The sequence below is a fragment of the Thaumasiovibrio clandestinus genome, assembly GCF_047250365.1.
Taxonomy (GTDB): Bacteria; Pseudomonadota; Gammaproteobacteria; order Enterobacterales; family Vibrionaceae; genus Thaumasiovibrio.
Window position 1 is genome coordinate 461,373 of sequence record NZ_JBLBVL010000002.1, and the last position, 93,782, is coordinate 555,154.

Here is a 93,782-nt window from a genome sequence, read left to right on the forward strand (position 1 = left end):
TTCCTTTATAAAATCCTCGAGTGGGTTGGCGAAATCGCTGACCAAGCCCAACGTGTGGGTTCACGACTCGAACTGATGTTGTCACGCGCGTAGTCGTGTTCAGAAAATAGGTTATTTAACAATGGAAATTTTGTCTCAGTACGGCACGCTACTCATTTTAGTGGCGGCGTTGTTTGGTTTTCTTATGGCTGTTGGTATCGGTGCAAACGATGTTGCCAACGCCATGGGTACGTCGGTCGGCTCTAAAGCGCTGACGGTCAAACAAGCCATTCTAATTGCTATGGTCTTCGAATTTGCGGGTGCATACCTAGCAGGTGGCGAGGTGACGGATACCATCCGTCGTGGCGTTATCGATACTGATCTCTTTGCCCATCAGCCTGATGTTCTTGTCTTTGGTATGATGTCAGCACTGCTCGCTGCGGGTACTTGGTTGATCATGGCATCTGTCATGGGCTGGCCAGTATCAACAACACACTCTATTATCGGTGCGATTATCGGTTTTGCTTGTGTTTCTGTTGGTACAGAAGCCGTAGACTGGAGCTCAGTGCAAGGGATCGTCGGCAGTTGGCTGATTACTCCGTTTATCTCTGGTTTGTTTGCTTACTTTATCTTTGTCAGCGCCCAACGCCTGATCTTTGATACCGCAAACCCACTGGATAACGCTAAGCGCTACGTACCTGCTTACATGTTCCTTACTACATTGGTGATCGCGTTAGTTACGATCACAAAAGGTCTTAAGCATGTCGGTCTCCACCTCTCCACTGGAGAAGCTTGGATTGCAGCCATTATTGTCTCTTTCATCGTAATGGCAGTGGGTCACTCTTACATCCAGCGTAAATATACCGATGACGGAACCGCTGTTGATAGCAACGGCTTTGCTGGTGTTGAACGTGTCTTTAGCCTATTAATGGTTATTACCGCTTGTGCGATGGCTTTTGCTCACGGTTCAAACGATGTTGCAAACGCAATTGGTCCTCTGTCTGCCATTGTATCAACGGTACAAAACATGGGTGAAATTGCTGAGAAAACTCGCATTGCTTGGTGGATCTTACCACTGGGTGGTGTTGGTATCGTGGTTGGCTTAGCCACACTTGGACACAAAGTAATGGCAACGGTTGGTACGGGTATTACCGAGCTAACACCAAGCCGTGGCTTTGCTGCTCAGCTCGCAACTGCCTCTACGGTTGTTCTTGCCTCTGGTACTGGTCTGCCAATCTCAACCACACAAACATTGGTTGGTGCTGTACTTGGTGTTGGCTTTGCCCGTGGTATTGCTGCACTGAACCTTGGCGTAGTGAGAAATATCGTCGTGTCTTGGGTCATCACCCTTCCAGCAGGCGCACTTCTAGCAGTCATATTCTTTAAGATTATGCAAGTCATGTTTGGTTAAGTAGTGATATACCGCTAAAGAGAGGGGGACGCCCCCTCTCTAGTGTTGCACCCTCTGCATAAACTTCTTACTATCACCCTCTCATTTAATACTATAATTCCGATTCGTTAAGGATCCTGAAGTGAAGAATTTCATTCGCCTCATTATTTTGGCTTGCGCAATTTCCACCCCTGTTCATGCTCAACAGACCCGTTATATCTCTGACGATCTGCACACCTACATGCACTCAGGCCCGGGAACGCAATTTCGTATTATCGGCAGTGTCAATGCAGGGGCGAAAGTCACCCAGCATGAACACAGCGGTGATTACATCAAAATTACTGACTCTCGTGGCCGCAATGGCTGGGTGAGTAAAGACTTTATAACCTCGCGCCCAGGCTTGAAAGAACGCATGCCAATGGTTGAGAAGGAGCTACAAGAGACCAAGGCTAAGTTGGCTAGTGCTCAGCAAGATGCCAATGCGCGTCATGCCAACTTAGAAAGCGCTTTGTTGCAAAGCAATACGCAAATTGAAGAACTGGAAACCGTTAACCAAACACTGAGTGAGCAGCTAAGTAACACGAAAGCAGAAATGCGTGATATGCGAACCAAGCTCGACACCCAACACAATGACTTGCTTATGCGTTGGTTTATGCGTGGTGGCATGGTCGCTGGTGGAGGGTTGATGTTTGGTCTGATGCTTCCGCACGTTATGCCGCGCAAGAAAAAGAAACCAAACGGTTGGGCATAATCCCCACTCTGTAATTGATTAAGGCTTGCACAATGCAAGCCTTTTTGTTGCCGCGATTCTTTTGTTACCATTCAGAGAGGGCGGGTATCTCAAAGCGGTAGTTCTCAAAGGTCATCTCCACATGATTAGGCGCGATTTCCGCAATCACTAATCCTGGAGCCGCTTCATCCCCTTCAAACAATTCACGATTATTCACCTTCACCCAGCGTGCTTTCGCTGTCGATGCATAAATATGAGTTTGAAAATTCAAGGCTGGTATTCGCTGTTGCACACTCGCTGGTAACTGCCCAATCGGCACCGCTTCTGTCTCGCTTTGCAAAGAGCCATCCTGCTTAGCGATAGGGGCAGAAGTCGTCTCATTTAACGCAGTTTCAACCAGTTGAGCTAGCTCAGGAGATAGCTCTGACAGATCTAGCGTATCCAGCGATGATGATTCCGCTTGGGCTATTGCAACAGGAGCGTCCGAAGACGGCGTTGGAAGTTTGGAGAGCTGCGACGCCGTCGCTTGTGTCAACAACAGCGGCTCCCCGGCATCAATAAGAGGGTAAGGTGCAAATTGATAATTAGCACTGATACGTTCAATCTGACGACCTACCGGCATTAAGTCCGGACCTGAAAGCCTCAATGCGGACTGGAGCGACATCAGAGTCATTGGCCCAGGGATACCATCCGCTTGCAGGAGTTGATTGCGCTGGAAGCGCGCCACGCGCTCTCGCATCGCACTGTTAAGACTGTCCGTTTGTAGTGAGCGAACACCCAACACTAGCGCAAGACGCTGATCTAGCCATTGCACTGGCTCACCACGCTGGCCTGGCAAAATGACAGTATCACTGAAAGGCGGTTTCCATAACCACACGGCATCACCCGTCCAGTACTTCTCCAGCCACTGATAACTGACAGCAATGCGGTACCCATCAATCAATAACTCTGCTTGGCTATCATCCAGTGCATACAGAAGCGCCGATAGACGTTGTTGCTGCGAAGCCAGCGTCAGTACCGCAGGCTTGTCGATCATGCGTAATTGTGCCAAGGTAACTTGAGCGGTGTAACATTGAACCGCTGCACTCTCTAGCATCTGACAACTCGATTGTGGGTAAGTTAAAGCTACCCCCCACAACTGCCCTAACACTTGTAGCGCATGCCTTGGCTCACCACGTAACGACCAAATGTCATCAGGATAAGCCATGGCCGGCGTCTCCGGTATCGCTGGTAAAGGCGTTTCAACCACAGCGATATTTACTGGTAATATTGGCGTCTCGACGGACGAGCCCTCCGTCAACACAACAGCACTCTGAGCCGGCGTTGAAAATGCGGTATCCGCAGCCCATTGAGGCATCCAGTGATAGATCCCCCACCCCGTCGCGAGTAAAGCGACACCTACCGCCAGCATCACCGGTAAAACTGGCCGTTCACGTACAGGCTCAACACTGGCGGTTTGCCAATCAAGTACCTGCTCGCATGCCGTGCTAACAATGTCTGGCGTCACCATGCGCTGCCCTTTCTGGCACGCAATCAGCATCGCCTTATCACACACCACATTGATTAAACGCGGGATCCCCAACGTTCGTTTGGCTACCACGGTCATCGCTTTGGGGTTAAACACGTCATTCAAACAACCCACCGTTTGTAAGCGATATTGGATATAATGGGTTACCTCGGCCTCGGTCAACGGCAATAGGTGGTAACGCGAGGTGATACGCTGTGCCAATTGGCGCAAATTATCTTGTTGAAGCAAGCGTTGTAATTCAGGCTGGCCAATCAATACGACCTTTAGTAGCTTGCGAGAGTCGGTTTCTAAATTCGTCAATAAGCGCAACTGCTCAAGCACATCCGGCATCAGATGCTGTGCTTCATCGATAATTAGCACCGTTTGACGTCCGGCGGCATCATTTCTTTTCAGCTTTTCATATAACGCGTCCGTCAACTGCTTTAATGAGGGATCGGTTGGATAGGTCAACTGAAATTCATCACAAATGCTGGCAAGCAACTCCAATGCTGACAAGCTAGGATTCATTAATATTGCGACCTCGGTACTCTCTTCTAGGCGAGCAATTAAGGCGCGCAGAACGGTTGTTTTACCTGTGCCGACTTCTCCGGTCAGTAGGGCAAAGCCGCCGCCATCGCCTAATCCGGATAGCATGTGATTGAGCGCTTCGCGATGACGCTCACTAAGAAATAGAAACCGAGCACTAGGAACAATCGTGAACGGCGACTCTTTCAGCGCGAAAAAATCCTTGTACATAAACGCTTACCCGAGATAAACAAATGAAGATAATAGTGCCACAATATAGACAAGTTACATATTTTTGATCGCACTAAGTTGCGATACTAATTGCAATTTACCTAACCCCATACTTCAACATAGGACAATTATGGACGTTTATCTTGTCGGCGGTGCAGTCCGTGATGCACTACTCGGCTTACCGGTTAAAGATAAAGACTGGGTCGTCGTCGGCGCACACCCACAACAAATGCTTGATTTAGGCTTCACTCAAGTCGGCCAAGATTTCCCGGTTTTTTTACATCCCAAAACCAAGCAGGAACATGCACTGGCGCGCACAGAAAGAAAATCAGGCAAAGGCTATACCGGGTTTGAAGTCTATGCGGCGCCAGACGTCTCACTTGAGGAAGATTTGATCCGCCGCGATCTGACGATTAACGCCATCGCACAAGATAGCCAAGGTACACTTCACGATCCTTACGGTGGAATTGAGGATCTTCAACAGCGTCGACTGCGCCATGTCTCTCCCGCCTTCAGCGAAGATCCTCTGCGCGTATTGCGCGTGGCCCGTTTCGCCGCTCGTTTTGCACCACAAGGCTTTACCATCGCCGCCGAAACACTCAATCTGATGACCCAGATGTCAGCCTCAGGAGAGCTCGACGCATTAACGTCTGAGCGGGTATGGCAAGAGTGGGAGAAAGCCCTTAGCAGCCCTCGCCCTGATATATTTATTGCCGTTCTGCGCCAGTGTGGCGCGTTAAAAACCGTCATGCCGGAGTTGGATGCCCTGTTCGGCGTCCCACAACCGCCGCAACACCACCCCGAAATCGATACCGGCATTCACACCTTATTGGTTGCAGAACAAGCCGCCACACTGAGTACAGATACTATGGTGCGCTTTGCAGCCCAGCTTCATGACCTAGGTAAAGCGCTCACGGCAAAAGAGAACTGGCCGCGTCACCTTAAACATGAGCTGTTAGGCAAAGCCGCTGTGACCACCCTTTGTCAGCGATTAAAAGTACCGAACGAGTACCGTCAATTAGCCGTGATTGTCTGCACAGAGCATACCAACGTCCATCGCGCATTCGAACTGCGTCCAGACACCATTATTAAGCTATTTGATCGCATCGATGTCTGGCGTAGGCCGGAACGGCTTGAGCAGCTCTTAACGGCAGCAAAAGCGGATTGTCGAGGAAGGACAGGACTTGAGGACGCACCATATCCGCAAAAAGCGTATTTACTCGCCTGTTTTAATGCCGCTGTCGCCGTAACGGTTCAGCCAATCATTGCCGCTGGATTTAAAGGCGCTGAGATTAGAGCGGAGCTAGGCAGGCAGCGTGCTGAAGCTGTCGCAGAAATAAAAGCCCATTCTACGTCAGCGGATTAGGAAATAAGTATTTACTAGGCAGGCTACCATTCTAGCCTGCCTAGGTTCATACATTACAATTAGCTAGCCATCATTAGAAACGCAAATAAGAATGCGCCTAGGCCAAGACGGTAGATCACAAAAGGCAACATTCCCAAGTGCGTCACCAATTTCAGGAAGTAGTGAATACAAGCGTATGCACTCACAAACGAGACAGCAATACCGATCAATAGGGGGCCCAGTTCGATTGGTGCACCAACAGAGACTGACTTCATGGTGAGGTATCCACCTGCGGCAAGGATAATTGGCATCGACATTAAAAAAGAAAAACGCGCCGCTGCTTCACGGGTGAACCCCAGATAGAGTGCCGCGGTCATCGTTGCACCTGAACGTGATGTGCCTGGGATCATCGCTGCGGCTTGTGCAAAACCGATGAATAGCGCTTTCTTCCAGGTCACTTGATATTCGGTTTGCTGCTGCAGTGAGTGCTTGTCGGCCCACCACAGCAATAAGCCAAACAATATCGTCGTACAGGCAATCACGTACGGCGAGCGCAAATACAAATCAATAATATCATCTAAAAACAGCCCCAAAATCCCAGCTGGCAGTGTCGCCACGATAATGATCCAAGCCAATTTGGCTTCCGGGCTACGCTCGCCCTTAAACATAGAACCTAGCCAAGAAGACAGTAAGGCGACCACTTCCTTTCGAAAATAAATCATTACCGCAGCCAAGCTGCCCACATGAACCGCTACATCAAAGGCCAAACCTTGGTCATCCCAGCCTAGCAAGGCTGATGGCAAGATAAGGTGGGCAGAGCTCGATATCGGCAAAAACTCCGTCAATCCCTGAATTAATGCCAATACCATCGCTTCAATTACGCTCATTTGTTTCCCTTTTCTCTAAATTATAAAATCGACAGGCCAAAGCTGCTGGTGTCGCATCACTGCGCGTTTTGAATGCTGTTGCCAGAGCTGCGCCAATGTTTGCTGTTCAGTGCAGACGATAAAGTCAGGCGCTAGCTCACTCAAAGGGCGTAAAACAAACGCAAATTTATGTAAATCCTCACGGGGCTTCATGCTGTGCCCGGAAGCCTCACTAAAAATAATGATATCCAAATCCAAACAGCGCTGACGCACCCCGTCAGCGTGCCTAGATGGTTCATAACGCTGCTCAATCTGTTTTAATCTGTTGCGTAAACTAACAACATTCAATGACGTTTTAATTTCAGCAATAAAATTGAAATAGTTATTGCCACTGTAACCGACTGCTTGCGCTTCATACACCATTGAAAATCGAGCATTTCGATCCAGTTCACGTAGGGCTTGCGCCCCTAAGCGAGCATGTTTCTCACGCTCAATGTTTGTCCCGACACTAATAAACGCACGGTTCACTACCGTTTTCCACGCTCAATACAGACACCAACACTGCGCGCATTCACCACTGCACCCGGCTTTCTTAACTGAATTTTTACCCAAGGCACATTAAAAGACGTCATGATCAACGCTGCCACCTCTTCTGCAACGCGTTCTACCAATAAAAAGCGCCCTGCTGTAATGAATTGGGTGACGGCCTGACTCACTTGCGCATAATCGAGCGCATCAGCAACATCATCACTACCACCAGCAGCTCGGTTGTCATGAGCCATCTCGATATCAAGCACTAACTTCTGCTTAATCTCCTGCTCCCAGTCATACACACCAATCGTTGTAATGACCTCAAGCTGTTCAATAAAAACCGTATCCACGCGTTTCTGCTCCACAAAAATAAACTACAGGTCGGATACCAAACACGCACAAAAGCGCGTATTATCAGGTAATAAGTCGACGAACTATATCACAGCTCGATAATGCACCGAACTGCAACTTTAATTTAATAATAAGCTCAGCGTGCTCGTAGGAAATGCAAAATGATGGCTATGGCTTTACTGATAATTATCGCTGCCTATCTACTGGGGTCGATCTCCAGTGCAGTGCTGATCTGTCGCGTATACGGCTTACCAGACCCCCGTGAATCAGGTTCTGGCAACCCGGGAGCGACCAATGTCCTACGCATGGGTGGGAAAACTGCCGCACTACTCGTGTTAGTTTTCGATATCCTCAAAGGAATGCTACCGGTCTGGGGCAGCTATTTTCTCGGCTTAAATCCACTCTATCTTGGTTTTGTTGGTATCGCCGCTTGCCTTGGGCATATCTATCCCGTCTTTTTCCACTTTAAGGGCGGCAAAGGCGTGGCTACGGCGTTAGGGGCGCTCGCTCCCATCGGTTGGAGTTTGGCAGGGCTACTGATTGCATCTTGGTTGGCCGTTGTCGCCGCTAGTGGCTACTCCTCTCTCGGCTCTGTTGTCACCGCATTGTTGGCACCGTTATTCACTTGGTGGTTTAAGCCCGAATACACCATTGCGGTGTCGATGCTATCGTGCTTAATTATATGGCGACATAGTGACAATATTGCTCGCTTAATCAAAGGAAAAGAGAACAAAATCTGGCAAAAAATCCAAAAAAAACATCAAGAATAGAAGCAGCCAGACTCGCTGACCGCCCCTCGGAAACGCTAAGACGTTATCGCTTGTAATTGATCAAGTGGCCAGCGCGGATAAGCTTTCACACCAAGCCCTAATGCTTCACCATTTTTCAAGCGCTGCATACCTGCATACGCAATCATGGCACCGTTATCGGTACAGAACTCATTGCGCGGATAAAAGACCTCACCGTGCATTTTCGCCATCATCTCTGCCAGTTGTTCACGCAAGTACACATTGGCACTCACGCCTCCAGCAATCACTAAGCGTTTACGCCCCGTTTGCTTCAATGCGCGTTTACACTTAATTGCCAAGGTATCCACCACTGCGTGTTGAAATGCAAAGGCGATATCCGCGCGAGTCTGCGCATCATCATCGTTAGCGCGGATGGTATTTGCAGCAAACGTTTTCAGACCAGAAAAGCTAAAATCTAAGCCTGGACGGTCGGTCATTGGACGAGGAAAGGTAAAACGATCTGCACAGCCGTTTTCTGCTAATTTAGCTAAACGGGGGCCACCAGGATAATCAAGCCCCATTAATTTGGCTGTTTTATCAAAGGCTTCACCTGCAGCGTCGTCAATAGACTCCCCTAAGATGGTGTAATCTCCAATGCCCTTCACATCCACCAACAGCGTATGACCACCCGACACCAGTAAAGCAACAAATGGAAATTCAGGGGCATTGTCTTCTAGCATTGGTGCTAAAAGGTGGCCTTCCATATGGTGTACGGGTACCGCCGGCACCCCCCATGCATAAGCAATACTGCGCCCGATGGTTGCGCCAACTAACAGAGCACCAACCAAGCCAGGCCCTGCAGTAAAAGCGACGCCATCAATATCTTCTTTAGTCAGCCCCGCCTGCTGCAGCGCCGCCTTGATCAGTGGAATGGTCTTTTTAACATGATCACGTGATGCTAGCTCTGGCACAACCCCACCATAATCAGCGTGCAGTTTCACCTGACTGTAAAGTTGATGTGCCAGTAAACCTTTTTTGTCATCATAAATGGCGATTCCTGTCTCATCACAGGACGTTTCAATACCCAGAATTCGCATACTTACCTCTGATACCCCGCGCGATTTGCGCACATACTACCCTCGACGACAGAAATTAACCAGTTCATCTCGCAATTTGCTTTACAAACACCCCGTGATCAGATTAAAATTTCGCACCATTTTTAAACAGCTGGCACTTTTAGCCGTCAGCATAACGAACACACACTCTGAGGTGAGTATTACATGCCAGTAATCAAAGTACGTGAAAACGAACCGTTTGACGTAGCACTACGTCGTTTCAAGCGCTCTTGCGAAAAAGCAGGTATCCTTTCAGAAGTTCGCCGTCGCGAGCATTATGAAAAACCAACTACTGTACGTAAGCGTGCTAAAGCAGCGGCAGTTAAGCGTCACCTGAAAAAATTGGCTCGCGAAAACGCGCGTCGCGTTCGTCTGTACTAATCGCTGATTAGCAGAAGGAACCTGTCATGACTCTGATCGAACGTCTAAAAGACGAACAAAAGGCGGCAATGAAAGCGAGAAACAAACCTCGCTTAGGTGCCATCCGCCTGGTAATGGCTGCAATTAAACAGCGTGAAGTTGATGAGCAAATGCCATTAACTGACGAAAACCTAATTGCAATTTTAACCAAAATGGTAAAGCAACGTCGTGATTCTGTTGCTCAGTACTCAGATGCGGGTCGTCAAGACCTTGCAGATGTGGAACTTGCAGAAATTGCAGTACTAGAAGAGTTTTTACCTCAACCACTGAGTGACGACGAAGTCGCGGCTCTACTGGATGAGGCGATTGCTGCGACTGGCGCTGCCTCAATGCAAGACATGGGTAAACTGATGGGCGTTCTGAAACCAAAAGTTCAGGGTCGTGCCGATATGGGCAAAGTAAGCCAGTTAGTGAAAGCTAAGCTGGGTTAATTCCCCTATCATCCATACAGCAAGCCGTGTTATCCATTCAATTGGGTTACGCGGCTTGTTCGTATTTTACGCCTAACCTTGTGTCTTATCACAAGCGAAATACGTCAATGCCGTTAATAGCCGTGCTAATACCACCCGACACGACATTTACTTATCTCGCTTTATCTCACCCAGAGGGCTACATCACCGATGGCAGGACTAATCCCCCGTTCATTTATCGACGATCTCCTCTCTCGCATTGATATTATCGAGCTTATTGATGCACGGGTGAAACTGAAGAAAGCCGGTAAGAGTTATACCGCCTGTTGCCCTTTCCACAATGAAAAAACCCCCTCGTTCTCAGTTAGCCAAGAAAAGCAGTTTTACCACTGCTTCGGCTGTGGCGTGCATGGCAATGCGATCGATTTCATCATGGAATTTGATCGCTTAGAGTTCCCCGATGCCATCGAAGAGCTCGCCAGTTCGCTAGGGATGGATGTACCCAGAGAAAACACACCAGGCCAACAAGGGGCAAATAGAGAAGTTAAGCGCAACCTCTATGACGCCATGGGGCAAATTGCTGAGTTTTATCAATCCCAGTTACGCCATGCGCCTGATGCCATTGAGTATCTAAAAGGACGCGGCCTAAGTGGTGATATCGTTAAGCAATTCGGTATTGGCTATATCGATGATAAATGGGATCAAGTTAAACAGCGTTTTGGTCGCGATCACGATAGCCAGAAAGCCTTAGTGTCCGCGGGCATGCTTATCGAGTCCGACACCGGGCGACGTTACGACCGTTTCCGTGGTCGCATCATGTTCCCAATCCGTGATAGACGTGGTCGTGTTATTGCGTTTGGTGGACGCGTCATCAGCGACGGTACGCCTAAGTACCTCAACTCGCCAGAAACCCCGCTTTTCCACAAAGGGCGTGAACTGTATGGCTTGTATGAAGTTATGCAGACACACCGTGAGCCTTCACAAATCCTTGTTGTTGAGGGGTATATGGACGTGGTGGCGCTGGCGCAGTTTGGTGTTGATTATGCGGTTGCCGCGCTCGGCACCGCCACCACAGGCGATCATATGCAAACCCTGTTTCGTCAAACAGGTACAGTGGTATGCTGTTATGATGGCGACCGTGCTGGCAGAGAAGCAGCATGGCGTGCGCTTGAGCAAGCGCTACCCTATCTCAATGACGGACGCCAATTAAAGTTTATGTTTTTGCCGGACGGCGAAGACCCTGATACCTATATTCGCAATCAAGGAAAAGCAGCATTTGAAGCCCAGATAGCACAAGCGATGCCGCTGTCTGACTTTCTGTTTTCTACCCTAATGCTGCAAGTTGATACCAGCAGTCGCGAAGGACAAGCTAAACTCAGTACATTGGCGGTACCGCTAATCGACAAAGTTCCCGGTGGGACATTGCGCCTATATTTACGTGAAGAGCTTGGCAAAAAACTGGGATTACCTGACGAAGCACAACTTTCCCAGCTAATCTCTAAACAAGGACAACAGTCCAATAGCAAAGCACCGCAGCCAGACATGAAGCGCACCCCGATGCGCGAGGTCATCACCTTGCTCTTGCAGCAACCTTCACTGGTTGAAAATGTGCCGGAAATCGCAGGTTTAGAAGCATTAAAGGTACCCGGTATAAAAATATTGGCACAATTGGTTGATAAATGCCGCATTGATCCCAATATTTCAACGGGTCAGCTACTTGAACAGTGGCGAGGGACACAACACGACTCTTTGATGTCACGTTTAGCGAGCTGGGACCTCAGCACGCACGAAGACATCGTTGAAACAGTATTTAAAGATGCACTGGATAAGGTTCTTATTCAGTGTGTAGAACAACAAATTGCAACACTGCTAGCTAAAGCCCGAAGCGTGGGCCTTTCGGACGAAGAAAAACACGAGCTTGCATTGCTCGTCTCGTCGCGTTGATAAAGTAGCCAGCATACTAGAAATTTGTTATATTTGGCGGTTTGCGTTTCGCATACTACATTCTTCACACAGACCCAAGTTGGATACCGTCTATGGAGCAAAATCCGCAGTCTCAGCTTAAGTTACTTGTCGCAAAGGGCAAAGAACAAGGCTATCTGACCTATGCCGAAGTAAATGACCACTTACCAGAGGACATTATTGACTCTGATCAGGTCGAAGACATCATTCAGATGATCAATGACATGGGTATCAAGGTGGTTGAAAGCGCCCCTGATGCCGATGAGATAATGATGTCTGAAGATTCCGCCGACGAAGACGCCGTCGAAGCGGCGGCACAGGCATTATCAAGTGTTGAAAGCGAAATTGGTCGTACAACAGACCCCGTACGTATGTATATGCGTGAGATGGGAACCGTTGAGCTACTGACTCGTGAAGGCGAAATTGATATCGCCAAGCGTATTGAAGACGGCATAAACCAGGTACAGTGCTCTGTTGCAGAGTACCCTGAAGCCATCGCGCACCTGTTAGAGCAGTTTGATAAAGTTGAAGCTGATGAGCTAAGACTAACCGATATTATCTCTGGTTTCGTTGATCCTAACGACGAAGAGACTGCTGCCCCAACCGCCACTCATATCGGCTCTGAACTCAGTGACGCAGATCTAGAAGATGAAGATAAAGATCTTGAAGATAGCGACAGTGATGAAGACGAAGATGAAGACGAAGATGATGGCAGCATCGATCCTGAGCTAGCGCGCGAAAAATTCAGTGAGCTACGTAGCAGCTACTCGGTGATGGCGTCAGCCATTAATACTTATGGCCGTAACGATAAGCGTACACTGGCTGCTGTCGAAGATCTGTCGGAAATCTTTAAACAATTCCGTCTTATCCCAAAACAGTTTGACCGTTTGGTGAGCTCGCTACGCGGAACCATGGATCGTGTTCGTACCCACGAGCGTTTGATCATGCGAATCTGTGTCGACAACTCAAAAATGCCGAAGAAAAACTTCGTTTCTTTCTTTAGCGGTAATGAGTCTAGCGAACTTTGGATCGACGACGCGCTTAACTCTGGTAAGCCATGGGCAGAGCGTTTAAAGAACTACGAAGAAGACTTACGTCGCAGTGTTCAACGCTTAAAAGGCATTGAAGGCGAAACGGGTCTCTCTGTTGAGCGTATCAAAGATATCAGCCGTCGTATGTCTATCGGTGAAGCCAAGGCCCGCCGTGCGAAGAAAGAGATGGTAGAAGCGAACTTACGTTTGGTTATCTCTATCGCGAAGAAGTACACCAACCGTGGCTTACAATTCTTGGATCTTATTCAAGAAGGTAATATCGGCTTGATGAAAGCGGTAGATAAGTTCGAATACCGTCGTGGTTATAAGTTTTCAACGTATGCGACTTGGTGGATCCGCCAGGCGATTACACGTTCAATCGCCGATCAGGCACGTACCATTCGTATTCCGGTACACATGATTGAAACCATCAACAAACTGAACCGCATTTCTCGTCAAATGCTGCAGGAGATGGGTCGTGAGCCACTGCCCGAAGAGCTGGCAGAGCGCATGCAAATGCCGGAAGACAAGATCCGCAAAGTACTGAAGATCGCGAAAGAGCCTATCTCAATGGAAACGCCTATTGGTGATGACGAAGATTCGCATCTAGGTGACTTCATTGAAGACACCACGTTAGAGCTTCCAATGGACTCAGCAACAGCAACTAACCTGCGCGTTGCGACCCATGAAGTTCTAGCTGGCCTGACACCACGCGAAGCAAAAGTACTGCGCATGCGCTTTGGTATCGACATGAACACTGACCACACCTTGGAAGAGGTTGGTAAACAGTTCGATGTTACCCGTGAGCGTATCCGTCAGATCGAAGCAAAAGCCTTGCGTAAACTGCGTCATCCGAGTCGCTCAGAAACACTGCGTAGCTTCTTGGACGAATAATATCGACTAAGATCACAAAAAAGCGAGCTAATAGCTCGCTTTTTTTATAACTGCTTAAAACGCAAGCAAAAGCGACCGAATCGCTGCTAGACAGTCCCCCACCTATCCCCTATAATCACACCTCACAACGGCCCCTTAGCTCAGTGGTTAGAGCAGTCGACTCATAATCGATTGGTCCACAGTTCAAGTCTGTGAGGGGCCACCAAATTCAAAGGCCAGAGTGGTTATTAACCACTCTGGCCTTTCTCGTTTCTGCGTCTTTTCGTGCTTCGTTACCGCTTCTGCAATCCCCGCTAGATATCTACCACCGTGCACCCACTGCCCTTCAATATCGCCGTGCTATTGCCACTATCGAAACAAATTGAAACAACAAGAAGTCTACTTTGCCATACATCTGGGTATAAGCCATTGTAAAATGGCTTGTTATTCGCAATTCAGTGGATAACGGCTATAAATAAATAGGTACCAGATGTTAACGAATAATTTATCCCCTAAACACCTAGCGTATACGCTACCTGGACTCATCATAGCTGCACTACTCTTTAACGCATTTACCATCGTAGATGCAGGAACAGCCAAAGTGCAAACTGTCTTCGGTAAGGTTAATCCCGTACATTTCGGCGAAGGCTTTCACTTCCCTGTAAACCCTTTCTCGACATTTGATATTTACGACACTAGAAATGCCCGCTATGAAGTCAATGGGCTTAACATTCCAACTCAAGATCGGTTTAATTCGACTGGTAACGTGACCGTTCTATACCGTATTGATGATGCCAAAACCCCGCTTATCAAACAGAACTACGGCACAGCCTCAGAATACATTGATAAAACAATGCGCCAACATCTGCGTTCAATTGTTCGCGATGAAGGCCGTAAACTGTCAGATAGCCGCAGCTTGGCACAATCAGACAATGTCACCATGATGCAAGACAATACCCGTGCACGACTGATCAGCGCCTTAGATGAGACTGGGATTGATGTTCAGGAAGTGTTAATCCAAGATATTACCTTTGACTCGCGCATTGCTCAACAGATCCTCGACACCCAGATGCGCATCCAAGCCGAAGAGCAAAAGAAGTCCCAAGAACGTATTGCAGCGACAGAAGCCGAGATAAAACGCCAAGAAGCGATTGGTGAAGCAAACCGTCAACGCGAGCAGGCTGATGCTCAAGCCTATGCGGTAAGAGAAGTCGCAAATGCAGAAAGAGAGGCAGCAATTGCCCGTGCGCAAGGTGAAGCAGAAGCCATTAAATTACTTGCTGACGCTAACCTAGAGCTCACCAAGTCCTTGACTCCACAGATCCTAGAGAAACAGCGCCTTGATAACGAAGCGGTTTTATTCTCTAAATCTAAAGGTGCTGTGCCGCAGACCATCATTGGCGAGACTGACCTACGTGCACTCGGTGTACCTGTATTAGCCAAATAACATCGCGACATTCACGACACTAGCACAATAAATAAAAAGCCGAGTATCACTGATACTCGGCTTTTGGGCATAAATAAAAGAGAGAATTAATTATAAATCCACTCTGGCAACCAACCTTTATGAGCGGCGATAAGCTCATCAGTCAGTGCATAAATTTCTTCAATGCTTAATGTTGCCGCAGTGTGAGGGTCAAGCATAAGCGCGTGATAAATAGATTCTTTGCTTTCATTTAAAATCGCTTCAGTCACTAACGTTTGTACATTGATGTTCGTTTGCATCAATGCCGCTAGATGAGAAGGCAATTTACCAACTTTGGTTGGCTGAATACCATTTTTATCCACAAGACAAGCGACTTCAACACAGCAGCCTTCTGGAAGGTTATCGATCAGCTGATCATTACGTACGTTGCCGTAAATCACACTCGGTTCACCAGTCCAGATAGAGTTAATAATTTCACTAGCATACTCATGAGACTCAGCCACTTCGATTTTGTCTGCCGATTGATACTTAGCCATATCACTCTTCCAGTTGGCTATCTGCTCTTTACAGCGGCGTGGATACTCATCTAGAGGAATGCTGAACTGCTCAATTAAATCCGGACGGTTTGGCTTAATAAAGTAAGGCGTATATTCTGCAAAGTGCTCTGATGACTCAGTGACAAAATAACCTAAGCGCTTGAACATCTCATAACGAACCAAATTCTGACAACGTGCATTTTGCGCAGTGTCGGTTTTATGCTTTGGTGCCACACCAGCTTCATACTTTTCTAGCATTTCAGGGTAAACGCTAACGTATTCACCCTCTTCGTTACGCTTCTCTAGCGTTAAATAATAAGCCATGTGGTTAATGCCAGCACAGGTGTATTTCAGTTCACTTGGTTGACAATCTAAATCGTGTGCAATCTCTTCAGCTGTTCCTTGAACAGAGTGACATAAACCAACTTGCTTAATGTGTGGAAACTTTTCGTACATCGCCCAAGTATTGATGGCCATCGGATTCACATAGTTCAACATGGTTGCTTCAGGACAAACCTCTGTCATGTCTTCACAAATGCTCCACAGATGTGGAATAGTGCGCAGCCCACGCATAATACCGCCTGGGCCTAAAGTATCAGCAATGGTTTGTTCTAGACCAAACTTCTTACATACTTCAAAGTCAGTGACAGTGCATGGCTCATAGCCGCCAATCTGGAAGGCAACAACAACGAAGTCAGCGCCAGCTAGTGCAGCCTTTTGATCTTGATAACACTCAATTTTCCCCGTCACTTCCAAGCTATCCATCAGCTTTTGAATCACAACGCGAGATTCTTCTAAACGTTCCGCATCAATATCCATCAGCGCAATAGTGGCATTTTTTAACGCCGGCTTATGCAGACAATCCCCTAGGATGTTTTTTACGAAAATGGTAGAGCCAGCACCAATAAAAGTAATTTGAGGGCTTTTCATAACAATAACCTTTCAAGTAGTGAACGATTCACGTCGAGTGTATAACGCTATTATCAGTGGGGACCGCATATAAATCTTCCCAAAACCCACCGAGTTTGTCCCATTTTATAAGATAAGCATCATTTACTGCGTGTATCTATTACGCCAGCATGCGCCTAATTACACTGTTCCTATCAGCACATAGCTGCATCAAGCAAAGCTATATCGAGCATCAGACAATCGTTCGCTTTGTGCTCAGCAATGAAAAGCCATGCCGCAGTCAGCATGTTACCAGGCTACTATTCGTGTCATTAAGGGAGTGAAATGAAAGACGAAGCTATTTTGGATCGGGAGGAAGATGAGGGTGAGGCGAGATCTCACGAAATGTAATATTTCTGCCGATTTAGCCAGACAAACACCATCTCGCTATCAGCTCTGTATAAAAAAACAGTCGCTTAACCAGTATGCAGGCGACTTACCCTTCTAAACTGTGTTGGGGTCATATTGAGGTATTTGCTAAAGTTATCGTAGAAGCGACTACTGGAATTAAAACCAACAGAAAGAGCAACATCCATAATGGTTTTATTCGTATCGGTCAGTAGTGCTCGGGCATGGTTAATTCTCATTGCTGTGATGTATTCCTTAATGGTCATATTCATCACACTATGGAAAAAGTTCATCACATAATTGGCATGTAAACCAACATGTTCTGCGATTGATTTCGTCGATATTGGCTTTTGATGATTGGTATAAATATATTCCAATATTTGTCTGACATAATATTGCGACTGCTTTGAAGCGTGATTAATAGTGGCAACCTTTTCAGTTTCATTGGTTAATGTATCCCAGCCAGTCAAAGACATGCGCTTTAACATTAGCGCAATCTCATCGACCATCAATTGCCCCATTGTAATGTCAGTGCTTTTCCCTGCATCAACCCAACTTGCGATTTGTTGTTGTTGAATTAAGCAAGGTTTTAAAGATTGAACAACAACCCCATGAGTAATTTGTTGGACTAAACTGGTGTCTAATGGTAGTGAAAATAGCATATGTATGGGTAAGTTAATAATCGCCATTTTCTGTGTTCTTTTTGCATCAATTAGCTTGTGTGGTATCGTCCCCCAGAAAACGCCAATATGCCCTTGCTTTACCGTAAAACGCTTTCCATTAATTAAGTAATCAACATCACCTTCATAAGGAATATTAATCTCAACTTGACTATGCCAGTGATATGCATCCATTTTCTGCGGCAATCGCATTTCAACAAAAATTTGCTCATAGGAAGAATAGAGTCCTAACGGACTAATATATGCATCTTCTCTCTTACAAGATTCTGTTGCCATTTTAACTACCCTTTTAATTGACACCGCTAAGACGAAGAGGAGGTAGCACCGTTTGTGCTACCTCTTATTAGATTAACGTTATACGTTTAACTCTGGCTTATATTGTAGAACCGACTTCTTTCTCTGTAAGTAAGCCTTACAGAGAGAGTTAATTACAAACACAGAGACAACAGATACGGAGCAAATAATCATAACATTGCGCATAATGAACTCAGGTTCAGTAACAACACCAATTGGAGAAGCCAGTGCATAAGTAGCTACCATTGTGACCAGAATAACAATATTAGCTAATCGCAAATGTTTCCAGTTTTTAACTTCTACAGGCGCATCTTGCTTAATGATAATCTCTTCTTTCGCAGGATTTAAGTAAGTCATTACTATCGTTACGATAGCACCAACAGTAAAGAAGATTGCTGATTGGTGAAGGAAGTGTAAATCTAGTCCCGTATAAACAAACTTGAAGAATAGGTATAAGACAATATAAGTAACACCACCAGAAATCGTTGCCTTTGGTGTTGCTCGTTTAGATAGCATACCAACGATAATCATTAGTAGCATAGGTACCGTTAGAATGGAATTAAACTCCTGGAAGAACATGTAAATGCCATCCGGCGCATTCTTAATGAAAGGCGCAACCAGCGCTGAAAATACACCAAGGAAAGCACCAAATATTTTACCCGCTTTAATGCACTTCTCTGTGTTCGGATTACTTTTACTTAATGGCTTATAAATATTTAGCGCAAAAATAGTAGAGCAAGAGTTAATCGTTGAATTAAAAGTGGAAATTACCGCACCAAATAGAATCGCACCGAAAATACCAATCATATAACTAGGCAGTAATCGGTTTATCAACGTTGGATATGCTTCATCCCCATGAATACCTTCATGTCCATATAAGTGGAAAGCAATGATCCCTGGGAAAATAAGAATAACAATACTAACAATTTTAATCAGAGCTGCAATCAGTACGCCTTTTTGCCCCTCTTCTAAGTTTTTTGCTCCCAGCGCACGCTGGATCATCACCTGATTAGTACAAGCAAAGTAAACGTTCACCAAGATCATACCAGTGAATAGCGCCGAAAACGGGACGGTTACTGTGGGTGCGGTAACAGCATTCAACATATGCTGGTTTTCTGTAACCAGTTTATAGACACCTTCGCCGGCATCTCCACCGCCCAGCGCCTGTAACGCCACGATAAGAACAAGGATACTGCCGAAAAAGAAGCCAATACCATTAATCGTATCAGAAACCACAACAGCTTTCAGGCCACCAAATATGGAGTAGATACTACCAATAACAGTAATCATCACAATCGAAATTATAATGGCAGAAGAATCTGAAATACCAAGTATATCAGACACATTAAACACCTTACTCATACCAAGTGCGCCAGCATAAACTACTGCTGGTAATGCTACCGCCGCCATATTAATCAGAATACAAATAGCAATAACATTACGGGTTGCAGCACCAAATCGACGCTCTATCAGTTCAGGGATTGTCGTTATCCCAGTGCGCAAGAAGTAAGGCAGAAAGACTGTTGCCATCAAAACAAAGGCGATAGCACTCGTAACTGGCCATCCCATGTTAGACAAACCAAAAGCATAGCCCTGCCCATTTAAGCCAATTAACTGATCTGCAGACCAATTTGTTAATAGGATTGAGCTACCAATGGAAATGCCCGTTAATCCTCGTCCACCGAGAAAATAACCCGCACTTGATTTCAAGTCTTCTTTCTTTGTTGCTATCCATGAAACAACAGCAACAAATGCCGTAAATGCTATAAAAGACAGCAATATCCATGTATTCATTTTTTAATCCTCATGACTCGCGTAGGCATAAGCAGGACCAAATTCGGCCAATCCTACCATAATGTAAGGGTTTAAGCTCTGATCTTCTGTTTTTGCCGCAAAAGACCATATCTGCTTAAAGAGTTCCTTTTTTACTTCTTTATATTCCTCACAGTCGGCAAGGTTCATTAGCTCATGAGGATCTCTTTTTAAATCATACAGTTCATCTTCGTCGAAGGTGTTATGTACTAATTTCCAGTCATCATTGAACACAGAACGTTGTATACCATAAACCTCGTTTCCGTTGGTTTGGGTAAAAAGGTAATCTCTCCAACTGTTTGGAGTTTCATCGTTAATAAAAGGCAATAAACTTTTGCCAATAACATTATCTGCAACTGTCTCCCCAACTAATTCTGTAATTGTTGGGGAAAAGTCGGCAAGGGAAATAAGCTCAGAAATCCTTCTACCGGCATTTTTAATTCCATTCTTCCAGCTCACTACCGCTGGGATATGGTAACCACCTTTAAATGCGGGTAACCCTTTACACCACAAGCCATGCTCACCATTATAATCACCATGATCACTCGTGAAGATAATAAGCGTGTCATCATAGTCAGCTCGATTTTTTAGCTGCTCTAATATCAAACCAAACAGATAATCTTCATATGTACAAAAAGCCATATAGTGACGTATTGCTTCTTTCTTCTCGTCTAGTGATAATTGATTAAATAATCGCTGCGTACGACGATATAGTGTCGGTTTGTCTTTTAACGTATCAAAGTGAATATCTGTTAATTCAATTTCAACATTTTCATACATATCAAGGAAACGCTGCGGCACAAAGTATGGGTCGTGTGGGCCTAGCGTGCCGATGTACATCATCCATGGTTTATGGTCGTCACGCATATTGACTATTTGTGATAATGCAGAATCAATAACGCTCATATCATCAAATGGATTTTCATCTTGGCCGTAATGAACATACTCAGGATAACCTTTACGGCGAATCTCTCCTTCTTTTCGAGGTAAAGATTCTTGCTTATCTAATTGTTCAGCTAAGCTATGATACATTTCCCAGCCAGGGCTCATTAATGCGACAGTTGGGTCATTCTTCGATATTTTATTATTTGTTACGTGTAGCTCTTTAAATCCATAATCTTCTGGGCCAGTTTCAGAGCAGACGTGCCATTTACCCGCAAAATAGAGATCATAGCCTTTTGAATCTAATAGCGTTGAGAATAGTTCTGTACCGGGCTTTATTCTTTTCGATAACGTGTTTTGTACGCACACGTTATTCCAAACTTCATGCTGTGATGGATATAAGCCAGTAAAGAAACTTGCTCGTGAAGGGCAGCAATGGGGAGATGGGCAATAGGTGTTATCAAAATGAAGACCATCACGCATTAAAGAACGAACATTCGGCATATGAATGCGCGGGTCCGTCAACGTGTCGCCACGCTGTTGATCTGTCATAAAGACTAAAATATTTGGTTTGCTGCTCATCAATGTTCCCACTTTGTTTGCTTTATCATCGGCAAACATACGTTGTTATAAGTGGAGGTTGTTGATAAAGATCACAGATACGAAATGCGTTGGATTCAACGTGCTAGCAATGTGACTAGATAGCCATTAGCATTCACCAAAACAATGATTAGCTATCACTTTTATTTATAGGTCTTCAAGTAATGAATAAAGCTCTCGAACATTTCAAGTACGTTGCAGACTACCTAAATATGTCTTTAGCCGCACAAAAGCTGGGCCTCTCTCAACCCGCATTGAGTCGTAGCTTGAAATTATTAGAACAAGAGTATGGAATGCCGTTATTTGACCGGCAGGCACGTGGTGTCTCACTGACTGACGCGGGCAGAATTCTGTATACACGGGTAGAGAAAATCGAGCTTGAACTCGCTTATGCAAAGCAAGAACTGGCACAATTGAACGCCAATAAAATAACGACTATTAGCATTGGAGCTGGACCAGCATGGACCACATACCTTCCTATCGCATTGCGCAGCCTTACCCGAGAAAGACCAGATATCAATATCTCCATTACATCTAATTCCATCGATGCATTATTACCATTGCTCTCTGAAGGCAAGCTAGATCTCGCCCTCGGCGGGGATGATAAATTTAGTGAAAAACAATATCAGCAACTCGCCTTTTTGCCACTGACCCAGATAGACACCAATTTGATTGTCCATCACTCTCACCCTTTAGCCAAAATTCCGAAGCTAGATCTTATGTCCCTTCATCTATTTCCATGGGTATCAGTAACTAAAGGAGGAAATACGTTGAAGCAACTCAACTTGTTCTTTCAAAGAAAGAACTTACGTCAAGTTAGCTTTAAAATGGAGACAGATACTATCGATTATGCACTCGATATGCTTGAACATGAACACGCCATTATGTGTTCAACACGCCAAATGTTTAATCGTCTTCCAAAAGGTGAGTTTGCTGTTCTAACCCTAGCAGAGCCAATCTGGAAGCACCATGCTGGCGTATGGTACAAGCCTTCCAGCCGTCATTCTCCTATCATTAACCGGCTGATAGAGCTACTTGCTAACGTGGTAAGATCCATTGATTCGCAAAATAATTAGCATTAACGGCGTTTGACTTGCTCTAATATTGACCTCACCATCATCAATGGATATCGCAACCACACATCGTAAACAAATAGCATTGTCAAATATTTGTAGCGAAGCCCATATCAATATCAACATTTGACAAAACTATCATATACATAACTTCACATTCTCAATACCCTTTATTAAACAGCGACTGAATAATAAGGTGAACGGAATGACCAACTATCGACAGCATGTTTGGCAAGAAATGTTATCCCAACCTTGGTATATCTACCCCATCATTGCTAGCGTCACCTACGTAACAATGAAGCTCACACCCTATATTCTGCATGGCACACCCGGTCTCCACCTGATCGCCATCTCTGCCTCTAAGCTGGGAGGAATTTTAGCGGTTCTTTTTTTATTGCCTACCCCGTTTATCTTTTACCAGCAACGTCACTCCCCCTCTCAGGTGTCTCGCGTTGAGCCTGATCATCTTCATAACCTGACCCCAGAGCAACTGCGTGCCATGGTGATGCGTTTTTATCGTCAGCAGCGATTTATGATCATCGACAATCATAACGATGAAGAAGAGAGCGGCATCGATATCTGGCTAACCAAAGGGGGGGAACGCATCCTGCTAGATTGTCACTACCTGCACGAAAAAAGTGTCACGATTGAAATGGTGAATCATGTCTATCGCTGCTTGCAAGCACACCACGCTAAGCGCGCCATCATCATTACCACTGGGCGCTATGAAACAAATGCGGTGAAATTTGTGCAAGATAAAGCCATTTCACTGATTGGAGGTGGGAAGTTAAGCAAAATGCTGGCGACGATAACGCCGAATGAAGAAGAAAACAGCCCGCAGTAGCGGGCTGTTATTCCAGAATTAATAGTGCCAAGGGAAGCGGCTGAAGTCCTGATCACGTTTTTCCAAAAAGCCATCACGGCCTTCTTGTGCTTCCTCTGTACCATACGCCAATCGCGTCGCTTCACCCGCAAACAGTTGCTGCCCAACAAGGCCATCATCCGGTAAATTAAACCCGTATTTCAGCATTCTCATTGCCGTCGGCGATTTACTGTTAATCTCTTTCGCCCAACGCAGTGCTTCTTCTTCTAGCTCGAAATGATCCACCACTTTGTTCACCATGCCCATCTCGTAAGCATCTTGTGCTGAGTAGTCAAAACCGCAGAAGAAAATTTCACGTGCTCGCTTCTGACCTACCATTTTAGCAAGATAAGCACTGCCATACCCCGAATCAAACGAGGCGACATCGGGATCGGTTTGTTTAAATACCGCATGCTCTTTCGAGGCCAAGGTTAAATCACACACTACATGCAAACTATGCCCTCCCCCCGCGGCCCAACCGGGCACGACCGCAATCACAACCTTAGGCATGAAGCGAATTAAGCGCTGTACTTCAAGTATATGTAAGCGGCCCATACGAGCAATATCTGCACTGCCCGCTTCCCCTTCATATTTATAGCCATCCTTACCACGAATTCGCTGATCTCCACCGGAAGAGAAAGACCACTGTCCCTTTTGGGACGGGCCATTGCCAGTGATTAGAACGCACCCGACGTCCGACCATTGACGGGCATGATCTAGGGCGGTATAAAGTTCATCAACCGTTTTCGGTCGAAAAGCATTTAAACAATCAGGACGATCAAAAGCGATCCTTACTGTGCCTTGCTCTTTTGCTCGGTGATAGGTGATGTCTTCAAATTCAAAGCCTGGAACTTCATCCCATAGTTCTGGGTTAAATATCTCTTTTACAGCATCTGTCATAAGGCCGCTCATCAAATTGAAATGGTGATTATAAGGCTAGGGAGTTCCTCAGCAACAGTCAATGTCTGAGCGCTGCATACTCACTAGCCATAGCAATTGAAGTTAAAAGATTTGCTTGTTGTATGGGATGGAATAATAGAGAGTAAACCTGAAAATAGCGATCAACTATCGCTTTGCATTCTCAACATAGTGGCGAATAAAACGGCGAATTTCGCGCGCAGCTGTTGTATCGAGTTGATTACATAATTCGACAAATTCATCACGCTCTTCACCGTTGATACGAATAATCAACTGACTGTCTTTCTTCGCTGCTTTCTTTTGCTTTTTTTTATCAGAGTCAATCATGCCCTGTACCTTACTCGAGTAGAGTATTTATCTCATTAATTCCATGCAGTTCTATTTGCGGATTGTAGCACAAACACAAGAAATACTTGGTAACTAAATTACCCTAAACTCGTTAAAAAAGAAGTGAAAATGCAACAGTAATTGATTTTGGTCAGGTGATAATGTGACGAAGGTCTGCTATACTGTGTCACGTTTTTAACACATGAATTTGACAGGTTGAATCAATAAGCCTCATGAATAGACTGATAACTACTATCTTTGTCATGTCCTGTTCTCGGTGTGCATAACGAGTGTAGTTTTACCAAAGCCTTGAGGCTTTGATAAAATTATATAAGTCGGGACGCATACTTTGACACGCAGGACAGCCACATCATCTTACCCGGTTGCGGCAGTTTGCTATTCAAAGCACTCCCATCAGTCATCCGGAGACAACCTCTAATGAAAAAAACCAAAATCGTTTGTACGATTGGTCCAAAAACCGAATCAGTTGAAATGCTAACTAAACTAGCAGAAGCAGGCATGAACGTAATGCGCCTGAACTTCTCTCACGGCAATTTCGCTGAGCACGGTGAGCGTATTGATAACCTACGTCAGGTTATGGCAAACACAGGTAAAAACCTAGCGGTTCTACTGGACACCAAAGGTCCAGAAATTCGCACAATCAAACTAGAAAATGGCGATGATGTTGCGCTAGTTGCTGGCCAAGAATTCACGTTTACTACTGACACTTCTGTTGTTGGTAACAAAGACATCGTCGCTGTTACTTACCCAGGCTTGGCAAAAGACCTTACAGCGGGCAACACCATTCTGGTTGATGACGGCCTAATCGAAATGGAAGTTGTTGCGACCACTGACACTGAAGTTAAGTGTAAAGTACTAAACAACGGTGACCTTGGTGAAAACAAAGGTGTTAACCTTCCTGGCGTTTCTGTTCAACTACCAGCTCTTTCTGAAAAAGATAAAGCTGACCTTGTTTTCGGTTGTGAGCAAGACGTTGATTTCGTTGCTGCATCTTTCATCCGTAAAGCTGCTGACGTAAAAGAAATCCGTGAGCTACTAAATGCTAACGGTGGCGAAAACATCAAGATTATCTCTAAGATCGAAAACCAAGAAGGTGTTGACAACTTCGACGAGATCCTAGATTTGTCTGACGGCATCATGGTTGCTCGTGGTGACCTAGGTGTTGAAATCCCAGTAGAAGAAGTTATCTTCGCTCAGAAGATGATGATCGAAAAATGTAACCGTGCGCGTAAGACTGTTATTACTGCAACGCAAATGCTTGACTCGATGATCAAGAACCCACGTCCAACACGCGCAGAAGCGGGTGATGTTGCTAACGCAATCATGGACGGTACCGATGCAGTAATGCTATCTGGTGAGTCTGCTAAAGGTAAATACCCTGTTGAAGCAGTAACTATCATGGCGCAAATCTGTGGTCGTACTGATGCAGCAATGAAAGCAGAGCTAGGTGAGCGTTTAGATAGCTCACGTCTACGCATCACTGAAGCTGTTTGTAAGGGCGCTGTTGATACATCAGAGAAACTAAACGCTCCACTGATCGTTGTTGCAACTGAAGCAGGTAAAACTGCACGCTCTGTACGTAAGTACTTCCCAACTGCAAACATCCTAGTGGTTACAACCAACACCAAAACTGCGGCGCAAATGGCGCTAGTGAAAGGTGCAACAGCGGTTGTTGTTGAAGAAATCGCCAACACTGACGCGTTCTACACTCGCGGTAAAGAGCTTGCTCTTGAAACTGGTCTTGGCGCTAAAGGCGACATCGTTATCATGGTTTCTGGCGCGCTAGTTCCTTCTGGCACAACCAACACCTCATCTGTACACGTACTATAATTTGTTGGGAGTATCCTCCCGCAGATTAAACGCAAATAGATTGATATCGTGAGAATAAAAAGCCCAGCCATATGGCTGGGCTTTTTTTATCGCTTTGAAATAGTCTAAGCTTTTAAAGCCCTTTCTCCCCGAGCAATGCCCACGACACCACTGCGTGCCACTTCGATAATATCGGTGACTTCTGCCAACGCTGACAAAAAAGCGTCCAACTTCTCTGTCGTCCCAGCCAATTGCACGGTGTACTGTGAACTCGTCACATCAACAATATGACCACGGAAAATATCAGCAGTACGTTTTACCTCGGCACGCGCAAAGCCACTGGCTTTCGCTTTAACCAACATTAACTCACGCTCGATGTGCGCGGCTTCAGTGATATTACTCACTTTAAGAATATCGACTAACTTATGTAGATGTTTTTCGATTTGCTCACAAGCAGCATCATCCACCACTTGCGTTGTAATATTTAACCTTGATAGGGTTGGATCATCGGTCGGCGCGACCGTTAAGGACTCAATATTATAGCCACGTTGAGAGAACAACCCAACAACCCGCGACAATGCGCCTGGTTCATTTTCTAATAAAACTGAAACAATACTCCGTTGCATATTATGTTCTCTCCGTTTTGCTTAGCCACATCTCATTCATTGCACCGCCACGTATCAACATTGGATAAACATGCTCAGTTTCATCAACGCTAATATCAATAAAGACCAATTTATCTTTCAAGGCCAGCGCATCTGCCAACTGCTGCTCTAGTTGATTAGGATCATCAATTCTAACCCCAACATGACCATAAGCTTCTGCTATCGCAGCAAAATCAGGGACAGAATCCATATAAGAGTGGGAGTGACGTCCCTGATAAATCATATCTTGCCACTGCTTCACCATACCCAAGAAGCGGTTATTCAAGTTAATGATTTTAACAGGGATATCGTACTGCAGGGCCGTCGATAGTTCCTGGATATTCATCTGGATACTGCCATCACCTGTCACACAAACCACCTCTGCATCAGGTAAAGCAAACTTCACCCCCATCGCGGCGGGTAAGCCGAAGCCCATCGTGCCCAATCCTCCGGAGTTAATCCAGCGTCGAGGTTTATCAAACGGGTAGTAAAGCGCAGCAAACATTTGGTGCTGTCCGACATCGGAGCAAACGTAGGCATCACCATTCGTCAATTTATGTAAGACTTCAATCGCTTGTTGTGGCTTGATCCGTTCACTGCTGCGATCATATTGCAAACACTTGCGAGCTCGCCAAGTTGTAATTTCATCCCACCAACGGTTGATTGCTTCTTGGTCGTTTTCCTGCGGCTTCTCATCCAGCATCTTCACCATGCTTGCAAGCACAACCTCTGCGCTACCAACAATTGGAATATCGGCATTAACCGTTTTCGATATTGATGAAGGGTCAATATCGATGTGCATAATGGTCGCGTCTGGGCAATACTTCTCAAGATTATTGGTGGTGCGATCGTCAAACCTTACCCCAATTCCAAAAATTAAATCTGCATTATGCATGGTCATATTGGCTTCATATGTGCCGTGCATCCCCAACATGCCCACCGAATTTTTATGTGTGCCAGGAAAAGCCCCTAGCCCCATCAACGTGCTAACAACCGGGATATTCAGCCTTTCAGCTAAAGTAAATAGATCTTGTTCACATTCTGATGCAATTGCCCCACCACCGACATACAGAACGGGTTTTTTAGCCGCCAGCAACGCTTTTAAACCACGTTTAATCTGCCCTTTATGCCCTTGCGTTGTTGGATTATACGAGCGCATCGAGATCGCTTCAGGGTACTCATAAGGGTATTGCTCGGCGGGGTTAAGCATATCCTTTGGAATATCAATAACGACAGGCCCAGGGCGACCACTGGCAGCTAAATAAAACGCTTTTTTGACTACCGTAGGGATCTCTCGTGGATCCTTAATCAAAAAACTGTGTTTTACAACCGGACGGGAAATACCGACCATATCGCATTCCTGAAATGCATCATTACCGATAAGGTGTGACATAACCTGACCAGAAAACACCACCATTGGAATAGAATCCATATATGCAGTAGCGATACCTGTTATCGCATTGGTTGCACCTGGTCCAGAGGTAACCAGTACCACGCCGACATCGCCTGTTGCACGTGCATAACCATCAGCCATGTGCACAGCTGCTTGTTCATGCCTAACAAGCACATGTTCTATATCACTTTTTTCATGAAGTGCATCATAAATATCAAGAACTGAGCCACCAGGGTAGCCAAAGATGTGTTTTACGCCTTGATCGATCATTGAACGAACGATCATATCAGCGCCGGATAACATGTCCATTTTGCCTCCAGATTGTACATAGTTAGGGCTTATTCGTAGCCTAAGAAACGAAGGGTGACCTTCGTGCTATGTGGCCGCTATGGTTATAAACCAAGCAACAACGCCCTTAAAATGTAACGCGAAGGCAACAAACATGTCCATAGAGGAAAACAATTCAAACAAACATTTCACTGGTGATAGATTCACCAATAAATAACACTAATTAAACAGCTCCTTGGCGGTTAATTGTCCTGCATTTAATGGTAAGCCCGCTGAATAGCACGGCTATGTTGAATCCATAAAGCGCAAATAAAAAAGCCCATTGGTTATCATTTTGATCCAATGGGCTTAATTAGATTGTTAGTCAGGCTAATTATGCGTCAGCGTACATGCCTTCAATCTGCATGCTATAACGCTCATTAATCACTTTGCGTCTTAGTTTCATTGTTGGCGTCAACTCACCCTCATCCATAGAAAATGGATTAGCCAACAAGGTAAATTTCTTCACTTGTTCGAAGCGAGCTAAATCTTTTTGCAGATCATTGACGCGCTTTTCAAGCATTTCGACGATATCACTGTGCTTTAGCAGCTCTAAGCGATCGTGATACTTGATGTTTAACTCACGCGCATATTCTTCTATGTTATCCATACAAGGGACAATCAGTGCAGATACAAACTTACGTGTATCTGCAATAACCGCGACTTGTTCAATGAAGTGATCTTTACCTATCGCTCCTTCAATAACTTGAGGAGCAATATATTTACCCCCGGAGGTCTTCATTAGCTCTTTAATGCGATCGGTAATAAACACGTTGCCATACTCATCTATTTTCCCGCAATCACCTGTTTTTAAGAAGCCGTCAGCGGTAAAGTTCTTCGCGGTTTCTTCGGGCATATTATAATAACCACGCATAACCATAGGACCTTTCACCAAGATCTCATCGTTTTCACCAATGCGCACTTCAGCACCTGGCATTACCATGCCGATAGAGTCAGGGTCAAAACAACTATCGTCCCAGCAAGAGACGGTCGCAGTGGTCTCTGTCATACCGTAGCCGAGTTTGACATTGATACCCAGAGCATGGAAAAAGCGACCAATTGTCGGATCAAGCTTGGCACCACCGCAAGGCATCATTTTAATTTCGCCACCCAGCCCGGCGCGGATTTTTGATAAGACTAACTTATCTGCCAAGTTATGGCTTTTAGCCAGCATAAATGAAGGTTTCGCTTTTGCGCGACGCACTTCCCCCATTTTTGCGCCCATATTTACCGCCCAGGTAAATAGTGCTTTACGAATGAATGGCGCTTTAGCCACTTTTTCATGAATCGTGGCAAAGATCTTTTCATAAATACGCGGCACCGCGCACATCACTTGTGGCTTAACTTCCGCCATCGTCTCTTTTAATAGATTAACGTCATCTAAGTAACAGTTAATGCCACCACGATGAAGAACATAAAACGTCCAGCAGCGTTCAAAAACATGTGACAAAGGCAAGAAGCACAGAGAACGCTCACCAGCATTAAAGGCCAGCTTAAGATCATGTCCTTCAAGCTGCGAGGCGATATTTTGATAATCTAACATCACCCCTTTAGGCTGCCCAGTTGTCCCAGAGGTGTAGATTAGCGTTAGAAGGTCATCCATCTGCTTGCTCTCTAAACGCTCTGCCACGCTTTTTGCTGCAGCTTCAGTGCCTTTCTTGAGGAAAGCATCAAAAGAGAGAACTTTATCGTTATCAGGCAGCGTCAGGCCGTCTGTTAAGGCAATAACCGCCTCTAAAGCATCACAGTTATCCATAAACTGCATTGCTGCATCAAGCTGTGCTTGCTCACCAACAAACAGTAGCTTTGCCGCAGAGTCTTGCATCACGTACTCAGCTTGCTTAGTCGTGTTAGTTGGATAGATAGGCACCGTAACCGCGCGGTTATATAGCGTACCTAAATCAACTTGGGTCCAACGCGGCGTATTATTGGCATAAATGGCTACCTTGTCTTGCACTGCAATACCCATTGCAGCCATTGCTGCAGAGATCGCATCCAACTGCTCGCCTAACTCACGCCAAGTGATCTCCATCCACTGACCGTCTACTTTGTGACGCATAGCAGCTTGTTTACTGAGTGCTGCTATCTGACTCTGGATACGATTTACAATATGGTACTTCATTATTGTCTTCACACGTTATAGGGTTGGATTTAGACTTAGCTTACAACTGTAAGCTGATTAATGACGCAAATGGTATCGTGTAGGCAGCAAAATGCAACCCAGCTTGTCAATGTAGCGGTAATTTGCCAGCAAGATCGCATAATATCGGCTCATAAAGCACAGAATATCAACGAAAAAATAATCTTATTAATACAATTGTAAGCAGATATAAAAAAACAGCGTACAAGAGTACGCTGTTTTTAAAGTGATTACTTTAAAGCTAAGTTCGGAGATTAAGCCTTAATAACTGCTATCGCCACAAATCATCATCAACATATCGCGCATCCAGATATGGCCTTTATCTTTTTGCGATGATTCATGCCAACTTAAATAGCCGCTGATCTCAGCGTTTTCAAATGGCAATGGCATAACATTCAAATCTAAATTCTCAGCAACTGACTCAGCCAACCAACGTGGCGCAACCGCAATCAAATCTGACTGACCCACTACATACATGATATTGCTTAAGCTCGCACCTTGATAAGCATCATGGTAACTGTGCCCTTGGTAGACTTTATCTGCATATCCCTTCACCCCTGGCACGCTCTTTAACAGCGCATGCTTTTCTTCTGCAAATTGCGCCGCGGTAATATTGCTTTGCAGGCGTGGGTGATTATTCGATGCCACCACGACCAGTTCATCACTAAACAATTCTGTCGAACAAAAGCCTGGCTCATCAAAACGAATATAGTCAATGACAAAATCAATATCTTGATAACGCATCTTTTGCGTCAACTCAGAATCTTGCTCCGCTTCTAATTGCACACGCAAATTTGGTGCGTGATCCGCGACTTTAGTAAGGATCGCTGGACCAAAACGCATGTCAGATGGACAGCAGATAGCAATTTTGAAAGTACGGGAAGATGTTTCAGGGGAAAATACAGAAGAAGGGAGCTCATTTTTAACTAATTGCAACGCTTGACGAATAGGTCCGAAAAGTTGTTTGGCGCGTTGGGTGGGTTGTATTCCTCGCCCATGTCGCATAAAAAGCTCATCGTTAAACATTACTTTTAAACGTGTCACCGCATTACTGACTGCGGGTTGTGACATACCTAAATTGTGCGCGGCCCGGGTAATATTTTGCTCCTGCATCACCGCATCAAAAACCGTTAGCAGATTTAAATCCACACTGCGTAGGGTTGACTCCATTTGATAACCTTCTCTCGGAAGTACAGAAGATCCTCTACGTGTCATAATCTTGCCTCATTAAAAATAACAATGACTAAACAAGGCGATTCCATCGCCTGATACTCAAACATATCGTTTTACTTACCGAAATAAGATGGTTGTTGTTTTACTCATTCCGACAACAAACTATTTGTAATCTAATAAATTGATGAAACCAATATCTTATTTTACTTCAAATTGTTAGCGGATATAACACAAGGAGGGAAGCATACGCAAAAACAGCCAAATATCAACAAATTACATAAAGATAAAAAAAACTAAATCATCACTATAATTTATCTAAAACGATATAAAACACATTCCATTTATTTGTTAAGTGAATAATTAAAAGCCGAACAAGAAATGATAATTGTTGTTTTTGACAATTCATTGACAGTCTCATGAATAAAAGTGTGACTCACATCACTCGCACTTGATAGATAAACACAAGAAATAAACGTCATTGTGCGCCGCGTTTCATGTGCCAGAGAGTGTTTTATATAAATTGAACGTGACTTCAAACATGATTATTCCTGTCAGAAATACCTTTTAGACGTCACTAAACGAGGAAAATTGCACGCAATGTGCAATAGTTATAATTTTAAAAGCAAACAAGTATATACGTTGATCTCCTTTAGATTGGTGACCAACGCTGACAGGATCGCCCTCTTTTTCCTTCAAACTCCCCCACCAAATCAGCCACTGCTTCTGGGTATTGTACTTGAGACCATAACTGCTGAAACAACGCATCCACAGACCACCAATCCCCTTGTACGACCCATTGAGCGATATATTCCGCAACATTAGGGTAAACCGCTGCGCCGGGCTCTGGTTTGTCTAACCAAGTGCGTATCGCATTTGGGTTCATGGTCGTCATCACTTGCGCTAGTCCCATCATCTCTAATGTCATTACATTCGACTCCTGCTCAAATTGCCCCTTTAGCGGTTTAAGTAGCAACTTTTTCCCCAGCCCTATTGCTTCTGAAGGCAGCTCAAAGCCTCCATTTGCAATGACCCCATGACACTGCAATAGTTTATTCTGAAAACAGGACTTAGACAGTGGATGCAAATGGACATTTTTTTGCTGTTGCTGTCGCGTCACCGTTGGGTGAAAGACATTAAATTGAATAGCCGGAAACCGGTTTAGCAGTGCCACCACGGCGCCTACCGATTCAAAAGGCAAGTAGACCAACACCTCACTCCCATTCTGCACCTTTTCCTGAGGCAATGATGGAATAATCGGCGGAAAGAGTGTCTGTTCAAAATGGTACCAGTGTAGCCCCAGCTGAATTTTTGTCGGGGCAAAATGGCGCAAAATTAACTTATCCAGCACACCTTGGCCTTGTTTCGGAATTGGATGTAAGAATGAACACTGATGACTAATTGCTATAGATGGTATACCTGCTCGCTTCGCTGCCCATGCTGTCACCGGTTCAAAATCATTGAGAACGAGATCGTATGCTGCAATGTTAAGCCCACGCACCTCTCGCCAAAACAGGTCCAATCTATTGTGTAATAATGATTTAGCATGATTTATTTGTCCATTTTCAGTTAAAAACGTCAAACCACGACAATAAACGGGTGTCTCAAACACCTCCATATCAAAGTAGTGTTGAGGGTTGCGACCACTGAATAAAAAGTCAACCTCAACATTGTGTTGTGCGAAAGCACGCGCCATCTCTCTTGCGCGGGAGATGTGACCGTTTCCGGTTCCCTGAACACCGTATAGTATCTTCATTATTAGCCCGCCAACGTTATCACGAGATCCATGACAGAAAGGCCAAGCCACGCACCAGCCACGATATCTGTAAAAAAGTGTACTCCAAGCAAGATGCGGGACACTCCAATTAATCCAGCCCAGACCCAGACCAGCAGCGCCAATGAAGGATAAAAGTGGCTAATTAATGTCGCCATCATAAAAGCAGCAGCGGTATGCCCAGAAGGTAAACTATAGCGGTCAGATGGTTCTATATAACTCGGTAATGATGTAGGTCGCTGGCGTCGAAATACATTTTTCAATATCACATAAATCGGTAGTTCAATAGCAAATGCCATCAAGCCCAGCATCAAAAATGATTTTCCGTATAATAAATCAGTCCTTAGTACATACAGCCCAATCGCTATATAGAGAGGGCCATCACCACTTCTTGATATATAGCGGCAGCAGCTAGCCATAACATTGCTAAAACGATGACACAAACATAAAGAAGAGAGTGCGTAATCAAATCGTTGTATTGACGCGAAAACGGTCATTTCGTTAGCCCTACTTATCTTTAACAATAACCAAAGCGTAGAAAATGCGCATGACAAAAGCATGATGCTTTATAGTCAGTTTGATGAACAGTCCTCGGCATTAAATGTAACAAAAGCGACAACTAAGCTTTCGCCTCCCCATAAAGCGATCCACGTCACACTTATCAGATCAATTGCTACAAGATAGCTCTTTAAAATCGACATAAATGAAAAGCCTTTTGCAGGCAAATGTTACAAGGATACATTTACCTGATACTGCCAAAATTAAAGTTTCTTGCTTTTTATCTCAACATCATGATAATAAGTTATTTACGAACAAACACTTCGCATTATTCGATAGTACCGTTAAGAAATAACAATTAACCCCCCTTCAAAATAAACACCTCCTTTCATTTTGAAACACTTAGAAATACATTTATTTCTCTATTTACCAAGTTACACACTTGGTTTCCATTTATGTAACTTTGTCATAGGTGTTTTAGCTACCATGTGATTGTATTGTTTTTATGAATCTTAATTTAATAACTATGAAAATATAGATTCAAATACAACCCGGTCGTTTATTAAATGTGGACGAACACCTGAGCAACAAACCCGCTCAGCCACCAATAAGACAAAGGCTAACAATGAAAAAAGTAATGTTATATTCAGCGCTTCTGATGCTGGGGTTAATCTGTTCACAGATATTCCCTGCTGTTTTTGCTGGTTATAGTTCCTTGCAACCCCTATTAATGATGCTAACCATGGCTGCCCTCTCGTACATTATGATCAATGTTGGTCGTGAGTTTGAGTTAGATAAAAGCAATTTGAAGCAATATGGTTGGGATTACGTTGTTGCGATGACAACAGCCACCTTCCCGTGGATTGCTGTCGTTCTCTATTTTGTCTTTGCAGTTATGCCTGCAGAGCTATGGAGCAATGCAGATGCGTGGAAAGAGTCCTTAGTAATTGGACGTTTTGCGGCGCCAACTTCAGCTGGTGTGCTCTTCGCCATGCTCGCTGCAGCAGGGCTTGGCGCAACTTGGATGTTCAATAAAGCTCGCGTACTCGCGATTTTTGATGACCTTGATACCGTACTGCTAATGATTCCACTTAGTATCATTGTTGTTGGGTGGAACCCTGCACTAGGGGTTGCTCTAGCACTGATGTTCATTTTACTCGGTATGGCTTATAAGTATTTGCATGTTTGGAATATCCCGGCAAGCGCCAAATACATTATGCTCTACTCGGTTGTGATCACCGCGGTATGTGAAGGCTTTTATTTTGTAACTGATACCCATTTTGAAGTTCTACTCCCTGCATTTGTCCTTGGGTGTATGCTAAAATCTCAGCATGAGAGCGAAGACGACCAACGATTTTCTACTGGTGTAGCAGCTGTGTTTATGGTGCTTGTCGGATTGAGCCTACCACAAATATTCGGGGCAGCGGACACCTCTGAGGTCGCCACCAGTGTGACTGGTTCTTTGCCTGCCATGCCAATGAGTGAAGTTCTGTTCCACGTATTAATGATCACTATCATTTCAAACATCGGAAAAATGTTCCCACTCTTTTGCTACCGCAAAGAAGCATCAATTAAAGAGCGCTTAGCCCTATCAATCGGTATGTGGCCGCGAGGCGAAGTGGGCGCAGGCGTATTAATGATCAGCATTGGTTATGGCTTTGGTGGCCCGATAGTCACTATCGGTATGTTATCGCTGGCCTTAAACCTAATCCTAACCGGCTGGTTTATCTCCATGGCTCGCAACCTAATTGTGGGCAGTTCTAAGGAGCTACAACATGAAAAAGCTCGAGCTTAAAATCCTTGCAGGTATGATGGCTATCTTTCTGATCTCTATGTTGGTCAGTCGATAACCTAAAAAGCACGCTTCGGCGTGCTTTTTTATTAACATTACTCTGCATTAAACGACATTATAAGAGTATTCCTCTACACTTGCGCACAATGCCCACCTCCACCTGTCGATACATACGCTAAAATTCAGCATAAAAAACCACAAGATCATTACTAAAACTTAGCCCCACCATCACCACCCTCATTTAAAGGCAGAAATAAATCAATGCGTTACAAGCAAGAGCAAATAAAAAGCATAGAAAGCTTGACGAGCCCCATCAAGATTTGATATTCATTGTTAAAACACTGTTGGTTAATTTAGCAATTATGAAAAACTTCCGCCTACTTCTCAGCCTCCTCCTTATCGCGACCTATCGCGCGGGATGCTAGTGGACGGAATTTAACCACACAAAATAGCAAAAAAACCCGCGCCACAGCGCGGGTTTTTTGTTTCATCCCGCAGGTGCGACACAGAAGAACATGAATAAGGAAATGGACAATGAGTGATCAGGTTATCATCTTCGACACCACCCTAAGAGATGGAGAGCAAGCGCTCTCAGCCAGCTTAACGGTGAAAGAGAAATTACAAATCGCCTATGCCCTTGAGCGCCTAGGAGTGGATGTCATTGAAGCTGGATTTCCGATCTCATCTCCCGGTGACTTTGAATCGGTACAAACCATTGCCAAACACATTAAACAGAGCCGTGTTTGTGCGCTTTCTCGTGCTGTTGCCCAAGACATTGACGTTGCTGCTGAGTCACTAAAAGCGGCAGAAGCTTTTCGTATTCACACCTTTATTTCCACGTCGACCATTCATGTTCAAGACAAATTACGTCGCAGCTACGATGACGTGATCGAGATGGGTATTAATGCCGTAAAACGTGCCCGTCGATATACAGATGACGTCGAGTTCTCGTGTGAAGACGCAGGGCGCACACCTATCGACAACTTATGTCGCATGGTAGAAGCTGCTATCAATGCAGGTGCGACAACGGTCAATATCCCCGATACCGTCGGCTATACCGTGCCAAATGAATTTGGCGGCATTATTAGCCAGCTTTTCAATCGTGTTCCAAACATCGATAAAGCCATCATCTCAGTGCACTGCCATGACGACCTTGGCATGTCCGTTGCCAACTCCATTGCCGCTGTGCAAGCTGGAGCAAGGCAAGTGGAAGGAACCATTAACGGCATTGGCGAACGAGCAGGAAACTGTGCGTTAGAAGAGATCGCGATGATCATCAAGACCCGCAAAGATCTTCTTGGTGTCGAAACTGGACTGAAACACAACGAAATCCACCGCACCAGTAAGCTGATCAGTCAGCTATGCAATATGCCCGTTCAGGACAACAAAGCCATTGTCGGGGGGAACGCATTTAGCCACTCATCAGGCATCCATCAAGATGGCATGCTAAAAAATAAAAACACCTATGAAATCATGACGCCTGAGTCTATTGGTTTGAAAAATAAAGCCCTTAACCTCACCTCTCGCTCGGGTCGAGCCGCGGTGAAGAGCCATATGGATACGCTCGGCTACAAAGAGAGCGAATACAACCTCGACGCCTTATATGACGACTTCCTGAAGTTGGCAGACAGAAAAGGTCAGGTTTTCGATTATGACCTAGAGGCGCTGATGCACTTCTCTAACCTGCGCGAAGAGGACGATCACTTCAAACTAAACTACCTTAGTGTCCAGTCTGGTAGCGTCATGGCAACCACCAGCATTAAATTGCAATGTGGTGAAGAAGAGACCAGTGAAGCCGCTGTCGGCAATGGCCCTGTTGATGCGTTATATCAATGTATTTACCGCATCACGGGCTATGACATCGTACTGGATAAATTTGATCTTACCGCCAAAGGTGAAGGCGAAGATGGACTCGGACAAGCCGACATTATCGCCAACTATAAAGGGCGTAAGTACCACGGGACCGGGGTATCTACCGACATTGTCGAGGCATCCGGTCAAGCACTGCTACATGTGATCAACAGCATTTATCGCGCCGATCAAATTGCAGAGATTAAAGAACAGACAAAAGAAAACACGGAGACAGTATAACCATGGCAGGGACATATAAGATTGCCGTTCTACCCGGTGACGGTATCGGGCCAGAAGTAATGGCACAAGCCGACAAAGTATTAAGCGCGGTTGCAGAGCGTTTTAAACTCACATTCGAGATGGAGCAGCATGATGTGGGTGGCATTGCCATCGACAACCACGGTACGCCGTTGCCAGCCAGCACGTTAGCAGGCTGTGAAGCTGCTGACGCCGTACTTTTTGGCTCTGTTGGTGGTCCCAAATGGGAACACCTTCCCCCGAACGAACAACCCGAGCGGGGCGCACTGCTGCCTTTGCGCAAGCATTTCCAACTATTTTGTAACCTGCGTCCAGCACAAATCCATGCAGGCTTAGAACCCTTCTCACCTTTACGTGCCGATATTTCAGCCAATGGGTTTGATATTGTCGTCGTGCGTGAACTGACCGGCGGTATCTACTTTGGACAACCCAAAGGCCGTGAAGGAGAAGGGGCGCAAGAAAAGGCCTTTGATACTGAAATCTATCACCGCTTTGAAATCGAACGTATTGCCCGCATCGCCTTTGAATCGGCGCGGTTACGTCGTAAGAAGGTCTGCTCTATCGACAAAGCCAATGTACTGCAAAGTTCTATCCTATGGCGTGAAGTCGTGGAAGAGATTGCCGCAGACTACCCCGATATCGAATTGAGCCACATGTATATTGATAATGCCACCATGCAGCTGATTAAAGATCCGGCCCAATTCGATGTCATGCTGTGCTCAAACATCTTTGGCGATATTTTGTCAGACGAGTGTGCCATGATCACCGGTTCAATGGGCATGCTGCCGTCAGCCAGCCTCAATGAAAGCAAGTTTGGTCTGTATGAGCCTGCAGGCGGATCAGCACCAGATATTGCTGGACAAAACATTGCAAACCCGGTCGCACAAATCCTCTCTGCTGCATTGATGCTACGTTATAGCCTCGGGGAAGAGCAGGCAGCCTGTGCTATCGAGAATGCCGTTTCTCGTGCGCTGGAAGCTGGCGAGCTAACCGCTGATTTAGCCAATGGCACCCAAGCCCTAACGACCAGCGAGATGGGCGATAAGATTGCGGCATATATCCGCGGTTAAACCATTAACAAATAAGGATGTTTAAGCGATGTCAGCAAAAACCTTATACGAAAAGATCTATGATGCCCATGTTGCAGTTGCAGCAGAGGGAGAAAATCCGATCCTCTACATCGATCGCCACTTAGTGCATGAGGTTACCTCTCCACAGGCCTTTGATGGATTGAGAGAAAAAGGCCGCAACGTTCGTCAAGTCAGCAGAACATTTGCGACCATGGATCACAATGTCTCCACGATCACCAAAGACATTAATGCCTCAGGCGAAATGGCGCGAATACAGATGGAAACGTTGGCAAAGAATTGCGAAGAGTTCGGCGTAACGCTTTATGATCTTAACCACCCTTACCAAGGCATCGTGCACGTCATTGGCCCAGAGTTAGGTATCACGCTGCCCGGTACAACCATCGTATGCGGTGACTCACATACCGCCACACACGGTGCCTTTGGTGCGCTAGCCTTTGGCATCGGTACCTCAGAAGTAGAGCATGTACTCGCCACCCAAACACTGAAGCAACCTCGCGCCAAAACCATGAAAATTGAAGTGCAAGGTAAAGTCGCTGCAGGCATTACAGCCAAAGACATTGTTTTAGCGATTATCGGTACCACGACCGCCGCTGGCGGTACAGGTTATGTGGTGGAATTTTGTGGTGAAGCCATTACAGACCTTTCGATGGAAGGACGTATGACAGTCTGCAATATGGCGATTGAACTCGGCGCCAAGGCGGGCTTAATCGCTCCGGATGAAACGACGTTTAACTACCTACAAGGACGAAAGTTCAGTCCAAACGATCAAGCGTGGGAAGATGCCGTTGCCTATTGGAAGACCCTGCGCAGTGATGATGATGCCACCTATGACGCTATCGTCACCGTTAATGGCGCAGAGATAAAGCCACAAGTCACATGGGGAACCAACCCTGGACAAGTCATGGCCATTGATGCATCGATTCCAAACCCACAAGATTTCAGCGATCCAGTAGAGCAAGCGTCAGCAGAAAAAGCTCTAGCCTACATGGGTCTACAAGCGGGTAAAAAACTGTCAGATTTTCCTATCGATAAAGTGTTTATCGGATCATGCACCAATTCGCGAATTGAAGACATGCGTGCTGCCGCTGAAATTGCCAAAGGCCGCCAGGTCGCCGCAAATGTACAAGCATTGGTGGTTCCGGGCTCAGAGCAAGTTAAGGTACAAGCCGAAGCCGAAGGTCTGGATAAGATCTTTCTCGCTGCAGGCTTTGAATGGCGTCTTCCGGGGTGCTCGATGTGCCTAGCCATGAATAACGACCGCTTAGGTCCGGGGGAGCGTTGCGCATCTACCAGCAACCGCAACTTTGAAGGACGCCAAGGTCGAGATGGCCGCACCCACCTGGTGAGTCCGGCCATGGCTGCTGCAGCTGCCGTTGCTGGCCATTTTGTCGATATTCGTGAGCTTTGAGGAGAGAACAACGATGACAGGGTTTAAACAACACACAGGTCTGGTTGTCCCTTTAGACGCCGCTAATGTCGATACCGATGCCATTATCCCCAAGCAATTCTTACAGAAAGTGACTCGCTTGGGCTTTGGCCAGCATCTCTTTCATGATTGGCGCTTTCTTGATGATGCAGGGCAACAACCAAATCCCGACTTTGTCTTAAATAACGCTCGCTATCAAGGAGCCACTGTCTTGCTAGCCCGTGAGAATTTTGGTTGTGGCTCATCGCGTGAGCACGCACCATGGGCACTGGCCGACTACGGCATTAAAGTGATTATTGCACCGAGTTTTGCCGACATTTTTTATGGCAACACGATTAACAATCAAATGGTGCCAGTGCGCTTAAAAGATACCGAAGTAGATGCACTTTTTGCCTACGTGGATGAGACTCCAGGGGCCGAAGTCACTATCGACCTTGAGGCTATGACTGTCAAAGCAAACGGCCAGAGCTACACCTTTGAGATCGACGAGTTCCGTCGCCATTGCCTTCTCAATGGTTTAGACAATATTGGTCTAACACTTCAGCATGAAGACAAAATTGCTGATTACGAAGCCAAAATTCCTGCCTTTTTACGTTAACCGGCAACGGCATCCAGAGACAGACTAAAAAGGCAGGGTTATTACCCTGCCTTTTCTTCTCTGCATGCTTTAACGCTCATTTAGCGCCCAATCATAATCATAACCAATCTTATGCCCATCAAGCCCTTTTCCCTGCCGGTAACGATTAATATGCGTTTTCACATCCGGTGTAAAGTCCTTTGCATACCAGTCAAAAATAGAAGACAACAAGGCACGCTCACCATCAATGTAGACTCCCTTATCACTATTAATAAATCGCGTTGCTGCGCGCTCTAAAAGTTGTTCACTATTATTGGCAGTAAAGCTCTCCGCCAATAGGTCTGGGCAACCTAAGCTGGCACAGTTAACAGCATAGTGAATGCGTGCATCTTGCCAAATCGGACGTAAAATACGGTGCTCTATGTCATTTAAGCTTAGGGGCTCCCCTGCAATCTCAATCACTTCTTCGTTCCACGGGCCAAAACTAAACACCCCACCCAGCTCGGTGATCGAATCGAGGGGGTACTCCTCTAAAATCAACTGCACAGTCTGCGCGTTATAAAGGTTGATCCAAAAAGCCAACTGCTCTTCTCGCCGATACATGCGGGGATCAATGTTCGCCATCGCGGTCAAGTACTGCGCCACCCACTGCGTGTTATCTGCCAAATATTGCCGATAATCAAACCGTGTCTGTGCTGCTGCCACTTCGAGGTATTCATCCAGTGTTTGCTGCCATAAGCGGTGATCAATTTGAGCGCTATTGTGTGCATTTGCCGATGTCCATATCGGCCACAGTTCAGCTCTAGGCGCGGCACACACCGGCAGTGCTGCAACCAAATACAATACGATCAGCCAACCTTTGATTACTTTCACACCGCACTCCTTAAATTGTGTGCTTCACCGCGCTTAATGAACAGTTAATACAGCTAGCATAGCTTATAAATTTTCCTCGGCATATTCCGCCAAGCGACTTCGAACTACGCCGTTAAGGTACACATTGGCACTGCCTTCAAAGTTCTTAAAACGCTCAACAATATAGGTTAACCCAGACGTCACTGGCGTAAGGTACGCTGAGTCGATTTGGGCCAAGTTACCAGAACAAACCAGCTTTGTTCCTTCTCCACAGCGAGTAATTATGGTCTTAATTTGAGAGGCCGTTAGGTTTTGGCACTCATCCAATAGAACAAACGCATTCTGAATAGAGCGACCCCGCATAAAGTTAATCGATTTAAATTGCAGATTGGCTTTTTCAAAAATGTACTTCATTGAACCCTCGGTACAAACATCATGCTTATGCAGCGCTTCCATGGTATCCGTGACCGCCCCCAACCACGGCAACATCTTTTCTTCTTCCGTACCTGGCAGGTAACCAATAGATTCTGCAATTTCAGGCGTATTACGCGTGACAATGATCTTGTCATACATGCCTTTCTCAATCACTTGCTCTAGCGCCGCTGCCATCGCTAGAATCGTCTTACCACAACCCGCGGGGCCAGTGAGGATCACCAGATCAATAGCAGGATCGAGCAAGGCGTCCAGAGCCATTCCTTGATAGATATTCTTCGGGCGAATATCCCACGCGCTGCGACTCATTAGTCGCTCACGGCTAATATCACGCAGCGTGACACTTTCAGCAGAAACCGACGTTACCCGTCCTGCAAACACCTCACCCTCATCAATCAAGTACTGATTCACATAAGGGTGCTCAAAATAGTGCAATGGCAAGTGATGAAATGTTGTACGACCTTGATTCTCACTCTCACATTCGCTCACCGCTCGCCAAAACTCCCCTTCGTACTTAACAAAGCCCTTGGTTAAAAAGCGGATATCATCAATCAATTGATCGGTACGATAATCTTCAACAAACCGAACCCCTGCCCCTTTCGCGCGTAAACGCATATTAATGTCTTTGGTTACCAAAACCACAGCACGCGGCGTGCGTTTATTTTGTAAATATAACGTGGCATTGAGGATACGATTGTCACCATGCTTATCTGCAAAAGCTTGCACGGTTTCTTTGATTTCGTAGTCAGCGAGAATCGCTATTGTTCCTTTTCCTTGTGCTTGGCCTAATGGGATTCCCTCTGATATTTGATCAGGGGTCGCCTCATGAAACAGGTCTTCCAGTGCCCGAATAGCCACTCGAGCATCACGTGAAACATCGCGTTTGCTATCTTTAATCCGGTCGAGCTCTTCTAAAACCGTCATTGGGATGACGACGTCGTGTTCCTGAAACGAGTAAATCGCAAGGGGTTCATGAAGTAAAATATTGGTATCTAAAACAAAAATCTTCCGCTCAGCATTGCCCATCGGCGCCTCCTTGATGGCCTATCACTACGGTTTTCCCTTCGTTCAATAACAGTATACGCAAACGGCTTGCCATTAGGCTCACCAAGCAAGAGGTTTGAGCGTACTATCGCGTTATTGTGACGTCCTGTTTTCCTTTACCATAAAATCAGGCTACATTGACAAAGATGTGACAAACGCATTGCATCTAAATCTCAATCTTGTCCAGTGCTTTATTGCCCCTTCAATTCATAATTCACCGTGATCTCTTTTGCTCGATGCAGTACCATTAGCCCCCTTTTTTGAATCCGGCCAAAACGTCTACACTTAGTGTCGGCATGACACTCTATAGGACCGGTGCCGGCGGGGATCAATTCCCGTTTCATAGCAATACATACAACAATTAGAAGGTGTAACTCCTATGCCATTTACTCTGGGACAACGTTGGATCAGTGATACAGAGCACGACTTGGGCTTAGGCACAGTGGTGGCTGTCGAAGCGCGCACAGTGACTTTAATGTTTCCAGCCAGCGAAGAGAATCGTCTTTATGCTCGAAGTGATGCCCCTGTTACTCGTGTTATGTTCAATGTTGGCGACACCATTGAAAGTCATGAAGGCTGGTCTTTATCTGTAGAAGAGGTGAGAGAGGAGCAAGGGGTTTATACCTATGTCGGCACACGCACAGATACTGAAGAGCGAGATGTGATATTACGTGAAATCATGTTGAGCCATCAAATCCGTTTTAATAAGCCACAAGACAAACTTTTTGCTGGTCAAATTGATCGCATGGACCGTTTTGCGTTACGTTTCCGCGCACTTAAAAATCAATACCAACAACACCGCAGTCCATTACGTGGTCTGTGTGGAATGCGAGCAGGTTTAATTCCCCATCAACTCTATATTGCACGTGAAGTCGGCCGTCGTTACGCACCAAGAGTGCTGTTGGCTGATGAAGTAGGGTTAGGTAAAACCATTGAGGCAGGGATGATTATTCATCAACAGGTTCTTTCTGGTCGTGCTCAGCGTATTCTGATTGTGGTACCAGAAACGCTGCAACACCAATGGTTGGTCGAGATGATGCGTCGTTTCAACCTGCATTTTTCTATTTTTGACGAGGAGCGTTGTGTTGAGTCTTATGCTGATGCGCACAACCCCTTTGAAACCGCGCAATACGTACTTTGCTCACTCGATTTCCTCCGTAAAAGCCGTCGTCGCTTTGAACAAGCTGTTGAGGCCGATTGGGATCTACTGGTTGTTGATGAAGCGCATCACCTTGAGTGGAGTGAAGACAGACCAAGCCGCCCATACCAAATAATTGAAGCGCTCGCAGAAAAGACCCCTGGCGTCTTATTGCTTACCGCAACACCCGAGCAGCTAGGTCGCGAGAGCCATTTTGCCCGTCTTCGCTTGCTCGACCCTGACCGCTTCTTTGAATTTGAGACCTTTGTTGAAGAAGAGCGTCAATACGCCCCTGTCGCCGATGCGGTCGCGAGCCTATTGTCTGGTGATGCACTCAACAATGCAGAAAAAAACGCCATCAGCGAGCTCCTAACCGAGCAAGATGTCGAGCCACTATTACGCATCATTGAAGCCAGCGATGTCGACGCTGAGCTGCAAGCACAAACCCGCCAAGAGCTCATTGAGCACTTAATGGATCGCCATGGTACAGGCCGAGTATTGTTCCGTAATACCCGTGGTGGCGTGAAAGGTTTCCCAAATCGACACCTCAACCTCTATCCATTAGCACTACCAACCCAGTATCAAACGGCAATGAAAGTCTCGGCCATGATGGGCAGCACCAGCAGTGCTGAAACCAAAGTGCTACAAATGCTCTACCCTGAAGATATTTATCAGCAGTTTGAAGGTGAAAATGCCACCTGGTGGAACTTTGACCCGCGTGTTGATTGGCTAATTAACTTTCTGCAAGGTAATCGCAAAGAGAAAGTCTTAGTCATTTGCTCTCGCGCTCAAACCGCCTTAACACTCGAGCAAGCATTGCGTGAGCGTGAAGGGATCCGTGCCACAGTATTCCATGAAGGGATGTCAATCATCGAGCGTGATAAGGCCGCTGCCTACTTCGCACAAGATGAAGACGGGGCACAAGTATTACTATGTAGTGAGATTGGCTCTGAAGGGCGTAACTTCCAGTTTGCTAATCAGTTAGTGATGTTTGATCTGCCAATCAACCCAGACTTACTTGAGCAACGTATTGGCCGTCTGGATCGCATCGGGCAGAGCCGTGATATTGAAATACATATCCCTCATCTTGAAGGCACTTCACAGGCGCTACTCGCGCGCTGGTATAATGAAGGCTTGAATGCCTTTGAAGAGACCTGTCCAACTGGGCGTGCCATCTATGACAGCGTCAGAGACGACCTTATGACGCTGCTCGGTAAAGGCCAACAAGATGCCGAGGCACTCGAAAGTCTGATTGAGCAAAGTGCTACCATGCACAACGACTTGAAGGCAAAGCTTGAGCAAGGGCGCGATCGCTTACTCGAAATGCATTCGAATGGCGGTGAAGAAGCGCAAGCACTGGCTGAGAAAATTAGCTCTTTAGATGGCGACACAGCACTGGTGACATTTGCCTTAGGCTTATTTGATACCATTGGGCTCAATCAAGATGATCGTGGCGATAACGCTATGGTTGTCACGCCATCAGAGCATATGATGGTACCAAGCTACCCTGGGCTCCCCTACGACGGCTGCACCATCACCTTTGATCGTGATACCGCTCTGTCGCGCGAAGATATGCACTTCATCAGTTGGGAGCACCCAATGATCCAAGGGGGTATTGATCTGCTGTTAAGCGAAGGGGTTGGCACAACCGCTGTGTCGTTATTGAAAAACAAAGCCCTGCCGGCAGGCACTTTGCTATTAGAATTGATTTACACCATTGAGGCTCAGGCGCCGAAACAATCAGGCATTGGCCGTTTCTTACCACAAAAACCCGTGCGCATTTTACTGGATGGCAAAGGGAACAACTTATCAGCCAATGTTGAGTTTGAAGGCTTTAATCGCCAACTAAGCCCGGTGAATCGCCACCTTGGTAGCAAGCTAGTGAACTCCGTTCAAAAAGAGATCCATGCTCTGATCAACGCGGGTGATGAAGCTGTCAATGAAGCGTTAGTGTCGACCGTTAGCGAAGCACAAGCAGAAATGACGCGTACACTAGGAGAAGAATTGGACCGTTTACAAGCCTTGAAAGCGGTCAATCCCAACATCCGTGATGACGAGCTTGAACTGCTCGATGAACAGATGAAGGAGCTGACGATCTATATCAATAAAGCACAGGTTCAATTGGACTCTCTGCGCTTGATCGTCGTTAGCCACAACTAATCGCTTGGTGATTAATAAAGTAAACAGAGGGGCGAATGCCCCTCTTTTGTAGAGTGAAACTGTGAGCAATTTTATCTATAACCCACCCACGACACCATGGTTGAATGTTTTGCATGTCGATAAGGACATTATTGCCATTAGCAAACCATCGGGACTGCTCTCTACCCCAGGGCGCGATCCTGCCCATGCCGACAGCGTGTGGAACCGAGTACTCGCCGAGTACCCCAATGCACAGCTCGTTCACCGGCTTGATATGTCTACATCTGGGCTCATCGTGTTAGCCCTACGCAAAAAAGCTGAGCGACACCTTAAAATTCAGTTTATGAACCGTGAGACAAAAAAACTCTATTACGCCCGCGTGTGGGGAGAAATGCGTGACGATGAAGGGTTGATTGATCTACCGCTGATTTGTGACTGGCCTAATCGCCCTAAACAGAAAGTGTGCTTTGATAATGGCAAACCATCGCAAACGCATTACAAAGTGCTAGAACGCAAAGAAGGCACTACCTTGGTGGCGCTCTTTCCGGTGACAGGTCGCTCACACCAACTACGCGTTCATTTACAAGCGATAGGTTATCCTATTCTTGGCGATCGATTTTATGCACCCGATGACGCCATTGCTGCAGCGCCTCGACTACAACTTCACGCTGCCGAGCTGACCTTCCGTCACCCCGATTCCGAACAAAGCATGCACCTATTCGCTCCCTGCGACTTCTACCCGCAAGCGCCGAGCCAGGTCTTATTAGACAACCCTAACAATCCCCCAAATAGCTCAGCAAGCGTTACCTATTAACGTTTTCTCGTCATAAAGCAAAGCACCCAGCCAATTGGCCAGGTGCTTCGTTTATTCTCGGGCTCGTTTAGCGCAGGTTCATGCTATCAAGCTTGGCCCCCACTGGACCAGAAAAGTTAAAGCCGTCATGCTGATCCCAATTAATCGACCAAGTCATTATCCCGCCAAAGTTGCTGTATGGCATTGCGGGAGCAACACTATCGCAGCGCGAAATCTGAGTGAGACAGTCGAGTGCAGCTTCAATATTGGCAATCGGAGCCTGGCCGGAATTAGCAGAGCTTGGTCCTGACGGCAAACCAATCGCGACTTGATCATCACGCAACGGCGCAAACTGATTTCCATCCGCCTTAGTGAAACCCTCAACCAGCATCTTGGCTGATGCCACCATCATGTCCACTGAACCTTCTGGCGCCACGCCATTGGTATAAGGGTTATCCAAACCACCATTGTTGTAGAGCTGAACATGCAATAAATCGAGCATGTCGCGCACTTCATCAATGACCGGAATATAGGCGCCCCAAATACCTGAATAGGCCACTTTCGCTCCCTGTACATAAGGATGTTCCGGTGCCATGGTCAAGTACATATCGCGTCCCATTCTCGCCTGAATCTGACGCAATGCCACTGGCAGACGCGCTTGGATTTGTGTGCCATGCATCAAATTTGAGCCGCTCTCAAGGTCGATATCGAGGCCATCAAAGCCCCATTCAGCGATAATATCGCTCAAGCTGGCAACAAAGTTGGCTTGATCCGCGTCGGTGTTAAGCGTAATTGTTCCCTCTGCACCACCGAGCGATAACACAAATACCTTACCTTTAGCCTGCAATGCCTTGATATCAGCTTTGAATTTTGTAGGATCAATCGCAGGACAATCGCTATGAATATCCCCGCTGTAGAGGTTGAAGTGCACCGTGCCATTCGAGTTGCGATCATTATCGGCGAACGCAATATCAATGACATCCCACGCATCTGACATCTCACTAAGGTTCATCGGACAGCCCGCACCATTGACAAAGTTATGCCAATAACCAATCAGTTTATGACGCTTACCCACCACTTCTCGCACGCTCACGCTCGCAGCTTCAGATAATGCGCTATTGCCAGCACTATCCGTCGCTTGCGCTGCTACGGTGTACTCACCCACCGCTGCAGGCGTCCAGCTAACACTATACGGTGCACTGCTATCTGTAGCGACCACTTGACCATTAGCGATAAACTCAACGGCTTGTACGTTTGCGGTCAGCGCACTGGCTTCAGCACTCAAGTTCACTGCCTTGCCGAGCACTATGCTGTCACCACTCGCTGGTGAAGTCAGGCTGATCACCAACGGTTGATCGCTCACTGAGACACCCAGCTCCACGCTACTGCTATTCGCTTCATTGTCCACTGCCACAGCACGTAGGAGTACAGAACCAACCTGTGTCGGCGTCCAAATCGTTTCATAAGGTGCGCGACTTGCTTGCCCAATCGATCGATCATTAGCAAAGAATTCCACCCCTGTCACGCTGCCATCACTATCACTGGCCGCTACTGCCACGGTAACATCCACCCCTGCCAACAGCACGCTTCCCGTCGCCGGAGAGGTAAAGCTGACATCGGGACCGACGGCACACAGCCCTTGTGCTGTCCATGCATCTTGCCAATATTGGCCACTACCCGGCGCGTACGCCCAGCTCGCATTCGATGAACACCAACCCGCAACGTCACATTGATAGGCCTGATTGTCGACCTGTACTACGTCACCTGCATTGTACGTTGTACCGACACTGTAGACAGGCGCATTACCACAACCTCCCGCAGCGGCAGCGCTCACTGTAAAACTCTGCGCTGCAGACTGAGTCACCGCCCCTAGCTCATCAACCGCTTTTGCATACACGCGATGATTGCCCACCGCTGCAGTCCAACGATGCTCATATGGCGCCGCACTGTCCGTATTGACCAGTGCGTCATTGAGATAAAATTCCACCTGATTGACGGCACCATCACTGTCGCTCGCCGAGGCACTAAATAACACGCTTTCACCGGCTTGATAACTGGCACTGGCATCAGGACTCGTTAGACTAACCTGCGGCGGCAGATTCTGGTCAGCACTTACCACACTGATTGCCACTCGCTCAGATTGACTTGCGCCAGAGGCCACCAGCGCTGTTACCACAATCTCAGTCTCACCAGCGACAGCCAACCACTCGATTTGGTACGGTGCCTGAGTGACGCTCGCCAACAGTGACCCGTTCACCCTAAATTGCACCTCAACAATCGGACCATCAACATAACTCGCCTGTGCAGCTAGGGTAATCGTGGTACCTTCAGTGACCGATGCCCCCGCCTGAGGAGAAGTAATGTCAATCACGGGTAGAGGTATGCTAGCCTCACAACTGCCCAACGTCTGCCACTCTTGCCACTCTCCCGAGTGCACTGTCGGTGACTGCCCTTGCGTCCACCAGTTTGCCTGATAGGCACTTCCAAGTTCTTGTACCTGTTCGCCAGCCTGATAAGCCACTCCCGCGTCCCACTGTACTAACGTACTGCAGTCGTAAGCCAACGCCGCCGGCGATACTATGCCGGCAACCAGCACCGCCAATATCCGTTTCCTTGTCATCTGTTTGCTCCATTTCTCGTTTAGACACCATCACATTTCAAGTGGCGGACCTCTATTATCGCGAGGCGTACTGCACTTAAATGGGATGCGCTTACATTGATAAGTAGAACAGTTAGAAGAAAATGCGGGGCAAACGATAGTGTTTTATCTTACTCTTGGTCTCATCGTCACACCGAATATATTAACTCAACACGCAAAAACAGCGATTTTACGAGCCACTTCAAAAGGAGAGTGTCATGCCTACCAAGCTGAAATAAAATCAAATACAAGCTAATCGGTCATATTACGCATCGATTATCGACACGGATAACAACACACGATCTGTCACTTATACGACGCATTCCCCCATCATGTAAATGGCACAACAATCAACCTTATTGCTACCTTTTTTTAACTGTTTCGCAATTGTCATCAATCAGCTTTGCATTGCTTCAATATTTCAATTCGTCATTAAATAGGTCCCTAATACCATCATCGCAAAATAATAAACCATATGAACCCTTTATTATTTTATGATTAAAATCAAAGCATTGACATAGCGGACGATTCCTCTTTCGATGTATGGCAACGTCATTATTAGTGATGAAACACCACGCCAATAAATTGTTGAACTAGTTCCAAAACCACTCTTAATAATATTGAAAGCGCACTTCACGCTGTTTAACTTCGCCTTAAACATCAAGGAGAAAGCGAATGATTAACCGAGTAAATTTACTCACTGTCTTGGTCTTGCTGTCACTGACTGGTTGTAATAGTGGCTCATCCAGCCCCGACACGCCTGACGGCGGCAATGGTGGTGAAACAGCACCTCCGACAAAGATTGAGGGCACGCCAGACTCAGCTCAAATTCAACAAGTTTTATCCCAAGGAGAAGTGGTTATTGATACCACCATTATTGTTCCAGAGGACGATAACGGCGTGCGTATTTTCACGTTATCTCCAGACATTAACGATAAAGGTACGCTGACCATTGCATCTGGCACCCTTACTATTAGCAAAAATTAAAGGATTATCATGCTTAAAAATACCGCTCTATTACTCGCACTGTTTTCTGCTTCAGCGCTCTCTGCTGACCATGCCATCTTAAACGTGCTAGGCGAAATTCAGATTGATGGCAAAACAGTGATCAATGCCGATGGGCAAGTCATTAACAATCAAAACCTTGATATCTCATCTTACTTTGCTGTTGATGGTACAAAAACGTTCACGCTCACTTCATCTGATGCTGGTGAGCGCGTTTATACCTTTGAGTATGAAAATGGATTCTATAAAGGCGAGTCAGATGCCGTCGACGGCACTGTGTATTGGTATAACACAACCATCGATAGAAATGGCGATGTTCTAATCAAAGAATCTGGCGATGAGTGGTGTAAGGGCACTCGAGAAATAGACTTCTCACGGACAACTGAATTTACAGATGTTCCACTGGGTGTAACAACAACCAGAATGGACCAATATACACTGACCGAACAATCAAATAACTGTTGGGAAGTCAATACCATACCAAGCTCACATACTGATTTAATACAGCTTACACCGTTAGCGAAAACCACTTATAGCGAAGGGGATATCAATTTTAACGACTGCATTATCACAACTCATGCCTACTACGCACCAAACGGCAGTCCAAAGCCTCAACTACGCACATACTGCGCGGGAGCAGGGATTGTAGAGATGAGCTTTGTAACCCACTATGCTGGCATCGATGACATCCCCGTTACTTACCGCTTAGTTAGTGTTGACTAACCTCGAGCGCAACATAGATTCACCCTCTCTACTGGGCTCCTTGGAGTCCAGTTTTTGCTATGATAAAGGCTGTTATCCTTTACATAGTTAACCAACATGCATCATATCGTCTACCTTGATACTGACACTATCCCGGCACACATTTCTATTCCACATCCTAACTTTCCGCACACATGGCAAAGTTATGGCAAGACCCAACCTCACGAGGTTGTCGAGCGGCTTAAAAATGCCACCATCGTCATTACCAACAAAGTTGTTCTCGACGCAGCTATCTTAGCCCAGTTGCCGCAACTGCAACTGATCGCCGTATCAGCCACTGGCACCAACAATATCGATATTGACGACTGTCGGCAGCGTGGTATACCGGTCTGCAATATTCGTGGGTATGCAACGCGCTCTGTACCAGAACACGTCATTGGGATGATGTTTACTCTGCGCCGTAATTTGATGGGCTATCACCATGATATTGAGCAAGGTGAATGGTTAAAGCAGAATACCTTCTGCTTTTTTACCCATCCCATCGGGGATATTGAGGGGGCCACCATCGGCATTGTTGGTAGCGGCAGTTTAGGCAATGCGGTGGCTCAACGCGCTGCAGCATTAGGCATGAATGTGCTCTTTGCCGAGCATAAAGGTCGCACAACCTGCCGACAAGGCTATACCCCTTTTAACAATGTACTCGCCCGTGCAGATGTCATATCACTTCACTGTCCACTGAATGCGCAAACAGAACACCTGATTGGCCATGCCGAGATTTCGTGTATGAAAAACACTGCCATTTTAATTAACACAGGACGAGGTGGGCTGCTCGACGAACAAGCCGTCGTCGATGCCCTTAAAAGTGGCGAATTGGGTGGCGCTGGCATTGATGTCTTCGTCAATGAGCCTGCCGATAATAAAAACCCACTTATTGCCCATGCCAGCTTACCAAATTTATTGCTCACACCCCACGTGGCATGGGGCAGCGATAGTGCCATACAAACGTTAGTAAATCAGTTAATCGATAACCTCAATCAGTTTGTTGCTGGCCATCCACAGCATTTACTTTAAGCCCTTCTCTTTTTTAATCATATCGTACGCAGCTTGAATTTCTTGTGCCTTCTGCTTGGCTACTTCCATCATCTCTGGCGGTAGCCCTTTTGCCACCAGCTTATCAGGATGATGCTCATTCATTAGCTTACGATAAGCGCGCTTTAAGGTCTGCGGTGTCGCCTGCTCATCGACACCGAGCAATTTATATGCGTCACTCATTTGATCGCGACTAGGGGGCGCTTGATAGGATTGCCCTTGCTGCTGCGAGTAAAAACCACCACGCTGAAAGCGGAATGCCGCTTCTTGCATTGCCAAGCGTTGTTCTAACTGTTGAGCACTAAAGCCTAATGCAGCTGCAATCCGATATAAGATTTCACGCTCAGCGGTTTGTAATTCACCATCTGCATAGGCCGCTTGGATCTGCAGTTCAACAAAAAATTGCAGCAAATCAGGTCGGCCGCGACTGTGCGCCCGAACTTCCTCTAAGACGGAATCTAATGGGAAATCACTCTCTTTGCCATCACGAAAGGCGGCCTGTGCCTGACGTCGTGCCTCACCATGCAGCCCCATGCGCTGCATAAAATGACTGGCTACCTGAATTTCTTTCTCTGTGACATGTCCTTTTGACTTCGCGACATGGCCCATCACTGCAAATGCGTGATGAAAAAAAGCGGCTTGACTTGCTTGTTGAGCGGCAGTGCGAGCACCAAAGCCCCCTAACCCACCACCGTAATAGATATTACTGCGAGCAGCATCAAATTTATGCCCCAAAAACAGCCCGAGCAACAATCCAAATGGCCCTCCAAGGATAAAACCAAAGAATGCCCCTACCAATTTTCCTGTTAATTGCATCGATCACTCTCTTTCATTTCATGTTGCGGCGATTAATTGATGAAGTAAACGTGCCGCGAGTGAAAATTTGGATTATCATATCATCCATTTATCGGGATAGCAGTCATTGCTCTGCGCATCGTCCAGCATAAACTACAGGAATGTGAAATTAAATGTCCTTGACCTCCCGCAGTATTATCGCAACGGCTGTTTCGTTGGCACTCTACGGTCAGCCACTTCAGGCAAAAGAGTGTTTGCAACATAGTGATATCGATCAAACCATGATCAACCTGTGTCAGCAACGCCCAGCCTCTCCAGAAGCACTCAATCAACTGCCAGTCACCATTGAAGCTGACTATGCGGAAGCACAGCAAGATGATAAAGCTAGCTATCAAGGTAATGTTGTCGTTACGCAAGGGAATCGGCGCATGGAAGCCGATCGCGCAGTATTGCGCCAGCCAGAAAATGTCGTCACTGCAACAGGTAATGTGAAACTGCAAGATGAGCAATACTTGATCATCGCAGATAAAATGCATGCTAGCCTTGACGAAGATACAGCAACCCTATTTGATGCTGATTACGAGCTCATCTGTGAACTTGGGCGAGGCAGTGCACGGGTCGTCGACAAACAAAATGACACAGAAATAAATCTAAAAGACGCCACCTACACCACTTGCCCTATTAATGACGACGCATGGCGCTTCGAAGCACACAGTGTTGACTACGACTCGACATCTCCGTATGTCGACCTCTATGGGGCAAAATTTGCAGTCAAAGGTGTGCCAATTTTATACATGCCGTACCTACGCCTGCCGGCCACCGATGAGCGACTCACCGGCTTTCTCTACCCTAATGCCAGTTATGGCTCTCGCAATGGTATTGAATTAGAAGTACCATTTTATTGGAACATTGCTCCTAATTATGATCTAACGCTCACACCACACTATATGCAGAACCGTGGTGTCATGCTCAATAGCCAATTTCGTTACCTTAATGACACGGGGCGCGGGGCGCTCAAAACGGAGTACCTTGGCGAAGATAAAGAAGCACCAGAAGACGGGGCGTTGTGGGCCGTTAACTGGCGTCATGGTGCCACTTTTGCTACCCATTGGCGCGTCGCAGTCGACTATAGTCAAGTCAGTCAATTCAACTATTTTAGTAAAGGCCTTGGGTCTGATATTGGTAATCGTGAAGACTCCAGCCTACTGCAAACCGGCTCTGTCGCCTACCGCGATACCAATTGGAATGCCACACTCTCTGTGCGTGATTTTCAAAGCCTCACTGCGGCAGGAAGTAATAGCATTTATCGTTTAATGCCCCAACTAAGTATGAACTACTACCATGAGTTACCTTTTGGGGTAGAAGGCTCGCTGCTCGGGCAATATAGTCGTTTTGAAAATGATGATGACCAAAAGCCTGTCGCAGATCGCCTACACTTAGAGCCACGCCTCTACCTCCCCTACGCAGGTACTTGGTGGAACCTTGAGTCAGAGGCCAAGCTGATGCATACCTATTATCAGCAAGACTTTGATATTAATGACAACAGCGATTTTGTCGGTATGGAAGAATCCGTATCCCGAACGATACCGAGTTTACGCCTACTAAGCGGTATCACGCTGGAGCGGGACACAACGGTATGGGGGCAAGCATACTTACAAACTCTAGAGCCTAAGATGCAATACCTGTATATACAGGATGTTGATCAGTCAGCTATCTATAACCCAACCAACAGTGGGCAAACAGGCTACGACAGTAACTTGCTTCAGCAGGACTATTACGGCTTATTTCGTGACCGTCAATACAGCAGTATTGACTATATTGCCCCAGCCAATCAGTTTACGGTTGGTGCATCAACCCGTTTCTTTGATGAGCAATATAAAGAGCGCTTTGCCTTCTCTTATGGACAGATTTTTTATCTCGATAGACCAGAAAGCGGCACAGACACCAAAGTAAACTACTCCGCTTCTGCCTTTGAAACCGAGTTTAACTATAACGACCGTACATTTTTCACTGCAGGGCTACAGTACGATGCCAGCGAAGCAGAGATTCAATACGGGCATACGACACTAGAGTACCGTATCGGTGGAAATTACATCCAAACGAACTATCGCTATGTTTCGCAGTCTTATCTTGAGCAGAGCCTACCGAATAACGATATCGACCGCTCTACTTCAGACGGCATATCACAAGCTGGGTTTTCAACCGGGCTAAGGCTAAATGACAATTGGTATGCTCGTGGCGATATTTTCTATGATACTAGCGAAGCCATTTTGTCAGAAAGCCAGTTCTCTTTGAGCTATGAGTCTTGTTGTTGGGCAATATCGGTGGGTTATAACGAATACCTCAAGTATCGTCGCAATATCGGCGATACACCAGAGTATGAAAATAACATTAGCTTTAATTTCCGCCTGCTTGGATTAGGCGGTAGCACAGGATTTGGCTCCAGCTCAGGTGGCGGCAACGCACTTAGCTATCGACGCCCATTTTATTTAAATAACTAAGGGATTCCCTCGACGTAGGATGTATATGAATAACTGGAAACAGATGTTGATCGGCGGCCTTGTCGCCGCAACGAGTCTAACTGCGGGCGCTGCTCCGCAAGAACTGGATCGCGTGGTCACCATTGTCAATAATGGCGTCATCTTACAAAGTGACATCGACACCATGCTGAACAACATTAACCTCAGCGCGATACAGGCAGGGCAATCCCTGCCTTCAACAGCAGTGCTTGTCGAGCAAATCACTGAACAAAAAATCATCGAAACCTTGCAACTCCAAGAAGCAGAGCGCTACGGCATTCGAATTGATGACACCAGACTTGATGCAACCATCGCTGACATTGCTAAAGAGAATAATCAAAGCATAACAGAGTGGCGGTCCACGATTGAGCGCAGTGGCAGTAGCTACGCGGCTTTTCGCCAACAAATACGCAACGAACTCACAGCATCAGAAGCGCGCAATGCTTTAGTACGTCAACGCATCAACATATTGCCACAAGAAGTTGAATCACTCGCTCAACGTATCAGCGAAGAGACTTTATCTAACGTGCAATACAATATCAGTGATATTCAGTTGCGCTTCCCTGATAATGCCACCAAAGCTGATCGAGATGCTGTTTTAAATGAAGCAAACCAGCTGGTCGACAGAATTAACAATGGCGAAAATTTTGCCACCTTAGCTCTGACCTACTCTAAAGGGCCTCGAGCTTTGCAGGGCGGTAACTGGGGATGGCAGCGTAAAGAAGAAATGCCTACCGTCTTTGCCGATCAGATTTCCACGCAAGGCGCTGGTGCGATTATTGGTCCATTTTTAAGTGGCGTTGGCTATCATATTCTAAAAATTGATGAGCTACAGGGCATGGAAACTGTGTCTGTCATGGAAGTTAATGCTCGACACATCTTGGTACAGACATCGGTCATCCTTAGTGATGAAGGTGCCGAGCGTCAGCTACTACGCGCACGTGACAATATTCTGTCAGGCGATACCACGTTTGCTGATGCCGCTGCCAGTTTAAGTGCCGATCCCGGTTCAGCAGCCAACAATGGTGAACTAGGCTGGCAAATGCCCGAGCTCTATGTGCCTGAATTTAAGCAACAAGTCGAAGAGTTACCCATTGGCGAGATCAGCATGCCATTTAAAACCGTGCATGGTTGGCATATTGTTGAAGTGATAGAACGGCGTGAAGTCGACCGTACTGATGCAGCATTCCAAAACCGCGCATACGGTATTTTATTTAATCGTAAATTTAACGAAGAAGCGCAAACTTGGCTGCAAGAGTTGAAGGCAGGGGCATACATTGAACACCTCGGAGATGACGATGACCGCTAACTGTCAACGCATCGTTATTACCCCCGGCGAGCCCGCCGGGGTCGGCCCAGATCTGGTGCTAGGTGCATTGCAATATAACTACCCACACCAGCTGGTCGTCTGCGCCAATGCAGAGATGCTAAAGCAGCGTGCCGCTGCTTTAGGGTTAACCGTGCAGATATCCCACTATGATCCTAACGCAGCTCCAATCCCACATGAGGCAGGGCACGTGATTGTGGATGATATAGAACTTAATGACACCGCTACCCCTGGTGAACTCAATGAGGAAAATGGTCGTTACGTACTCAATACCCTTGATCGCGCCACGCAAGGTTGTCTCAGTGGCGAATTTGCCGCTGTTGTTACCGGCCCGGTGCACAAAGGGGTGATCAATCGCGCTGGCGTACCTTTTAGCGGACACACTGAGTTTTTTGCACAGCAATCTGCCACATCACAAGTGGTTATGATGCTCGCAACCGAAGGATTAAGAGTCGCATTAGTGACTACTCACATTCCCTTAGCCAATGTTTCTCAAGCAATTACACCACAACGCCTCATTGATGTGACACGTATTCTCCACCATGATTTGCAGACAAAGTTTGGGTTGAGCCATCCGAGGATCTTTGTCTGTGGCTTAAATCCTCACGCTGGGGAGGATGGCTGCTTAGGTCGAGAAGAGTTAGAGGTGATCACGCCTACGCTTGAACAATTACGGGCTGAAGGCATGGATCTTATCGGTCCGCTTCCTGCCGACACACTCTTCCAAGATAAGTATCTGGCAAAGGCTGACGCCGTCTTGGCGATGTACCATGACCAAGGTCTTCCAGTACTAAAGTACAAAGGGTTTGGTAAATCGGTCAACATTACGTTAGGCTTACCGTTTATAAGAACTTCAGTAGATCATGGTACCGCATTGGATTTAGCGGGTACCGGACAGGCGGACATGGGCAGTCTTCGGACAGCACTGGCCCACGCCATCGAATTGGTAGATAAACATACATGAGTAGTGATCAGGTTCACTTAGGCCACCGCGCCCGAAAGCGTTTTGGCCAGAACTTTCTAAATGATGAATATATCATCGATGGCATTGTATCCGCCATCAACCCACTAAATGGTGAAAAACTGGTCGAAATTGGTCCAGGGCTCGGAGCGTTAACAGAGCCAGTAGGGCGACGCGTGGATCATTTCGACGTTGTCGAGCTGGATCGCGATCTCGCTGAGCGCCTGCGCCATCACCCAGAGCTGGGCAAGAAGCTGACCATCCATGAAGGGGATGCGATGCAATTTGATTTCACCCAGTTGTTAGGTAAGGGGCAAAAGTTACGTATTTTTGGAAACCTTCCCTATAACGTTTCAACGCCGTTGATGTTCCACCTGTTTAGCTTTCATAAAGACATTCAGGATATGCACTTCATGCTGCAAAAAGAGGTGGTAAACCGTTTGGCAGCAGGACCTGGCAGCAAAGCCTACGGACGTCTAACGGTAATGGCACAATACTACTGTAAAGTGGTACCAGTACTGGAAGTTCCGCCAACGGCGTTCAAGCCAGCACCAAAGGTCGACTCAGCAGTTGTTAGACTCATGCCATATGAAATCCTACCTCACCCGACGACCAGCTTAAAGTGGCTTGATCGCGTCTGCCGTGAAGGATTTAATCAACGTCGTAAAACGATTCGCAATTGCTACAAAGGGTTACTCTCCGCCGACACACTCGAAGCGCTTGGCATTAACCCTGCCATGCGTCCAGAGAACCTCACCGTAGAGCAATTTGTTGCGATGGCTGACTGGCTTGATGCCAATCACGCCAATAAGTCAGAATAACGATAACCAGTATCGTGATAAAGAAGTAGCGCGCCCTGTCTTGCCGGGGCGCCTATTTTCCTTCTACCCTTATGCATAACGGCTAATTATACAGGCTTGGATTATGCAGACTTTTCCCCAAGTGAAGATTCAGATTGTCAGCCACTTCGAAACCAATCAACCAGCACCAACAACACAGCACTACGCCTTCTCCTATACCATTACAATTGATAACATAGGCCAATACCCTATCCAACTATTGCGACGACGTTGGCTCATCACCGACGCCAATGGCAAACAGATGCATGTCGAGGGTGATGGAGTGATAGGCCAACAGCCTCATATTGCGCCAGGAGAGCAGTTTCAATACACCAGCGGAACATTAATTGAAACAGAGGTTGGCGTCATGCAGGGGTTTTATATTTTTGCTGACCACTTAGGCCAAGAGCACCAAATTGAGATCCCTACATTTCGACTGGCCGTGTCCAATATACTTCACTAAGGAAAAGTTATGTCCACATACCTAGTGGGTGACCTGCAAGGTTGTTACCAAGAGCTAGATACACTGTTAGGTACCGTCGGTTTTTCTCGGCAACATGACACGTTATGGCTATGTGGCGATCTTGTCGCTCGCGGCCCAGATTCGCTCAGTTGCCTACGCCTGATAAAATCTCTAGGACATAGCGCAAAAACAGTGCTTGGCAATCATGACCTCCATTTACTGGCCACGGCTGCGGGTTTCAAGACCGCCAAGCCACGCGATAAGGTGCAGGCGATCTTAGATGCCCCCGACCGCATAGAGCTGCTCGACTGGCTTAGCCAACAAGCATTATTAGCTGAGCACGATGAATTTGTCGTCACACACGCTGGCATCCCGCCGATGTGGGACCTAAACCAAGCCCGTCAGCAAGCGCAACACGTTGAACGGGTTTTACGTTCAGAGCGCCAACCTTGGTTACTCCAACATATGTACGGTAACCAGCCAGCCCATTGGGAAAATGCAAAAACGGAAATTGAGCAACTACGCTTTACCATTAACGCCCTAACCAGAATGCGCTTTTGCTATTCTAATGGCAGCTTAGATAGTGAATGTAAATTTTCTCCCCATGATCTTCCCGTCGACAGCCCATTGATGCCTTGGTTTCAACTGCCACGACGCAAATCGCTAACTAAGCCGATTATATTTGGGCATTGGGCCGCACTGAATGGCAAATTTACTCCGCCAGAATACGGGCTTGATACCGGATGCGTATGGGGAGGCACAATGACAATGCTACGCTGGGAAGATAAACAGCAATTTGTACAAAAATCGTACATTCAATAAGAGAATAGGTCGTATTATTTCTTGGCATAAAAAAAATGCGACTTAGGTCTCAAACCGTATTCACACTTCTTTGATATATACCCCAACTAACTTACAAATAGTTTTATTATTAACAACATAGCGTCACTTAGAACGCAACTCGACCACAATAACACACATATAACATGGTGTGAGTTCGAGATCTTACATTTAGCGCAAGCCTAAAAGGAACGAGGCATTACTTTATGATTTCTCTTGGCAATATTTCCATATTCAAAAAACTAAACGGATTAATGGCCGTCGCGATTGTAACGCTGATCATCTCCATCACCTTCAACATCTTTTCATTACGCCAAACCGCATACGAAGAGCGTCAACATCAATTGCAAGCACAGGTCGAAACTGCAATCAGTGTCATTGAATCTTTCATCACTCAAGCGGATATTTATGGTCGTTCCAGTGCCGAATCTCTCGCTCGCCGCACCCTAGATACTATGCGCTACAACGAGGAGAACTATTTTTGGGTGTTGGACACCCAAGGCCGTTTGGTCAACTACCCCGCCGATAAAAGTAAAGAAGGGACGATCATGACGGGGCAACTTGACGTCAATAATCAAGACTATTGGCAAAGCATAGTAACAGGCGCTAACAGCAGCAGACGAGGCTTTGTTGAGTATACGCTAAACAATAACCATGGTGAGCCTGAAGCTCTTCTTACCTATTACCAATTCATCCCTGAGTGGGACTGGATTGTTGGTACGCGATTACGAGTCGATGATATTAACCAGCAAGTTTGGAGCGTCACACTACCACAACTCATCATCACCGCCGTGGCTTCCTTACTACTGTTGGTGATTGGGTATGTCTTCACTCGCGACATTACTCGCCCTCTCGTTAAAATGATGACGCAATTTGAACAAATCTCTGAAGGCGACCTGCGCGTTAACCTAAAACTCAATCGTCGCGATGAATTAGGGCAGATGGCCGACAAATTGGATGAATCCATTGATAACGTCCGCGCCATACTGGGCTTAGCGAATGAATCCGCTCAGAAATCGGCCGCGATGGCTGCATCTATCGCTTCTGCATCAGAGCAAACAGCACACAGCGTCAGCACGCAACAACATGAGCTGGAGCAACTGGCCAGTGCTATGGCACAGATGAGCTCCTCGATTTCAGATGTCGCTCAAAACGCAGATCTCGGCGCGCAAACCAGTCAATCCGTCGCCGCACAAACCCGCCAAGGGCGTGATGATATGCGCCATACTGTAGAGACAATAAATGCTGTTCAAGCACAGATCAGCAAAGCTAACGCCATTGTCGAGCAACTAAAGCAAGGGGTAGTACAAATTGGTGATGTGACAGGCGTCATCGGAGGAATTTCAGAGCAAACCAACCTGCTTGCTCTTAATGCCGCGATAGAGGCAGCGAGGGCTGGTGAGCAAGGCCGCGGCTTTGCCGTGGTGGCTGATGAAGTACGCAGCCTAGCAGGGAGAACCTCCGACTCCACCAGTGAGATTGAGAAAACTATCGAGCAGCTGACTCAGCGTGCCTTAGAGGCAGTCACTGCGATGGAACAAAGCTTAACAGAGACTCAAAACAGCGTTACTCAAGTCAATGCGAGTCAGGAAGAACTAGACAGCATTGCCAATGAGGTAACGGTAGCCAGTGATATGGTGGCACACATTGCGACAGCGGCAGAAGAGCAAGGTATGGTCGCCACCGATGTAAATCGTAGTGTCGGCAATATTCGCCAATCTGCAAATGAGGTTAGCGATGCGGCACACCATCTTGCAGAGCAGAGTAAAAACCTCGCCTTTACCGCCGAAGAGCTTGGCAATCAAATTCAACTATTCAAAATCTAATTATCAACCTACAAAAGCATAACGACGTATCGGTGTTTATCGATGCGTCGTCACCAAGAAAATAAATTCCTGCTCATTATAAACAACAACTCTGTTAACATTTTTATACATCATGCCGTTATAGAATACTTAGAAGCATAATCACCCAAATAGCTCGGAGAGACGCATGCGTATACTGCAACGGATTAAAATCAGGCAAAAGCTGTGGCTGCTTATTTTTACCGCCATTACACTGCTGGTTATCAACACTGCCTTTCTGCTCTACCGCACTCTCGATGGCGATTACGCCGAACGGAAAATTGGCATGCAACAGCAAGTGGAAACCGCGGCAACACTGATCAATGGCTATATCAAACAAAACCCGCGAGATCTTGAGGCTGCTGGAACCCAAGCTATCAGCGCTCTACGCAATATTCGCTATGACAGCAATAACTACTTTTGGATCACAGATACCAATGACACGCTGATCATGCACCCACTGCGTGAGGCACAGGAAGGCACCTCTGTCGCCAATATAAAAGATGCTAATGGCAAATACCATTGGCAAGAGATGTCACGTATTGGTCGTACCCAAGGCAAAGGGTTTCTTGATTATGGCTGGGTCTCCCCAAGTGGCGACATCGCCAACAAAATCTCATACGTCCACCTGATCCCTGAACTGAATTGGGTCGTGGGCACTGGCGTACACACTCTAGATATCGACAGTGCCTTCTGGCGTAACATGGGTGGACAAGTGCTCGTCACCCTTATCATCGCGAGCCTACTGGTTGTTATCGCGCATCTGATTGGTCGTGACATCACAGCCCCGCTACACTCCTTAAGCCAAAAGGTGAAAGCGCTTGCTCATGGCGATCTCACGCAACATTATGAACTTGATCGTGGCGATGAGGTAGGCGATATCGCTATCGCATTGCAAGATGCCAACTCGCGCATTAAATCCACACTCAGCGCCGCCGCTCAAACCAGTGAACAATCCTTATCGATGGCGCAATCCATGGCAGCAGCGAGTGAACAGAGCGCGCAGAGCCTTAACGAGCAGCATGAGCAGCTCACCCAACTTGCCACCGCGATGCAACAGATGAGCGCATCGATTGCCGAGGTCGCGCAACACGCAGAGCTCGCAGCCAATTCAACGCAGAATGTCGCCACCCAAACCGAGCAGAGTAATCAGCTCATGGGGAAAACAATGCAGGCCATCAGCACCGTGGCCAGTGATATTGAGCAATCAGACCAGAAAGTCGAACACCTCAAGCATGGTGTGCTTAATATCAGCGAAGTCACCACGGTAATTCAGGGCGTGTCAGAGCAAACCAACCTGCTCGCACTCAATGCAGCGATAGAAGCAGCACGTGCCGGTGAACAAGGGCGTGGTTTTGCGGTTGTTGCTGATGAAGTGCGCAATCTGGCTGGGCGCACACAAGCCTCGACTAATGAGATTCAAGGTACGATAGATAACCTAACCCAACATGCGATTGATACCGCAGAAACCATGCAGGCAAGCCGTCAAACAACGGAAAACACAGTAAATCATGCTAATAACGTACAAACTCTACTGAGTGACATCAGCACAGAGCTGAATCAAACCAACGAAATGATCGTTCAGATCGCCACAGCCTCCGTTGAGCAAGGCAGTGTTGCAGAAGAGATAAGCACCAACATTAACTTTGTTCATCAGGCCGCCGATCAAATTAACGAAGCAGCACAAAACCTCAGTCAGCAAAGTCAGGCGTTGGCCGATAGTGCCCTGCAATTAGGTCAGCAGTTGAATAAATTTAAATACTGATTGGACTTACCGCGTTACGTTTAATAACGTCGGCATTGTCGAGTGCTTTATATCAGAGGCTTAGATTAATATCTCAGCCTCTTTTTTATCGTTCAAGAATGGAAAACGTTAAGTCATAAGCATTTTTTTCATCGGCAGAATAGGCTTCTTGGTGTACGACGCGCCACTCATCTCCCCAAACAGGGAATTGAGTATCACCAGCAATGTGCGCATCAATAAAGGTCAAATAGAGACGCTCAGCCTCTGGCAAGCAGGCCTGATAAAAACTGCCACCACCTATCACCATCAACTCTGCAACGTCACCAGCACACGCTTTCGCTTCTTGTAGTGAGGCAACAACATCAACACCATCGATAACCAAATCAGCATTCCGGCTCACAACAATGTTGTGCCGTCCAGGCAAGGGACGACCAATTGAGTCATACGTTTTCCGCCCCATCACAATAGGCTTACCCATGGTGCAGCGTTTGAACCAAGCAAAATCAGCGGGAAGGTGCCAAGGCATGTCATTATCTTTTCCAATCACTCGCCCTTGCGCCATTGCAGCAATCATACTGATCTTCATTTCATTTCCTATCATTGAGTTACACCACACTGCGGCGACGATAAAACAATAATCCCGGCAATGCCAGCCCTATTGCAAGCCCTGCAATAATGAATGATGCTTTCAGCAAGTTTTCCATCAACGCCGCCAAAAGATCAGGGCTAAATCCTTTTTGATCAATTTCGACCAATGCAATCATGGCCTTAAAAGCAAAAACCCCGGGTACCATCGGAATCACCGCAGCCACAGTAAAGACTTTCGGGTGGGCTAAAAAACGCTGCGACCAATAAACACCTAAAAAGCCGATGCAGCTCGCCGCGAGAAAGCTCGCCATTTCAATCGAGAGTCCAAGATCGACCAATAAGTAACGCATCATATGTCCCACGGCTCCACCCATTGCGCAATATTTCAGTGCTTTGGTAGGCACATTAAATAGCAATGCAAACCCTAAAGCTGGGATCATCGCAAAGAAGCCATTGTGCAACATCATAAAAAACGTGTTCATGCCCCCCACCCCCACACATCAAAAAGGTTCATGGCCAGCACGATCCCCAAACAGGTCGACAACGTTAATAGGGATGCCATCATCCAACGTGCAATGCCCATATTAATGAAGCCTTTAACCATGTCAGAAGCGGCATTAATCAACGGTACGCCGGGAACCAGCATTAGCACCGATGACGCCATGACCAAAAAAGGCTCGTTGCCTATGTTCATGCGCATACCTATTGCTGCAACGGCCGTTGTCACAAATGCAGTAACACCAAAGTTAACGATGGGGTTGAAATGGCGATGCGCCAACTCTTGCCGCACAAGCATGCCACAACACGAGGCACAAAAGGTCAACGCCATAACAGCAAGATCACCCCCAGCAATGCGGCTAAAAGCAGCACAAGACAAACCGATCATTATCAAGACTAACCAACGGTTGTAACGCATCGGCTTAAGGCGATCGAGTTTTTCCATTACCCCACGCCTATCTAAAATGCCGTGTTCAGCGGAAATACAAATACGCTGCACCTCGGTTACCATTTGCATGTTGATGCCACGATCTGGGCAACGACGCGCGGTAGTAATACAGTGATCATTCTGTAGGGTAGTTAGTACCATGGAGCTTGCAGACAGGGATAACTCGACACTGTCAATCCCTAAGGCGATCCCTAGTCGACGAGTAAGATCAACCACTAATGCACTTTCAGCGCCGTGTTGCAGTAATATCTGTCCCGCTTTCACGCATACCCTAGATATGGCACGCTGCTCTTCGGGTTGAGAGAATTCAGACACGCATACTCCTCCTGAGTCGGTCTTAAAACAAAAAAAGCCGCATCACTGCGGCTTTTTACTTCTGAGCTAGTTTGCTAACTTACGGTTTATAGATTATCTCTACATCGTAATCGTCTTCATTCCAGTCATCCCAATCATCATCGTCATCATCGTCACCGTCAATCTCAGCGGCTTTCTCGGCTTCGCGGATTTTCTGGTCATGATAATCATCCCACTTGAAGTCAGCCTTGTCTTCAGGGGCCTCATCAGCAACGATTTCACGTGGAAGTAGCTCAATGGCTTCCATCAAGTCGTAAGTCAGCGGTTTAGTATTCAGACGGTTTAGCGCCGATATACAATAGTAATCGCCTTCCCAGCTTAATGCATCGAGAATTTCATCAATCTTAGCTTGCGCTTCATCTTCCGGAAGAAGATCAACTTTATTGAAGACCAACCAACGCGGTTTTGCCGCCAGCTTTTCACTGTACTGCTCAAGCTCATTAATGATCGTAAAGGCATTTTCGATCGGGCAAGATCCATCCGCTGGCATCACATCGATCATATGCAGCAAGATACGGCAACGCTCTAAGTGCTTTAGGAAACGAATACCCAGCCCAGCGCCATCTGCAGCACCTTCAATAAGGCCTGGAATATCAGCCACAACGAAACTACGCTCGCTATCCACCCTTACCACACCAAGGCTTGGCACTAAGGTAGTAAACGGGTAATCAGCCACTTTCGGCTTCGCGGCCGACACAGAGCGGATAAACGTCGATTTGCCCGCATTTGGTAAACCAAGCATGCCAACGTCGGCTAGCAACAACAGTTCTAAGCGTAAGTGACGAACCTCGCCCTTTGAACCCATTGTTTTCTGACGTGGTGCGCGGTTTACCGATGATTTGAATCGCGTATTACCTAACCCATGGAAGCCACCTTTGGCCACCATGATCTTCATGCCGTGTTCCGTTAGATCGGCAATGATCTCGCCCGTATCTTCATCAACCGCACGAGTACCAACAGGAACATGCAATACGCAATCATCACCACGCTTACCGGTACAGTTACCACCACGACCATTTTCACCACGCACGGCAGCATGGAAACGCTCAAAGCGATAATCTATCAGTGTATTTAGGTTCTCATCAGCTAACAGATAAACGTCACCGCCATCACCACCATCACCACCATCTGGTCCGCCTCTAGGGACATACTTCTCACGACGAAAGCTGACCGTACCATTACCGCCGTCACCCGCATCAACGCGGATCACCGCTTCATCTACAAACTTCATTTTATTTCTCCACGCAATCGCGTTTAGCAGTGCTTCCCACCACTTACATAAACGCTGCTTCCCCACAGTATAGTGAAAAACAAACTGGATTCAGTGCTTTTCTTCGCTCCTTGGCGCACTGGGGGCAACAGGACGCATTTATCGCTTTACACTATATGCAAACCGATAAATACGCCCACATTTACACCTTCTCTAAAAAGAAAAACCCCGCCATAATGGCAGGGCTTTTAAAATTCTCGTATCGAGCTTGATATTACTCAGCTTCGATAGAAATAAATTTACGGTTCTTAGGACCTTTAACTTCGAACTTCACTTTACCATCGGTAAGAGCGAATAGAGTGTGGTCTTTACCGCAACCTACGTTGTTACCAGCGTGGAATTTAGTACCACGTTGACGAACGATGATGTTACCTGCAAGAACAGATTCGCCACCGAAACGCTTAACACCTAGGCGTTTGCTTTCTGAATCACGGCCGTTTCGAGTCGAACCGCCAGCTTTTTTGTGTGCCATCTCTTAAATCTCCTCTAATTAAGCGCTGATGCCAGTAATTTTGACTTCAGTGAACCACTGACGGTGGCCCATTTGCTTACGAGAGTGCTTACGACGACGGAACTTAACGATTTTAATTTTATCGCCACGACCGTGAGAAACAACTTCCGCAGTTACTTTACCGCCTGCAATCAGGGGTGCACCTACAGTTACTTCTTCGCCATTTGCAATCAGTAGAACGTTATCAAACTCAACGCTTGCGCCAGTTTCAACGTCCAGTTTTTCCAAGCGAAGGGTTTGACCCTCGCTTACTCGGTGTTGTTTACCACCACTTTGGAAAACCGCGTACATATCTTAATACTCCGCTTCCGCATAGGCCATTGTTAGTATTTCAAACAATAGGTATGCGCTTAAACTTGTCATCAATAGGGCGCGAATGTTACGCGAAAACATCGCGTCTGGCAACTAGTTCAGCAAAGAAAATTGGTGATTTGCTGCACAGCAGACACTAGCTGTGTCAAATGCTTGATTTGGTGTGTGTAGAGAAGGATAAATTAGTGTAAGATTGATAACAATTTCCTAATAAAAAAACACACATTACGTTTTTCCTTACTCGTCGGATGCCGGATGGATTTTAATACAATTCAATCACTTACAGAAAGAGACATGGCTAATGTTGATGCAAAAATCATTGCCCAACTTAACTCTGATGTCGTGCTCATTAATCAGCTCGGCTTTTATATCGTAAATAGCGGTGGAAAACGCCTAAGACCCATGCTCGCCGTCCTCGCTGCGCGCGCCTTAGGGTATAACGGCGAAAAGCATACCACCGCTGCTGCGTTTATCGAGTTTATTCATACCGCAACTTTACTGCATGACGACGTAGTCGATGAATCAGATATGCGCCGTGGTAAAGCAACGGCCAATGCCATGTTTGGTAACGCTGCGTCGGTGTTGGTTGGCGACTATATCTATACTCGCTCATTCCAAATGATGACCAGCTTACGATCCTTAAAGATCCTCGACATCATGAGTGAAGCGACCAATGTGATCGCTGAAGGGGAGGTTCTGCAGTTAATGAACATCCACGATGCTGACATCACAGAAGAAAACTACATGCAGGTTATCTACTCAAAAACCGCACGCCTCTTTGAAGCGGCGACACAGATTGGGGCCATCATAACCGACTCTTCTGCTGCGGTAGAAACCGCCATGCAAGACTATGGCCGCTATCTAGGCACGGCTTTCCAGTTAATTGACGATGTGCTTGATTACGAAGCTGATACCGAGCAAATGGGTAAGAACGCCGGCGATGATCTCGCTGAAGGCAAGCCAACATTACCGTTACTACACGCCATGTGCCACGGCACTGAAGCACAAAGCGCAATGATCCGAACGGCCATAGAGCAAGGCGATGGGCGGGATCTCTTGGATCCTATTCTTGAGTGTATGCATGCCACAGGGTCTCTTACTTACACTCGTCAACGCGCTCAAGAAGAAGCTCAAAAAGCGATAAATGCATTGGCGATAATTCCAGACTCTGAATATAAACAAGCCTTGATCGCACTGGCTGAGTTAGCAGTCAATAGAAGCAAATAAGAGGATCAAGTACGATCTTATGCTGATGCACAACATTGATCGTCTAGCCCTAAGGTTGAGCTTAACTGATCCTACTTAGACAAAAAAAGCGGCTCACTGCCGCTTTTTTTATTTAGGTTTAGTGTCGCTTACTTGGCAGCAAACTCTTCACCTTTAACGATATCACCTTGTAGGGTTTCCATCATTCCATCTAGTGCTGCTTTCTCGTAAGCACTCAACTCACCGTAGCTCAGTACCTCTTCGATGCCATCTTTGCCTAGTAATACTGGTTGCGCAAAGAAACGTGTATGCTCACCACTGCCTTCAACATACGCACACTCAACAACGTCAGCTTCACCTTGCAATGCTTTTACTAGTGACAGACCGAAACGGCATGCCGCCTGACCCATTGACAATGTTGCTGAACCGCCACCCGCCTTCGCCTCAACCACTTCAGTGCCTGCATTTTGAATTCGCGGAGTCAGTGATTCAATTTCATCTTGAGTAAACTCAATACCTTCAACTTGAGACAGTAGAGGCAAGATAGTGACACCTGAGTGACCACCAATAACCGGAACGGTGACATCCGCTGGATTTTTGCCTCTTAGTTGTGCGACAAAAGTTTCAGAACGGATCACATCCAGCGTCGTAACACCAAACAAACGGCGCTTATCATATACCCCTGCTTTTTTCAGTACTTCTGCAGCAATGGCAACGGTTGTATTTACTGGGTTAGTAATGATACCGACCAATGCTTTCGGGCATACTACCGCAATTTTTTCAGCTAATGACTTAACGATCCCTGCATTGACATTAAACAGATCAGCACGATCCATGCCAGGCTTACGTGCAACACCCGCTGAAATCAAAACAACATCCGCATTCTCTAGCGCAGGTGTTGGATCCTCGCCACAGTAGCCCTTTACCAACACCGGGGTTGGTATATGGCTCAAGTCAACAGCAACCCCTGGAGTAACCGGGGCAATATCATACAAAGCAAGATCAGATCCTGCTGGTAATTGATTTTTCAGTAACAACGCTAACGCTTGTCCAATGCCGCCAGCAGCACCAATAACAGCAACTTTCATTATCAATTCTCCTTGTAAAATACTCGGTTTTACGATTTCTAAATCTAATTCAAACGGTATAGTAAGCCCATGACAATTACAATCACACAACGCTTGCTTTGCGACCCTACGCAAAGCGGATAATATACGTGCTACAGCAATTCAACAAACCTAATTTCATGAACGCCAATCAATCTCGCATTTTTAGTCAAGTTTAATTACACTTTATGCACCTTGTGGCACTATAATGCTAGCTAATCCGTGCTCTCATACTGGTTTTCATTGCCTGTTTACCGCGCAATGTGCCAAAATGAGATCTTAACTTATTCAATAAGAACCTTTATTAGATATGCGAAGTGCTGACAAACAGGAACGCTTAGTAAAAGCGTTTAAAGCGATTCTAAAAGAAGAAAAATTTAGTTCTCAGGGCGAAATTGTTGAAGCACTGAAAGGACAAGGATTTGATAATATCAATCAATCTAAAGTCTCTCGTATGCTGACCAAGTTTGGTGCTGTTCGTACTCGTAACGCCAAAATGGAAATGGTCTATTGCCTTCCAATAGAGCTTGGCGTGCCTACCACCTCTAGCTCACTACGTGAACTGGTGATGGATATCGGCTACAACAATGCACTGGTTGTTATCCATACCGGACCAGGCGCTGCGCAATTGATTGCACGTTTACTCGACTCGTTGGGTAAAGCAGAAGGCATCTTAGGTGCTGTTGCTGGCGATGATACTATCTTTATCACCCCAACGATGGACATGAGCACCAAAGAGCTATTTGACTCAGTGTGTGAACTGTTTGAATTTAGCGTTTAAGCTGATCTCTTTTGGCAAGTCGAACCAGGCTTGCCAACGCTTACTTTGACCATTTATTTCCGCCCTTTTTTGCCCTTTTGTCATACTTCAATAAACCCTTAGCAATATTGGGTTAAGTTGTTCCCAAGCACAACTTTCAACTACACTTCACTGTTTTTACTTTATTTGTCGTTAAAAAACAGTAAAATCGCCAAATTAATTCCATACAGGGGTTACACAAAACCGCAACATAAAGGTAGTTATCAATCCATCATAATAAGGACTAGTTATGACTAAACTCGCCACAGTGTCAGCAATACTTGCTGTCGCACTAACAAGCCTGCCAGCATGGAGCAGTCAGGAATTTGTCACTATCGGTACCGGTTCTGTTACCGGCGTCTACTACCCAACGGGCAGTGCTATTTGCCGACTAATCAATAAGAGTCGCGCTGAGCACAATATTCGCTGCTCTGTTGAATCAACGGGTGGCTCGATTTATAACGTTAACACTATGCGCTCTCAAGAACTGGACTTTGGCATCGTTCAATCTGACTGGCAATATCATGGCTACCATGGAACCAGCAAATTTGAGCAACAAGGCCCTTACCCTAAACTTCGCGCCGTGTTCTCTTTACATACCGAACCCTTTAATATTATCGCCCGAGCAGATGCTGGGATAGAAACCTTAGCAGATCTAAAAGGGAAACGCGTTAATATCGGTAATCCAGGCTCAGGTGACCGAGCCACTATGAGTGTGGTGATGGATGCTATGGAATGGACGCCATCAGACTTCCGCCTAGCGTCAGAACTAAAAGGGTCCGAGCGCTCTCAAGCCCTATGCGATAACAAAATCGATGCTTATGTCTATGTGGTTGGACACCCAAATGGTGCCATCAAAGAAGCCACCACGTCCTGCGATGCAAAATTGATCTCTGCCACTGGTGACGCGATCAATCGTATCGTTGCCGACACGCCTTACTATGCATTTAGCACCTTACCTGCAGGAATGTATCGTGGTACTGAGAATGAGGTAAATAGCTTTGGGGTAGCAGCAACGCTCGTCACCACCGCAGATGTTAGCGATGAAGTTGTCTACCAGGCCGTTAAAGCGGTGTTTGATAACTTTGACACTTTTAAGCGCCTTCACCCCGCATTCGCCAACCTGAAGAAAGCCGACATGGTTCAAGAGGGACTCTCTATTCCGTTACATGCAGGTGCCGAAAAGTTCTACAAGGAAGCTGGGTTACTTTAACTTAACTCATCTCCGTCTATGATTAAAGGGGCTTTGATGCCCCTTTTGATCTTTCGTACTGTTCTAATCCTTTTGCATAATGTTGACCAAGGATGCTCTATGGCAAAATCTACCTCTGACGTGCAGGATATGGTGGCTCAAGCGGATACTGGCGCCCGAAGCCCCCATGGTCTCGCAGGCCAGATTCTCTGGCTGATCCCGCTATGCTGGTCACTCTTTCAACTTTGGTATGCGTCACCACTGCCGTTTATTTTCAACTTTGGTGTACTTAATGATACTGAAGCAAGATCGATTCATCTCGCGTTCGCTATTTTCCTCGCTTTTACCGCTTATCCTGCATTTTCGCGCTCTCCACGAGAGCATATACCGGCAATAGATTGGTTGCTAGCATTGGCCGGCAGTTTTTCTGCGGCTTATATTTTCCTATTTTATGAATCGTTATCTGGTCGCTCTGGTGCACCAACACAAGTCGATATCGTTGTTGCTGTCACAGGGATGATCTTACTGCTTGAAGCGACACGACGAGCACTTGGCCCGCCACTTATGGTCGTTGCTGCTGTATTTTTACTCTATACCTTTGGCGGACCGCATATGCCGGACGTCATCGCGCATAAAGGCGCCAGCCTAAACAAAGCCATGTCGCACCTTTGGCTAACCACTGAAGGGGTTTTTGGTGTCGCACTTGGCGTGTCTACATCCTTCGTTTTTTTATTTGTTCTGTTTGGAGCCATGCTCGAAAAAGCGGGGGCTGGTGCCTACTTTATTAAAGTCGCATTCTCTCTGCTTGGTCATATGCGAGGAGGCCCAGCTAAAGCAGCAGTCGTCGCATCGGGCCTGTCGGGGTTGGTCTCTGGCTCATCGATTGCCAATGTGGTCACTACTGGCACCTTTACCATCCCACTAATGAAGAAAGTCGGCTTTCCCGGCACGAAAGCGGGCGCCGTTGAAGTGGCAGCATCGACCAATGGCCAATTGACTCCACCTATCATGGGTGCTGCTGCCTTTCTGATGGTGGAATATGTCGGCATCTCCTATGTCGAGGTTATAAGAGCCGCATTGCTTCCCGCTCTCATCTCCTATATTGCACTACTCTACATTGTCCACTTAGAAGCTTGTAAAGCGGGAATGTCGGGACTACCTCGTCGTCATAAGCCCACATTAGCGGCCAGCTTGCTCTCTTTCTTTGGCACCATCTTGGGGCTGTTCGTGATCAGTGCCGCTGTCTACTATGGTGTGGGCTGGACTAAAGATGCCTTTGGCGCAGCTGCAACACCACTTATTGCTGTCGTGGTTATCATTGCCTATATCGCCTTGGTGCGTATCGCTGCACGCTACCAACATATCGCAGAGACACCGACAGAAACCCTAACAGAGGTACCAGACCCCGGTCCAACGCTAAAATCTGGGCTCTATTTCTTGTTGCCGATCGTTGTTTTAGTGTGGTGTTTAACCGTCGAGCGTTTTTCACCTGGGCTATCCGCTTTTTGGGCCACCATGTTCATGATTTTCATTCTGTTAACCCAGCGTCCGCTGTTAGCATGGTTTAGCAAGGAGACGACGCTTGCCGCAGCTTGCAGACATGGTATCGAGGATCTTTTAGGCAGCCTTGTCTCTGGGGCACGCAACATGATTGGTATCGGGGTCGCCACGGCTGCGGCTGGCACTGTTGTTGGGGTGGTTACCCTGACTGGGATTGGTCTGGTTATGACCGACTTCGTCGAGTTCATTTCCGGCGGTAATATCATGTTAATGTTATTATTTACCGCTCTAATCAGCTTGATCTTAGGGATGGGGTTACCGACAACCGCAAACTATATTGTGGTTTCAACGCTCATGGCGCCCGTAATAGTGACCTTAGGTGCGCAAAATGGCCTTATTATTCCATTGATCGCCGTACATCTGTTCGTGTTCTATTTTGGAATTCTTGCTGACGATACCCCACCAGTGGGGCTTGCCGCTTTCGCGGCCGCGGCTATAGCTAAATCCGATCCGATCAGAACCGGTATCCAAGGTTTTACCTACGACATACGCACCGCCATACTGCCCTTTATGTTCATCTTCAACACCCAGCTGTTATTAATGAACATCGATAATCTTTGGCACCTCTTTTTAACGGTAAGCTCTGCAATCATTGCGATGCTAACCTTTTCTGCTGCCACTCAAGGTTGGTGGTTCACAAAGACACGCTGGTGGGAAACCATTGCACTATTAATCATTACCTTCTCGTTACTCCGCCCTGATTTTTGGTGGGATAAGGTCTACGAGCCGAAACTTGTCTTGGCTGGTCACGAAATCAGCCGTGTTGCTGGACAGTTGCCGATTGGCACACCACTCGAGTTGCAAGTCAGTGGCGAAAATTTAGAAGGCAATATCATCAGTAAGCATGTTTTGCTTCCCTTTGATGAAAATGTCGTTGGGGCAGAAGAGCGCATTGCATCTACGGGCTTAATGCTCATTGAAGAAGATGATGGCCGCATCTTAGTTGATATGGTGGAGTTTGGGAGTAGTGCTGAAGCCGCTGGTATTGACTTCGACTGGGAGATCACTGAAGTGAGCTTGCCAGTCGAACGTCCTATGAAAGAGTGGGTATTTGTACCAAGTCTACTCTTTCTAACACTATTAGGCTGGAATCAGCGCCGCCGTGCCGCTAAGCTACAAAGCGAACAATAATAAACGGGGGTGACACACCCTCACAATGGGAATAATCCTATGTACAAACAGATATTGGTCCCAGTCGACCTAAATGAAAAAGGGTTTGCTGATAAAGCAGTACAATTGGCCGTTTGGCATGCCAAGCACAGCAATGCACATATCCATCTGCTGAACGTATTGCCCGGTGTCCATATGTCGATGGTGTCGAGCTACTTTCCAGCGAATGCTGTTAAGAAGATGAAACAAGATACCCAGCAACAGCTCACCCTATTTGCTGAAAACTTTATTCCTGAAGAGCTTATTTATCAAACTCATATCGCGGAAGGTAAGCCTTATGCCACCATCCTCGACTATGCAGAAAGACTCGGTGCAGATCTAATTATCATGCCAAGCCATAAACGCTCTAGGTTAGATAAAGCCATGCTTGGCTCTGTTGCTGCAAAAGTAGTGGAAAATTCGATGATTAACGTCTTAATCGTCAAGCCACAAGGTGCGCTCCCCCCCGAAGAAGACGAGCTCGTATAGTAAAAAAGGAACCTCACGGTTCCTTTTTTTTGCGCTGATCATACCCCCAGCGCGGCACCAATCCTTGCTCAATACCAAGATGATCGAGAATGCGCGCAACCATAAAATCGACTAAGTCTTCAATCGAATCAGGTTGATGATAAAAGCCAGGTGCCGCAGGCATAATCGTTACACCCATTTTTGACAGCTTGGTCATATTCTCTAAATGCAATGTTGACAGTGGCGTTTCACGTACCACCAGCATCAGTTGGCCACGTTCTTTCAGTACCACATCTGCGGCACGCTCCAATAAGTTGTCAGACATGCCATATGCAATCGCAGCCAATGACCCGGTTGAGCAAGGGCATACCACCATTGACTTAGGCGCGGCTGAACCCGATGCGACCGGAGAGAACCAATCCTCTTTCCCACACACCACCAACTGATTGTCTGATGACAAATTAAAGTGTTGCTGCAATAGCGCCTGCGCACTTTCCGCACTAGCTGGCAATTTTAAACCATGTTCTGTTGCCAAAACCACACGAGCAGCTGAGGAGATTAGCAGATAAACTTGATAGTCCGCTGCCAACAAGCACTCCAATAGACGCAATCCATAAGGCGCACCGGATGCCCCTGTCCATGCGACAGTAATCCTTTTATCCATCATATTTATCCTTCAATGCACACAGCAACTTCTCATGAATCCCACCAAAGCCCCCATTACTCATCACCAACAGTTGATCACCTGGGCGAGCCTGTGCAACAACCTCAGCCACTAGCTGATTCACCTCAGAATATAACGTCGTCGGCACAGAACATTGCTGCGCTTCATCTTTCAGCCATGTCACGGAATCAGGATGATATAAGCAAACAATATCGGCTTTAGAGAGCACGGGAGCCAGCTTGCCTTGATGTGTACCACGCTTCATCGTCGCTGAACGCGGCTCTAAAATCGCAATAATACGACGCGCCGCATCTCGTCGCCGCAAGCCATCAATCGTTGTTTCAACGGCCGTCGGGTGATGCGCAAAATCATCATAGACTTCAATCTGATTAACCACACCACGTAACTCTAATCGACGTTTGGTATTAACAAAATAAGTCAGCGCTTCACACGCATTTTTTGCCGTAACGCCAACATGTCGCGCCGCGGCGATCGCCATCATGGCATTTTTAACGTTATGCTCACCAATCAAGTCCCACGTCACTCGAGCAACAACATTCTCGTTAAAGCAGACATCAAATTCACTGCCGTCTGCTTTTATCAGCTGATACTGCCAATGATGACCGAGAGTTTCTGTCTCACTCCAGCACCCCATGGCAAGCATCTCATCAATAGCCGCCACATTTTGTGGATAAATTACCTTTCCATTACCGGGAACCGTACGTATAAGGTGATGAAATTGCTTTTGTATATCCATGATATTATTGAATATATCCGCATGATCAAATTCAAGATTATTGATCACTAAGGTGCGTGGGTGATAGTGTACAAACTTAGAACGCTTATCAAAAAAAGCACTATCATATTCGTCCGCTTCAACCACAAAGAACATACTTTCGCCAAGACAGGCCGATGTTTCAAAGTTGCCCGGAACCCCACCAATCAGGTAGCCATTATTGTAGTCGTTATAGCGCAATATCCAGTTTAACATACTGGCCGTTGTTGTCTTACCATGCGTACCAGAAACGGCCAGCACCCAGCGCTCTTTGAGTAGCATCTCATGTAGCCACTGTGGCCCAGAAGTATAAGATAAATTGTGGTTCAACACATACTCTACGCAAGGGTTTCCGCGGCTCATCGCATTTCCAATCACCACTAAATCCGGCGCAGGATGCAGTTGCTCCGGGTCAAATCCTTGCGTAATTTCAATCCCCTGCTCTTCAAGCTGAGTGCTCATTGGCGGATAGACATTGGCATCGCTTCCTGTGACTTTATGCCCCAATTGACGTGCTAAAATCGCCGCCCCTCCCATGAATGTGCCACAAATCCCTAATATGTGTATATGCATAGTTTCCTTCCGCTAAACTCCAAATACCACCCAGTTACTTTAATACTCATAAAAAGTTCATCTGGTACAATTATGTAGACAACAATCATAACTAGAAACACCCTCTTTGGGTTGCTTCCTCAATCTGTATCGCAGCCCTTTGTCATAAAAACAACATAAAACTAAGGATAGGCTATGTCCGATATTAAAACGCTTGGCGAGTTTATTGTCGACAAGCAACATGATTTTCCTCACGCAAGTGGAGAATTATCATCGTTACTTGGCTCGATAAAGCTCGCTGCCAAAATCGTTAACCGTGAAATTAACAAAGCAGGACTAGTAGATATTACTGGTAGCGTTGGAAACGAGAATATACAAGGTGAGCAACAGCAGAAGCTCGACCTCTACGCTAACGATAAATTTAAAGCAGCCCTAGAAGCCCGCGATCAAGTCTGTGGTGTCGCCAGTGAAGAAGAAGATAATGAGGTTGTATTCAACAAAGAGCTCAACCGCAACGCCAAATATGTCGTATTGATGGATCCATTAGACGGCTCATCTAATATCGATGTTAACGTCTCGGTTGGGACGATTTTTTCTATCTATCGTCGTGTCTCTCCTGTTGGCACACCAGCCACTAAAGCGGATTTTCTACAGCCAGGCCATCAACAAGTGGCGGCCGGATACATTATCTATGGTTCATCCACCATGCTAGTGTATACCACGGGCAACGGCGTTCACGGCTTTACCTATGACCCATCCCTTGGCGTCTTCTGTCTCTCTCACGAGCGTATGACGATCCCACAACAGGGTCAAATCTACTCAATTAACGAAGGTAATTACATTCGTTTCCCTAATGGTGTCAAAAAATACATCAAGTATTGTCAGGAGAATGTTCCTGAAGATAACCGCCCGTACACGTCACGCTATATCGGCTCATTAGTGTCTGATTTTCACCGTAACTTACTCAAAGGTGGAATCTACCTTTATCCAAGCACTGCAAGCCACCCACAAGGTAAGCTTCGCCTTCTCTATGAATGCAACCCCATGGCGTTATTGATGGAACAAGCCGGTGGCAAAGCCAGTGATGGTTGCCAACGTATTCTCGATATCGAACCAACAGAATTGCATCAGCGAGTACCATTTTTTGTTGGCTCAACCGATATGGTCAATAAAGTCGAAGACTTTTTAGAAAATAACCCGAATAACGCTTAATCTCTCGACATTTCCAACCCAGGGCAGCACAACAATGTACTGCCCTATATCACTTCTTAGATAGCCACCTTAAGTCTGCGACATATCGGTGTTTTTTCTTGAATTTGTCGCTATAATTAACAACCCGGCAACAACCAGACCATCAAAAGGAAAATGCTATGAGCTTGAATCAGGTCCCCGCAGGAAAAAATCTACCTGAAGACATCTATGTTGTGATTGAAATTCCGGCCAATGCCGATCCTATTAAGTACGAAGTGGACAAGGATAGTGGGGCTATTTTTGTTGACCGATTTATGTCGACGCCAATGTTTTACCCATGTAACTATGGTTATGTCAATCATACCCTATCGCTCGATGGCGATCCCGTCGATGTGTTGGTTCCAACACCCTACCCCCTCGTACCTGGAGCGGTTATCCGCTGCCGTCCTGTCGGTGTATTAAAGATGACCGACGAGTCTGGTGAAGATGCTAAAGTGCTCGCTGTACCACATAGCAAGATCAGCAAAGAGTATGATCATATCCAAGATGTCACAGATCTGCCTGAGCTATTAAAAGCACAAATTACCCATTTCTTTGAGCGCTATAAAGAGCTAGAGACAGGTAAGTGGGTTAAAGTTGAAGGGTGGGCAGATGCCGCTGCCGCAAAGGAAGAGATCTTAAGCTCTTATGCACGAGCACAGGAAAAATAGTCGCCGACTATATTGAGACCTATCATTAAAAACTGAAGCGAAGAGATGTTCAATCTACGACAGCTCTTCGCTTTATCGCAATCACCTTGGCAGTATCGTTAATTTAGTTTAATGGCGTATACTGACACCAGTCCCCAGCTTTAATTTCAGTTACATACTCGTCTAGTAACTGATAATAATAGATCCAGGCACGCCCCAATGGGGTATCCACCTCTTTGCGCCCATAGAGTGTTGGGTACTCTTCAAGTTCATCTAATTTTGCCAATTGCTCTGCTGTTACCTGATACACTTCCCCTGTTAATGATCGTTTAACATCGGCATCTTCTACAACCGCTGGGTAAAGTCCGAGATCATACAAACGCCACCCGCCTTTGAGCACACAACGACCCAGCAAATGCGCCTCTTCTAACCAATAATGATTCACTTGGTCTGTTCGCAATGTACCATAGACAAAAACTCGCATTGTCACCATTTACCTCTATATCAATGTGTTAGACTAATCAAATTCAAATTGGTATAGAATATCAACCGCACTGTCTAATCCTGACACAACCTCAATATACAGGTCTTTCATTAAACGGTAACGCACTGTAAATTCTGCCAATGAATTGAAGATACCTACGCCATACTTCACTTGCAGGCCCGGAGCAATATATCCACTCACCGTCACTTGGGAATCATCACCAGTTCCCGAGGTGTCTAAGGTTAGATCTTGCACGCCAAATGCTTGGCCTATATTGCCGACCACTTGACCACTTTGCGATAACACTAAACCAATCATTGCTGACGTCATCATCGAACCATTATCTTCAGCATCAATATTACGTCCTCGAAGAAGATAAGAAAGCGCGTTCTGTTGCGGCATAGCAGGGTCCGAGAAAACACTCAGCTCTGGGCTATCTGCCGTTCCAGTCACTCTAACGCCCGCAATTACATCATCCTCTGTATTGTCTGGGTTCCGAATCGCTTCTATTTGCAAATAAGGCAGATCAGGCGCACCACTAAAGGCCATCTTGCCTTCATTGATCAATAGTTCTTGTCCAAAAGCCCGATAAACACCATTGTTTACATAGATATCACCAACCACCTGTTGACCTTTGTCATTTTGTCTCACATTTAGCTGCCCTTTAAGATTGCCGTTTAATCCAAAGGCACGTAGTGAAACATCATCACCAAGATTAACAAACACTTGCGTATCAATCGCCAACGGCGATGATACATTACTCTCTACTGGGAGAAGGTCGTCATCCAACAAAATCTCATCTTCCGATACGCCAACCGCTGTGGGGGGGACTGATTCAATATTGATTCTCGCCCAAGGAATATCAACAGAGCCGCTGATTTGAGCTCGATTCGGAACAGCACTGATCTTTAAATCTGGCGATACTTCCATATTCACTAATGCAGGGATTACCACATTTAGGCGGTCCCCTTTAACGTTTAGCTCAGTTGACCACGCCGACAGATCTTCCCAATTCGCCATTCCTTGCAAATCTAATTGTCCATCTGGAGTGATAATGTTGCCTGAGAGCTTCCCTTTATAGCCTTGCATCAGTAAGTTTATCGTGCCAGTTTCAACTTCAAATGGCACCTCTGCACCTTGTGCCATCAACCCGCTAACCGCAATACTGCCTTCGACTGCTGGCTGCAATATAGAACCTGTCAGTGCCAATTGACTATTTAGCTCTCCGGCTAATGTGCTGTAATCTTCGACTAATGGCATTAGCATATCTAAAGAGATAGCATCAATGTTCAAGCTTGCCGTGATTTGCTGACTCTCGAGCGGCTGCTGGGTTAAGCCATCCAACATCAGATCCCCACTTAAAACACCATTGTCTGCCAAGTCAACCAGCCAACGACCATCTAACTGATCGCGTTTTAGGTTGGCATCCAACACAATCCGCCGCCATGATTGTCGAAAGTCATAATCAACGAGGTAAACCTCCCCGGGTGGTAAACGCAACTTAGCTTCTATTTCTGGAGAGCCGTTTGGCGACCAAGCCGCGATGACATCAGCAAAGATATCTCCCTTAAATTGATAAGCCTCTGGGATAAAACGAGCAATTTTAGCAACATCAAACTGACTGATATTGATTGCAGCCTCACCTTGTTGGGCAAGCTCTGCTGGTTTCGTCAAACAGATACTGGCATCATTTTGACGCCAACAGTGATCACTCACGATGACCTGCCCCTGCGCAAAACCAACATCAATTTTAGCTGGTGTATCTATGACCCATCTCCCCAGCAAGGTATCAATTTGCCCTTGCTTTAATGCGCCATTCCAACCCTCTTCGCGTTGCAATGCCCCCTCGACAACAATGGCGACATTGACAGGCTCGCCTTGCAATTCAAGGGTCAGTTGATGTGCCGCTTCCGATCCATTTAGGGCCACATTGACCTGTTCAAAGTCCGCACTATCGGCCAACCCTACCCCACTCGCTGATAAGCGTAATGCCGCACTGGCTGGCGACAAGCTGGCAATATCTCCTCGCAGTGTTAATGTCTGACTGGTAAACGCATCCGCATAGCCTAACTGCTCAGCGGCAAGATTTAGTGTCAACTGAGGAGATAACAGTGTGCCTACAGCCTCGATATCCCCTTCAATTGAGCCACGAAGTTGCGGTATTGAAGAGGCAAGATCTGGCGCAAAAATTGACATCGTCATAGCCCACTGCTGCTCGACACTTCCTACCACTTGAATACGATTACTGCCATGACTGAGTGCGAGTCCTTCACTAATTATCTGTGGCATGCCATGGAGTTGATCTCCCTGTATCGCCAACTGCCCTGATAGATCTAATGGAAGCGCCAAGAGATCTCCGCTGACTTGTACACGAGGAATAGAGAGCGAGTAACCACCATCAGAAGCCAACTGACCTGATGTGGTTAACTGTCCGTTTAATCGCCCAGGTAAATCAGCAAATAGCACCTCAGGATTAATACTTACTGCATCAATCTCCGCTTCCCAACTAAGCGCTGGCTGCCAGGCGAATTTACCCGAGGCATCAACCTTCCCCTCTAACGCTTCAACACTTAATGCATCAATGACGACGTCTTGCAGCGTTCCGCTGCCCTTTGCGGTAACGGAGCCACTGGGAATATCATGACCAGTAAAGTGCGTTTCAGCATCAAAATGATAGCCATCAAGGGAGCCCTTAGCCAAAAGGCGCGTTTCACTTAACTGATAATCCGCGTCGGCCAGCGGCCACTGTAAGTGCTTACTAACTGCCTTGATGTTAAATGGCAACTCTGGAGACAGTGGCTGCAACTCTGCTTCTAACATCAGGTCGAGTTTGCCTTCGAGTGCGCCTGAAAGTTGTAGTTGAGCCACACTGCCTCGAGCATTTAACGTTACTTGGTGCGCAGGAAGAGGCTGCATCTCTGTTTCCAGAGACACATCCAGTTGCAATGGGTAATCACCAAGGAAAGAAATCTGCCCATTGAGTTCAGCATGCCCTTGCGGCATTGCCAGATCCAACCTATCGATCGTTAATTGATGTGTGTTGGCATCTGCTGCCAAAATTAAGCGATCAACCTCTATTGGCTCTCCAGTGCCCTCTATACGTGCTGACAATAAAGTCAGCTCTGCAAGCTCGATTCCCACAGGAAAACGCACTTCGGGTAATGTCAGCGCTATATCATCGGCTGGATTTTCTACTGAGCTAGAGTTTTCCATTTCTTCATCGGCCGATGATGGGGAAGGAGAAGGTGGCAATACCACCAACAATTGATCCCAAACAGTTGGCGAGATAGAGACGGCCTCTCCTTGCCACTCAAGCCCTGAACGCAAACTCTTCCATGTAACATGATAATCAGCAAGATCTAAAGTGACGTCTTCCAATACCAAAGAAGTGAGATACATGGGGAAAGGAGCAGAAATAGAAAGAGGTTGCTCTGCCACCGAAAGTTCTTCTGCCGGGACATCTGCTGTACTTTCACTGATTTCAACATGAGTACCGCTAACATTTATTGACGAAATACACAGCTGCTTTTGCCATAAGCAGCCACGATCCAAAGCGATATCGCTATGGGCTAGTGACACAACTACCCCAGCCGTTTCATAGCGCAATTCCGACAACGAAATCTGCTGGAGAAGTGCCCCTTCTCCCTTCTCGATGGTTAATCCATCAACCCACTTGGGACCAGCCCATATCAGTAGCGACGTACCCAACGGAGTCATCAATAGCGACCAAAACAACACCGCCAGTAGTAGCAGTACAAACCCGACAGTGATTAGTAACCACTTACACCAACGTACCATGATCAGAACTCCGGCCCCAAGGTAAAGTGAATGCGATAATCATCGGATGTATTCTCCAGTCCAAAGCCAACATCAAGTCGCACGGGACCAACCGGGGAGGACCAACGAATCCCCCCACCAACGCCACTCTTCCAGTCTGGTGCCCTATTCCATGCATCACCATAATCATAAAAAGCCGCCAACCACCAATTGCCATAAACACGCAATTGATACTCCAACGTCGTCGTTAGCAAATGACGCGCGCCACGCAATTGCCCACCACTATCACGCGGTGCGATACTCTCATAACCATAGCCGCGCAAACTATTATCCCCTCCAGCAAAAAAGCGCATGGAGGGCGGCACGTTAGAGATGCCGTCAGCTAAAATCGTGCCACCGTCCACCTTTAATAAACCGCGATGACGATCACCAAGACTGCGAATCCAACCCGTTCGTCCTCGCATGCGCAATATCTCGGTATCTGAGCCTAACGCAGGATCTGCATATTCAAATGAGATAAACTGACTATCGCCCCACATTGGCATTCCCGTCCCCCGTGTACGGTTGCGACTATACGTCAATCCCGGCACAAACAACTGCATCTGACCCTGCTCATCAGCCCCTTGTTTGTAATCTTCATACAGGTAACGTATCGATGCTGTTCGCTTCCACCCAGAATCCAATCGCCAGTGGCGCTCGAAGCCCGCACTGATTTCTGTACTAACGGTGTCATGGCTATCAACATAGCGCAGTCCACCTACAATCTGATAGTAATCGCGCTTAACATCGTCGAGTGGGATTTTATATACCGTCTCGACTTTAGGCTGCACCGCCGATAATTCCATTTTAGTGTTCCAGCTATGTCCTCGTGTGTGCACCCAAGGCTTATTCCAGTTAAGTTGCATTCTTGCTCCCACATCAGTGGAATAACCAAGACCAACCTCAACTTGATTTTTAGCCTGTGGGGATAGTGTCACAACAACAGGTATGGCGTAGTCTTGCGCCTGCTCGATTTTAGGCTCAACGAAAATAGACGCGAACCAGCCGGTGTTAGACAACGCCTGATTTAACTCAACGAGGTTCTCGCTTAAATAATTATCTCCTTGGCGATAAGGAAGAAGAGAGCGCACGCGTTCATCTTTAATTTGACTGCCTATGATCATCGTTGGGCCAAAACGATAACGCTGTCCCGTCTCAAAGCGTAAGATCAAAAAAGCTTGCTGCCGACTTGGTGCGACTTTCAAATCACTGACAATAAACTTAGCGTCAAAATAGCCTTTCTTTAATGCCGTGCTGCGCAGTTGAGCTTTTAATGCTTCATACTTACCATGATGCAGTCGCTCGCCCACTTCGATTTTGCTATCCGTGATAAGCGCTAAAAGATCAGGATCTTGTTGTCCGATTAGTTGAATATCTAATTCAACAATTTGAGTCGGCGGCCCTGGATCGACATGAATTATCACTCGGGTATCATCTTGCTGACGTTGTACATCAAACTGATATTGCGGCGAGTAATAACCAAGGGCTTTTAGTGCATTATCCATCTCCCCTTTAAATTGCTTACGAAAGCGTTCTGAATTACTGATCCGTTGCTGTTCGACTGTTGCTAGGTAAAGTTCAATATTACGTCTCAACTCACTGTCTAACCCTTTCACGTCAAAAATCACCTTCGCCGCAACGGGAAAGCTTCCTAGCAATAAACTGATTCCAATAGTAAAAAACCAGCGCATAATCAACTTAATTCAACCCCAAAGAAACACACAAAAGCACACCTATGCTTAATACGCTAAGCTGTAAAAATAACAGCTCAGCATCAACCCAAAAAATTTTCATCTTCTACTACCATGCTATAAATGTACACTGTTTGTTGATGTAAGGTTAATACACAGGCTTGTTACTTCACGAAAAAGAGCAGCAGAAAATGGGGAAAAAAAACCTAAGCGAGAGACAGAGCACAAATATAGACTCGGCTGAGTATCTACATCATGTTTTGGGCACTAATCCATCACTGCCCCAACCGGGTACATCTTTAGTCGTTGGAATGGGGTGCTTCTGGGGGGCTGAGCGGCTATTTTGGCAGCAGCCTGGTGTCTTAAATACAGCGGTTGGTTACAGCGGCGGAGAGACGATACAGCCTACTTATCGAGAGGTATGTACTGGCAATACTGGCCACACTGAGGTTGTTCTCATCCACTTTAATCCCACGCTTATCTCTCTGCAGCAGCTATTACGTCTATTTTGGGAAAACCACGACCCCACTCAGGGCATGCGGCAGGGCAATGATACTGGAACCCAGTATCGTTCTGCTATCTATACCCAAAACGCAACTCAATTTGCAGTCGCCATAGACAGTCGCGCTAAGTATCAGCAAGCCCTCACCTTGGCTTCGCCCAATCGAGCACCTATCACAACGGAAATCACGCCTTTAACTGATTTCTACTTTGCTGAGGAATATCATCAACAATATCTCAGCAAGCACCCTGATGGTTATTGCGGCCTGAAAGGGACGGGCATACCGATGTTATAGCTCTCTTTGACCATTCCCTACGCTGCACGACTTTTACTTAACAATTTGATTTCTTTGTTAATTTCAGCCATGATCATCAAATGCTCACGCAATAGGCTATCTGGCATCATTACTTTCCCGTGTTCAAAGCTAAATTCCCCCATGCCGAGAATCGAAAATGAGCCTTTATAATAGCTTTTGACAAAGCGGGCGATTTGTTGAGGTCGAAAGTGTGTAAATTCTCTGTACGTCATGGCCTCTTCCTCTTATCTATATGTTCAGACCGTCGCATCACTACAGAGCTAACAAAAACAGTCCATTCTCTATGACGCAAGTTTCGAACCAAATCAGCCTCTCCTCTCCTTCGAGCTATATGTAGAGGCATTATCCCTAGAATCTATTATCGAAATGTTACAGTGCAGGTACATTATTGCGCATTTCGTGAGGTAGAAAAGTAATTTTTCAGCAAATTTCACTAAAAACAAGACTGGTAAAACCAGATGTCGCAACGTTAGCCATAATAATAGCGCAGCAACTACACTGGGAAATATCAAACATGAAACTAAAAACTCTTACTTTTGCCTTTACTGCACTACTTTCTACCACTACCTTTGCAACTAACATTTCACTGGGTGAAACTTTACCGAGCGTCACTGTTTCGGCCCATGGCGAAATTTTGTTCAACGATGACACGCTAAGCTATCAAGCTTGGGATACCGAACAACTAAGCGGTAAAGTACGCGTTATTCAAGCCATTGCTGGACGCAGTGCAGCAAAAGAAATGAACTCTGCACTAATGGACGCCATTACTGCGGCTGACTTCCCAGCAGAGCAGTACCAAACTACTACGATCATTAATCAAAACGATGCGTTATGGGGGACTGGCGGTTTTGTAAAATCGTCTGCAGAAAGTAGCAAGCAAGAGTTCTCTTGGTCTTCAATGGTTCTTGATGCAGATGGCGCGGTTCAAAACGCGTGGGATCTAAGTGAGAAAAATTCAGCCATTATTGTTATTGACCAAATTGGTAAGGTACTCTACTTCCAAGAAGGTAAACTATCCAACGAAGAGATCGAACAAGTAGTGAGCTTGATCAGCAATACATTATATTAACATTTCTTATCGACCATTTGCTGTTAGATAACGACTATTCGTCACCGCAAACCGCAAACCGCAACAGAAGAAGACAGCAAAACAGATCGATATGGCCAGGTTACATACGATATAGCTATAAGTAACTGGCTAAAATAAGCAGTATGCCAACATAGCTAATAAGAATCACAGTGTTACTGAGTCTGATAAGTTGCACTTTTATACCTCCATGTATTTGTGTGATCAATAATAGAAAATGGTTAAATTAACGCCAAGTCATTTCACTCACTTTGTTGTTTAAGATCAAATTTACAGCACTTTTGTAACAAAACACCTTACAAGCTGAAAATAAAAGGGCCTCATCTGAGGCCCTTTTCATCGCAAAATTCCAGTAATAATTATAAATTTGGCCCTAACCATTTACTCACTTCCTCCTCAGACCAACCTTTACGCTGCGCATAATCCTGCGCTTGATCATCTTGGATCTGAGCAACAGCAAAATAGCGTGACTCAGGGTGTGAAAAGAACCAGCCTGATACAGCCGCCCCTGGCCACATCGCATAGCTTTCGGTTAATGACATGCCCGTGTTATTTTCCACATCAAGCAGTGACCATATCGTGCCCTTTTCGGTGTGTTCAGGACAAGCAGGATAACCTGGCGCTGGACGAATACCCTGATACCTTTCGCGGATCAATTCATCATTCGACAGGTTCTCATTCGCCGCATAGCCCCAAAGCTCTGTGCGTACTTTTTTATGTAACAATTCAGCGAACGCTTCCGCTAAACGGTCAGCGACTGCTTGAATCATGATCGCGTTGTAATCATCACCGGCTTTTTTATAGTGTTCCGCTATCTCATGCTCACCAATCCCACCCGTCACCGCAAACGCACCAATCCAATCTGCTTTGCCACTTGATTTGGGAGCAACAAAGTCTGACAAACAGTAGTTTGCCCCTTTGCCTTTCTCAGTTTGCTGACGCAAATGGTAGAGCACATTAGCAACCGAACCGCGTGACTCGTCCGTGTAAACTTCGATATCATCTTCGGTCGCATTGGCAGGAAAGATGCCGCACACACCATTGGCTTTAATCATTCCATCTCGCTCAATGACGTCAAGTAGCGCATTGGCATCTTCATACAACTTGGTCGCCTGTTCACCCACCACTTCATGACGCAAAATAAGCGGAAACTTCCCACTTAATGACCATGTCATGAAAAATGGCGTCCAATCGATATACTGACGCAGCTCTGCTATAGGGTGATCATTAAAGACGTGAATGCCTGGCTTTACTGGGGCAAACGTTTGATACCCAGCCCAGTCAATGACATATTTGTTAGCACGGGCGATGTCCAGACTCACTGGTTTTGAGCGTGGCTTTTTGCGGCTATGTTGTTCGCGTACCGTTTCATGCTCTTTGTTTACTCGTTCAACAAATGCCGGATATTGCTCTTCTGACAGAAGCGCAGAACAGACGCCGACAGCGCGAGAGGCATTTGATACATACACAACAGGGCCATGGTAGTTTTGCTCAATCTTTACTGCTGTATGTGCTTTAGAGGTGGTTGCACCGCCAATCAATAAGGGGATATCAAAACCAGTACGTTCCATCTCCTTAGCCACATGTACCATCTCATCCAGTGATGGCGTAATTAAGCCTGACAGGCCGATGATATCTACATTCTCTTCTCGAGCAACTTTAAGTATGGTGTCACAAGATACCATCACGCCAAGATCGATGATTTCATAGTTATTACACTGCAACACAACACCAACAATGTTCTTGCCGATATCATGCACATCCCCTTTCACTGTGGCTAAGAGAATTTTACCGTTGGTTTGACCGGCTTGTTTTGCTGCGTTTATATAAGGCTCTAAATAGCCTACAGCCTGCTTCATGACGCGAGCGGATTTAACCACTTGCGGTAAAAACATTTTACCTTCACCAAATAGGTCGCCAACAACGTTCATTCCCGCCATGAGCGGACCTTCAATAACCTCTAATGGCTTACTCGCAGCTTGTCTCGCCTCTTCGGTATCCTCAACAATAAACTCAGTGATCCCTTTTACCAGGGCATGCTCCAAACGCTTTTCAACAGGCCAACCTCGCCATTCTGCCGCTGTTGTGTCCTCTTGAGCGACACCACTCTCGCGATACTTATCAGCAATATCGAGCAGGCGCTCTGTACTATCATCACGGCGATTGAGAACAACATCTTCAACAGCTTCACGCAGTTCATCAGGTAAGTCATCATAAATAGCCAATTGACCCGCATTAACGATTCCCATGTCCATACCGTTCTTAAAACAGTAATAGAGGAAAACAGCATGTATCGCTTCGCGCACTGGGTTATTACCACGGAAAGAAAACGAGACATTCGAGACACCGCCTGAAATCATCGCATGCGGTAGCGTTCGTTTAATGTCTCCTACTGCTTCGATGAAGTCGACCGCGTAGTTGTTGTGTTCCTCTATCCCGGTAGCGACAGCAAATATATTTGGATCAAAAATAATGTCTTCTGGCGGAAAGCCCACTTCATCAACGAGAATGCGATAAGCTTGCGTACAGATCTCAACTTTACGCTCACGGGTATCGGCTTGCCCTTCCTCATCAAACGCCATCACAATAACGGCTGCGCCATAACGACGAATGAGTTTTGCTTGCTCAACAAATTTTTCTTTGCCTTCTTTCAAAGAAATAGAGTTCACAATAGGTTTGCCTTGCACGCATTTCAAACCCGCTTCCAAAATCTCCCATTTTGAGGAGTCGACCATAATTGGCACTTTTGAAATTTCAGGCTCAGTGGCGCAAAGATTCAGGAAGCGTACCATTGCAGCTTGCGCATCTAGCATGCCTTCATCCATGTTGATGTCGATCACTTGAGCGCCCGCCTCAACTTGTTGTCGAGCGACCTCCAGCGCCTCATCGTAAAGCTCTTCTTTAATCAATCGTTTAAATCGTGCCGAGCCTGTAACATTGGTACGCTCTCCGACATTGATAAACAGACTCTCTGGTGCAACTGTTAGAGGCTCTAGACCTGATAAGCGGCAAGCGACAGGAATCTCAGGCAAGGCTCTGGGTTTCACATTAGCAGTAACCTCTGCCATACGGCGGATATGTTCAGGTGTGGTTCCACAACACCCCCCGACCAAGTTCAAAAAGCCATTTTCAGCCCACTCTTGAATGTACTGAGCCATTTCATCGGCTTCTAAATCATACTCACCAAACGCATTAGGAAGACCTGCATTCGGGTGAGCAGAAACATAAGTCTCAGAAATTCTAGACAGCTCTTCAACATATTGGCGCAATTCATCTGGACCCAATGCACAGTTCAAACCAAAGGCGATAGGCTTCACATGGCGCATTGAATTATAGAAAGCTTCTGTTGTCTGTCCCGAGAGAGTTCGACCTGATGCATCTGTAATGGTGCCAGAAATCATCACTGGCAACTCTATACCACGCTCTTCAAAAACACTTTGTACCGCAAATGAGCACGCCTTGGCGTTTAGAGTGTCGAAAATTGTTTCAATTAAAATTAGATCACAGCCACCATCAATAAGCGCACGAGTTGACTCTGAATACGCTTCAACCAGCTGATCAAAATTGACGTTTCTAAAACCAGGATCATTTACATCCGGAGAAATAGAGCAAGTGCGATTTGTCGGCCCAAGCACGCCAGCAACAAAGCGAGGCTTCGTTGGCGTTTTCGCGGTCCATTCATCAGCCGCTGCCCGAGCTATTTTTGCGGCCTGATAGTTAATCTCAGCACTCAAACTCTCCATGTCATAATCAGCCATGGCGATCGTCGTGGCGTTAAAAGTGTTGGTTTCTACAATATCAGCTCCAGCCTCTAAGTACTGTAAGTGGATACTTTTAATGATCTCTGGCTGAGATAAAACCAAAAGGTCGTTGTTACCTTTTAGGTCACAATGCCAATCAGCGAAACGTTCACCGCGGTAATCCGATTCATTTAGCTTGTAACCTTGAATCATGGTTCCCATGCCGCCATCAATGATCAGAATCTGCTCAGCGAGGCGCTGTGTAATTATGTCCTTGGTTGTAATCACGTTGCTTTACTTCCTTATTGCGCAGTAATGAGATCAATCTCGAGTGAAATTATCTTCAGAAAAGTGGTCTAGATCGTAAGGGGTTTGCTGGTATACACAGTAGTTTAACCAATTTGAAAATAACAAATGCCCATGGCTACGCCAACTCGCTGTTGGTGGGTTACTTGGATTATCGTCAGGAAAATAGTTAACCGGAATGATTGGCTCCATGCCTTGAGATACATCCCGTGCATATTCATTTGCTAATGTGTCTAAATCGTATTCGGGGTGACCGGTTACGAACACATTGCGCTTATCTTTTGTTGCTGCCAAATACACGCCCGCCAAGTCAGATGTCGCCAAAATATCTAAATCGGTATGCTGAGCCAAAAATTCAGGAGAGAAGTCAGCATAGCGAGAATGGGGGGCTAAAAATGTATCATCAAATCCACGCAACAACTCATGATGATGCCCATGTATTTGATGACGATATACACCGGACAGTTTCTCCTTTCGTGTTCGCTTGGGTAATTCATAATGAAGATTAAGTGCTGCTTGAGCCGCCCAGCAAACGAACATCGTCGACGTAACGTGGCTTTTCGCCCATGAAAGAATAGCCTGAATCTCTTCCCAATAAAGAACATCTTCAAATTGAACCAATCCTAGTGGAGCGCCTGTCACTATAAGACCATCGAAGTTGCGCTGCCTAACCGTCTCGAATTGACGATAAAAAGTATCGAGATGTTCTGTGGGCGTGTTTTTTGTCGGTCGATTATCAATACGCAATAACTCGACATCAACTTGAAGCGGGCTATTCGATAACAAGCGTAGAAATTGAGTTTCGGTTTCAATCTTTTTGGGCATCAAATTGAGCAGCAAAACTTTCAGTGGGCGAATTTCCTGACTAGCAGCACGCCGCTCTGACATGACAAAGATATTTTCATTACGCAATATATCTGTTGCGGGCAACTGGTCAGGAATTTTAATAGGCATTGTAGCGACTCCATGCTAGCAAGATGTTTAGACGTCCAGATACCTAAAAACTACCTTAATCTGTGACGAAGAGCAAGAAATAACTGCGAAGCTAAATGTGAACAACATCTTTCCACCCTTTGTATCTAAACTGAAGAAATCGTCGTGTAAAAGTTACAAGGAGGTCGATATGCACCCATGGTATCTATGGTGGCAACGTACGTTAAATTACCCACTGAGTGGAAATGTGAATCAAGATTTTCAATATCTTTCACCTACATACGAGTTTAATTTTGCCGGCAATAAAGAAATAGAGCGCAAAGCAATCTGTGAAGTCGCGAGCTATGGCAAGCAACTTGGCATTCTCTCCGACGTATTAATAGAGCTATGTGACAAACAGAAGCACCACTCAGAAACAACAGAAAAATTACATCTAATGGTAAAAGAGATCAACAACATCAAAGAAAGGCACTATCAAGTTAACGGTAGAAAGATTAAGCAGCAACTCGAATGGTTAAAAGAACATAATCGCGCTGCCTTTGATGACCTACTCAATGAACTAAACCATGAGGAAGCAAAAGCAATATAACTATTTATTGATTTGTAGGGATATAAACGAAAAAACCCAGCTAATTAGCTGGGTTTTTAAATGGGTGTTCAGTAATGTCCTACTCTCACATGGGGAGACCCCACACTACCATCGGCGCTATTGCGTTTCACTTCTGAGTTCGGCATGGGATCAGGTGGTGCCACAATGCTATGGTCACTGAACAAAATTGTGGTGCTAGTACCCAGATTTGAACTGGGGACCTCACCCTTACCAAGGGTGCGCTCTACCAACTGAGCTATACCAGCAAATTGTTATCGCTATAAAGTCTTATGTCATTACTGCTTCATATCGATATTGTTCTTTTGTCTTCACTTTTAAAAAGTAAAAAGC

The 93,782-nt window shown here is 46.3% G+C and carries 77 protein-coding genes, 2 tRNA genes and 1 rRNA gene (1 of these 80 only partly in view); 42 read left to right on the forward strand and 38 right to left on the reverse strand.

What is annotated here, in order from left to right:
* The 3 genes from ACKLNH_RS05190 to ACKLNH_RS05200 form a co-directional block, all read left to right on the forward strand.
* A protein-coding gene (locus ACKLNH_RS05190; protein ID WP_413111176.1) for a TIGR00153 family protein crosses the window boundary here: on the forward strand, positions 1–93 show its 3' end. 588 nt of this gene lie to the left of the window's left edge; 93 of the gene's 681 nt are visible here — the last part of the coding sequence; the start codon falls outside the window, past its left edge; it ends in the stop codon at positions 91–93.
* A gap of 28 nt (positions 94–121) precedes the next feature.
* On the forward strand, positions 122–1,390 hold the full coding sequence (locus ACKLNH_RS05195; RefSeq protein ID WP_413111177.1) for an inorganic phosphate transporter: 1,269 nt from the start codon (positions 122–124) through the stop codon (positions 1,388–1,390).
* A 121-nt stretch (positions 1,391–1,511) separates the two neighbouring features.
* The gene (locus ACKLNH_RS05200; protein WP_413111178.1) at positions 1,512–2,120 is read left to right on the forward strand and encodes a TIGR04211 family SH3 domain-containing protein; all 609 of its coding nucleotides are present in this window, start codon (positions 1,512–1,514) and stop codon (positions 2,118–2,120) included.
* Positions 2,121–2,184: 64 nt separating this feature from the next.
* Here the strand turns inward: ACKLNH_RS05200 and ACKLNH_RS05205 are convergent, their stop codons facing one another.
* The gene (locus ACKLNH_RS05205; RefSeq protein WP_413111179.1) at positions 2,185–4,362 is read right to left on the reverse strand and encodes an AAA family ATPase; all 2,178 of its coding nucleotides are present in this window, start codon (positions 4,360–4,362) and stop codon (positions 2,185–2,187) included.
* A gap of 130 nt (positions 4,363–4,492) precedes the next feature.
* Between ACKLNH_RS05205 and ACKLNH_RS05210 the strand changes: the two genes are divergently transcribed.
* A complete protein-coding gene (locus tag ACKLNH_RS05210; protein ID WP_413111180.1) occupies positions 4,493–5,728 on the forward strand; it encodes a multifunctional CCA addition/repair protein in 1,236 nt (411 codons plus the stop codon).
* A gap of 59 nt (positions 5,729–5,787) precedes the next feature.
* Here the strand turns inward: ACKLNH_RS05210 and ACKLNH_RS05215 are convergent, their stop codons facing one another.
* Genes ACKLNH_RS05215 through folB form a run of 3 tightly spaced genes read right to left on the reverse strand, consistent with a single transcriptional unit; the run spans position 5,788 to position 7,454 of the window.
* The gene (locus ACKLNH_RS05215; RefSeq protein WP_413111181.1) at positions 5,788–6,594 is read right to left on the reverse strand and encodes an undecaprenyl-diphosphate phosphatase; all 807 of its coding nucleotides are present in this window, start codon (positions 6,592–6,594) and stop codon (positions 5,788–5,790) included.
* A 15-nt stretch (positions 6,595–6,609) separates the two neighbouring features.
* The gene (folK, locus tag ACKLNH_RS05220) at positions 6,610–7,101 is read right to left on the reverse strand and encodes a 2-amino-4-hydroxy-6-hydroxymethyldihydropteridine diphosphokinase (protein WP_413111182.1); all 492 of its coding nucleotides are present in this window, start codon (positions 7,099–7,101) and stop codon (positions 6,610–6,612) included.
* Entirely contained in the window at positions 7,101–7,454 is a 354-nt protein-coding gene (folB, locus tag ACKLNH_RS05225; RefSeq protein ID WP_413111183.1) for a dihydroneopterin aldolase, read from the reverse strand. The genes folK and folB overlap by 1 nt, the downstream gene beginning before the upstream one ends.
* 162 nt (positions 7,455–7,616) lie before the next feature.
* Here folB and plsY point away from each other — a divergent pair, with 162 nt between their 5' ends.
* A complete protein-coding gene (gene plsY, locus ACKLNH_RS05230) occupies positions 7,617–8,225 on the forward strand; it encodes a glycerol-3-phosphate 1-O-acyltransferase PlsY (protein ID WP_413111184.1) in 609 nt (202 codons plus the stop codon).
* A gap of 35 nt (positions 8,226–8,260) precedes the next feature.
* Here the strand turns inward: plsY and tsaD are convergent, their stop codons facing one another.
* Complete coding sequence (gene tsaD, locus ACKLNH_RS05235; protein ID WP_413111185.1) at positions 8,261–9,280, reverse strand: tRNA (adenosine(37)-N6)-threonylcarbamoyltransferase complex transferase subunit TsaD; 1,020 nt, start codon at positions 9,278–9,280, stop codon at positions 8,261–8,263.
* Between the two features lie 183 nt (positions 9,281–9,463).
* On the opposite strand from tsaD, the gene rpsU reads away from it, so the two are divergent.
* The 6 genes from rpsU to ACKLNH_RS05265 all read left to right on the forward strand — a co-directional run bounded on the left by rpsU (position 9,464) and on the right by ACKLNH_RS05265 (position 15,441).
* Entirely contained in the window at positions 9,464–9,679 is a 216-nt protein-coding gene (gene rpsU, locus ACKLNH_RS05240; protein ID WP_086939748.1) for a 30S ribosomal protein S21, read from the forward strand.
* A gap of 26 nt (positions 9,680–9,705) precedes the next feature.
* Positions 9,706–10,149, forward strand: coding sequence for a GatB/YqeY domain-containing protein (locus ACKLNH_RS05245; protein ID WP_413111186.1), 444 nt, complete (start codon positions 9,706–9,708; stop codon positions 10,147–10,149).
* A gap of 189 nt (positions 10,150–10,338) precedes the next feature.
* A complete protein-coding gene (gene dnaG / locus ACKLNH_RS05250) occupies positions 10,339–12,072 on the forward strand; it encodes a DNA primase (RefSeq protein ID WP_413111187.1) in 1,734 nt (577 codons plus the stop codon).
* 92 nt (positions 12,073–12,164) lie between these two features.
* On the forward strand, positions 12,165–14,015 hold the full coding sequence (rpoD, locus tag ACKLNH_RS05255) for an RNA polymerase sigma factor RpoD (RefSeq protein ID WP_413111188.1): 1,851 nt from the start codon (positions 12,165–12,167) through the stop codon (positions 14,013–14,015).
* Positions 14,016–14,144: 129 nt separating this feature from the next.
* A tRNA-Ile gene (locus tag ACKLNH_RS05260) sits at positions 14,145–14,220 on the forward strand.
* 264 nt (positions 14,221–14,484) lie between these two features.
* Positions 14,485–15,441: an SPFH domain-containing protein gene (locus tag ACKLNH_RS05265; RefSeq protein WP_413111189.1), complete on the forward strand. Its 957-nt coding sequence runs from the start codon at positions 14,485–14,487 to the stop codon at positions 15,439–15,441.
* An 86-nt stretch (positions 15,442–15,527) separates the two neighbouring features.
* Here the strand turns inward: ACKLNH_RS05265 and melA are convergent, their stop codons facing one another.
* The 4 genes from melA to ACKLNH_RS05285 all read right to left on the reverse strand — a co-directional run bounded on the left by melA (position 15,528) and on the right by ACKLNH_RS05285 (position 21,502).
* On the reverse strand, positions 15,528–16,886 hold the full coding sequence (gene melA, locus ACKLNH_RS05270) for an alpha-glucosidase/alpha-galactosidase (RefSeq protein WP_413111190.1): 1,359 nt from the start codon (positions 16,884–16,886) through the stop codon (positions 15,528–15,530).
* Between the two features lie 434 nt (positions 16,887–17,320).
* Positions 17,321–18,208: a transcriptional regulator MelR gene (melR, locus tag ACKLNH_RS05275; RefSeq protein WP_413111191.1), complete on the reverse strand. Its 888-nt coding sequence runs from the start codon at positions 18,206–18,208 to the stop codon at positions 17,321–17,323.
* Positions 18,209–18,286: 78 nt separating this feature from the next.
* Positions 18,287–20,020 carry a solute:sodium symporter family transporter gene (locus ACKLNH_RS05280; RefSeq protein ID WP_413111192.1) on the reverse strand — a complete coding sequence of 578 codons (1,734 nt, stop codon included), beginning with the start codon at positions 20,018–20,020 and terminating at the stop codon, positions 18,287–18,289.
* 3 nt (positions 20,021–20,023) lie between these two features.
* A complete protein-coding gene (locus tag ACKLNH_RS05285; RefSeq protein ID WP_413111193.1) occupies positions 20,024–21,502 on the reverse strand; it encodes a sulfatase family protein in 1,479 nt (492 codons plus the stop codon).
* Between the two features lie 182 nt (positions 21,503–21,684).
* Between ACKLNH_RS05285 and ACKLNH_RS05290 the strand changes: the two genes are divergently transcribed.
* Together ACKLNH_RS05290 and ACKLNH_RS05295 are read left to right on the forward strand one after the other, a co-directional pair.
* On the forward strand, positions 21,685–22,596 hold the full coding sequence (locus tag ACKLNH_RS05290) for a LysR family transcriptional regulator (RefSeq protein WP_413111194.1): 912 nt from the start codon (positions 21,685–21,687) through the stop codon (positions 22,594–22,596).
* Positions 22,597–22,798: 202 nt separating this feature from the next.
* The gene (locus ACKLNH_RS05295) at positions 22,799–23,437 is read left to right on the forward strand and encodes a restriction endonuclease (RefSeq protein ID WP_413111195.1); all 639 of its coding nucleotides are present in this window, start codon (positions 22,799–22,801) and stop codon (positions 23,435–23,437) included.
* Between the two features lie 18 nt (positions 23,438–23,455).
* Here the strand turns inward: ACKLNH_RS05295 and ACKLNH_RS05300 are convergent, their stop codons facing one another.
* Together ACKLNH_RS05300 and ACKLNH_RS05305 are read right to left on the reverse strand one after the other, a co-directional pair.
* Complete coding sequence (locus ACKLNH_RS05300; RefSeq protein WP_413111196.1) at positions 23,456–24,355, reverse strand: 1,4-dihydroxy-2-naphthoyl-CoA synthase; 900 nt, start codon at positions 24,353–24,355, stop codon at positions 23,456–23,458.
* A 165-nt stretch (positions 24,356–24,520) separates the two neighbouring features.
* The gene (locus tag ACKLNH_RS05305; protein ID WP_413111197.1) at positions 24,521–24,700 is read right to left on the reverse strand and encodes a hypothetical protein; all 180 of its coding nucleotides are present in this window, start codon (positions 24,698–24,700) and stop codon (positions 24,521–24,523) included.
* Positions 24,701–25,138: 438 nt separating this feature from the next.
* Between ACKLNH_RS05305 and pykF the strand changes: the two genes are divergently transcribed.
* The gene (pykF, locus tag ACKLNH_RS05310; protein WP_413111198.1) at positions 25,139–26,551 is read left to right on the forward strand and encodes a pyruvate kinase PykF; all 1,413 of its coding nucleotides are present in this window, start codon (positions 25,139–25,141) and stop codon (positions 26,549–26,551) included.
* 104 nt (positions 26,552–26,655) lie between these two features.
* On the opposite strand, the gene ilvN is transcribed toward pykF, so the two are convergent.
* The 6 genes from ilvN to ACKLNH_RS05340 form a co-directional block, all read right to left on the reverse strand.
* Complete coding sequence (gene ilvN, locus ACKLNH_RS05315; RefSeq protein WP_413111199.1) at positions 26,656–27,156, reverse strand: acetolactate synthase small subunit; 501 nt, start codon at positions 27,154–27,156, stop codon at positions 26,656–26,658.
* Between the two features lies 1 nt (position 27,157).
* Positions 27,158–28,876, reverse strand: a complete 1,719-nt coding sequence (locus ACKLNH_RS05320; RefSeq protein WP_413111200.1) for an acetolactate synthase 3 large subunit — start codon at positions 28,874–28,876, stop codon at positions 27,158–27,160.
* A gap of 352 nt (positions 28,877–29,228) precedes the next feature.
* The gene (locus tag ACKLNH_RS05325; protein WP_413111201.1) at positions 29,229–31,016 is read right to left on the reverse strand and encodes an AMP-dependent synthetase/ligase; all 1,788 of its coding nucleotides are present in this window, start codon (positions 31,014–31,016) and stop codon (positions 29,229–29,231) included.
* 279 nt (positions 31,017–31,295) lie between these two features.
* Positions 31,296–32,249 carry a transcriptional regulator LeuO gene (gene leuO / locus ACKLNH_RS05330; protein WP_413111202.1) on the reverse strand — a complete coding sequence of 318 codons (954 nt, stop codon included), beginning with the start codon at positions 32,247–32,249 and terminating at the stop codon, positions 31,296–31,298.
* 607 nt (positions 32,250–32,856) lie between these two features.
* Positions 32,857–33,960, reverse strand: a complete 1,104-nt coding sequence (locus ACKLNH_RS05335; RefSeq protein WP_413111203.1) for an MJ1255/VC2487 family glycosyltransferase — start codon at positions 33,958–33,960, stop codon at positions 32,857–32,859.
* Positions 33,961–33,962: 2 nt separating this feature from the next.
* Positions 33,963–34,475, reverse strand: a complete 513-nt coding sequence (locus tag ACKLNH_RS05340) for a phosphatase PAP2 family protein (protein WP_413111204.1) — start codon at positions 34,473–34,475, stop codon at positions 33,963–33,965.
* Between the two features lie 638 nt (positions 34,476–35,113).
* Here ACKLNH_RS05340 and ACKLNH_RS05345 point away from each other — a divergent pair.
* The 5 genes from ACKLNH_RS05345 to leuD all read left to right on the forward strand — a co-directional run bounded on the left by ACKLNH_RS05345 (position 35,114) and on the right by leuD (position 41,492).
* Positions 35,114–36,271 (forward strand): sodium:proton antiporter, encoded by a 1,158-nt coding sequence (locus ACKLNH_RS05345; protein WP_413111205.1) that lies wholly within the window; start codon positions 35,114–35,116, stop codon positions 36,269–36,271.
* A gap of 531 nt (positions 36,272–36,802) precedes the next feature.
* The gene (gene leuA, locus ACKLNH_RS05350) at positions 36,803–38,359 is read left to right on the forward strand and encodes a 2-isopropylmalate synthase (protein WP_413111206.1); all 1,557 of its coding nucleotides are present in this window, start codon (positions 36,803–36,805) and stop codon (positions 38,357–38,359) included.
* Between the two features lie 2 nt (positions 38,360–38,361).
* Positions 38,362–39,447, forward strand: a complete 1,086-nt coding sequence (leuB, locus tag ACKLNH_RS05355; protein ID WP_413111207.1) for a 3-isopropylmalate dehydrogenase — start codon at positions 38,362–38,364, stop codon at positions 39,445–39,447.
* A 28-nt stretch (positions 39,448–39,475) separates the two neighbouring features.
* Positions 39,476–40,876, forward strand: coding sequence for a 3-isopropylmalate dehydratase large subunit (leuC, locus tag ACKLNH_RS05360; protein WP_413111208.1), 1,401 nt, complete (start codon positions 39,476–39,478; stop codon positions 40,874–40,876).
* A gap of 13 nt (positions 40,877–40,889) precedes the next feature.
* Positions 40,890–41,492: a 3-isopropylmalate dehydratase small subunit gene (leuD, locus tag ACKLNH_RS05365; protein WP_413111209.1), complete on the forward strand. Its 603-nt coding sequence runs from the start codon at positions 40,890–40,892 to the stop codon at positions 41,490–41,492.
* A 69-nt stretch (positions 41,493–41,561) separates the two neighbouring features.
* Here the strand turns inward: leuD and ACKLNH_RS05370 are convergent, their stop codons facing one another.
* Positions 41,562–42,335 (reverse strand): DUF547 domain-containing protein, encoded by a 774-nt coding sequence (locus ACKLNH_RS05370; RefSeq protein ID WP_413111266.1) that lies wholly within the window; start codon positions 42,333–42,335, stop codon positions 41,562–41,564.
* Positions 42,336–42,407: 72 nt separating this feature from the next.
* Positions 42,408–43,781 carry a PhoH family protein gene (locus ACKLNH_RS05375; protein ID WP_413111210.1) on the reverse strand — a complete coding sequence of 458 codons (1,374 nt, stop codon included), beginning with the start codon at positions 43,779–43,781 and terminating at the stop codon, positions 42,408–42,410.
* A gap of 397 nt (positions 43,782–44,178) precedes the next feature.
* Here ACKLNH_RS05375 and rapA point away from each other — a divergent pair, with 397 nt between their 5' ends.
* Positions 44,179–47,097: an RNA polymerase-associated protein RapA gene (gene rapA / locus ACKLNH_RS05380; RefSeq protein WP_413111211.1), complete on the forward strand. Its 2,919-nt coding sequence runs from the start codon at positions 44,179–44,181 to the stop codon at positions 47,095–47,097.
* Between the two features lie 61 nt (positions 47,098–47,158).
* Positions 47,159–47,890 carry a bifunctional tRNA pseudouridine(32) synthase/23S rRNA pseudouridine(746) synthase RluA gene (rluA, locus tag ACKLNH_RS05385; RefSeq protein ID WP_413111212.1) on the forward strand — a complete coding sequence of 244 codons (732 nt, stop codon included), beginning with the start codon at positions 47,159–47,161 and terminating at the stop codon, positions 47,888–47,890.
* Between the two features lie 67 nt (positions 47,891–47,957).
* Here rluA and ACKLNH_RS05390 read toward each other — a convergent pair whose 3' ends face one another.
* Complete coding sequence (locus ACKLNH_RS05390; protein WP_413111213.1) at positions 47,958–50,489, reverse strand: Ig-like domain-containing protein; 2,532 nt, start codon at positions 50,487–50,489, stop codon at positions 47,958–47,960.
* 693 nt (positions 50,490–51,182) lie between these two features.
* Between ACKLNH_RS05390 and ACKLNH_RS05395 the strand changes: the two genes are divergently transcribed.
* From ACKLNH_RS05395 to ACKLNH_RS05405, 3 genes are all read left to right on the forward strand, one after another.
* On the forward strand, positions 51,183–51,494 hold the full coding sequence (locus tag ACKLNH_RS05395; protein WP_413111214.1) for a hypothetical protein: 312 nt from the start codon (positions 51,183–51,185) through the stop codon (positions 51,492–51,494).
* Positions 51,495–51,503: 9 nt separating this feature from the next.
* Complete coding sequence (locus tag ACKLNH_RS05400) at positions 51,504–52,235, forward strand: hypothetical protein (protein WP_413111215.1); 732 nt, start codon at positions 51,504–51,506, stop codon at positions 52,233–52,235.
* A gap of 96 nt (positions 52,236–52,331) precedes the next feature.
* Positions 52,332–53,285 carry a D-2-hydroxyacid dehydrogenase gene (locus tag ACKLNH_RS05405; protein ID WP_413111216.1) on the forward strand — a complete coding sequence of 318 codons (954 nt, stop codon included), beginning with the start codon at positions 52,332–52,334 and terminating at the stop codon, positions 53,283–53,285.
* Here ACKLNH_RS05405 and djlA read toward each other — a convergent pair.
* Entirely contained in the window at positions 53,277–54,119 is an 843-nt protein-coding gene (gene djlA, locus ACKLNH_RS05410) for a co-chaperone DjlA (RefSeq protein ID WP_413111217.1), read from the reverse strand. The two genes, ACKLNH_RS05405 and djlA, sit on opposite strands and share 9 nt — an antisense overlap.
* Positions 54,120–54,271: 152 nt before the next feature.
* Here djlA and lptD point away from each other — a divergent pair, with 152 nt between their 5' ends.
* From lptD to ACKLNH_RS05450, 8 genes are all read left to right on the forward strand, one after another.
* Positions 54,272–56,599: an LPS assembly protein LptD gene (gene lptD / locus ACKLNH_RS05415; protein WP_413111218.1), complete on the forward strand. Its 2,328-nt coding sequence runs from the start codon at positions 54,272–54,274 to the stop codon at positions 56,597–56,599.
* A 25-nt stretch (positions 56,600–56,624) separates the two neighbouring features.
* Positions 56,625–57,926: a peptidylprolyl isomerase SurA gene (gene surA / locus ACKLNH_RS05420; RefSeq protein ID WP_413111219.1), complete on the forward strand. Its 1,302-nt coding sequence runs from the start codon at positions 56,625–56,627 to the stop codon at positions 57,924–57,926.
* Positions 57,916–58,908, forward strand: a complete 993-nt coding sequence (gene pdxA / locus ACKLNH_RS05425) for a 4-hydroxythreonine-4-phosphate dehydrogenase PdxA (RefSeq protein ID WP_413111220.1) — start codon at positions 57,916–57,918, stop codon at positions 58,906–58,908. Before surA ends, pdxA begins: the two co-directional genes overlap by 11 nt.
* Positions 58,905–59,726: a 16S rRNA (adenine(1518)-N(6)/adenine(1519)-N(6))-dimethyltransferase RsmA gene (gene rsmA, locus ACKLNH_RS05430; protein ID WP_413111221.1), complete on the forward strand. Its 822-nt coding sequence runs from the start codon at positions 58,905–58,907 to the stop codon at positions 59,724–59,726. The genes pdxA and rsmA overlap by 4 nt, the downstream gene beginning before the upstream one ends.
* Before the next feature lie 103 nt (positions 59,727–59,829).
* Entirely contained in the window at positions 59,830–60,207 is a 378-nt protein-coding gene (apaG, locus tag ACKLNH_RS05435) for a Co2+/Mg2+ efflux protein ApaG (RefSeq protein WP_413111222.1), read from the forward strand.
* Positions 60,208–60,216: 9 nt separating this feature from the next.
* Positions 60,217–61,029 carry a bis(5'-nucleosyl)-tetraphosphatase (symmetrical) ApaH gene (gene apaH / locus ACKLNH_RS05440; protein ID WP_413111223.1) on the forward strand — a complete coding sequence of 271 codons (813 nt, stop codon included), beginning with the start codon at positions 60,217–60,219 and terminating at the stop codon, positions 61,027–61,029.
* Between the two features lie 224 nt (positions 61,030–61,253).
* Positions 61,254–62,873, forward strand: a complete 1,620-nt coding sequence (locus tag ACKLNH_RS05445; RefSeq protein WP_413111224.1) for a methyl-accepting chemotaxis protein — start codon at positions 61,254–61,256, stop codon at positions 62,871–62,873.
* Positions 62,874–63,039: 166 nt separating this feature from the next.
* Positions 63,040–64,656, forward strand: coding sequence for a methyl-accepting chemotaxis protein (locus ACKLNH_RS05450; RefSeq protein WP_413111225.1), 1,617 nt, complete (start codon positions 63,040–63,042; stop codon positions 64,654–64,656).
* Between the two features lie 85 nt (positions 64,657–64,741).
* Here the strand turns inward: ACKLNH_RS05450 and folA are convergent, their stop codons facing one another.
* The 6 genes from folA to rplU all read right to left on the reverse strand — a co-directional run bounded on the left by folA (position 64,742) and on the right by rplU (position 68,595).
* Positions 64,742–65,221 (reverse strand): type 3 dihydrofolate reductase, encoded by a 480-nt coding sequence (gene folA / locus ACKLNH_RS05455; RefSeq protein ID WP_413111226.1) that lies wholly within the window; start codon positions 65,219–65,221, stop codon positions 64,742–64,744.
* Between the two features lie 19 nt (positions 65,222–65,240).
* Positions 65,241–65,705: a threonine/serine exporter family protein gene (locus ACKLNH_RS05460; protein WP_413111227.1), complete on the reverse strand. Its 465-nt coding sequence runs from the start codon at positions 65,703–65,705 to the stop codon at positions 65,241–65,243.
* Entirely contained in the window at positions 65,702–66,484 is a 783-nt protein-coding gene (locus ACKLNH_RS05465; RefSeq protein ID WP_413111228.1) for a threonine/serine exporter family protein, read from the reverse strand. The genes ACKLNH_RS05460 and ACKLNH_RS05465 overlap by 4 nt, the downstream gene beginning before the upstream one ends.
* Positions 66,485–66,563: 79 nt before the next feature.
* Positions 66,564–67,754, reverse strand: a complete 1,191-nt coding sequence (gene cgtA, locus ACKLNH_RS05470) for an Obg family GTPase CgtA (RefSeq protein ID WP_413111229.1) — start codon at positions 67,752–67,754, stop codon at positions 66,564–66,566.
* 253 nt (positions 67,755–68,007) lie between these two features.
* The gene (rpmA, locus tag ACKLNH_RS05475; protein ID WP_047876379.1) at positions 68,008–68,265 is read right to left on the reverse strand and encodes a 50S ribosomal protein L27; all 258 of its coding nucleotides are present in this window, start codon (positions 68,263–68,265) and stop codon (positions 68,008–68,010) included.
* 18 nt (positions 68,266–68,283) lie between these two features.
* A complete protein-coding gene (gene rplU / locus ACKLNH_RS05480) occupies positions 68,284–68,595 on the reverse strand; it encodes a 50S ribosomal protein L21 (RefSeq protein WP_413111230.1) in 312 nt (103 codons plus the stop codon).
* A gap of 276 nt (positions 68,596–68,871) precedes the next feature.
* On the opposite strand from rplU, the gene ispB reads away from it, so the two are divergent.
* Positions 68,872–69,843, forward strand: coding sequence for an octaprenyl diphosphate synthase (gene ispB / locus ACKLNH_RS05485; protein ID WP_413111231.1), 972 nt, complete (start codon positions 68,872–68,874; stop codon positions 69,841–69,843).
* A gap of 128 nt (positions 69,844–69,971) precedes the next feature.
* Here the strand turns inward: ispB and mdh are convergent, their stop codons facing one another.
* Positions 69,972–70,910, reverse strand: a complete 939-nt coding sequence (gene mdh, locus ACKLNH_RS05490; RefSeq protein WP_413111232.1) for a malate dehydrogenase — start codon at positions 70,908–70,910, stop codon at positions 69,972–69,974.
* A gap of 328 nt (positions 70,911–71,238) precedes the next feature.
* On the opposite strand from mdh, the gene argR reads away from it, so the two are divergent.
* The 4 genes from argR to ACKLNH_RS05510 all read left to right on the forward strand — a co-directional run bounded on the left by argR (position 71,239) and on the right by ACKLNH_RS05510 (position 76,117).
* Positions 71,239–71,709 (forward strand): transcriptional regulator ArgR, encoded by a 471-nt coding sequence (argR, locus tag ACKLNH_RS05495; protein ID WP_413111233.1) that lies wholly within the window; start codon positions 71,239–71,241, stop codon positions 71,707–71,709.
* A gap of 268 nt (positions 71,710–71,977) precedes the next feature.
* Entirely contained in the window at positions 71,978–72,940 is a 963-nt protein-coding gene (locus ACKLNH_RS05500) for a TAXI family TRAP transporter solute-binding subunit (protein ID WP_413111234.1), read from the forward strand.
* A gap of 99 nt (positions 72,941–73,039) precedes the next feature.
* Positions 73,040–75,610, forward strand: coding sequence for a TRAP transporter permease (locus tag ACKLNH_RS05505; protein WP_413111235.1), 2,571 nt, complete (start codon positions 73,040–73,042; stop codon positions 75,608–75,610).
* Between the two features lie 39 nt (positions 75,611–75,649).
* Positions 75,650–76,117, forward strand: coding sequence for a universal stress protein (locus tag ACKLNH_RS05510; protein WP_413111236.1), 468 nt, complete (start codon positions 75,650–75,652; stop codon positions 76,115–76,117).
* A 13-nt stretch (positions 76,118–76,130) separates the two neighbouring features.
* Here the strand turns inward: ACKLNH_RS05510 and ACKLNH_RS05515 are convergent, their stop codons facing one another.
* Positions 76,131–76,763, reverse strand: coding sequence for a flavin prenyltransferase UbiX (locus tag ACKLNH_RS05515; RefSeq protein WP_413111237.1), 633 nt, complete (start codon positions 76,761–76,763; stop codon positions 76,131–76,133).
* Positions 76,753–78,108 carry a UDP-N-acetylmuramate:L-alanyl-gamma-D-glutamyl-meso-diaminopimelate ligase gene (gene mpl / locus ACKLNH_RS05520; RefSeq protein ID WP_413111238.1) on the reverse strand — a complete coding sequence of 452 codons (1,356 nt, stop codon included), beginning with the start codon at positions 78,106–78,108 and terminating at the stop codon, positions 76,753–76,755. Before mpl ends, ACKLNH_RS05515 begins: the two co-directional genes overlap by 11 nt.
* A gap of 174 nt (positions 78,109–78,282) precedes the next feature.
* On the opposite strand from mpl, the gene fbp reads away from it, so the two are divergent.
* Both fbp and ppa read left to right on the forward strand, forming a co-directional pair.
* Positions 78,283–79,299, forward strand: a complete 1,017-nt coding sequence (fbp, locus tag ACKLNH_RS05525) for a class 1 fructose-bisphosphatase (protein WP_413111239.1) — start codon at positions 78,283–78,285, stop codon at positions 79,297–79,299.
* Between the two features lie 158 nt (positions 79,300–79,457).
* On the forward strand, positions 79,458–79,988 hold the full coding sequence (gene ppa, locus ACKLNH_RS05530; RefSeq protein WP_413111240.1) for an inorganic diphosphatase: 531 nt from the start codon (positions 79,458–79,460) through the stop codon (positions 79,986–79,988).
* Between the two features lie 103 nt (positions 79,989–80,091).
* Here ppa and ACKLNH_RS05535 read toward each other — a convergent pair whose 3' ends face one another.
* Genes ACKLNH_RS05535 through tamA form a run of 3 tightly spaced genes read right to left on the reverse strand, consistent with a single transcriptional unit; the run spans position 80,092 to position 85,958 of the window.
* Complete coding sequence (locus tag ACKLNH_RS05535) at positions 80,092–80,460, reverse strand: gamma-glutamylcyclotransferase family protein (protein WP_413111241.1); 369 nt, start codon at positions 80,458–80,460, stop codon at positions 80,092–80,094.
* Between the two features lie 24 nt (positions 80,461–80,484).
* Positions 80,485–84,249, reverse strand: coding sequence for an autotransporter assembly complex protein TamB (gene tamB / locus ACKLNH_RS05540; protein WP_413111242.1), 3,765 nt, complete (start codon positions 84,247–84,249; stop codon positions 80,485–80,487).
* A gap of 2 nt (positions 84,250–84,251) precedes the next feature.
* Positions 84,252–85,958 (reverse strand): autotransporter assembly complex protein TamA, encoded by a 1,707-nt coding sequence (gene tamA, locus ACKLNH_RS05545; protein WP_413111243.1) that lies wholly within the window; start codon positions 85,956–85,958, stop codon positions 84,252–84,254.
* Between the two features lie 191 nt (positions 85,959–86,149).
* Here tamA and msrA point away from each other — a divergent pair, with 191 nt between their 5' ends.
* Positions 86,150–86,755 carry a peptide-methionine (S)-S-oxide reductase MsrA gene (gene msrA / locus ACKLNH_RS05550; protein WP_413111244.1) on the forward strand — a complete coding sequence of 202 codons (606 nt, stop codon included), beginning with the start codon at positions 86,150–86,152 and terminating at the stop codon, positions 86,753–86,755.
* A gap of 17 nt (positions 86,756–86,772) precedes the next feature.
* Here the strand turns inward: msrA and ACKLNH_RS05555 are convergent, their stop codons facing one another.
* Positions 86,773–86,988 carry a DUF1107 family protein gene (locus tag ACKLNH_RS05555; protein ID WP_413111245.1) on the reverse strand — a complete coding sequence of 72 codons (216 nt, stop codon included), beginning with the start codon at positions 86,986–86,988 and terminating at the stop codon, positions 86,773–86,775.
* A gap of 302 nt (positions 86,989–87,290) precedes the next feature.
* Here ACKLNH_RS05555 and ACKLNH_RS05560 point away from each other — a divergent pair, with 302 nt between their 5' ends.
* A complete protein-coding gene (locus ACKLNH_RS05560; protein WP_413111246.1) occupies positions 87,291–87,845 on the forward strand; it encodes a YtfJ family protein in 555 nt (184 codons plus the stop codon).
* A 377-nt stretch (positions 87,846–88,222) separates the two neighbouring features.
* On the opposite strand, the gene metH is transcribed toward ACKLNH_RS05560, so the two are convergent.
* Entirely contained in the window at positions 88,223–91,888 is a 3,666-nt protein-coding gene (gene metH / locus ACKLNH_RS05565; RefSeq protein WP_413111267.1) for a methionine synthase, read from the reverse strand.
* Positions 91,889–91,924: 36 nt separating this feature from the next.
* Complete coding sequence (gene metA, locus ACKLNH_RS05570; RefSeq protein WP_413111247.1) at positions 91,925–92,863, reverse strand: homoserine O-succinyltransferase MetA; 939 nt, start codon at positions 92,861–92,863, stop codon at positions 91,925–91,927.
* Between the two features lie 169 nt (positions 92,864–93,032).
* Here metA and ACKLNH_RS05575 point away from each other — a divergent pair, with 169 nt between their 5' ends.
* Positions 93,033–93,431, forward strand: a complete 399-nt coding sequence (locus tag ACKLNH_RS05575) for a hypothetical protein (RefSeq protein WP_413111248.1) — start codon at positions 93,033–93,035, stop codon at positions 93,429–93,431.
* A 66-nt stretch (positions 93,432–93,497) separates the two neighbouring features.
* Here ACKLNH_RS05575 and rrf read toward each other — a convergent pair.
* Both rrf and ACKLNH_RS05585 read right to left on the reverse strand, forming a co-directional pair.
* Positions 93,498–93,613: ribosomal RNA gene (rrf, locus tag ACKLNH_RS05580) — 5S ribosomal RNA — on the reverse strand.
* A gap of 8 nt (positions 93,614–93,621) precedes the next feature.
* Positions 93,622–93,697 (reverse strand) — tRNA-Thr (locus ACKLNH_RS05585).
* Positions 93,698–93,782 lie beyond the last annotated feature (85 nt).

Bases quoted from the DNA above. Each gene is read 5' to 3' on its own strand.
- ACKLNH_RS05195 (WP_413111177.1), top strand. From the start codon at position 122: ATGGAAATTTTGTCTCAGTACGGCACGCTACTCATTTTAGTGGCGGCG.
- ACKLNH_RS05205 (WP_413111179.1), bottom strand. From the start codon at position 4,362: ATGTACAAGGATTTTTTCGCGCTGAAAGAGTCGCCGTTCACGATTGTT.
- ACKLNH_RS05210 (WP_413111180.1), top strand. From the start codon at position 4,493: ATGGACGTTTATCTTGTCGGCGGTGCAGTCCGTGATGCACTACTCGGC.
- ACKLNH_RS05215 (WP_413111181.1), bottom strand. From the start codon at position 6,594: ATGAGCGTAATTGAAGCGATGGTATTGGCATTAATTCAGGGATTGACG.
- plsY (WP_413111184.1), top strand. From the start codon at position 7,617: ATGATGGCTATGGCTTTACTGATAATTATCGCTGCCTATCTACTGGGG.
- tsaD (WP_413111185.1), bottom strand. From the start codon at position 9,280: ATGCGAATTCTGGGTATTGAAACGTCCTGTGATGAGACAGGAATCGCC.
- rpsU (WP_086939748.1), top strand. From the start codon at position 9,464: ATGCCAGTAATCAAAGTACGTGAAAACGAACCGTTTGACGTAGCACTA.
- ACKLNH_RS05245 (WP_413111186.1), top strand. From the start codon at position 9,706: ATGACTCTGATCGAACGTCTAAAAGACGAACAAAAGGCGGCAATGAAA.
- dnaG (WP_413111187.1), top strand. From the start codon at position 10,339: ATGGCAGGACTAATCCCCCGTTCATTTATCGACGATCTCCTCTCTCGC.
- rpoD (WP_413111188.1), top strand. From the start codon at position 12,165: ATGGAGCAAAATCCGCAGTCTCAGCTTAAGTTACTTGTCGCAAAGGGC.
- ACKLNH_RS05265 (WP_413111189.1), top strand. From the start codon at position 14,485: ATGTTAACGAATAATTTATCCCCTAAACACCTAGCGTATACGCTACCT.
- melA (WP_413111190.1), bottom strand. From the start codon at position 16,886: ATGAAAAGCCCTCAAATTACTTTTATTGGTGCTGGCTCTACCATTTTC.
- melR (WP_413111191.1), bottom strand. From the start codon at position 18,208: ATGGCAACAGAATCTTGTAAGAGAGAAGATGCATATATTAGTCCGTTA.
- ACKLNH_RS05280 (WP_413111192.1), bottom strand. From the start codon at position 20,020: ATGAATACATGGATATTGCTGTCTTTTATAGCATTTACGGCATTTGTT.
- ACKLNH_RS05285 (WP_413111193.1), bottom strand. From the start codon at position 21,502: ATGAGCAGCAAACCAAATATTTTAGTCTTTATGACAGATCAACAGCGT.
- ACKLNH_RS05290 (WP_413111194.1), top strand. From the start codon at position 21,685: ATGAATAAAGCTCTCGAACATTTCAAGTACGTTGCAGACTACCTAAAT.
- ACKLNH_RS05295 (WP_413111195.1), top strand. From the start codon at position 22,799: ATGACCAACTATCGACAGCATGTTTGGCAAGAAATGTTATCCCAACCT.
- ACKLNH_RS05300 (WP_413111196.1), bottom strand. From the start codon at position 24,355: ATGACAGATGCTGTAAAAGAGATATTTAACCCAGAACTATGGGATGAA.
- ACKLNH_RS05305 (WP_413111197.1), bottom strand. From the start codon at position 24,700: ATGATTGACTCTGATAAAAAAAAGCAAAAGAAAGCAGCGAAGAAAGAC.
- pykF (WP_413111198.1), top strand. From the start codon at position 25,139: ATGAAAAAAACCAAAATCGTTTGTACGATTGGTCCAAAAACCGAATCA.
- ilvN (WP_413111199.1), bottom strand. From the start codon at position 27,156: ATGCAACGGAGTATTGTTTCAGTTTTATTAGAAAATGAACCAGGCGCA.
- ACKLNH_RS05320 (WP_413111200.1), bottom strand. From the start codon at position 28,876: ATGGACATGTTATCCGGCGCTGATATGATCGTTCGTTCAATGATCGAT.
- ACKLNH_RS05325 (WP_413111201.1), bottom strand. From the start codon at position 31,016: ATGAAGTACCATATTGTAAATCGTATCCAGAGTCAGATAGCAGCACTC.
- leuO (WP_413111202.1), bottom strand. From the start codon at position 32,249: ATGACACGTAGAGGATCTTCTGTACTTCCGAGAGAAGGTTATCAAATG.
- ACKLNH_RS05335 (WP_413111203.1), bottom strand. From the start codon at position 33,960: ATGAAGATACTATACGGTGTTCAGGGAACCGGAAACGGTCACATCTCC.
- ACKLNH_RS05340 (WP_413111204.1), bottom strand. From the start codon at position 34,475: ATGACCGTTTTCGCGTCAATACAACGATTTGATTACGCACTCTCTTCT.
- ACKLNH_RS05345 (WP_413111205.1), top strand. From the start codon at position 35,114: ATGTTATATTCAGCGCTTCTGATGCTGGGGTTAATCTGTTCACAGATA.
- leuA (WP_413111206.1), top strand. From the start codon at position 36,803: ATGAGTGATCAGGTTATCATCTTCGACACCACCCTAAGAGATGGAGAG.
- leuB (WP_413111207.1), top strand. From the start codon at position 38,362: ATGGCAGGGACATATAAGATTGCCGTTCTACCCGGTGACGGTATCGGG.
- leuC (WP_413111208.1), top strand. From the start codon at position 39,476: ATGTCAGCAAAAACCTTATACGAAAAGATCTATGATGCCCATGTTGCA.
- leuD (WP_413111209.1), top strand. From the start codon at position 40,890: ATGACAGGGTTTAAACAACACACAGGTCTGGTTGTCCCTTTAGACGCC.
- ACKLNH_RS05375 (WP_413111210.1), bottom strand. From the start codon at position 43,781: ATGGGCAATGCTGAGCGGAAGATTTTTGTTTTAGATACCAATATTTTA.
- rapA (WP_413111211.1), top strand. From the start codon at position 44,179: ATGCCATTTACTCTGGGACAACGTTGGATCAGTGATACAGAGCACGAC.
- ACKLNH_RS05390 (WP_413111213.1), bottom strand. From the start codon at position 50,489: ATGACAAGGAAACGGATATTGGCGGTGCTGGTTGCCGGCATAGTATCG.
- ACKLNH_RS05395 (WP_413111214.1), top strand. From the start codon at position 51,183: ATGATTAACCGAGTAAATTTACTCACTGTCTTGGTCTTGCTGTCACTG.
- ACKLNH_RS05400 (WP_413111215.1), top strand. From the start codon at position 51,504: ATGCTTAAAAATACCGCTCTATTACTCGCACTGTTTTCTGCTTCAGCG.
- ACKLNH_RS05405 (WP_413111216.1), top strand. From the start codon at position 52,332: ATGCATCATATCGTCTACCTTGATACTGACACTATCCCGGCACACATT.
- djlA (WP_413111217.1), bottom strand. From the start codon at position 54,119: ATGCAATTAACAGGAAAATTGGTAGGGGCATTCTTTGGTTTTATCCTT.
- lptD (WP_413111218.1), top strand. From the start codon at position 54,272: ATGTCCTTGACCTCCCGCAGTATTATCGCAACGGCTGTTTCGTTGGCA.
- surA (WP_413111219.1), top strand. From the start codon at position 56,625: ATGAATAACTGGAAACAGATGTTGATCGGCGGCCTTGTCGCCGCAACG.
- pdxA (WP_413111220.1), top strand. From the start codon at position 57,916: ATGACCGCTAACTGTCAACGCATCGTTATTACCCCCGGCGAGCCCGCC.
- rsmA (WP_413111221.1), top strand. From the start codon at position 58,905: ATGAGTAGTGATCAGGTTCACTTAGGCCACCGCGCCCGAAAGCGTTTT.
- apaG (WP_413111222.1), top strand. From the start codon at position 59,830: ATGCAGACTTTTCCCCAAGTGAAGATTCAGATTGTCAGCCACTTCGAA.
- apaH (WP_413111223.1), top strand. From the start codon at position 60,217: ATGTCCACATACCTAGTGGGTGACCTGCAAGGTTGTTACCAAGAGCTA.
- ACKLNH_RS05445 (WP_413111224.1), top strand. From the start codon at position 61,254: ATGATTTCTCTTGGCAATATTTCCATATTCAAAAAACTAAACGGATTA.
- ACKLNH_RS05450 (WP_413111225.1), top strand. From the start codon at position 63,040: ATGCGTATACTGCAACGGATTAAAATCAGGCAAAAGCTGTGGCTGCTT.
- folA (WP_413111226.1), bottom strand. From the start codon at position 65,221: ATGAAGATCAGTATGATTGCTGCAATGGCGCAAGGGCGAGTGATTGGA.
- ACKLNH_RS05460 (WP_413111227.1), bottom strand. From the start codon at position 65,705: ATGAACACGTTTTTTATGATGTTGCACAATGGCTTCTTTGCGATGATC.
- cgtA (WP_413111229.1), bottom strand. From the start codon at position 67,754: ATGAAGTTTGTAGATGAAGCGGTGATCCGCGTTGATGCGGGTGACGGC.
- rpmA (WP_047876379.1), bottom strand. From the start codon at position 68,265: ATGGCACACAAAAAAGCTGGCGGTTCGACTCGAAACGGCCGTGATTCA.
- rplU (WP_413111230.1), bottom strand. From the start codon at position 68,595: ATGTACGCGGTTTTCCAAAGTGGTGGTAAACAACACCGAGTAAGCGAG.
- ispB (WP_413111231.1), top strand. From the start codon at position 68,872: ATGGATTTTAATACAATTCAATCACTTACAGAAAGAGACATGGCTAAT.
- mdh (WP_413111232.1), bottom strand. From the start codon at position 70,910: ATGAAAGTTGCTGTTATTGGTGCTGCTGGCGGCATTGGACAAGCGTTA.
- argR (WP_413111233.1), top strand. From the start codon at position 71,239: ATGCGAAGTGCTGACAAACAGGAACGCTTAGTAAAAGCGTTTAAAGCG.
- ACKLNH_RS05500 (WP_413111234.1), top strand. From the start codon at position 71,978: ATGACTAAACTCGCCACAGTGTCAGCAATACTTGCTGTCGCACTAACA.
- ACKLNH_RS05505 (WP_413111235.1), top strand. From the start codon at position 73,040: ATGGCAAAATCTACCTCTGACGTGCAGGATATGGTGGCTCAAGCGGAT.
- ACKLNH_RS05510 (WP_413111236.1), top strand. From the start codon at position 75,650: ATGTACAAACAGATATTGGTCCCAGTCGACCTAAATGAAAAAGGGTTT.
- ACKLNH_RS05515 (WP_413111237.1), bottom strand. From the start codon at position 76,763: ATGATGGATAAAAGGATTACTGTCGCATGGACAGGGGCATCCGGTGCG.
- mpl (WP_413111238.1), bottom strand. From the start codon at position 78,108: ATGCATATACACATATTAGGGATTTGTGGCACATTCATGGGAGGGGCG.
- fbp (WP_413111239.1), top strand. From the start codon at position 78,283: ATGTCCGATATTAAAACGCTTGGCGAGTTTATTGTCGACAAGCAACAT.
- ppa (WP_413111240.1), top strand. From the start codon at position 79,458: ATGAGCTTGAATCAGGTCCCCGCAGGAAAAAATCTACCTGAAGACATC.
- ACKLNH_RS05535 (WP_413111241.1), bottom strand. From the start codon at position 80,460: ATGGTGACAATGCGAGTTTTTGTCTATGGTACATTGCGAACAGACCAA.
- tamB (WP_413111242.1), bottom strand. From the start codon at position 84,249: ATGGTACGTTGGTGTAAGTGGTTACTAATCACTGTCGGGTTTGTACTG.
- tamA (WP_413111243.1), bottom strand. From the start codon at position 85,958: ATGCGCTGGTTTTTTACTATTGGAATCAGTTTATTGCTAGGAAGCTTT.
- msrA (WP_413111244.1), top strand. From the start codon at position 86,150: ATGGGGAAAAAAAACCTAAGCGAGAGACAGAGCACAAATATAGACTCG.
- ACKLNH_RS05555 (WP_413111245.1), bottom strand. From the start codon at position 86,988: ATGACGTACAGAGAATTTACACACTTTCGACCTCAACAAATCGCCCGC.
- ACKLNH_RS05560 (WP_413111246.1), top strand. From the start codon at position 87,291: ATGAAACTAAAAACTCTTACTTTTGCCTTTACTGCACTACTTTCTACC.
- metA (WP_413111247.1), bottom strand. From the start codon at position 92,863: ATGCCTATTAAAATTCCTGACCAGTTGCCCGCAACAGATATATTGCGT.
- ACKLNH_RS05575 (WP_413111248.1), top strand. From the start codon at position 93,033: ATGCACCCATGGTATCTATGGTGGCAACGTACGTTAAATTACCCACTG.